Annotated in this window: 105 protein-coding genes and 3 tRNA genes (2 of these 108 cut by a window edge); 43 read left to right on the top strand and 65 right to left on the bottom strand. The window is 60.4% G+C overall.

Annotation, left to right across the window (positions count from 1 at the left end; all coding sequences use genetic code 11):
- Both JKA62_RS19165 and JKA62_RS19160 read left to right on the top strand, forming a co-directional pair.
- On the top strand, nt 1-267 hold the 3' end of the coding sequence (locus JKA62_RS19165) for a TonB-dependent siderophore receptor (protein ID WP_201819045.1). The gene continues 1,839 nt to the left of window position 1, outside the view; 267 of the gene's 2,106 nt are visible here — the last part of the coding sequence; its start codon lies off the left edge, out of view; its stop codon occupies nt 265-267.
- Nucleotides 268-279: 12 nt separating this feature from the next.
- Complete coding sequence (locus JKA62_RS19160) at nt 280-999, top strand: DUF4198 domain-containing protein (RefSeq protein ID WP_011332482.1); 720 nt, start codon at nt 280-282, stop codon at nt 997-999.
- Nucleotides 1,000-1,047: 48 nt separating this feature from the next.
- Here JKA62_RS19160 and hisC read toward each other — a convergent pair whose 3' ends face one another.
- From hisC to JKA62_RS19110, 10 genes are all read right to left on the bottom strand, one after another.
- The gene (gene hisC / locus JKA62_RS19155) at nt 1,048-2,100 is read right to left on the bottom strand and encodes a histidinol-phosphate transaminase (RefSeq protein WP_011332481.1); all 1,053 of its coding nucleotides are present in this window, start codon (nt 2,098-2,100) and stop codon (nt 1,048-1,050) included.
- Nucleotides 2,101-2,102: 2 nt separating this feature from the next.
- Nucleotides 2,103-3,428 carry a histidinol dehydrogenase gene (gene hisD / locus JKA62_RS19150; RefSeq protein ID WP_011332480.1) on the bottom strand — a complete coding sequence of 442 codons (1,326 nt, stop codon included), beginning with the start codon at nt 3,426-3,428 and terminating at the stop codon, nt 2,103-2,105.
- 125 nt (nt 3,429-3,553) lie between these two features.
- Nucleotides 3,554-4,189, bottom strand: coding sequence for an ATP phosphoribosyltransferase (hisG, locus tag JKA62_RS19145; RefSeq protein WP_007953554.1), 636 nt, complete (start codon nt 4,187-4,189; stop codon nt 3,554-3,556).
- Nucleotides 4,190-4,316: 127 nt separating this feature from the next.
- Nucleotides 4,317-5,582, bottom strand: coding sequence for a UDP-N-acetylglucosamine 1-carboxyvinyltransferase (gene murA / locus JKA62_RS19140; protein WP_007953555.1), 1,266 nt, complete (start codon nt 5,580-5,582; stop codon nt 4,317-4,319).
- Nucleotides 5,583-5,604: 22 nt separating this feature from the next.
- Nucleotides 5,605-5,844 carry a BolA family protein gene (locus JKA62_RS19135; protein WP_007953556.1) on the bottom strand — a complete coding sequence of 80 codons (240 nt, stop codon included), beginning with the start codon at nt 5,842-5,844 and terminating at the stop codon, nt 5,605-5,607.
- 115 nt (nt 5,845-5,959) lie between these two features.
- Nucleotides 5,960-6,265, bottom strand: a complete 306-nt coding sequence (locus JKA62_RS19130) for an STAS domain-containing protein (RefSeq protein WP_007953557.1) — start codon at nt 6,263-6,265, stop codon at nt 5,960-5,962.
- Nucleotides 6,262-6,912: an MlaC/ttg2D family ABC transporter substrate-binding protein gene (locus JKA62_RS19125; protein ID WP_011332479.1), complete on the bottom strand. Its 651-nt coding sequence runs from the start codon at nt 6,910-6,912 to the stop codon at nt 6,262-6,264. Before JKA62_RS19125 ends, JKA62_RS19130 begins: the two co-directional genes overlap by 4 nt.
- Nucleotides 6,913-6,923: 11 nt before the next feature.
- Nucleotides 6,924-7,391: an outer membrane lipid asymmetry maintenance protein MlaD gene (gene mlaD, locus JKA62_RS19120; protein WP_007953559.1), complete on the bottom strand. Its 468-nt coding sequence runs from the start codon at nt 7,389-7,391 to the stop codon at nt 6,924-6,926.
- Nucleotides 7,391-8,188 (bottom strand): lipid asymmetry maintenance ABC transporter permease subunit MlaE, encoded by a 798-nt coding sequence (gene mlaE / locus JKA62_RS19115; RefSeq protein ID WP_007953561.1) that lies wholly within the window; start codon nt 8,186-8,188, stop codon nt 7,391-7,393. The genes mlaD and mlaE overlap by 1 nt, the downstream gene beginning before the upstream one ends.
- Nucleotides 8,188-9,000, bottom strand: coding sequence for an ATP-binding cassette domain-containing protein (locus tag JKA62_RS19110; protein WP_007953564.1), 813 nt, complete (start codon nt 8,998-9,000; stop codon nt 8,188-8,190). Before JKA62_RS19110 ends, mlaE begins: the two co-directional genes overlap by 1 nt.
- A gap of 275 nt (nt 9,001-9,275) precedes the next feature.
- Here JKA62_RS19110 and JKA62_RS19105 point away from each other — a divergent pair, with 275 nt between their 5' ends.
- The 10 genes from JKA62_RS19105 (at nt 9,276) to JKA62_RS19060 (ending at nt 16,302) form a co-directional block, all read left to right on the top strand.
- Entirely contained in the window at nt 9,276-10,250 is a 975-nt protein-coding gene (locus JKA62_RS19105; RefSeq protein WP_201819043.1) for a KpsF/GutQ family sugar-phosphate isomerase, read from the top strand.
- Nucleotides 10,251-10,775 (top strand): KdsC family phosphatase, encoded by a 525-nt coding sequence (locus tag JKA62_RS19100; protein WP_201819041.1) that lies wholly within the window; start codon nt 10,251-10,253, stop codon nt 10,773-10,775.
- A gap of 8 nt (nt 10,776-10,783) precedes the next feature.
- Entirely contained in the window at nt 10,784-11,356 is a 573-nt protein-coding gene (lptC, locus tag JKA62_RS19095; protein WP_011332475.1) for an LPS export ABC transporter periplasmic protein LptC, read from the top strand.
- Entirely contained in the window at nt 11,343-11,888 is a 546-nt protein-coding gene (gene lptA / locus JKA62_RS19090; RefSeq protein ID WP_011332474.1) for a lipopolysaccharide transport periplasmic protein LptA, read from the top strand. Before lptC ends, lptA begins: the two co-directional genes overlap by 14 nt.
- A complete protein-coding gene (gene lptB / locus JKA62_RS19085) occupies nt 11,888-12,613 on the top strand; it encodes an LPS export ABC transporter ATP-binding protein (RefSeq protein WP_011332473.1) in 726 nt (241 codons plus the stop codon). The genes lptA and lptB overlap by 1 nt, the downstream gene beginning before the upstream one ends.
- Nucleotides 12,614-12,799: 186 nt before the next feature.
- Complete coding sequence (locus JKA62_RS19080; RefSeq protein WP_011332472.1) at nt 12,800-14,293, top strand: RNA polymerase factor sigma-54; 1,494 nt, start codon at nt 12,800-12,802, stop codon at nt 14,291-14,293.
- A 73-nt stretch (nt 14,294-14,366) separates the two neighbouring features.
- Nucleotides 14,367-14,675, top strand: coding sequence for a ribosome hibernation-promoting factor, HPF/YfiA family (gene hpf, locus JKA62_RS19075; RefSeq protein WP_011332471.1), 309 nt, complete (start codon nt 14,367-14,369; stop codon nt 14,673-14,675).
- 11 nt (nt 14,676-14,686) lie between these two features.
- Nucleotides 14,687-15,151, top strand: a complete 465-nt coding sequence (ptsN, locus tag JKA62_RS19070) for a PTS IIA-like nitrogen regulatory protein PtsN (protein ID WP_007953580.1) — start codon at nt 14,687-14,689, stop codon at nt 15,149-15,151.
- A 2-nt stretch (nt 15,152-15,153) separates the two neighbouring features.
- The gene (gene rapZ / locus JKA62_RS19065; RefSeq protein WP_064382531.1) at nt 15,154-16,011 is read left to right on the top strand and encodes an RNase adapter RapZ; all 858 of its coding nucleotides are present in this window, start codon (nt 15,154-15,156) and stop codon (nt 16,009-16,011) included.
- Between the two features lie 15 nt (nt 16,012-16,026).
- Complete coding sequence (locus JKA62_RS19060) at nt 16,027-16,302, top strand: HPr family phosphocarrier protein (RefSeq protein WP_007953585.1); 276 nt, start codon at nt 16,027-16,029, stop codon at nt 16,300-16,302.
- A gap of 39 nt (nt 16,303-16,341) precedes the next feature.
- On the opposite strand, the gene JKA62_RS19055 is transcribed toward JKA62_RS19060, so the two are convergent.
- The 6 genes from JKA62_RS19055 to pmbA form a co-directional block, all read right to left on the bottom strand.
- The gene (locus JKA62_RS19055; protein ID WP_201819039.1) at nt 16,342-17,235 is read right to left on the bottom strand and encodes a ZIP family metal transporter; all 894 of its coding nucleotides are present in this window, start codon (nt 17,233-17,235) and stop codon (nt 16,342-16,344) included.
- A gap of 30 nt (nt 17,236-17,265) precedes the next feature.
- Nucleotides 17,266-17,877: a superoxide dismutase gene (locus tag JKA62_RS19050; protein ID WP_011332468.1), complete on the bottom strand. Its 612-nt coding sequence runs from the start codon at nt 17,875-17,877 to the stop codon at nt 17,266-17,268.
- A 1-nt stretch (nt 17,878) separates the two neighbouring features.
- On the bottom strand, nt 17,879-18,319 hold the full coding sequence (locus tag JKA62_RS19045) for a hypothetical protein (RefSeq protein WP_201819037.1): 441 nt from the start codon (nt 18,317-18,319) through the stop codon (nt 17,879-17,881).
- A 27-nt stretch (nt 18,320-18,346) separates the two neighbouring features.
- Nucleotides 18,347-19,723 carry a class II fumarate hydratase gene (locus JKA62_RS19040; RefSeq protein ID WP_201819035.1) on the bottom strand — a complete coding sequence of 459 codons (1,377 nt, stop codon included), beginning with the start codon at nt 19,721-19,723 and terminating at the stop codon, nt 18,347-18,349.
- Nucleotides 19,704-20,111 (bottom strand): hypothetical protein, encoded by a 408-nt coding sequence (locus JKA62_RS19035; protein ID WP_011332465.1) that lies wholly within the window; start codon nt 20,109-20,111, stop codon nt 19,704-19,706. Before JKA62_RS19035 ends, JKA62_RS19040 begins: the two co-directional genes overlap by 20 nt.
- A 161-nt stretch (nt 20,112-20,272) precedes the next feature.
- Nucleotides 20,273-21,619, bottom strand: coding sequence for a metalloprotease PmbA (gene pmbA / locus JKA62_RS19030; protein ID WP_011332464.1), 1,347 nt, complete (start codon nt 21,617-21,619; stop codon nt 20,273-20,275).
- A gap of 108 nt (nt 21,620-21,727) precedes the next feature.
- Here pmbA and yjgA point away from each other — a divergent pair, with 108 nt between their 5' ends.
- Nucleotides 21,728-22,252 (top strand): ribosome biogenesis factor YjgA, encoded by a 525-nt coding sequence (yjgA, locus tag JKA62_RS19025; protein WP_007953598.1) that lies wholly within the window; start codon nt 21,728-21,730, stop codon nt 22,250-22,252.
- A 51-nt stretch (nt 22,253-22,303) separates the two neighbouring features.
- Here the strand turns inward: yjgA and tldD are convergent, their stop codons facing one another.
- From tldD to mreB, 8 genes are all read right to left on the bottom strand, one after another.
- Complete coding sequence (gene tldD / locus JKA62_RS19020) at nt 22,304-23,746, bottom strand: metalloprotease TldD (protein WP_011332462.1); 1,443 nt, start codon at nt 23,744-23,746, stop codon at nt 22,304-22,306.
- 5 nt (nt 23,747-23,751) lie between these two features.
- Nucleotides 23,752-24,612 carry a carbon-nitrogen hydrolase family protein gene (locus JKA62_RS19015; protein ID WP_201819033.1) on the bottom strand — a complete coding sequence of 287 codons (861 nt, stop codon included), beginning with the start codon at nt 24,610-24,612 and terminating at the stop codon, nt 23,752-23,754.
- 58 nt (nt 24,613-24,670) lie between these two features.
- The gene (locus tag JKA62_RS19010) at nt 24,671-28,474 is read right to left on the bottom strand and encodes a YhdP family protein (protein WP_201819030.1); all 3,804 of its coding nucleotides are present in this window, start codon (nt 28,472-28,474) and stop codon (nt 24,671-24,673) included.
- Nucleotides 28,475-28,549: 75 nt separating this feature from the next.
- A complete protein-coding gene (gene rng / locus JKA62_RS19005; protein WP_007953605.1) occupies nt 28,550-30,007 on the bottom strand; it encodes a ribonuclease G in 1,458 nt (485 codons plus the stop codon).
- Between the two features lie 57 nt (nt 30,008-30,064).
- Nucleotides 30,065-30,661 (bottom strand): Maf family protein, encoded by a 597-nt coding sequence (locus JKA62_RS19000; protein ID WP_011332458.1) that lies wholly within the window; start codon nt 30,659-30,661, stop codon nt 30,065-30,067.
- 43 nt (nt 30,662-30,704) lie between these two features.
- Nucleotides 30,705-31,196: a rod shape-determining protein MreD gene (gene mreD / locus JKA62_RS18995; RefSeq protein WP_007953608.1), complete on the bottom strand. Its 492-nt coding sequence runs from the start codon at nt 31,194-31,196 to the stop codon at nt 30,705-30,707.
- Complete coding sequence (gene mreC, locus JKA62_RS18990) at nt 31,196-32,320, bottom strand: rod shape-determining protein MreC (protein ID WP_201819118.1); 1,125 nt, start codon at nt 32,318-32,320, stop codon at nt 31,196-31,198. Before mreC ends, mreD begins: the two co-directional genes overlap by 1 nt.
- A 140-nt stretch (nt 32,321-32,460) precedes the next feature.
- Nucleotides 32,461-33,498, bottom strand: coding sequence for a rod shape-determining protein MreB (gene mreB / locus JKA62_RS18985; RefSeq protein WP_002555108.1), 1,038 nt, complete (start codon nt 33,496-33,498; stop codon nt 32,461-32,463).
- Between the two features lie 211 nt (nt 33,499-33,709).
- Between mreB and gatC the strand changes: the two genes are divergently transcribed.
- The 6 genes from gatC (at nt 33,710) to JKA62_RS18955 (ending at nt 38,929) form a co-directional block, all read left to right on the top strand.
- On the top strand, nt 33,710-33,997 hold the full coding sequence (gatC, locus tag JKA62_RS18980) for an Asp-tRNA(Asn)/Glu-tRNA(Gln) amidotransferase subunit GatC (protein ID WP_007953612.1): 288 nt from the start codon (nt 33,710-33,712) through the stop codon (nt 33,995-33,997).
- A 16-nt stretch (nt 33,998-34,013) separates the two neighbouring features.
- Nucleotides 34,014-35,465: an Asp-tRNA(Asn)/Glu-tRNA(Gln) amidotransferase subunit GatA gene (gene gatA / locus JKA62_RS18975; protein ID WP_011332456.1), complete on the top strand. Its 1,452-nt coding sequence runs from the start codon at nt 34,014-34,016 to the stop codon at nt 35,463-35,465.
- Nucleotides 35,466-35,475: 10 nt separating this feature from the next.
- Nucleotides 35,476-36,921: an Asp-tRNA(Asn)/Glu-tRNA(Gln) amidotransferase subunit GatB gene (gene gatB, locus JKA62_RS18970; protein WP_201819028.1), complete on the top strand. Its 1,446-nt coding sequence runs from the start codon at nt 35,476-35,478 to the stop codon at nt 36,919-36,921.
- A gap of 148 nt (nt 36,922-37,069) precedes the next feature.
- Nucleotides 37,070-37,444: a septal ring lytic transglycosylase RlpA family protein gene (locus JKA62_RS18965; protein ID WP_201819026.1), complete on the top strand. Its 375-nt coding sequence runs from the start codon at nt 37,070-37,072 to the stop codon at nt 37,442-37,444.
- 46 nt (nt 37,445-37,490) lie between these two features.
- On the top strand, nt 37,491-38,552 hold the full coding sequence (locus tag JKA62_RS18960; RefSeq protein WP_011332453.1) for a calcium/sodium antiporter: 1,062 nt from the start codon (nt 37,491-37,493) through the stop codon (nt 38,550-38,552).
- Complete coding sequence (locus JKA62_RS18955; RefSeq protein WP_011332452.1) at nt 38,549-38,929, top strand: carboxymuconolactone decarboxylase family protein; 381 nt, start codon at nt 38,549-38,551, stop codon at nt 38,927-38,929. Before JKA62_RS18960 ends, JKA62_RS18955 begins: the two co-directional genes overlap by 4 nt.
- A 9-nt stretch (nt 38,930-38,938) precedes the next feature.
- Here the strand turns inward: JKA62_RS18955 and JKA62_RS18950 are convergent, their stop codons facing one another.
- The 5 genes from JKA62_RS18950 to kdgD all read right to left on the bottom strand — a co-directional run bounded on the left by JKA62_RS18950 (nt 38,939) and on the right by kdgD (nt 45,419).
- On the bottom strand, nt 38,939-39,880 hold the full coding sequence (locus JKA62_RS18950; RefSeq protein ID WP_011332451.1) for an AEC family transporter: 942 nt from the start codon (nt 39,878-39,880) through the stop codon (nt 38,939-38,941).
- Nucleotides 39,881-39,977: 97 nt separating this feature from the next.
- Nucleotides 39,978-41,531, bottom strand: coding sequence for a galactarate dehydratase (gene garD, locus JKA62_RS18945; protein ID WP_201819024.1), 1,554 nt, complete (start codon nt 41,529-41,531; stop codon nt 39,978-39,980).
- 11 nt (nt 41,532-41,542) lie between these two features.
- Nucleotides 41,543-42,907, bottom strand: a complete 1,365-nt coding sequence (locus JKA62_RS18940) for an MFS transporter (RefSeq protein ID WP_041475503.1) — start codon at nt 42,905-42,907, stop codon at nt 41,543-41,545.
- Between the two features lie 99 nt (nt 42,908-43,006).
- Nucleotides 43,007-44,446 (bottom strand): aldehyde dehydrogenase family protein, encoded by a 1,440-nt coding sequence (locus JKA62_RS18935; protein ID WP_201819022.1) that lies wholly within the window; start codon nt 44,444-44,446, stop codon nt 43,007-43,009.
- Nucleotides 44,447-44,507: 61 nt separating this feature from the next.
- The gene (gene kdgD, locus JKA62_RS18930; RefSeq protein WP_011332448.1) at nt 44,508-45,419 is read right to left on the bottom strand and encodes a 5-dehydro-4-deoxyglucarate dehydratase; all 912 of its coding nucleotides are present in this window, start codon (nt 45,417-45,419) and stop codon (nt 44,508-44,510) included.
- A 233-nt stretch (nt 45,420-45,652) separates the two neighbouring features.
- On the opposite strand from kdgD, the gene JKA62_RS18925 reads away from it, so the two are divergent.
- From JKA62_RS18925 to JKA62_RS18915, 3 genes are all read left to right on the top strand, one after another.
- Nucleotides 45,653-46,966: a phospholipase gene (locus JKA62_RS18925; protein WP_201819020.1), complete on the top strand. Its 1,314-nt coding sequence runs from the start codon at nt 45,653-45,655 to the stop codon at nt 46,964-46,966.
- An 11-nt stretch (nt 46,967-46,977) separates the two neighbouring features.
- Nucleotides 46,978-47,169 carry a hypothetical protein gene (locus tag JKA62_RS18920; protein WP_011332446.1) on the top strand — a complete coding sequence of 64 codons (192 nt, stop codon included), beginning with the start codon at nt 46,978-46,980 and terminating at the stop codon, nt 47,167-47,169.
- Between the two features lie 102 nt (nt 47,170-47,271).
- Nucleotides 47,272-47,646: a hypothetical protein gene (locus JKA62_RS18915; protein WP_201819018.1), complete on the top strand. Its 375-nt coding sequence runs from the start codon at nt 47,272-47,274 to the stop codon at nt 47,644-47,646.
- A 4-nt stretch (nt 47,647-47,650) separates the two neighbouring features.
- Here JKA62_RS18915 and JKA62_RS18910 read toward each other — a convergent pair whose 3' ends face one another.
- The 5 genes from JKA62_RS18910 to JKA62_RS18890 form a co-directional block, all read right to left on the bottom strand.
- Nucleotides 47,651-48,397, bottom strand: coding sequence for a FadR/GntR family transcriptional regulator (locus JKA62_RS18910; protein WP_181457905.1), 747 nt, complete (start codon nt 48,395-48,397; stop codon nt 47,651-47,653).
- 131 nt (nt 48,398-48,528) lie between these two features.
- On the bottom strand, nt 48,529-50,256 hold the full coding sequence (locus tag JKA62_RS18905; RefSeq protein WP_201819016.1) for an ABC transporter ATP-binding protein/permease: 1,728 nt from the start codon (nt 50,254-50,256) through the stop codon (nt 48,529-48,531).
- Nucleotides 50,257-50,352: 96 nt separating this feature from the next.
- Nucleotides 50,353-50,913: a response regulator transcription factor gene (locus JKA62_RS18900; RefSeq protein ID WP_003221630.1), complete on the bottom strand. Its 561-nt coding sequence runs from the start codon at nt 50,911-50,913 to the stop codon at nt 50,353-50,355.
- A complete protein-coding gene (locus JKA62_RS18895) occupies nt 50,906-52,168 on the bottom strand; it encodes an ATP-binding protein (protein WP_011332442.1) in 1,263 nt (420 codons plus the stop codon). The genes JKA62_RS18900 and JKA62_RS18895 overlap by 8 nt, the downstream gene beginning before the upstream one ends.
- 216 nt (nt 52,169-52,384) lie before the next feature.
- Nucleotides 52,385-52,573, bottom strand: coding sequence for a hypothetical protein (locus JKA62_RS18890; RefSeq protein ID WP_146615300.1), 189 nt, complete (start codon nt 52,571-52,573; stop codon nt 52,385-52,387).
- A 248-nt stretch (nt 52,574-52,821) separates the two neighbouring features.
- On the opposite strand from JKA62_RS18890, the gene JKA62_RS18885 reads away from it, so the two are divergent.
- On the top strand, nt 52,822-53,538 hold the full coding sequence (locus tag JKA62_RS18885) for an SIMPL domain-containing protein (RefSeq protein WP_011332440.1): 717 nt from the start codon (nt 52,822-52,824) through the stop codon (nt 53,536-53,538).
- A gap of 184 nt (nt 53,539-53,722) precedes the next feature.
- On the opposite strand, the gene JKA62_RS18880 is transcribed toward JKA62_RS18885, so the two are convergent.
- Complete coding sequence (locus tag JKA62_RS18880) at nt 53,723-54,082, bottom strand: DUF6124 family protein (RefSeq protein ID WP_011332439.1); 360 nt, start codon at nt 54,080-54,082, stop codon at nt 53,723-53,725.
- Between the two features lie 970 nt (nt 54,083-55,052).
- Here JKA62_RS18880 and JKA62_RS18875 point away from each other — a divergent pair.
- From JKA62_RS18875 to JKA62_RS18835, 9 genes are all read left to right on the top strand, one after another.
- Nucleotides 55,053-56,654 carry an ABC transporter substrate-binding protein gene (locus tag JKA62_RS18875; protein WP_201819014.1) on the top strand — a complete coding sequence of 534 codons (1,602 nt, stop codon included), beginning with the start codon at nt 55,053-55,055 and terminating at the stop codon, nt 56,652-56,654.
- Nucleotides 56,655-56,914: 260 nt separating this feature from the next.
- The gene (locus JKA62_RS18870; RefSeq protein WP_201819012.1) at nt 56,915-58,540 is read left to right on the top strand and encodes an ABC transporter substrate-binding protein; all 1,626 of its coding nucleotides are present in this window, start codon (nt 56,915-56,917) and stop codon (nt 58,538-58,540) included.
- Nucleotides 58,541-58,834: 294 nt separating this feature from the next.
- The gene (locus tag JKA62_RS18865; RefSeq protein WP_201819010.1) at nt 58,835-60,433 is read left to right on the top strand and encodes an ABC transporter substrate-binding protein; all 1,599 of its coding nucleotides are present in this window, start codon (nt 58,835-58,837) and stop codon (nt 60,431-60,433) included.
- A 177-nt stretch (nt 60,434-60,610) separates the two neighbouring features.
- Nucleotides 60,611-62,026, top strand: coding sequence for an OprD family porin (locus JKA62_RS18860; RefSeq protein ID WP_011332436.1), 1,416 nt, complete (start codon nt 60,611-60,613; stop codon nt 62,024-62,026).
- A gap of 78 nt (nt 62,027-62,104) precedes the next feature.
- Nucleotides 62,105-63,700, top strand: coding sequence for an ABC transporter substrate-binding protein (locus JKA62_RS18855; protein WP_201819008.1), 1,596 nt, complete (start codon nt 62,105-62,107; stop codon nt 63,698-63,700).
- 73 nt (nt 63,701-63,773) lie between these two features.
- Nucleotides 63,774-64,784, top strand: a complete 1,011-nt coding sequence (locus tag JKA62_RS18850) for an ABC transporter permease subunit (RefSeq protein WP_007953665.1) — start codon at nt 63,774-63,776, stop codon at nt 64,782-64,784.
- 11 nt (nt 64,785-64,795) lie between these two features.
- The gene (locus JKA62_RS18845; protein ID WP_011332434.1) at nt 64,796-65,722 is read left to right on the top strand and encodes an ABC transporter permease subunit; all 927 of its coding nucleotides are present in this window, start codon (nt 64,796-64,798) and stop codon (nt 65,720-65,722) included.
- A 10-nt stretch (nt 65,723-65,732) separates the two neighbouring features.
- Nucleotides 65,733-66,701 carry an ABC transporter ATP-binding protein gene (locus tag JKA62_RS18840; protein ID WP_011332433.1) on the top strand — a complete coding sequence of 323 codons (969 nt, stop codon included), beginning with the start codon at nt 65,733-65,735 and terminating at the stop codon, nt 66,699-66,701.
- Complete coding sequence (locus JKA62_RS18835; protein WP_007953682.1) at nt 66,701-67,681, top strand: peptide ABC transporter ATP-binding protein; 981 nt, start codon at nt 66,701-66,703, stop codon at nt 67,679-67,681. Before JKA62_RS18840 ends, JKA62_RS18835 begins: the two co-directional genes overlap by 1 nt.
- Nucleotides 67,682-67,788: 107 nt before the next feature.
- On the opposite strand, the gene JKA62_RS18830 is transcribed toward JKA62_RS18835, so the two are convergent.
- Nucleotides 67,789-68,049, bottom strand: coding sequence for a hypothetical protein (locus tag JKA62_RS18830; RefSeq protein ID WP_011332432.1), 261 nt, complete (start codon nt 68,047-68,049; stop codon nt 67,789-67,791).
- Between the two features lie 268 nt (nt 68,050-68,317).
- Nucleotides 68,318-69,901 (bottom strand): peptide chain release factor 3, encoded by a 1,584-nt coding sequence (locus JKA62_RS18825; protein ID WP_011332431.1) that lies wholly within the window; start codon nt 69,899-69,901, stop codon nt 68,318-68,320.
- A gap of 357 nt (nt 69,902-70,258) precedes the next feature.
- Here JKA62_RS18825 and JKA62_RS18820 point away from each other — a divergent pair, with 357 nt between their 5' ends.
- From JKA62_RS18820 to JKA62_RS18805, 4 genes are read left to right on the top strand one after another with little or no spacing between them, the layout of a single operon-like run.
- A complete protein-coding gene (locus JKA62_RS18820) occupies nt 70,259-70,948 on the top strand; it encodes an ABC transporter permease (RefSeq protein ID WP_172667905.1) in 690 nt (229 codons plus the stop codon).
- Nucleotides 70,949-70,969: 21 nt separating this feature from the next.
- Nucleotides 70,970-71,863: a glycine betaine ABC transporter substrate-binding protein gene (locus JKA62_RS18815; RefSeq protein ID WP_011332430.1), complete on the top strand. Its 894-nt coding sequence runs from the start codon at nt 70,970-70,972 to the stop codon at nt 71,861-71,863.
- 13 nt (nt 71,864-71,876) lie between these two features.
- Nucleotides 71,877-72,530, top strand: coding sequence for an ABC transporter permease (locus JKA62_RS18810; RefSeq protein ID WP_007953690.1), 654 nt, complete (start codon nt 71,877-71,879; stop codon nt 72,528-72,530).
- The gene (locus tag JKA62_RS18805; protein WP_011332429.1) at nt 72,527-73,687 is read left to right on the top strand and encodes an osmoprotectant ABC transporter ATP-binding protein OsmV; all 1,161 of its coding nucleotides are present in this window, start codon (nt 72,527-72,529) and stop codon (nt 73,685-73,687) included. Before JKA62_RS18810 ends, JKA62_RS18805 begins: the two co-directional genes overlap by 4 nt.
- 156 nt (nt 73,688-73,843) lie before the next feature.
- Here the strand turns inward: JKA62_RS18805 and JKA62_RS18800 are convergent, their stop codons facing one another.
- Nucleotides 73,844-74,950: a DUF3472 domain-containing protein gene (locus JKA62_RS18800; protein ID WP_181457906.1), complete on the bottom strand. Its 1,107-nt coding sequence runs from the start codon at nt 74,948-74,950 to the stop codon at nt 73,844-73,846.
- 341 nt (nt 74,951-75,291) lie between these two features.
- Here JKA62_RS18800 and JKA62_RS28950 point away from each other — a divergent pair, with 341 nt between their 5' ends.
- Together JKA62_RS28950 and JKA62_RS18795 are read left to right on the top strand one after the other, a co-directional pair.
- Complete coding sequence (locus JKA62_RS28950; protein WP_181457907.1) at nt 75,292-75,495, top strand: hypothetical protein; 204 nt, start codon at nt 75,292-75,294, stop codon at nt 75,493-75,495.
- Nucleotides 75,496-75,828: 333 nt separating this feature from the next.
- A complete protein-coding gene (locus tag JKA62_RS18795; protein ID WP_007953693.1) occupies nt 75,829-76,992 on the top strand; it encodes a type III PLP-dependent enzyme in 1,164 nt (387 codons plus the stop codon).
- 60 nt (nt 76,993-77,052) lie between these two features.
- Here JKA62_RS18795 and JKA62_RS18790 read toward each other — a convergent pair whose 3' ends face one another.
- Nucleotides 77,053-77,754 carry a tetratricopeptide repeat protein gene (locus JKA62_RS18790; protein ID WP_201819117.1) on the bottom strand — a complete coding sequence of 234 codons (702 nt, stop codon included), beginning with the start codon at nt 77,752-77,754 and terminating at the stop codon, nt 77,053-77,055.
- Between the two features lie 57 nt (nt 77,755-77,811).
- On the bottom strand, nt 77,812-78,492 hold the full coding sequence (locus JKA62_RS18785; RefSeq protein WP_201819006.1) for a Fe2+-dependent dioxygenase: 681 nt from the start codon (nt 78,490-78,492) through the stop codon (nt 77,812-77,814).
- Between the two features lie 207 nt (nt 78,493-78,699).
- Between JKA62_RS18785 and JKA62_RS18780 the strand changes: the two genes are divergently transcribed.
- Together JKA62_RS18780 and JKA62_RS18775 are read left to right on the top strand one after the other, a co-directional pair.
- On the top strand, nt 78,700-81,021 hold the full coding sequence (locus JKA62_RS18780) for a TonB-dependent receptor (RefSeq protein WP_011332425.1): 2,322 nt from the start codon (nt 78,700-78,702) through the stop codon (nt 81,019-81,021).
- A 132-nt stretch (nt 81,022-81,153) separates the two neighbouring features.
- Nucleotides 81,154-83,682: a PepSY domain-containing protein gene (locus JKA62_RS18775; protein WP_201819004.1), complete on the top strand. Its 2,529-nt coding sequence runs from the start codon at nt 81,154-81,156 to the stop codon at nt 83,680-83,682.
- Between the two features lie 54 nt (nt 83,683-83,736).
- Here JKA62_RS18775 and JKA62_RS18770 read toward each other — a convergent pair whose 3' ends face one another.
- Genes JKA62_RS18770 through ptsP form a run of 4 tightly spaced genes read right to left on the bottom strand, consistent with a single transcriptional unit; the run spans nt 83,737 to nt 90,885 of the window.
- Nucleotides 83,737-85,278, bottom strand: a complete 1,542-nt coding sequence (locus JKA62_RS18770; RefSeq protein WP_201819002.1) for an alkaline phosphatase D family protein — start codon at nt 85,276-85,278, stop codon at nt 83,737-83,739.
- Between the two features lie 59 nt (nt 85,279-85,337).
- Complete coding sequence (locus JKA62_RS18765) at nt 85,338-87,071, bottom strand: PTS fructose-like transporter subunit IIB (protein WP_201819000.1); 1,734 nt, start codon at nt 87,069-87,071, stop codon at nt 85,338-85,340.
- Nucleotides 87,072-87,082: 11 nt separating this feature from the next.
- A complete protein-coding gene (gene pfkB, locus JKA62_RS18760; protein WP_201818998.1) occupies nt 87,083-88,024 on the bottom strand; it encodes a 1-phosphofructokinase in 942 nt (313 codons plus the stop codon).
- Nucleotides 88,024-90,885: a phosphoenolpyruvate--protein phosphotransferase gene (gene ptsP / locus JKA62_RS18755; protein ID WP_201818996.1), complete on the bottom strand. Its 2,862-nt coding sequence runs from the start codon at nt 90,883-90,885 to the stop codon at nt 88,024-88,026. Before ptsP ends, pfkB begins: the two co-directional genes overlap by 1 nt.
- Before the next feature lie 305 nt (nt 90,886-91,190).
- Between ptsP and cra the strand changes: the two genes are divergently transcribed.
- Nucleotides 91,191-92,186 carry a catabolite repressor/activator gene (gene cra / locus JKA62_RS18750; protein WP_074691885.1) on the top strand — a complete coding sequence of 332 codons (996 nt, stop codon included), beginning with the start codon at nt 91,191-91,193 and terminating at the stop codon, nt 92,184-92,186.
- A gap of 3 nt (nt 92,187-92,189) precedes the next feature.
- Nucleotides 92,190-92,966, top strand: coding sequence for a TatD family hydrolase (locus JKA62_RS18745; RefSeq protein ID WP_201818994.1), 777 nt, complete (start codon nt 92,190-92,192; stop codon nt 92,964-92,966).
- On the opposite strand, the gene JKA62_RS18740 is transcribed toward JKA62_RS18745, so the two are convergent.
- The 5 genes from JKA62_RS18740 to JKA62_RS18720 form a co-directional block, all read right to left on the bottom strand.
- A complete protein-coding gene (locus JKA62_RS18740) occupies nt 92,967-93,356 on the bottom strand; it encodes a hypothetical protein (RefSeq protein WP_201818992.1) in 390 nt (129 codons plus the stop codon).
- 154 nt (nt 93,357-93,510) lie between these two features.
- Nucleotides 93,511-95,541: a methyl-accepting chemotaxis protein gene (locus tag JKA62_RS18735; protein ID WP_201818990.1), complete on the bottom strand. Its 2,031-nt coding sequence runs from the start codon at nt 95,539-95,541 to the stop codon at nt 93,511-93,513.
- Nucleotides 95,542-95,698: 157 nt separating this feature from the next.
- Entirely contained in the window at nt 95,699-96,532 is an 834-nt protein-coding gene (ampE, locus tag JKA62_RS18730) for a regulatory signaling modulator protein AmpE (protein ID WP_201818987.1), read from the bottom strand.
- Nucleotides 96,529-97,089, bottom strand: a complete 561-nt coding sequence (ampD, locus tag JKA62_RS18725) for a 1,6-anhydro-N-acetylmuramyl-L-alanine amidase AmpD (protein ID WP_011332414.1) — start codon at nt 97,087-97,089, stop codon at nt 96,529-96,531. Before ampD ends, ampE begins: the two co-directional genes overlap by 4 nt.
- Before the next feature lie 64 nt (nt 97,090-97,153).
- On the bottom strand, nt 97,154-99,343 hold the full coding sequence (locus tag JKA62_RS18720; protein WP_201818985.1) for a DUF1631 domain-containing protein: 2,190 nt from the start codon (nt 99,341-99,343) through the stop codon (nt 97,154-97,156).
- A 255-nt stretch (nt 99,344-99,598) separates the two neighbouring features.
- Here JKA62_RS18720 and nadC point away from each other — a divergent pair, with 255 nt between their 5' ends.
- The gene (nadC, locus tag JKA62_RS18715; RefSeq protein WP_011332412.1) at nt 99,599-100,447 is read left to right on the top strand and encodes a carboxylating nicotinate-nucleotide diphosphorylase; all 849 of its coding nucleotides are present in this window, start codon (nt 99,599-99,601) and stop codon (nt 100,445-100,447) included.
- A 51-nt stretch (nt 100,448-100,498) separates the two neighbouring features.
- Here nadC and JKA62_RS18710 read toward each other — a convergent pair whose 3' ends face one another.
- The 16 genes from JKA62_RS18710 to ftsH all read right to left on the bottom strand — a co-directional run.
- Nucleotides 100,499-100,798: a DUF6388 family protein gene (locus tag JKA62_RS18710; protein WP_041475501.1), complete on the bottom strand. Its 300-nt coding sequence runs from the start codon at nt 100,796-100,798 to the stop codon at nt 100,499-100,501.
- Between the two features lie 234 nt (nt 100,799-101,032).
- Nucleotides 101,033-101,108 (bottom strand) — tRNA-Thr (locus JKA62_RS18705).
- A gap of 131 nt (nt 101,109-101,239) precedes the next feature.
- Complete coding sequence (gene pnp, locus JKA62_RS18700) at nt 101,240-103,345, bottom strand: polyribonucleotide nucleotidyltransferase (RefSeq protein WP_011332410.1); 2,106 nt, start codon at nt 103,343-103,345, stop codon at nt 101,240-101,242.
- 194 nt (nt 103,346-103,539) lie between these two features.
- Nucleotides 103,540-103,809: a 30S ribosomal protein S15 gene (rpsO, locus tag JKA62_RS18695; RefSeq protein ID WP_011332409.1), complete on the bottom strand. Its 270-nt coding sequence runs from the start codon at nt 103,807-103,809 to the stop codon at nt 103,540-103,542.
- 141 nt (nt 103,810-103,950) lie between these two features.
- Entirely contained in the window at nt 103,951-104,868 is a 918-nt protein-coding gene (gene truB, locus JKA62_RS18690; protein WP_007953739.1) for a tRNA pseudouridine(55) synthase TruB, read from the bottom strand.
- A gap of 4 nt (nt 104,869-104,872) precedes the next feature.
- Nucleotides 104,873-105,274: a 30S ribosome-binding factor RbfA gene (gene rbfA / locus JKA62_RS18685; RefSeq protein ID WP_007953741.1), complete on the bottom strand. Its 402-nt coding sequence runs from the start codon at nt 105,272-105,274 to the stop codon at nt 104,873-104,875.
- 159 nt (nt 105,275-105,433) lie between these two features.
- The gene (gene infB, locus JKA62_RS18680) at nt 105,434-107,947 is read right to left on the bottom strand and encodes a translation initiation factor IF-2 (RefSeq protein ID WP_011332408.1); all 2,514 of its coding nucleotides are present in this window, start codon (nt 107,945-107,947) and stop codon (nt 105,434-105,436) included.
- Nucleotides 107,948-107,974: 27 nt separating this feature from the next.
- Nucleotides 107,975-109,456, bottom strand: coding sequence for a transcription termination factor NusA (gene nusA, locus JKA62_RS18675; protein WP_003221546.1), 1,482 nt, complete (start codon nt 109,454-109,456; stop codon nt 107,975-107,977).
- A 47-nt stretch (nt 109,457-109,503) separates the two neighbouring features.
- A complete protein-coding gene (rimP, locus tag JKA62_RS18670; protein ID WP_041475500.1) occupies nt 109,504-109,962 on the bottom strand; it encodes a ribosome maturation factor RimP in 459 nt (152 codons plus the stop codon).
- A 138-nt stretch (nt 109,963-110,100) separates the two neighbouring features.
- Nucleotides 110,101-110,177 (bottom strand) — tRNA-Met (locus JKA62_RS18665).
- Nucleotides 110,178-110,274: 97 nt separating this feature from the next.
- Nucleotides 110,275-110,360 (bottom strand) — tRNA-Leu (locus JKA62_RS18660).
- Between the two features lie 22 nt (nt 110,361-110,382).
- A complete protein-coding gene (gene secG, locus JKA62_RS18655) occupies nt 110,383-110,766 on the bottom strand; it encodes a preprotein translocase subunit SecG (RefSeq protein ID WP_011332406.1) in 384 nt (127 codons plus the stop codon).
- Between the two features lie 4 nt (nt 110,767-110,770).
- On the bottom strand, nt 110,771-111,526 hold the full coding sequence (gene tpiA / locus JKA62_RS18650; RefSeq protein WP_007953744.1) for a triose-phosphate isomerase: 756 nt from the start codon (nt 111,524-111,526) through the stop codon (nt 110,771-110,773).
- A 65-nt stretch (nt 111,527-111,591) separates the two neighbouring features.
- The gene (glmM, locus tag JKA62_RS18645; protein WP_011332405.1) at nt 111,592-112,929 is read right to left on the bottom strand and encodes a phosphoglucosamine mutase; all 1,338 of its coding nucleotides are present in this window, start codon (nt 112,927-112,929) and stop codon (nt 111,592-111,594) included.
- Between the two features lie 16 nt (nt 112,930-112,945).
- Nucleotides 112,946-113,797, bottom strand: a complete 852-nt coding sequence (gene folP / locus JKA62_RS18640) for a dihydropteroate synthase (RefSeq protein ID WP_201818983.1) — start codon at nt 113,795-113,797, stop codon at nt 112,946-112,948.
- Between the two features lie 8 nt (nt 113,798-113,805).
- A protein-coding gene (ftsH, locus tag JKA62_RS18635; protein ID WP_011332403.1) for an ATP-dependent zinc metalloprotease FtsH crosses the window boundary here: on the bottom strand, nt 113,806-115,343 show its 3' portion. The gene runs 370 nt beyond the window's last position; 1,538 of the gene's 1,908 nt are visible here — the last part of the coding sequence; its start codon lies beyond the right edge, outside the window; its stop codon occupies nt 113,806-113,808.

The following is a 115,343-nucleotide window of genomic DNA, read 5'->3' as shown; positions in this document are numbered from 1 at the left end:
CAGGACGGCCGCTTGCGCGGCTCGGATATCGGCGCGGCGTTCACTTACGTCGGTGACCGCTCAGGTGAGTCCGGCAGCGATTTCGAGCTGCCGGCCTATCACACCGTCGACCTGCTGGCCCATTACAAGGCCAGCGACACCGTCACTCTCGGCCTGAACCTGAACAACCTGTTCGACGAAAAGTACTACGAGCGCTCGTACAGCAACTATTGGGTCAACCCCGGCGAGCCGCGCAATTTCACGGTCAGCCTGACATTCAACCTGTAAAAGGACGTCACCATGCATTTCGGCAAACTCTTATTGATCATCGCTGCGTTGTTCGCTGGCCAAGCATCAGCGCATGGTCTGTGGACCGAACAACGACGCGGCAATATCGAAGTGATCTACGGCCACGGCGCAGAAGACAACGCGTTCAAAGCGCAGAAAATCAGCGGTGCATGGGCATATGACGTCAGCGGCAAGATGATCCCGGTCAACGTGCAACGCCTGACCGATCATGCACGTCTGCAACCGCTGAAACCGCCGGCGGTAATGGCCGTGGCCCTGAACAATGGCATGTGGTCGCAAACCGCCGACAAGAAATGGGTCAACGAGGGGCGCAGCAAAGTCCCGGGCGCCATCGAGTCGACCGAGACCCTCAAGTACAGCCTGGCGATTTATCAGCCGGGAGCGAAGTTGCCCAAACTCGATCAGATCAAATTGCTGATTTTGCCGGAGGTCGATCCTCTGACCGTCGGCCCGGGGAAATCATTGCCGGTGCGGGTGTTGCTGGATGGCAAACCGGCAGCGGGCGTGAAGTTGATCGGTGACTACCGCAGCGCGCCGAATACCTTGAGCACTGAAACCGACAAGGACGGCCGCGCTCAGGTGCTGGTGCGTAACGAGGGATTGAATGTGATTGCAGCGCAGGTGGAGGTGCCGGTGAAGGACAATGCAGAGGTGAGCAGTCGGGGGTTATTCAGTTCGTTGACGTTCCTGGGCGAACCGCATCACGAATGAACCAACGCTGATCCCTGTGGGACGAAACCCACAGGGATCAGCGTCGTTTCAGAGTTCGCCCAGACCGTCGATCAACGCCTGATTCTGCTCCGGCGTGCCGATCGAGATCCGCAGGAACTGGGCAATCCGCTCCTGCTTGAAGTGGCGCACTATCACGCCCTGTTCACGCAGTTTGGCTGCCAGCCCCGCCGCATCGTGTTGCGGATGCCGGGCGAAGATGAAGTTCGCCGCTGACGGCAGCACTTCAAAGCCCTTGGCCTGCAACTGCGCAACCACCCATTCGCGACTCTCGATCACCAGTGCGCAGGTCTTGTCGAAGTATTCGCGATCCTCGAATGCCGCTGCAGCACCGACATTCGCCATGCGATCGATCGGGTAGGAGTTGAAGCTGTTCTTGATCCGCTCCAGCGCCTCGATCAGGTCCGGATGGCCGACCGCCAGACCGACCCGCAGGCCCGCCAGCGAACGGGACTTGGACAGGGTCTGAGTCACCAGCAGGTTCGGATAACGGTCCACCAGGCTGATCGCGGTTTCGCCGCCGAAGTCGATGTAGGCCTCGTCGACCACCACCACCGAATCCGGGCTGCCCTTGAGAATCTGCTCGACCGCTTCCAGCGCCAGCAGGCAACCGGTCGGTGCGTTCGGGTTGGGGAAAATGATCCCGCCGTTCGGCTTGGCGTAGTCAGCCGGGTTGATCCGGAACTGGGCATCCAGCGGCACCGCGTCGAAGGTGATGCCGTAAAGGCCGCAGTAGACCGGATAGAAGCTGTAGCTGATGTCCGGGAACAGGATCGGCTGATCGTGTTGCAGCAGACCGTGGAAGATGTGCGCCAGCACTTCATCCGAGCCGTTGCCGAGGAACACCTGATTGTTCTGTACGCCGTAGTACTTGGCGACGGCATTTTTCAACAGATCGCTGTTCGGATCCGGATACAGACGCAGGTTGTCGTTGAGTTCGGCCTGCATCGCCGCCAAGGCTTTTGGCGACGGGCCGTACGGGTTTTCGTTGGTATTGAGTTTGACCAGACGGGTCAACTTCGGCTGCTCGCCCGGCACGTAAGGCACCAGATCCTTGACGAACGGGCTCCAGAATTTGCTCATGTTCAGTTCCCCTTCACGTCGTCTTTGATGCGGTATTCGGCGCTACGCGCGTGGGCGCTCAGCGATTCGCCACGGGCCAGAATCGATGCAGTCTTGCCAAGCTCCGAAGCGCCGGCCTCGGAGCAGAAGATGATCGACGAGCGTTTCTGGAAGTCGTACACGCCCAGCGGCGAAGAGAAACGCGCAGTGCCGGAGGTCGGCAGCACGTGGTTCGGACCCGCGCAGTAGTCGCCCAGCGCCTCGGAGGTGTGGCGGCCCATGAAAATCGCGCCGGCGTGGCGGATCTGCGGCAGCCAGGCCTGAGGGTCGGCGACCGACAGCTCAAGGTGTTCCGGGGCAATGCGGTTGGCGACTTCGATGGCCTGGGCCATGTCGCGCACGTGAATCAGGGCACCACGGCCGTTGATCGAGGTTTCGATGATGGTTGCGCGATCCATGGTCGGCAGCAGCTTGTCGATGCTCGCGGCGACCTTGTCGAGGAACTCGGCGTCCGGGCTGACCAGAATCGCCTGGGCGTCTTCGTCGTGTTCGGCCTGGGAGAACAGGTCCATGGCGATCCAGTCCGGATCGGTCTGGCCGTCGCACACCACGAGGATTTCAGACGGGCCGGCAATCATGTCGATGCCGACCTGACCGAACACGTGACGCTTGGCAGTGGCGACATAGATGTTGCCCGGGCCGACGACCTTGTCCACCTGCGGCACGCTTTCGGTGCCATAGGCCAACGCAGCAACGGCTTGTGCGCCACCGATGGTGAACACCCGGTCGACGCCGGCAATGCACGCCGCCGCCAGCACCAGTTCGTTGACCTCGCCACGCGGGGTTGGCACCACCATGACCACTTCAGTCACGCCAGCGACCTTGGCCGGAATCGCATTCATCAACACCGACGACGGGTACGACGCCTTGCCGCCCGGCACATACAGACCGGCGCGATCCAGCGGCGTGACCTTCTGGCCCAGCACAGTGCCGTCGGCTTCGGTGTAGCTCCAGGAGTCCTGCTTCTGTTTTTCGTGATAGCTGCGCACACGGGCGGCGGCTTTTTCCAGCGCTTCGCGTTGAGCCACGGTGATACGGGTCAGGGCCAGTTCCAGACGCTCGCGCGGCAGGATCAGGTCTGCCATGGAGGCGACTTCGAGGCCGTCGAATTTCTGGGTGAACTCGACCAGCGCCGCGTCACCGCGCTCGCGCACAGCCTTGATGATGTCCAGCACCCGCTGATTGACCGAGTCGTCAGACACACTTTCCCAGCTCAGCAGATGATCCAGATGATGCGCGAAATCCGGGTCAGCAGCGTTGAGTCGGCGAATTGCAGTCGGTGCGGTCATAGCGAGAGCCTCATAGGAATGGCAAAAACTCAGGCGCCCTAACTTAGCAGTCGTTTCCGCTTGGGCACCTGAGATTCTGGCTATGAGGCGGATAGACGGGCGCGACTTAACGTCGCGCAGGTACATCAGCCGCGGTGTCGAGACTCCACTGCCTTGCGCAGGGTGTCGATCAACGCCTGGATTCGGGCGTGTTGCATTTTCATCGAAGCTTTATTGACCACCAGACGCGAGCTGATCGTGGCGATCAGTTCCTGGGGTTCCAGACCATTGGCACGCAGGGTGTTACCGGTGTCGACCACGTCGATGATCTTGTCGGCCAGACCGATCAGCGGTGCCAGCTCCATCGAGCCGTACAGCTTGATGATGTCGACCTGACGGCCCTGCTCGGCGTAATAACGCTTGGCGACATTGACGAATTTGGTGGCGACGCGCAGGCGGCCCTTGGGCTCGACCGCGCCGACCTTGCCGGCGGTCATCAGCTTGCACTGGGCAATCTGCAGGTCCAGCGGCTCGTACAGGCCCTGGCCGGTGTATTCCATCAGCACATCTTTACCGGCAACGCCGAGGTCGGCCGCGCCATGCTCGACATAGGTCGGCACGTCGGTGGCCCGCACGATCAACAGGCGAACGTCTTCCTGGGTCGTGGGGATGATCAGCTTGCGGCTCTTGTCCGGATTCTCGGTCGGCACGATGCCCGCTTCGGCGAGAAGCGGCAGGGTGTCGTCAAGGATGCGGCCCTTGGACAGTGCGATGGTCAACATGGGAAACGTCAGTCCTTATCAAGGTACTCATGTCCGGTCGCAATCGGCGCCGGACATACTTCGAGGGCGTTGCCACCCCCGATCAAAACGAATTCAACGGACACTTCCCTGTGTCCAGATGCAGCGATTAGCCCGGAACGCGACGGATCTTGGCGCCCAGCATCTGCAGTTTTTCCTCGATGCACTCGTAACCACGGTCGATGTGGTAGATGCGGTCGATCAGGGTATCGCCCTGTGCCACCAGCGCCGAAATCACCAGGCTCGCCGAAGCACGCAGGTCGGTTGCCATCACTGGCGCGCCCTTGAGTGTTTCGATACCGGTCACAATGGCGGTGTTGCCTTCGACCTGGATGTGCGCGCCCATGCGGTGCAGTTCGTACACGTGCATGAAGCGGTTTTCGAAGATCGTCTCGATCACGGCACCGGTGCCTTCGGCAATGGCGTTGAGCGAGATGAACTGCGCCTGCATGTCGGTCGGGAACGCCGGATACGGCGCAGTGCGCACGTTGACCGCTTTCGGGCGCTTGCCGTGCATGTTCAGCTCGATCCAGTCTTCACCACAGGTGATTTCTGCACCGGCTTCACGGAGTTTTTCCAGAACGGCTTCGAGGATGGTCGGATCGGTGTCCTTGACCTTCACGCGGCCACCGGTAACCGCAGCGGCCACCAGGTAGGTGCCGGTTTCGATACGGTCAGGCATGACCTTATAGAAGGCCGAGCCCAGACGCTCGACGCCGTCGATGGTGATGGTGTCGGTTCCGGCACCGGAAACCTTGGCACCCATGGCGTTGAGGAAGTTCGCCAGGTCGACCACTTCAGGTTCGCGAGCGGCGTTCTGCAACACGCTGCGGCCCTTGGCCAGAGCGGCAGCCATCATGATGTTCTCGGTACCGGTCACACTGACGGTATCGAAGAAGAAGTGCGCGCCGCGCAGGCCGCCTTCAGGCGCCTTGGCCTTGATGTAGCCGCCTTCGACATCGATGACTGCGCCCATGGCTTCCAGGCCACGGATGTGAAGGTCGACCGGACGCGAACCGATGGCGCAACCGCCAGGCAGTGCGACTTCGGCTTCACCGAAACGCGCAACCATCGGGCCCAGCACCAGGATCGACGCACGCATGGTTTTCACCAGTTCGTACGGGGCGATCAGGGTCTTGATGGTGCGCGGGTCGATTTCGACGCTGAGCTTCTCGTCGATCACAGGCTCGATGCCCATGCGACCGAACAGCTCGATCATGGTGGTGATGTCATGCAGGTGCGGCAGGTTGCCGACGGTAACCGGGCCATCGCACAGCAGGGTGGCGGCCAGGATCGGCAGGGCGGAGTTCTTCGCCCCGGAGATGCGGATCTCGCCATCAAGACGAGCGCCACCGGTAATAATCAATTTATCCATAAGAATCTCGACGCCCTAGGGCTCAGGTGCGCTCGGCCCAGGCCGCGCTGCTGAAAAATTTCATAGTGACCGCGTGGATGCTGCCATCGGCGATCCAAGGGTTCAAATGGGCATAGATGCTTTGCTGACGCTTGACCGGGCTCAACGCCGCCAGTTCATCACTAATCACGTTCAGCTGAAAGTTGCAGCCTTCGCCTTCAACTTCCACCTGCGTTCCTGGCAGCTTTCCTTCAAGGAAGCTCTTCACTTCTACGGCCTGCATGCTCAACCTCAATCGGCGCCCTGTGCGCACGGGTCGGACATCATACAAAAAAGCCCCGCGCCTGCGAACCCCGCTGCGCAGGACTCTGACGGGGGGCTTCTCTACTGATGCGGGTTCAGGGTTGCGCCAACAGCTCGGTCAGCTCGCTGACCTGAGCAATTTCGCGCATGTCTTCGGGCATCCCGCGAATGCTGACCGCCTTGCCGGCGGCCTTGGCATCGCGAATGAAGCACAGCAGCAGCGAAAGACCGACGCTGCTGGATTTCTCCACCGCCGAGCAATCGATCACCAATGCCGGGGCATTGCACGACTTGATCAGCGCCCGGCCCTGCTCGCGCAGATCAGGGCCGGTGCGGTAATCCAGCACACCGCTGAGCTGCAGCTCACTGGCTTCGTCCAGACGAATGGCCGACTCGGTCATTGGGCAGGCTTCTCGTTCTGCTCGGCCGACTGTTTGGCCTTGGCGACTTCCCCGGCCCAGCCGTTGATGGTCTTGTCCAGGTCGTTGCCATTGCGCTGCATTGCGTCGGCGAACTGATCACGGAACAGCTTGCCGATGTTGATGCCGTTGATGATCACGTTGCGCAGCTTCCACTCGCCGTTGATCTTCTCGAGGGTGTACGACACCGGATAGATCGCGCCATTGTTGCCCTTGACGGTCATGCCGACGCTGGTGCGGTCGCCCGACTCATCCTTGGGCGCATCCACGGTGATGCCCTGATTGTTGTACTCGAGCAAGGCGTTGCCGTAGAACTGGAACAGGCCGCGCTTGAAGTTTTCCTCGAAGGTCTTCATCTGCGCCGGGGTTGCCTTGCGCGAATACTTGACCGTCATGATGCTCTTGGAAATGCCCTCGGCATCCACGACCGGCCCGACGATGGTGTTCAGCGCCGTGTAGAAATCCTGCGGATCCTGCTTGTACTTCTCTTTATTGGCCGACAGATCGGCAAGCATCCGGTTTGTGGTGTCCTGAACCAGATCGTGCGCCGATTGTGCCGCCACGGCGTTAGCCACCAGCGGCAGCGTCGCAAGCAACACCAACAGGCCACGTCGCAAGGTAGAGATCATTCAAAAGCTCCTCATTTGGCGTCTTTGCTAACGGTATTGAGCAGGAATTTACCGATCAGGTCTTCCAGTACCAGAGACGACTGCGTGTCGTGGATGGTTCCACCATCCTTCAGGCGGGTGTCTTCCCCGCCCACGCTGATACCGATGTATTTCTCGCCCAGCAGACCCGCAGTCAGGATAGATGCTGTGGAGTCGGTCGGCAGATTGTCGACGCTTTTATCCACTTGCAGGGTCACCCGACCGGTGAAGCTGTCGCGGTCCAGATCGATCGCGGTGACCTTGCCGATGGTCACACCCGCCATGGTCACTTTGGCTCTGACCGTCAAACCGGCGATATTGTCGAAATACGCGTAAAGCTTGTAGGTATCGGTGGTCGAAGTCGGAGACAGGCCACTGACCCGCAGGGCCAGCAGCAACAAAGCCAGGATCCCTGCCAGCAGGAACAGGCCGACACCGATTTCCAGGGTGCGGTTTTGCATCAGAAATCTCCAAACATCAAAGCGGTCAGAATAAAGTCCAGGCCGAGTACTGCCAGCGAGGCGTAAACCACGGTCTTGGTGGTGGCACGACTGATCCCCTCGGAAGTGGGTTCGCAGTCATAGCCTTGAAATACGGCGATCCAGGTGACGACAAAAGCGAATACTGCACTTTTGATGATGCCGTTGAGCACATCGTCACCGAAGCTCACGCTGTTCTGCATGTTCGACCAGTAGGAACCTTCGTAGACGCCCAGCCAGTCGACGGCAACCCACGAACCGCCCCAGATGCCGACCACACTGAAGATCATCGCCAGTACCGGCAGGGAAATGAAGCCGGCCCAAAGGCGTGGGGCGATGATGTACTTGAGCGGGTCGACCCCTATCATCTCCAGGCTGGACAGCTGTTCGGTGGATTTCATGTTGCCGATTTCCGCCGTCAGCGCCGAACCGGCACGACCGGCAAACAACAGCGCGGTCACCACCGGCCCCAGCTCACGCAACAGGGTCAGCGCCACCATCTGCCCGACAGCCTGCTCCGAGCCGTAGCTCGACAGGATGTTGAAGCCCTGCAGGGCCAGCACCATGCCGATGAAAATCCCCGACACCACGATGATCACCAGCGACATCACGCCGACGGAATGCAGCTGTTTGACCAGCAGGCCGAAACCGCCGCCGATGCCGCCACGACCCAGCAAGGCATGAAACAGGAACAGGGTCGAACGCCCGAACACTGCGACGCTGTCGATTCCGGCGAGGCCGAAGCGACGCACACGCTCCATTAATGTAATTCTGCGCATCAGCGGCGCTTCCCCAGAAGATCGGCGCGGTAATCCGGCGCTGGAAAGTGATACGGCACCGGGCCGTCGGGTTCACCGGTCATGAATTGACGGATACGCGGATCGTCCGAGCTCATCAGTTCGTCCGGCGTGCCCTGTCCCAAAACCTGGCCATCGCCGACCACATAGATGTAGTCGGCGATGCTCGCGGTTTCGGCGAGGTCGTGGGACACCACGATGCTGGTGATCCCCAGGGCATCGTTGAGCAGACGGATCAGGCGAACCAGAACGCCCATGGCGATCGGATCCTGGCCGACGAACGGTTCGTCGTACATGAGGATCTGCGGGTCGAGGGCAATGGCCCGGGCCAGGGCGACGCGGCGTTTCATGCCGCCGGACAACTCGTCGGGCATCAGCTCGATCGCGCCGCGCAGGCCCACCGCCTGCAATTTGAGCAGCACGATGTCGCGGATCATCTCGTCCGGCAGGTCGGTATGAACACGCAGCGGGAAGGCGACGTTCTCGAACACATCGAGGTCGGTGAACAGCGCACCGCTCTGAAACAGCACGCCCATGTGCTTGCGCGCATCGAACAGATCGCTGCGCGACAGCTTCGGCAGGTTCTGGCCGTTGACCCAGACCTCGCCTTTGGATGGCCGCAACTGGGCGCCCATCAGGCGCAACAGCGTGGTCTTGCCACACCCGGAAGGCCCCATGATGCCGGTGACCTTGCCGCGCGGGATGCGGATATCGACGTTATTGAAAATGCTCCGCGCACCGCGCTTGAAGGAGACTCCCTTCAGCTCGACCGCGTAGGCGTTATCGGCACTCATCTAAACTCCTTGCGATGCAGCCTCTCACTCGGACGCCTGGCTTTCTTGAGAAAGCCCCTACATCCCGGGCAGGCCGAACTGGCGGCGAACTATATCACTGCAAAGGGCAAGCGCCCAAGGCCTGCACCGGTCCGCATTCTGCGAGTTGAAGGGCTTGAAGCCTTATTTATGGAGTTTTGGTAACGAGGAATGACAAAGCACGACGAACTTGCGTGAGGCTTTTCAACATAACCGCTATAATCGCCGCCTTTTCATCGGGCTATACGATTTCTGACATGAGCCAAACCAGCGACCTGATTCAATCGGCACAACGCACTATCCGCCTCGAAGTGGAAGCCGTACAAGGCTTGTTGCCCCATATCGACGCCGATTTCGTACGCGCTTGCGAGATGATTCTGGCCAGCAAGGGCCGTGTTGTCGTGGTCGGCATGGGCAAGTCCGGGCACATCGGCAACAAGATTGCCGCGACCCTGGCCAGCACCGGCACCCCGGCGTTCTTCGTGCACCCGGCCGAGGCGAGCCACGGCGACATGGGCATGATCACCCGTGACGACGTGATACTGGCCCTGTCGAACTCCGGCTCCACCAACGAAATCGTCACCCTGCTGCCACTGATCAAACGCCTGGGCATCCAGCTGATCAGCGTCACCGGCAACCCGCAATCGCCGCTGGCCAAGGCCGCCGAGGTCAACCTCAACGTTCACGTCGAACACGAAGCCTGCCCGCTGAACCTGGCACCGACCTCCTCGACCACCGCCGCGCTGGTCATGGGCGACGCCCTGGCCGTGGCGCTGCTGGAAGCGCGCGGTTTCACCGCCGAAGACTTCGCCTTTTCCCACCCGGGCGGCGCACTGGGCCGACGCCTGCTGCTGAAAGTGGAAAATGTCATGCACGCCGGCCAGGAACTGCCGCAGGTACAGCGCGGCACCCTGCTCAAGGACGCGCTGATGGAAATGACTCGCAAGGGTCTGGGCATGACCGTCATTCTTGAAGCGGACGGCAAACTGGCCGGAGTCTTCACTGACGGCGACCTGCGTCGCACTCTGGATCGCAGCATCGATATCCACAGCGCTACCATCGACCAGGTGATGACCGTGCACGGCAAGACCGCCCGCGCCGAGATGCTCGCCGCCGAAGCGCTGAAAATCATGGAAGACCACCGAATCAACGCGCTGGTTGTCGTGGATGAGGAGGATCGCCCGATCGGCGCCTTCAACCTCTCCGACCTGCTGCGCGCAGGAGTGATGTAAATGAGCACCGATCTGCTGCAACGCGGCAAAGCCATCAAACTGGCGGTATTCGACGTCGACGGTGTTCTCACCGACGGGCGCCTGTACTTCCTTGAAGACGGCAGCGAGTTCAAGACTTTCAATACGCTCGATGGCCAGGGCATCAAGATGCTGATGAACGCCGGCGTTCAGACCGCCATCATCAGCGGTCGCAAGACCCCGGTGGTCGAGCGTCGGGCAAAAAACCTGGGGATCCCGCACCTGTTTCAGGGCCGCGAAGACAAACTGGTGGTTCTCGACGGTCTTCTGCAGCAACTGGGCCTAAGCTATGAACAAGTGGCTTACCTTGGTGATGACCTGCCCGACCTGCCGGTGATCCGCCGTGTGGGGCTGGGCATGGCCGTAGCCAACGCCGCTGCCTTCGTGCGCGAACACGCTCATGGCGTCACCCAGGCCCGTGGCGGCGAAGGTGCCGCCCGCGAATTCTGCGAACTGATCCTGCGCGCCCAAGGCAGCCTCGACGCCGCCAACAACGCGTACCTGTGAGTCCAACCATGTTTAGCAAAAAGTTTCGCAACATCCTGCTGTTCGGTTGCATCGCAGCGATTTTCGGTGCGGTGGGCTACTGGAACATCAGCCCTGAGCGCTTTCTCGACAAGCCCCCCGTCTCGGCGGCGGAGAGCCCGATCGACTGGTATGCGACCAATACTCACACGATCCAGTACCTTGAAGACGGCAAAGTGCAGTACGAAATGACGTCCGAGAAGGCAGAGCACGTCAAGGTGACCGACATTACACTGGTCACCAAGCCCGATCTGAACATGTTCCGCGGCACCGATTTCCCATGGCACGTGACCAGTGAACGCGGTGAAGTGAACTCCGGTGGCACCGAGGTCGAGTTGATCGACTCGGTACGCGTCAAGCGCACCGACGAAAAGAACCGCGACACCTTGATCACCTCCACTCGCATGACGGTGTTCCCGCAGCAGCAATATGCGCAGACCCAGCAACCCGTTAGAATCGACGGCGCTGGCGGTGTATCGACTGGCGTGGGAATGAAAGCGTATTTGAAGGAAAGCAGGATACACCTGCTATCGAACGTAAGAGGACAGTATGAGGCTCGTTAAAACCCTCCCTATTTTGCTCAGTCTGGGCGCAGCACTGGGAAGCGTGAGCGCCTGGGCTCTGCCGAACGATAGTCAGCAACCGATCCGCATCCAGGCTGACGATGCTCAGCTCGATGACAAGAATGGCATCGCGACCTACAAGGGCGACGTGATCATTACCCAGGGCTCGATGATCGTCAAAGGCAATACCGTGACCATGACCCGTGCGCCCAATGGCGATATCGATGTCGTGACCTCGGTGGGCAACCTGGCCTACTTCGAGCAATTGCAGACCCAGGGCGACGCCAAGCCGGTCCAGGGCTACGGCGTGACCATTCAGTACCACGCGCAGCAGAACCGCGTTGTGCTGATCGACAAGGCCAAGGTCGTCGACAAGGACAACAACGTCACTCAAGGCGAAAAAATCGTCTATGACACGGTGAAGAAACTGGCCAGTGCCGGTCGCGCCACCGGCAGCAAGGTCACCGAAGCGCGTCCGCGCATCGACATGGTGATCCAGCCGAAGAAGAAAACCGACGAGAAGACCCAGTAATGGCAACCCTGAAAGCTCAGCACCTGGCCAAGGCCTATAAAAGCCGCCAGGTCGTGCGTGACGTCAGCCTGTCGATCGACAGCGGCCAGATCGTCGGCCTGCTCGGTCCGAACGGTGCAGGCAAGACCACCTGCTTCTACATGATCGTCGGCCTGGTTCAGGCCGATCAAGGTCGCGTACTGATCGACGACCTGGACGTCAGCCACCAGCCGATGCATGGCCGTGCGAAGGCCGGTATCGGCTATCTGCCGCAAGAAGCGTCGATCTTCCGCAAACTGTCGGTGGCCGACAACATCATGGCCATCCTCGAGACCCGTCAGGAACTCGACAAGGCAGGTCGTCGCAAGGAGCTGGAAAGCCTGCTGCAGGAATTCCACATCAGCCACATCCGCGACAACCTCGGCATGAGCCTGTCCGGTGGTGAGCGCCGCCGCGTGGAAATCGCCCGAGCGTTGGCCACGGCACCGAAATTCATCCTGCTCGACGAACCGTTCGCCGGTGTCGACCCGATCTCGGTCGGCGACATCAAGCAGATCATCCATCACCTCAAGGCCAAGGGGATCGGCGTACTGATCACCGACCACAACGTCCGCGAGACGCTGGATATCTGCGAAACCGCCTACATCGTCAACGACGGCCAGTTGATCGCCGAAGGCGACTCAGAAACCATCCTCGCCAACAATCTGGTGAAGGAAGTCTATCTGGGTCACGAGTTCCGCCTGTAAGCGTGACAGCATTCGACCAGCCGTCCGGGTGCTGTAACATTGAAGCGCCTTTTTATACGCTTTTATTGTTACAGCGCTCTAGGCAAACACGACAGTTTCAGGCATATAATTTGCTTAAGTTTGGCGCTTCGGCGCCCTGTAGTGGATGGCGCATAGCGCCGGCGAATAAGGTGTTAAGCCCCTGCCATGAAACCATCGCTAGTCTTGAGAATGGGCCAGCAGCTGACGATGACACCGCAGCTGCAACAGGCCATCCGCCTGCTCCAATTGTCGACCCTGGATCTGCAACAGGAAATCCAGGAGGCTCTGGAATCCAATCCGATGCTCGAACGCCAGGAAGACGGCGACGACTTCGACAACTCCGATCCCATGGCCGACAACGCCGAACAGAAGCCCAACACCGAGATCCAGGAACCCTCCTATCAGGAGACCGCGCCGACAGTCGACAACCTCGAAGACGGCGAATGGAACGAGCGCATCCCCAACGAACTGCCCGTCGACACCGCTTGGGAAGACGTCTATCAGACCAGCGCCAGCAGCCTGCCGAGCAGCGATGATGACGAGTGGGACTTCACCACCCGCACCTCCGCCGGCGAGAGCCTGCAAAGTCACCTGCTGTGGCAGTTGAACCTTGCCCCGATGTCCGACACCGATCGCCTGATCGCTGTCACCCTGATCGATTGCATCAACAATCAGGGTTACCTCGACGAAACCCTCGAAGAAATCCTCGACGCCTTCGATCCGGAACTCGACATCGAGCTGGACGAAATCGAAGCCGTCCTGCACCGCATCCAGCAGTTCGAACCGGCCGGCATCGGCGCACGCAACCTGGGCGAATGCCTGTTGCTGCAATTGCGCCAGCTGTCGGCCAAGACCCCTTGGCTGGCAGAGGCCAAGCGTCTGGTCACCGATTACATCGACCTGCTCGGCAGCCGCGACTACAGCCAGCTGATGCGCCGCATGAAGCTCAAGGAAGACGAACTGCGCCAAGTCATCGAACTGGTGCAGAGCCTCAACCCGCGCCCCGGCTCTCAGATCGAATCCACCGAAGCCGAATACGTGGTACCTGACGTCATCGTACGCAAGGACAACGAGCGCTGGCTGGTCGAGCTGAACCAGGAATCGGTGCCGCGCCTGCGGGTCAACGCCCAGTACGCCGGTTTCGTGCGCCGCGCCGACACCAGCGCCGACAACACCTTCATGCGCAATCAGTTGCAGGAAGCCCGCTGGTTCATCAAGAGCCTGCAGAGCCGCAACGAAACCCTGATGAAAGTAGCGACCCAGATCGTCGAGCACCAGCGCGGCTTTCTGGAATACGGCGACGAAGCGATGAAGCCGCTGGTCCTGCATGACATCGCTGAAGCGGTGGGCATGCACGAGTCGACGATTTCCCGCGTGACCACGCAAAAGTTCATGCATACCCCGCGAGGCATATATGAACTGAAATACTTTTTCTCCAGCCATGTGAGCACTTCAGAAGGCGGTGAATGCTCGTCCACGGCGATCCGCGCGATCATCAAGAAACTGGTTGCCGCGGAAAATCAGAAAAAGCCGTTGAGTGACAGCAAGATCGCTGGTTTACTGGAGGCACAAGGCATTCAGGTGGCTCGCCGCACCGTCGCCAAGTACCGCGAATCCCTCGGGATCGCGCCTTCGAGCGAACGCAAGCGGTTGATGTAAGCCACGTTACAGCGTTCCAGTGGCAGGCTTTTCGGCCTGCCGCTTTATGCACTGGCAACGAAGGAGAAGCTGTATGCAAGTCAACATCAGTGGACACCAACTGGAAGTTACCCAGCCTCTGCGCGAGTACATCGAGCTCAAGCTCAAGAAGCTCGAAGGGCATTTCGACAAGATCACCAACGTACAGGTCACGATGTGCGTCGAAAAGCTGAAGCAGAAAATCGAAGCCACGCTGCATATTCCCGGCAATGAGGTCGTCGCAAACGCGGAACATACCGATATGTACGCTGCGATCGACGCGTTGACCGACAAGCTTGATAAACAACTCAAAAAGCATAAGGAAAAGACCCAGAGCCTGCTTCAGGGCGCTACCGGTCGATAACCCCCAACCCCATGATCCGACTTGAAAGTATCCTGACCCCCGGCCGTTCCCTGGTGAACGTGCCGGGCGGCAGTAAAAAGAAAGCCCTCGAACAAATTGCCAACCTGATCGCCCGGGAAGTTCCGGATCTGGAGATGCAAGATGTCTTCGAGGCATTGATTGCCCGTGAAAAACTGGGTTCCACCGGTTTTGGCAACGGCATCGCGATTCCCCACTGCCGCCTCAAGGGCTGCGAAGCGCCGATCAGTGCGCTGATGCACCTTGATGCTCCTATCGATTTCGACGCTATCGACGGCGCGCCTGTGGACCTGCTGTTCGTCCTGCTGGTGCCCGAAGCCGCCACCGATGCGCACCTGGAGCTGTTACGCCAGATCGCCAGCATGCTCGACCGCAAGGACGTGCGCGATCGACTGCGCAGCGCGCCAAGCAACGAAGCCCTGTACCAGGTTGTACTGGAAGAGCAGAACAGGCCGTAATCATGCGCTTGATCATTGTCAGCGGCCGTTCCGGCTCGGGTAAAAGTACCGCCCTGGATGTCCTTGAGGACAACGGTTACTACTGCATTGATAACCTGCCGGCCGGCCTGCTGCCGGAGCTGGCCGAACGTGCCCTGATTCACACCGAACTGGCGCAGCCACTGGTGGCGGTATCGATCGACGCACGCAATCTGCCGAGCCATCTGAGCCGATTTCCGGAATTGCTCGAGGACGTACGCGCCAAGCATATTCAATGCGATGTCCTGTATCTGGATGCCGACGAAGAAACCCTGCTCAAGCGTTTCTCCGAAACTCGCCGCCGCCACCCGCTGAGCAACGCCAATCGTTCACTGGCAGAAGCCATTCAGGATGAAAGCGCCCTGCTCGGCCCGATTGCCGATCTCGCCGATCTGAAGATCAACACCACCCATCTCAACCTGTACCAGCTACGTGACACCATCAAACTGCGCTTGTTGAACCAGCCGGAGCCGGGCACGGCGTTTCTGGTGGAGTCGTTCGGTTTCAAACGCGGCATGCCGGTGGATGCGGATCTGGTGTTCGATGTACGCTGCCTGCCGAACCCGTACTGGAAGCCGGAACTGCGCGCGCAATCCGGTCTCGATCAGCCGGTCGCCGAGTATCTGGCGGCCCAGCCCGAGGTCGAGGAGATGTACCAGGATATTTACACGTACCTGCACAAATGGCTGCCGCGCTTCGCCGCGAGCAACCGCGCTTACGTCACCATTGCCATCGGCTGCACCGGCGGGCATCACCGTTCCGTTTACCTGACCGAACGTCTGGGCCAGGCGCTGCAGAAGACCCTGAAGAACGTCCAGGTCCGCCACCGCGACCTCAGCTAAAGGATTCACACCGCGATGCCTGCTCGTGAAATCGAAATCATCAACAAGCTGGGCCTGCACGCCCGCGCATCGGCAAAATTCGTCGGAGTGGCGGGACAGTTTCCCGATTGCACGATCCGAGTGGGCCGCACCCCGGAAACCACGGTCGACGGTAAAAGCATCATGGCAATGATGATGCTCGCTGCGGGCAAGGGCACCAAAATCCACCTGAGTACCGACGGCCACCAGGAACAGGAAGCCATGGACGCGCTGGTGACCCTGATCAACAACTATTTCGACGAAGGTGGTTGAAACCGTTTCAGGCGAGGGAGCTCACTCCCTCTTCCCGGCTCAGCCCAACGCCGTATCCATCACCATCATCAGACAGAAACCGATCAACAATCCCAGGCTTGCAAGCTTCTCGTGACCATTGCGTCGCGACTCCGGGATGACCTCGTGAGTCACCACCAGCAGCATGGCACCCGCCGCCAACGCCAAGCCCAAGGGCAGCAACAACTCGGCAAGACTGACCAGCCAGGCACAGAGCAGCGCGAACACCGGCTCGACCAGACCTGACGCTGCGCCAATCAAGAATGCCTTGACCCGCGACATCCCGGCACCGGCCAGTACCAGTGCAATCACCAGCCCTTCCGGCACATCCTGCAAGGCAATGCCCATGGCCAGACTGTCTGCGTCCGGCATTCCACCACCCGCCGAGACACCGACCGCCATGCCTTCCGGGATGTTATGGGCAATGATGGCGAACACGAACAACCAGATCCGCGGCGGAATCACCGGATGCTCGACTGTGCCGATGAGCATTTCCGGCGAGGCGCCCGAGACCCGGCGATCAACCAGATAAAGGCCAAACGCCCCGAGCATGATGCCAAAGCAGATCAGGCCGCTGGCGCCCCAAGGGCTCAACCCCAGACCTTCGGCCGCGGCGATTCCCGGCACGATCAGCGAAAACGCGGTCGCTGCCAGCATCACGCCAGCGCCAAAACCCAACAGCGTATCCCCCAATGCCTGAGGCATGTTGCGAATCACCAGCACCGGAACAGCCCCGAGTGCGGTGCCGAGGGCGCAAATCGCCCCGCCCTGTAGAGCCCGCGACAACCTCGGCTCCAGGTTCAGCCATTCCAGTCCGTGGGCGATCAGCAAAGTCATACCCGCCAACAGCAGCAGCGATCCGATTGCGTAACGAAACATGCGCCCACTTCCGATCGCCAGTGTTTCAGTGCCCATAGTCAGCCTTGGATTGTTTTTATAGGAGACTCAAACCAGCGCGGCCTGATAACGCGCAGCGACTTGTGGCCAGTTGATCACGTTGTAGAACGCGCTGATGTATTCCGGCCGACGGTTCTGATAACGGAGGTAGTAAGCGTGTTCCCACACGTCGAGCCCGAGAATCGGCGTGTTGCCGTTCATCAGCGGGCTGTCCTGATTGCCGCTGCTTTCCACTACCAGTTTCTTGTCCGGCGTCACGCTGAGCCACGCCCAGCCACTGCCGAAGCGGGTCAGCGCGGCTTTGGTGAAGGCTTCCTTGAAGCTGTCGAGGCCACCCAGTTGCTCATCGATCGCCTTGGCCAGCGCGCCGTCCGGCTTGCCGCCACCGCCAGGCACCATCACTTCCCAGAACAGCGAATGGTTGGCGTGACCGCCGCCCTGGTTGATCACCGCCGCGCGAAGTTTTTCCGGGAGTTGCTGAACGCTGGCGACCAGTTTTTCCACCGGCCATTCCGCGAATTCGGTGCCCTCGACCGCAGCGTTCAGATTGTTGATGTAGGTCTGGTGATGCTTGGTGTAGTGGATCTCCATGGTTTGCGCATCGATGTGCGGCTCCAGTGCGTCGTAGGCGTAAGGCAAAGCTGGCAGGGTAAAAGCCATTTCAGTGGACTCCATGGTGATGTGGGGCAGGCGCGCGCCGCGCATTGCCGGTATCCGGATGCAGCAAACGCTGGGTGCGCGGGTATTCGCCGTGTTCGCTGATGAAATTGAGCAGCTCGACGTAGGTCTTGCTGCTCTGGCGCAGGGCCGCTTCACGCAGCGCCGGGCGCATGCGCTCGTCCTGCATGGTCTGCAACAGCCGTTGATGGATCGCGCACAGGTACTCGGCGCTCTCCTCCGGCTGATTCAGGCGCAGATGCAGATCCGCCAGGTTGTGATGGGAGATGACACAGGCCGCCACCGCTTCGTCGGCATCGGCCCAGCGCTCGAACAACACCTGCGCCAGGGCCAATGCTTGCAGGTAGGCCTCGCGGGCGTCGATCAGCTCGCCCAGGATGAAGCAGCGATTGGCCCGTTCGATCGTGCGTTTCCAGTGCTCCATGGTGAACCTCCAAAGCGGTTGCGGTGCTTACACGCCGCCGGCGGTGAGCTTCTCGGGATTGAGCAACTCTTCCAGCTGGCTGCGCGACAGGTCGGTGTGCTCCAGCGCAACGTCGATCACCGGGCGACCCTGTTTGTAGGCCTGCTTGGCGATTTCGGCGGCTTTCTGGTAACCGATGATCGGGTTGAGTGCGGTGACCAGAATCGGGTTGCGCGACAGCGCTTCCTTGAGGCGCGACTCGTTGACCCTGAAGCTGGCGATGGCCTTGTCAGCCAGCAGACGGCTGGAGTTGGCCAGCAACTCGATGCTGCTCAACAGGTTCTGGGCGATGATCGGCAGCATCACGTTCAGCTCGAAATTGCCTGACTGCCCGGCGATGGTGATTACAGAGTCGTTGCCTATCACTTGCGCGGCCACCATGGCAGTGGCTTCCGGAATCACCGGATTGACCTTGCCCGGCATGATCGACGAGCCCGGTTGCAGGCCTTCGAGTTCGATCTCACCGAGGCCGGCGAGCGGGCCGGAGTTCATCCAGCGCAGGTCGTTGGCAATTTTCATCAGTGAAACGGCGGTGGCCTTGAGCTGACCCGATACGGCCACAGCGGTGTCTTGCGAGCCGATCAGGGCGAACAGATCCTTGCCTGGCGTGAACTGGACGTTGGTCAACTGGCTCAATTGGCGGCTGAAACGCGCAGCAAATTCCGGATGCGCATTGATCCCGGTACCGACTGCCGTGCCGCCCTGGGCCAGGGATTGCAGGCTTGGGAGCAAGTCCTGCAGGTGACCGATATTGGCTTTGAGCTGCTTCGCCCAACCGTTGAGCACCTGGCTCATGCGCACCGGCATGGCGTCCATCAGGTGGGTGCGGCCAGTCTTGACGTGGTGATGGACTTGCTCGGCCTTGCGTTCGATCACTTGCACCAGGTGCAGCAGCGCCGGCAGCAGTTGTTCGTGCAGGGCCAGCGCGGCGCTGACGTGAATAGTGGTTGGAATAATGTCGTTGCTGCTTTGCCCGCAGTTCACATGATCATTGGCGTTTAATGGCTCCTCGAGCAGACGACTGGCCAGTGTGGCGATCACCTCGTTGGCGTTCATGTTGGAGCTGGTGCCGGAACCGGTCTGGAAAATGTCCACCGGAAAATGCTGCATGAAGTCGCCTTCCAGCAGCCCTTGGGCGGCATCGCTGATGGCTTTGCCTTGCGCGGCGCTGATCTGGTTGAGTTCGACGTTGGCGCGGGCGGCGGCCGCTTTCGCCAGAATCAGGGCGCGGATGAACTGGGTTGGCATCGGCTTGCCGCTGATCGGGAAGTTATCCACTGCACGCTGGGTCTGCGCGCCGTAGAGAGCGTCCACCGGCACCTGCAGTTCGCCCATGCTGTCGCGCTCAATACGTGTCTTGGTCATCTGAAAATCCTTGCACCAGTTCTATGAGAGGAATCGAGGGAAGCAACTCGCAGGTCGCCAATTGCCAGGTGTAGCTTTGCCAGCGTTTGAGCCGGCACTTGCACAGCGAGAGGCGCTCCATTTCACGCAAGGGGCGCCAGGCTTGATCGAGACACAGGCTGCGCCAATGCCACGGCAGCGCGATATCAGTGGCCGTGTCGAGCAGCAGACGGAAAGAGGTTTCAGCGATCATCCAGCGCGAGGTCGCCGTGCAGCAGGCCAGGTATCGACCTTCGGCAAGGTAATGCTCGATCAGGCGCGGTTCGTCGGGATCCATCGCGCAACGGATCTGGCGACTCATCCAGCGCCAGCTTTCGAGGTACGGCTGCTCGTGCAAGGCAGAACTCATGATCCTGGGCTCATCCGATAATGAGATTTATTATTAGATGATAATGAGAACCAAAACAAGAGCAGTTTTTTTGCTGCCCTCATCAGCTCGAAAAATTTACAGACACAAAAAAGGCGCGCCTCCCAATCGGGTGGCGCGCCTTTTTTGTACCTGCCTGCTGCTTAGCTGCCCGCGACAGTCATCCTCTCGATCAACACCGAACCAGTGCGAATGTTGCTGCGCAGTTCCAGATCGTTACCGACTGCGACAATTTGTTTGAACATGTCGCGCATGTTGCCGGCGATGGTCACTTCCTGCACCGCGAACTGGATTTCACCGTTCTCGACCCAGAAACCCGCCGCACCGCGCGAGTAATCACCGGTCACCATGTTCAGACCATGGCCCATCAACTCGGTGACCAACAACCCACGCCCCATGCGTCGCAGCAAGGCCGCCTGATCTTCATCGCCATGGGTGACGAACAGGTTGTGCACGCCGCCCGCGTTGGCGGTACTCGGCATGCCGAGTTTGCGACCGGAATAAGTGCCAAGAATGTACGACACCAACTCGCCCTTCTCGACGAACGGTTTGGCATAGGTCGCCAGACCGTCACCATCGTAGGAAGCACTGCCCATGGCACGCATCAGGTGCGGACGCTCGTCGATGGTCAGCCACTCCGGGAACAGTTTCTGCCCCAGGGTGCCTTCGAGGAACGACGATTTGCGGTACAGGCTTCCGCCGGAAATCGCCGACAGAAAGCTGCCGAACAACCCGCCCGCCAGTTCCGCCGAAAACAAAACCGGCACTTCGCAGGTCGGCACCGGACGCGCGCCCAGGCGACTCGCCGCCCGCTGCGCAGCACGCTGGCCGATGCTCACCGGATCCGCCAGCAAACTGCCCTGGCGGTTCACGTCATACCAGTAGTCGCGCTGCATCTGGCCATCGGCCTCGGCGATCATTACGCAGCTCAGGCTGTGTCGGGTCGAAGCGTAACCGCCGATAAAACCGTGGCTGTTGCCGTACACGCGGCAACCCTGATGGGTACTCAACGTGGTGCCATCGGCATTCTTGATGCGCGCATCAGCGTCGAACGCGGCAGCTTCGCAGAGCAACGCCTTCTCGATGGCCTGCTCCGGAGTGATGTCCCACTGGTGGAACAGGTCGAAATCCTGAATATCCCTGGCCATCAGCGCGGCATCGGCCAGCCCCGAGGCTTCGTCCTCGGAGGTGTGTTTGGCAATGGCCAGCGCCGCAGCGACGGTCTCGCGAATCGCATCCGGCCCGGTGGCAGAGGTGCTGGCCGAGCCCTTGCGCTGGCCGACGTACAGCGTGATGCCAAAACCCTGATCGCGGTTGAACTCGACCGTTTCGACTTCACGTTGACGCACCGACGTCGACAGGCCCTGCTCCAGCGACACCGCTACTTCGCAGGCACTGGCACCCTGACGCCTGGCTTCGGCGATGATCTGCTCGACCTGTTCCTGCAGTGCCGGCAATGCCTGTGGGCCGACGCTTTCAACTGCACTCATGCTCATCTCCACTCAAATTCTGCTTTCGGCTGGGGCCTTCGAGCGACCGGGCCGGACAAGCGGCCCCCGACTGGTTATCATGGCGGCGTTTCTTTGCGGACTGCCACCATGGTTGATTCTTACGACGACTCCCTCGATACGGGAGAAAAAAGCAAATCCCAGGTCAAACGCGAGCTGCATGCTCTGGTTGACCTTGGCGAGCGCCTTACAACGCTCAAGCCCGACTTGCAGGCAAAACTGCCATTGACCGACGCCTTGCGCCGGGCCCTGGCCGATGCGCCCAAGCACACCGCGAACATCGCGCGTAAACGGCATTTGCAGTTCATCGGCAAACTGATGCGCGATCAGGACACTGACGCCATTCTCACCTTGCTCGATCAACTCGATGCCTCTACCCGTCAGTACAACGAGCGTTTCCACAACCTCGAACGCTGGCGTGACCGCCTGATCGCCGGTGACGATGCCGTGCTGGAGAAATTCGTCGTCGATTACCCGGACGCCGACCGCCAGCAACTGCGTTCCCTGATCCGTCAGGCCCAGCACGAGGTTGCGCAAAACAAACCTCCTGCCTCGAGCCGCAAGATCTTCAAGTACATCCGTGAGCTGGACGAGACTCAACGCGGTCTGCGTTGATATTCGTCACCGGGTGGCCGCACCGCGCGCCACCCGAAGCTCCATCCCTTCTTACGCGCCCGTGCCACCCACGGTGATCGCATCGATTTTCAGCGTCGGCTGACCGACACCCACCGGTACCGACTGCCCGTCCTTGCCGCATGTGCCCACACCGCTGTCCAGCGCCAGATCGTTACCGACCATCGACACTCGGCTCATCGCTTCCGGACCGTTGCCGATCAACGTTGCGCCTTTGACTGGCGCGGTGATCTTGCCGTCCTCGATCAGATAAGCCTCACTGGTGGAAAACACGAACTTGCCGCTGGTGATATCGACCTGACCGCCACCGAGGTTGGCGCAGTAGATACCCTTCTTCACCGACGCGATGATTTCCGCCGGATCGCTCTGGCCGCCGAGCATGTAGGTATTGGTCATCCGCGGCATCGGCAGGTGCGCGTAGGATTCGCGACGACCGTTGCCGGTGCGGGCCACGCCCATCAGCCGCGCATTCAGCTTGTCCTGCATGTAGCCCTTGAGCACACCGTTTTCGATCAGCGTGGTGCACTCGGTCGGAGTGCCTTCGTCGTCGACGCTCAGGGAACCGCGACGACCGCTCAGGGTGCCGTCATCGACGATGGTGCAGAGTTTCGAGGCAACCATTTCGCCCATGCGACCGCTGTAGGCCGAACTGCCCTTGCGGTTGAAGTCGCCTTCCAGGCCGTGGCCGACCGCTTCGTGCAGCAGCACGCCGGACCAGCCCGAGCCCAGAACCACCGGCAAGGTGCCGGCCGGTGCCGGAATCGCCTCCAGATTCACCAGCGCCTGACGCAACGCTTCACGGGCATAGCCCATGGCTCGGTCTTCGGCGAGGAAATAACGGTAGTCGGTACGCCCGCCGCCGCCATGACCACCGCGTTCGCGACGGCCGTTCTGTTCGACGATCACACTGACGTTGAAACGCACCAGCGGACGCACATCGGCAGCCAGGCCACCGTCAGTCGAGGCCACCAGAATTCGTTCCCAAACCCCGGCCATGCTTACGCTGACCTGCTGGATACGCGGATCGAGGGCGCGGGTCGCCACGTCGATGCGTTTGAGCAGTTCGACTTTTTCAGCGCGGCTCAGGACTTCCAGCGGGTTGTCCGGCGCATACAACTGGGCGACGTCCTGGCTGCTGAAAGCCTGCACTGTGCCGTTCTGCCCGGCGCGAGAAATCGAACGGGCCGCACGGGCCGCTGCGCCGAGGGCTTCGAGGGTGATCGCGTTGCTGTAGGCGAAACCGGTTTTTTCGCCGGACTGCGCACGCACGCCGACGCCCTGGTCGAGGTTGAAACTGCCTTCCTTGACGATGCCGTCTTCCAGCGACCAGGACTCGGAAATCTGCCCCTGGAAATACAGGTCGGCCGCATCGATGCCTGGACCCGCCAGATCACCGAGCACGCCTTGCAGACTCTCGATCGTCACGCCGCCGGGCGCCAACAGGTGATCACTGACTGAGGACAACAACTCGCTCATAGGTTTTACGCCTTAAATTCGTGTTCTGAAGCAGGTCGCTGTGCGCCCTGCGAAAAAAACCGCCGATGACCCGTCACCGGCATTCGCGCCCGGATGGACGCTTGTTCATTGCTGTCGCGCTCGGCCAGCAGTACGGCTTCGCCCTGCTCCTGCTGTGCCAGCACGCGGCCCCACGGGTCGACAATCGCCCCGTGCCCAAAGGTTTCCCGCGGCCCCGGATGCGTCCCGCCCTGAGCGGCCGCCAGCACGTAGCACTGGGTTTCAATGGCCCGCGCGCGGATCAGTACATCCCAGTGCGCCGCACCGGTCACCGCGGTGAAGGCCGACGGTGCGGTAATCAGTTCAGCCCCGGCTGCGCGCAATTCGCTGTACAGCTCCGGGAAACGCAGGTCGTAGCACACCGTCAGGCCCAGTCGCCCGACCGGGGTGTCCGCGACCACCACGCCACTGCCATAAGCATAGTCATCGGATTCGCGGTAACGGCCGCGATTGTCCGCCACGTCGACATCGAACAGGTGCAACTTGTCATAGCGCGCAACGATTTCGCCCTGATCATTCACCAGCAGCGAGCAGGCATGGGACTTGGCCTCAGGCTGCCCCACCGGCGGCAACGGCAAGGTGCCGGCCACAATCCATAACTTGAGGTCGCGGGCGATCTGTTTCAACCACGGCAGGATCGGGCCTTCGCCAAGCGCTTCGGCGCGGCCGATATCGGCGATGTCGCGACGGCCCATGGCCGCGAAATTTTCCGGCAGCACCGCCAGCTTCGCACCGGCGTTTGATGCGTGTTCGAGCAAACGTCGGGCATCGCGCAGATTGGCCAGCACATCGCTCTGGCTGACCATTTGAATCACCGCTAAAGACATGGCGCACTCCGCAAGAGGTATGCGGCCATGCTACTCCATCGGTTCAGGGGCTGGCTGTTCAAAAAGGCTTGTCGAAGGTGATTTTCGGCTCTTTCCACGGGCCTTTGACGGTGTATTTGACGCTGGCGAACCGGGCCACGCGATCGCCGATCAGCTTGTCGATCAGAAACAAGGCACCGCCGACCGCCGGTGCGCCGACAATCAGCGCGGCAATCGGCAGATTATTGGTCACCGGCAAGGTCACCAGCAATTTGGCATCAACCTGATCGCCCACCAGATCCAGCGTGCCGTCCAGTTCCAGGTTGCTCGAAGGCCCGGTCAACTTGATCGGCTCTTTCGTCACATACACGCCATTGGTCGCCACCAGCAATCCCTTGACCCGGTCATAGCTCAAGCCTTTGCCGAACAGGTCGGAGAAGTCGAGGCGCAAACGCCGGCCAATCGAGTTGAAGTTGAGCAGACCAAATACCCGCAATGCCTGAGCGCCGCCCTCCACTTCAACAAACTGGCCTTTGTTGAGGGACGCATCGAGGGTGCCGGAGAAGCGCTTGGTCGCCAGCCACGCCGGCGAGCCCGGCCAGCGGCCGTCGACATCCATGTGGAATTCTTCGCTGGTCACGCTCGGTGCAAAGCCCCAGCCCTTGAGCACATCGGCGAGATTCTTGCCGCCGATCCGGCCCTTGTACCAACTGCTCGTAGCACCGGGCGCGCCTTCCCAGCCGCCGCTGCCCTGCAAAAGAATGCCCTTGAGGCCCAGATCGAGATTGTTCAGGGCGATGCCTTTGGCGGTCGGGCGAACCTTGAGCGACCAGCCGCCGACCAGATCCTGGCCCTGGAACAATTGATTGATGGTGATATCCAGCGCCGGAATCTTGCTCGGATCGACCGAAGCCAGTGGGTCCGGCGCGTTCTCGTCGGCCTGCACCGTCGGGTCCGCTGCCGGCAACCGCACATATTGCAGGTTCACCGCAATCGGCGCGCCCTTGGCGTCGGGAATGCCGGCCGTGCCTTTGGCCTGCTGACTGTCGAGGGCCAGAGCCCAGGCACCGGGCTTGCGATTCACCTGCACGGCTGCCTGATCCAGTGTGGTGCCGAAGGCGGTGAGTTTGCCAATCTTGAAGTCCGCACTGCTGAGCAACTGCTTGGCGCTGCCACCCGGATCCTGACCAGCGTACTTGTCCAGCAGATCCTGCCAGGGTTTGACGTCCAGCTCGGACAACACGCCGCGCACCCGCAGGCCTTTGTTGCCCGGCAACACCGCTTCGCCGGTGCCGAGGAACAACTCGCCCCGACCATCGACAAAATTGCCCGGTGGCGCGGCGAAGGTAAAGTTGGCCAGTTGATCGTAATTGACCCAGTAACGCCGCTCTTGCCCCTGCAACGTCATGCGGAACACCGTGTCACGCCCGACATCGGCCGCCATGCCGAACGGCGCCGGCAGATCCACCGCCACACCTTTCAGACTGGAACTGACCATCAATTGACTGTCGGCGCCGTCCAGATTCACCTGCAGCTGGTAAGGGATGGTTCCGGATACCGGCAACGGTTGAGTCACGCCTAGCCAGTCGGTGAGTTTCTTGACTTCGACCTGCCCCGACGCCGCCACCCGGGTCTTGAGTCTGCCGGGGCCGCCGTCGGCGAAGATCTGCGCCGAGACCGGTTTATCGAAGGCCCTGGCGCTGATGTTCTGACCGCTCAGCCCCTTGTCGCTGTCGAAGCGGAAATCACCCTTGAGCTGGCTCAGTTCCAGCTTCGGCTCGGCAAGCTTCAATCGCGCATTGGCGGTTTTGAAGTCGACGAGGATTTTCGGCTGATCGCCCTTGGCCAACGGCACATCGAGCTTGAGCTTGCCCTGCAAATCACCCTCGCCTTCCCAACCGGCAAAGGTGTCGGCAGTGCCGATCGGCGCCTCCTGAAGAATCTTCAGGCCATCGCCCAACCCACCCGCGAACGCGCCGTCGAGGAACATATGGCTGTGCTCGCCGCTCGGCACATGGGGAATATTGACGAAGACATCACTGACCTGGGTGTCGAGCAATTGGCCCTTGCTCGCGAGAATACGCACGCCGCTGTCTTCGATGAACACGTCACCGCTGACCTTGCTCACGTGCGGCCAGCCCGGCTGGAACGCCAGCTCGGCGTCGTGCACCTTGAAGAACAGACTGATGCTGCGATCCGCTTCCCCGGCGTTCTTGTTCAGCGAACCCTGGTACTGGAAGAAGCCCTGATCCACCGCGCCTTTGAGAATTGCCGTGCGCAGCCATTCATCGAGGGCCGGGCTCAGGACTTGCGGCAGGTACTTGGCGGTGTAGCGTCCATCGCCATCCACCAGACCGACCCGCAGGTCCATGTAGTCTTCCTGGCTGTGATCGAAGTGCAGGCGGATCAGGAAGTCGCCGGCAATCTTGCCTTCCTCGCCGAGCACCTTCAGGTACGGCGCGATCAGGGTGAAACCTTCTTTGTCGAGCTTCCAGGTCAACCGGGCGTTGGCCTGAATGTACTGCCATGGCTTGGCGAAAATCGGATCGAGGTGCAGGACGAAGTCCTTGCTGTCCATGCGCAGCTCGCCGCCGCCGAGATTGCCAGTAAGGCTGCCGCTGACATTCCGTGCCGCCGGCGCGCCGTGGTAGGCGTCGAAGCCGACTTGATCGAGGTTGGCGGCGAAGCTGAATTTGCTGTCGTCGGTGGCGTTCGGCCGGAAATCCAGCAGTACGTTACGCAGGCCGCCGGTCACTTTCAGGCGCTCGACCACGGTGGCGAAACCTTGGGGCAAAGGTCCGAGGGCATTGAGCAAAGGTGTGATCGGCGTCAGGTCGAGCCGGTCGGCCTGCAGATGCCAGAGTTCTTGCGCTTTGTCGGTGGCGGCCGTCTGTTTGATCTGGACATGGGATTCCCAACGGGTTTCGCCGACATTCATCGCCAGCGAATCAAGCGTGACAATGGCTCCCTCGGAACCGCGCTGGAAATAGCCATTGAGCGCCAGATTGTTGATCTGGATCGGCTTGCGCTCGGCGTAGGCACCGGTCAGTTGCGGCGCGTTGAGACGGATCGCAGCACTCTGCAACGCCCCCTCGCGCCAGTTGACCCACAGCTCGCCACCGGCCTTGATTTCGGAGAAATTCCATTGCTGGGTGACGCGCTCGGGCAGCCATTTCGACCAATCGCTCTGCGGCAGGCTGACATAACCTTCCACTTCGCTGCTCTGCCACTGACTCGGACGAATCCGCGTGCGCAGACTCAGCGCCACGGGCTGGCCGTCAGGCAGGGTCAATCGGGCATCGAGGCGCTGACGGCTGGTGCCGGTCTTGAGATTGAGGCCGACATACGTGAGGGTCAGCGGCGCCTGCTCCCGCGGTTGCAAGGTCACCTGACTGTCGAGCACCGACAGTTGTTGAATCATTTGCATGCGGTTGAACAGTTGCTCGGGATCCATGGGCTGGTCCTGCTGCACCGGCAAGCCTTCCAGCGCCCACTTGCCGTCTTCGCCTTCCTTGAGGCTGATCTTCAGACCGTTGAGTTCCAGATGGGCGATGCGCACTTCCCGGGCCAGCAAACTGGCCCAAAGATCCGGCACCGCGCGCACCCGATCCAGGCGCAAGGCGTTGGCGCCGCTGCCGACCATCACGTCGTGAGCCAGCAGGATCGGGGCAAATCCGCTCCAGTTGCCTTCCAGCTCGCCGATCTGCAGCGGCATGCCCAGGGCGTCACTGGCCTTGTCTTCGATATCGGTGCGGTATTCGGCCACCAGTGGCGTGAGTTCCCGGCCGAGGCTGACGTACAACGCCATCAATACCAGAACCAACGCGCACAGGCCCAGACCCCAGCGGGTCAGCGCAGCCAAAATGCGTGTCAGACGTTCCATGTCAGTTGGCTCCCATGGCAAAAATACTGCAAAAAGCTGAGGCCAGCCGTTTCAGGAAAAGGGTGATGCAGGGATTCAGAGCAGCACCACGTCATATTGTTCCTGGGAATACATGGTTTCCACCTGGAAGCGTATGGTGCGCCCGATGAAACCTTCAAGTTCGGCCACGTTACCGGACTCTTCATCGAGCAGGCGATCCACCACTTTCTGGTTCGCCAGCACCCGATACCCCTCGGCCTGATAGGCCCGGGCTTCACGCAGGATCTCGCGGAAAATCTCGTAGCAAATGGTTTCCGGGGTTTTCAGCTTGCCCCGGCCCTGACAGCTGCTGCACGGTTCGCACAGCACCTGCTCGAGACTTTCGCGGGTGCGCTTGCGCGTCATCTGCACCAGGCCCAACTCGGTGATGCCGATGATGTTGGTCTTGGCGTGATCGCGCTCCAGTTGTTTTTCCAGGGTACGCAGCACCTGACGCTGGTGCTCTTCGTCTTCCATGTCGATGAAGTCGATGATGATGATCCCGCCCAGATTACGCAGGCGCATCTGCCGGGCAATCGCGGTCGCGGCTTCGAGGTTGGTCTTGAAGATGGTTTCTTCGAGGTTGCGATGACCGACAAACGCTCCGGTGTTCACATCGATGGTGGTCATGGCTTCGGCCGGATCGATCACCAGATAACCGCCAGACTTCAGCGGCACCTTGCGCTCCAGGGCCTTCTGGATTTCGTCTTCGACGCCATACAGGTCGAAAATCGGTCGTTCACCCGGGTAGTGTTCCAGACGATCGGCGATTTCCGGCATCAGTTCGGCGACGAACTGCGTGGTCTTCTGGAAAGTTTCTCGGGAGTCGATGCGGATCTTCTCGATCTTCGGGCTGACCAGATCGCGCAGGGTGCGCAGCGCCAGGCCGAGGTCTTCGTAAATCACGCTCGGTGCGCCGATGGTCTTGATCTGTTCGTTGATCTGATCCCACAGGCGGCGCAGATAGCGGATGTCCATCAGGATCTCATCGGCCCCGGCACCTTCGGCGGCGGTGCGCAAAATAAAGCCGCCAGCCTCCTTGATGCCTTCTTTGGCCACGCAATCGCTGACTACCTGCTTGAGGCGTTCGCGCTCGGCTTCGTCTTCGATCTTCAGAGAAATACCGACGTGAGCGGTGCGCGGCATGTACACCAGATAGCGCGATGGGATCGACAGCTGCGTGGTCAGCCGCGCGCCTTTGGAACCTATCGGATCCTTGGTGACCTGCACCACCAGGCTCTGGCCTTCGTGTACAAGCGCACTGATGCTTTCCACCGCAGGACCTTCGCGCAGGGAAATTTCCGAGGCATGAATGAAGGCAGCACGATCCAGGCCGATGTCGACGAAGGCCGCCTGCATGCCCGGCAGGACTCGCACCACCTTGCCTTTATAGATGTTGCCGACGATCCCGCGTTTTTGCGTACGCTCGACGTGCACTTCTTGCAGCACACCGTTTTCGACCACCGCCACGCGCGATTCCATCGGCGTGATGTTGATCAGAATCTCTTCACTCATGGCAGGGTCTCGTTCAGGCATGTTCACGATAATGGCCGCATCTTGTCCGTTCGACGCTCATTGCGCGTTCAGGGTTTGCCAACAGGGTATGCCGAAATGGCCGAGCAGTTCTGCGCTTTCGCACACCGGCAAGCCGACGACCGCCGAGTAACTGCCATTGAGGCCGGCGACGAACACCGCGCCGAGTCCTTGAATGCCGTAGCCACCCGCCTTGTCCCGGGGTTCGCCGCTGGCCCAGTAGGCGGCGGCTTCTTCGCGGCTGATCGAGCGGAACCGCACCAGACTGCGCACCACCCGCGACTCGCAACGCTCGCCGTCGAGCACGGCAATCGCCGTCAGCACTTCATGCTCTTTGCCGGACAACATCATCAGCATGGCGCATGCATCGGCTTCGTCCACCGGTTTGCCAAGAATTTTGCCGTCCAGCACCACGGCGGTGTCGGCGCCGAGTACGCAAAACGGTGGCTCGGAGGTGACGATGCGCCGCCCGGCCTCGGCCTTGCCGCGCGCCAGGCGCTCGACGTAGGCCAATGGGGATTCATTGGCTAGAGGTGTTTCATCGATATCCGCGCTGATGGCGGTAAACGGGATGCCGATCTGCGTGAGCAATTCACGCCGACGCGGCGATCCTGAGGCGAGGTAAAGCTTTTTCATCAAGACATCTCCCTGTCGAGGTGCGGGCAAATGCCTGACCGAATCAGTTGATTTTGTAGCGCCGACGCAATCCACGCAAAGCGAAGCTGACCCAAGGCCAGAGCAAGGCACTGACCAGTGCCGGCAGGACCAGTGCGAGGGTCGGCTGACGGTTGCCGGTCAAGGCACTGAGCCAGAGTTGTACGAGCTGGGCCAAGCCGAAGATCACCAGAACCACCAGGCTCTGCTGCCACATCGGGAACATTCGCAGGCGTTGCTGCAATGACAACACCAGGAACGTGATCAGGGTCAGGATCAAGGCATTCTGACCGAGCAGATCACCCTGCAGCACGTCCTCGGCCAATCCCAGGCAGAACGCCGTAACCATTCCAACGGTATGCGGCAAATACAAAGCCCAGAAAGTCAGGAGCAAGGCCAGCCACAGCGGGCGCAGGATTTCCATGAAAATGGGCAGTGGCGACACACTGAGCAGAATGCCGACAATAAACGTCAGCCAGACAATCCAGCCGTTACGCGATGCGGTAGCCCCGACCATTATTCTTGCCTCCCGGTGGTAGCCGGCGCAGTGACTGGCGGTTTCGCCGCTGGTCGAGCCGCCGGCTGATTCGCCGGTGGTTTGCTGGCCGCTGGTGTGGCTGCAGGCGGTTTGCTTGCAGCGGGTTTGGCCGGCGCGGTGTCGGCAGCAGGCGCAGCCGACGGAGTCGTCGTGGCAGGAGTTGCGGCTGCGGCTGGCGGGGTGACGATTTTCGGCACCGTGGATGGAATCACCGGACCACCACCAAAGGCATCGAGGTTTTCCTGAGCCTGCGCGGCATCGTTGGCACGCTCTTCGGCCGTGCGGTTGTCACTGAACACCAGCAGCAGGTAACGGCTGCGGTTCAGCGCGGCGGTCGGCACGGCGCGAACAATGGCGAAAGGCTGGCCGGAATCGTGGATGACTTCCTTGACCGTCGCCACCGGATAACCGGCCGGGAAACGCTGACCCAGGCCGGAGCTGACCAGTAGATCGCCTTCTTTGACGTCGGCAGTGTCCGCCACGTGGCGCAGTTCCAGACGCTCAGGGTTACCGGTGCCGCTGGCAATCGCCCGCAGACCGTTACGGTTCACCTGCACGGGAATGCTGTGGGTCGAGTCGGTCAGCAGCAGCACACGTGAGGTGTACGGCATCAGTTCGACCACCTGCCCCATCAGGCCGCGAGCATCGAGCACCGGCTGACCGAGCACCACGCCATCACGCTCACCCTTATTGATGATGATGCGATGGGTGAAAGGGTTGGGGTCCATGCCGATCAGCTCGGCCACTTCGACCTTCTCGTTGACCAGCGCGGAGGAATTGAGCAACTCGCGCAGGCGGACGTTCTGCTCGGTGAGGGCGGCAAGCTTCTGCATGCGACCCTGCAACAGCAGGTTCTCCGACTTGAGTTTTTCATTTTCGGCGACGAGCTCGGTGCGACTGCCGAACTGGCTGGCGATACCTTCCCACAATCGTCCGGGCAGGTCAGTAATCCAGTAGGCGTCCATCAGCACCAGCGAGGCCTGGCTGCGTACGGGTTTAAGCAGGCTGAAGCGCGCGTCAACGACCATCAGCGCGACCGACAGTACGGCCAGCACCAACAAGCGCACGCCCAGTGAGGGGCCCTTGGCGAAAAGCGGTTTAATAAGCCGCTCCTCCCAGGCAAATGTTCTGTTTATTCATACGGCATCAAACCGGCCTGGATGAAGACTGACAGAAGATAAACGCCAACAGGCAGCACTGCAAAGTGCTGCCTGTGCGCTCACCCACATATTGCACCCGGCGATTATTCGCTGGAGAGCAGGTCCATGGTGTGCTTGTCCATCATTTCCAATGCACGGCCACCGCCGCGAGCGACGCAGGTCAGCGGATCTTCGGCAACGATCACCGGCAGACCGGTTTCCTGAGCCAGCAGCTTGTCGAGGTCACGCAGCAGCGCGCCACCACCGGTCAGCACCAGGCCACGCTCGGCGATGTCGGAAGCCAGTTCCGGCGGCGATTGCTCCAGAGCACTTTTCACCGCCTGAACGATGGTCGCCAGCGACTCTTGCAGAGCTTCCAGCACTTCGTTGGAGTTCAGGGTGAATGCACGTGGAACGCCTTCGGCCAGGTTGCGACCACGAACGTCGACTTCGCGAACTTCGCCGCCCGGGTAGGCCGTGCCGATTTCCTGCTTGATGCGTTCGGCGGTGGATTCGCCGATCAGGCTGCCGTAGTTGCGGCGCACGTAGGTGATGATCGCTTCGTCGAAGCGGTCGCCGCCAACACGTACGGACTCGGCATAGACCACACCGTTCAGGGAGATCAGCGCGATTTCGGTGGTACCACCACCGATATCCACGACCATCGAACCGCGAGCTTCTTCAACCGGCAGGCCGGCACCGATCGCTGCCGCCATCGGCTCTTCGATCAGGAACACTTCACGGGCACCGGCGCCAAGGGCCGATTCACGGATGGCACGACGCTCAACCTGGGTGGACTTGCATGGAACGCAGATCAGCACACGAGGGCTGGGCTGCAGAAAGCTGTTTTCGTGAACCTTGTTGATAAAGTATTGCAGCATCTTTTCGCAGACGCTGAAGTCGGCGATCACGCCGTCCTTCATCGGACGAATGGCAGCAATGTTGCCCGGCGTACGGCCGAGCATGCGCTTGGCCTCGGTGCCGACAGCGACGACACTTTTCTGGTTACCGTGTGTCCGAATGGCCACAACCGATGGCTCATTCAGGACGATACCGCGCTCGCGCACGTAAATAAGGGTGTTGGCAGTGCCCAGGTCAATGGAAAGATCGCTGGAAAACATGCCACGCAGTTTCTTGAACATGGGAAAGGGACCCTAGGCAACGCGTGGGTAAAAAAGTGCGGCAAACTCTAACAACGACAGGGATTTTGGGCAAGGCGCCAATATGTTAAATTGGCCGCTTTTCTGTGCACCAAGCCCCACAATCGCGGCCTTATGACCGTAGAAGTGCGGTAGTGTTCCGACAATCTAACACACGGACGCCGTCCGTCCTGTTTTCCACTGGAGAAACCCGATGGCGCTAGAACGCTCCGACGTGGAAAAAATCGCTCATCTGGCCAGCCTTGGCCTTAATGACGCCGATCTTCCACACATCACTTCGGCCCTCAACAGCATTCTCGGGCTGGTCGACGAAATGCAGGCGGTCAATACCGACGGTATCGAACCGCTGGCCCACCCGCTGGAAGCCAGTCAGCGCCTGCGCGCCGACGTCGTGACCGAAAGCAATAACCGCGAGGCTTATCAGTCCATCGCACCAGCGGTCGAAAACGGCCTGTACCTGGTTCCGAAAGTCATCGACTAAAGGGAAAGAGCCTGCAATGCATCAATTGACTCTGGCCGAGATCGCCCGCGGTCTCGCCGATAAAAAGTTTTCTTCCGAAGAGCTGACCAAAGTCCTGCTGGCGCGTATTACTCAGCTCGACCCGCAGCTCAACAGTTTCATCAGCCTCACCGAAGAGCTGGCCCTTGAGCAGGCGAAAGCCGCCGACGTGCGCCGGGCCAATGGTGAGAGTGGCGCCCTGCTCGGTGCGCCGATCGCCCACAAGGATCTGTTCTGCACCCAGGGCATCCGCACCAGCTGCGGCTCGAAGATGCTCGACAACTTCAAGGCTCCATACGACGCCACCGTGGTGTCGAAGCTGGCCGCCGCCGGCACCGTGACCCTGGGCAAGACCAACATGGACGAATTCGCCATGGGTTCGGCCAACGAGTCGAGCTGGTACGGCGCGGTGAAAAACCCGTGGAACCTGGAACACGTGCCGGGCGGTTCGTCCGGTGGTTCGGCTGCCGCGGTTGCCGCTCGTCTGTTGCCTGCCGCAACGGCCACCGACACCGGCGGTTCGATCCGTCAGCCAGCAGCATTCACCAACCTCACCGGCCTGAAACCGACCTACGGTCGCGTGTCGCGCTGGGGCATGATCGCTTACGCCTCCAGCCTCGATCAGGGCGGCCCGCTGGCTCGCACCGCCGAAGACTGCGCGATTTTGTTGCAAGGTATGGCCGGCTTCGATCCGAACGACTCCACCAGCATCGATGAGCCAGTGCCGGACTACGCCGCCGGCCTGAATGGTTCGCTGCAAGGACTGCGTATCGGCGTGCCGAAGGAATACTTCGGTGCCGGTCTCGACCCGCGCATCGCCGACCTGATCCAGAACAGCATCAAGGAGCTGCAGAAGCTCGGTGCTGTGATCAAGGAAATCAGCCTGCCGAACATGCAGCACGCGATCCCTGCGTACTACGTGATCGCCCCGGCAGAAGCCTCCTCCAACCTGTCGCGTTTCGACGGCGTGCGCTTCGGCCACCGCTGCGCAGACCCGAAGAACCTGGAAGACCTGTACAAGCGCTCCCGTGGCGAAGGCTTCGGGCCTGAAGTGCAGCGCCGGATCATGGTCGGTGCCTACGCGCTGTCCGCCGGTTACTACGACGCCTACTACCTGAAAGCGCAGAAGATCCGTCGCCTGGTGAAGAACGACTTCATGGCTGCCTTTAATGAAGTCGACATCATCCTCGGCCCGACCACGCCAAACCCGGCCTGGAAACTCGGTGCCAAGAACAGCGACCCGGTCGCCGCCTACCTGGAAGACGTCTACACCATCACCGCCAACCTCGCGGGCCTGCCGGGCCTGTCGATGCCGGCCGGTTTCGTCGACGGCCTGCCGGTCGGCGTGCAACTGCTCGCTCCGTATTTCCAGGAAGGCCGTTTGCTCAATGTTGCGCACCAGTATCAGTTGAACACTGACTGGCACACCCGCACCCCAACCGGCTTCTGAGGAGACACACATGCAATGGGAAGTCGTGATCGGGCTGGAGATTCACACCCAGCTCACCACCCGGTCGAAAATCTTTTCCGGTAGTTCCACCCAGTTCGGTTCCGAGCCGAACACCCAGGCCAGCCTGATCGACCTGGGCATGCCCGGCGTGCTGCCGGTGCTCAACCAGGAAGCGGTGCGCATGGCGGTGATGTTCGGTCTGGCGATTGACGCCGAGATCGGTCAGCACAACGTGTTCGCCCGTAAAAACTACTTCTACCCGGACCTGCCGAAGGGCTACCAGATCAGCCAGATGGAGTTGCCGATCGTCGGCAAGGGCCACTTGGACATCGCTCTGGAAGACGGCACGGTCAAACGCGTCGGCATCACCCGCGCGCACCTGGAAGAAGACGCCGGCAAGAGCCTGCACGAAGAATTCAGCGGTGCCACCGGCATCGACCTGAACCGTGCCGGCACGCCGCTGCTGGAAATCGTGTCCGAGCCTGACATGCGCAGCGCCAAGGAAGCCGTGGCCTACGTCAAGGCGATCCACGCGCTGGTACGTTACCTGGGCATCTGCGATGGCAACATGGCCGAAGGCTCGCTGCGTTGCGACTGCAACGTGTCGATCCGTCCGAAAGGCCAGGCCGAGTTCGGCACCCGCTGTGAAATCAAGAACGTCAACTCGTTCCGCTTCATCGAGAAGGCGATCAACTCCGAGATCCAGCGTCAGATCGACCTGATCGAAGACGGCGGCAAAGTGATCCAGCAGACCCGTCTGTACGATCCGAACAAGGACGAAACCCGTCCGATGCGCAGCAAAGAGGAAGCCAACGACTACCGTTACTTCCCCGATCCGGACCTGCTGCCGGTGGTCATCGAGGACTCGTTCCTCAATGACGTGCGCGCCACCCTGCCGGAACTGCCACCGCAGAAGCGCGAGCGCTTCCAGAGTGCGTTCGGTCTGTCGGCCTATGACGCCAACGTGCTGGCCACCAGCCGTGAGCAGGCGGACTACTTCGAGAAAGTCGCCAGCATCGGCGGCGACGCCAAACTGGCGGCGAACTGGGTGATGGTCGAGTTGGGCAGCCTGCTCAACAAGCAGAACCTGGACATCGAGGATTCGCCAGTTTCGGCCGAACAACTGGGCGGCATGCTGCAGCGCATCAAGGACAACACCATCTCCGGCAAGATCGCCAAGGTGGTGTTTGAAGCGATGGCCAACGGCGAAGGCAGCGCAGACGAGATCATCGAAAAGCGCGGCCTGAAGCAAGTGACCGACACCGGCGCAATCTCGGCGGTGCTGGACGAAATGCTCGCGGCCAATGCCGAGCAGGTCGAGCAATACCGTGCGGCAGACGAAGCCAAGCGCGGCAAGATGTTCGGCTTCTTCGTCGGCCAGGCCATGAAAGCCTCCAAAGGCAAGGCCAACCCGCAGCAAGTGAACGAACTGCTGAAAAGCAAGCTCGAAGGCTGACCACAATGGAGCCAGATCCAAAGCCTGGCTCCATTCCCTGTGGGAGCGAGCATGCTCGCGACAGCGCAATTTCAGACACTGCAAAAGTGACTGACGGATCGCCTTCGCCAGCAAGCTCGCTCCCACATTGTTATTTGGGAGCTTTCGAATGAAACGTCTGCTCGGCGCCTGCGCCCTGCTCTCCTTGCTGGCCGGTTGCGCCAGCACCGATGTCATCGACCCGCACGGTTACGACCAGACCGGCGTCGCCTCCTATTACGGTGCCAAGCACCACGGTAAACGCACCGCCAGCGGCGAAGCGTTCAACCAGAATTCTTTGACAGCCGCCCACCGCCAGTTGCCGTTCGGCACCCGGGTGAAGGTCACCAACCTGAAAAACGATGAATCCGTCGTGGTCCGCATCAACGACCGCGGCCCGCACACCCGTGGCCGCCTGATCGATGTTTCACGTGCGGCGGCCGAACAGCTCGGTATGCTGCGCAGTGGAACGGCCCGGGTCCGGATCCAGGCCCTCGACGACTGATGGAGCGTCCACTATTTTCGGACTGACCGACTTACCCCTGATCAGTGTGATCGAATTGCTCAGCGGGCTGTTCCTGCTGATCGCCGGCGCCGAGCTGATGGTGCGCGCCGCCGTGCGCCTGGCCGCGCGTCTGCATGTCCGACCGCTGATCATCGGCCTGACCATCGTCGCCCTCGGCAGCAGCGCTCCGCAAATGGCCGTCAGCCTGCAAGCCGTGCAGGCGCACACGCCGGACATCGCCGTCAGCAGCGTGATCGGCAGCAGCATTTTCAACATTCTCGTCACCCTCGGCCTGTCGGCGCTGATCATTCCGCTGCGGGTATCGCGGCAATTGGTGCGCCTCGACATTCCACTGATGATCGGTGCCAGCCTGCTGGTGTTCGTCCTGGCATGGAATGAAGAGCTCGGGCGCTTCGACGGCATTCTGTTGCTCGGCGCCCTCGCCCTGTATCTCGGATTATTGCTGCGCCAGTCGCGGCACTCGGCCCGCCCGCACTCCGATCAACCCCACGATCCGCAGGCCCCATGGTTCACCAGCCTGCTGATGATTGTCGGCGGTCTGGGCATGCTGGTGTTCGCCGGGCATCTGCTGCTGGGGGCGGCCGTGGTGGTGGCCACCGATCTGGGGTTCTCCGAGCGGGTGATCGGCCTGACCGTGGTCGCGGTCGGCACCTCGCTGCCGGAACTCGCCACCTCGCTGATCGCTGCGTTGCGCGGTCAGCGGGACATCGCCGTGGGCAACGTGATCGGTGCCAACCTGTTCAACCTGCTTGGGGTGCTGGGCCTCACCGCACTGATCGCGCCGACGCCGCTGTCGGTCTCGCCGAACGCACTGGATTTCGACCTGCCGGTGATGCTCGGCGTCGCCGCGCTGTGCCTGCCGGTGTTCTATTCCGGTTACCGCGTGACCCGGGCCGAAGGCCTGTTGCTGCTGGGTTTGTACCTGGCGTACGGGCTGCACGTGGTGTCGTTCACCACCGGCATGCCACTGGCCGGCAAACTCGAGCGATTGATGCTGTTTTATGTGCTGCCGACGCTGCTGGCGTTTCTGTTTTTCACGTCCGTGCGCGCCTGGCGCCGCCAACACCACAAGAGGGATATGCCATGACCGAATCGAAGAAATCCGGGGTTGAAGTCCGCCGTCAGGTAATGGGCGACGCGTTTGTCGACCGCGCGCTGGGCAATGCCACGGAGTTCACTCAACCCTTGCAGGACTTCGTCAACGAACACGCCTGGGGCGGCGTGTGGAATCGCGAAGGTTTGCCGCTGAAGACTCGCAGCCTGATCACCCTCGCCGCGCTGACCGCGTTGAAGTGCCCGCAGGAATTGAAGGGTCACGTACGCGGTGCGTTGAACAATGGCTGCACGGTCGATGAGATCCGTGAAGCGCTGCTGCATTGCGCGGTGTACGCCGGCGTACCGGCGGCGATCGATGCGTTCCGCGCGGCGCAGGAAGTGATCGACAGCTACCAGAAGCCCGAGTAACCGCCGGCCTCAGATCCACCCGCCCCACTGCAGGAAGAAGATCCCGATATTGGTGGTGATCGCTGCCATCAATGTGGTCAGCACGATGATCGCCGCCGCCAGTTCATGGTTGCCCTGTGCCGCACGGGCCATGACGAAACTGGCGGCGGCGGTCGGGCTGCCGAAGTACAGAAACAGAATTCCCAGCTCCGCCCCGCGAAAGCCCCAGAGCCACGCGCCCAGCGTGGCGATCACCGGCAGACCGACCATCTTCACCAGACTCGAACTGAGCGCCATGTTGCCGCTCTTGCGCAGCGCCGCCAGCGACAGCGTACCGCCAATGCAGATCAGGGCCAGCGGCAGCGTGGTTTGCGCCAGGTACTGGCCGGAGGTTTCCAGCCACCCCGGCAGACCGATCTTGAAATAAGCGAACGGCGCCGCCGCGATCACGCTGATGATCAACGGATTGCTGACCACGCTTTTGCAGATGCTCCACGGATCGGACTTGATCACCGGGCTGTACACCGCCAGCACGATGGTCGACAGGGTGTTGTAGAACAGGATCACCAGCGCCGCGAGAATCGCCCCGAGGGAAATCCCGTAGTCGCCATACATGCTCGCCGCCAGCGCCAGGCCGATCACCCCGTTGTTGCCGCGAAACGCGCCTTGGGTGTAGATGCCCCGGTCTTCACGCGGGCAGCGGAAAATCGCCCAGCCCCAGGCCAGGGCAAAACTGACCAGCGTGGCAAGGGCGAAATAGATGAGCAGCGCCGGTTGCAGCGCGGCGTGCAGGTCGGCGTGCAGGATGCCGAGAAACAGCAGCGCCGGCATGGTGACGTTGAACACCAGCGACGAGGCCGTGTGGATAAAGTTGTCGTTGATCCAGTCGATGCGCTTGAGCAGCACCCCCAGAAACAGCATGGCAAACACCGGCGCGGTGATGTTCAGGGTTTCGAGGAAGATTGCCAGCATGCCGGGGAGCCTTGGAGGTGAGCGTCGTTAGGGGGCTAATGATAAGCCACTTTCACCCCGTTCGTTCCCACGCTATGCGTGGGAACGATCAACAGACTCAGGTGATAGGCGCCGGATTGAACAACGTAATGTCGTTATGCAGCTTGTGCTTCTCCGCCCACGTCTGCTGCTTGCCGCTCGCCACATCCAGGTAGTAGTGGAACAACTCCCAGCCCAACTCCTCGATGGACGCACGCCCGGTAGCAATCCGCCCGGCATCGATGTCGATCAGATCCGGCCAGCGCTGCGCCAGCTCCGTACGGGTCGAAACCTTCACCACTGGCGCCATCGCCAACCCGTAAGGCGTGCCACGACCGGTCGTGAACACATGCAGGTTCATCCCCGCCGCCAGTTGCAACGTACCGCAGACAAAATCACTCGCCGGCGTCGCACAAAAAATCAAACCCTTCTGCTTGAAGCGCTCCCCGGGGCCGAGCACGCCGCTGATCGCACTGCTGCCGGACTTCACGATCGAGCCCAGCGACTTCTCGACGATGTTCGACAACCCGCCCTTCTTGTTGCCCGGCGTGGTGTTGGCGCTGCGATCCGCTTCACCCTTGGCCAGGTAACGGTCGTACCAGTCCATCTCGCGCACCAGTTCCTCGGCAACGGTTTTGGTCTGGGCCCGTGAGGTCAGCAGGTAAATCGCGTCGCGCACTTCGGTGACTTCGGAAAACATCACCGTCGCCCCCGCACGCAGCAGCAAGTCCGAGGCATAACCAAGCGCCGGGTTGGCGGTGATCCCGGAAAACGCATCGCTGCCGCCGCACTGCATGCCCAGGATCAACTCGGACGCCGGCACGGTTTCCCGGCGGCGCTGGTCGAGTTTCTTCAGTCGGACTTCAGCCAACTCCATGATCTGCTCGATCATCTCGGTGAAACCGTGACTGGAATCCTGCAAGCGATACAGCCACGGCTCGCTCAGATCCACCGAAGCATCGTCTTCATGCATCACCTGCCCGGCCTGCAATTTTTCGCAGCCCAGGCTGATCACCAGCGCCTCGCCACCGAGGTTCGGGTTGCGCGCCAGATTGCGCACCGTGCGGATCGGGATGTAGGCGTCGGTGGCCGTGATGGCCACGCCGCAACCGTAACTGTGGGTCAGCGCCACCACGTCATCGACGTGCGGGTACTTCGGCAACAGTTCATCCTTGATCCGCTTCACCGCGTGATCCAGCACCCCGGTGACGCATTGCACGGTAGTGGTGATCCCGAGGATGTTGCGCGTGCCGACCGTACCGTCGGCGTTGCGGTAACCCTCGAACGTGAAACCTTCCAGCGGAGCCTGCGCGGCCGGCACATCGGTGGACAGCGGCAGGCTGTCCAGCGGCGGCGCGGTCGGCATGCGCAGTTGATCTTCCTTGACCCAACTGCCACGGGGAATCGGCTGCAACGCGTAGCCGATGATCTGGCCGTAGCGAATCACCGTGCCGCCCTCGGGAATATCCACGAGGCTGACCTTGTGACTCTGCGGTACAAAATCCACCGTCACCAGGCCATCGGCAAATGCGGTGCCGGCCGGCACGCCCTGGTCGTTGACCACTACCACTACGTTGTCCCGCTCGTGCAGGCGGATGTAGCGCGGCGAGTCGGAATGTTCAATCAAATGCATGACGCCGCTCCTCAGGAATGCGCTTGAGACAATTTGCCGGTGGCTTCGGAACCGCCATTGGTTGGCGGCTCTTTAAGTACCACACGTTTGATCGGGCCGACGATCACCAGGTAGCTGAACACCGCCACGAGTGCGTTGGCGCCGACGAACACCAGTGCCCATTTGAACGAGCCGGTGGAACTGATGATGTAGCCGATAACGATCGGGGTGGTGATCGACGCGATGTTGCCGAAGGTGTTGAACAGGCCGCCACTCAGACCGGCGATCTGTTTCGGCGAGGTGTCGGAGACCACCGCCCAGCCCAGCGCGCCCACGCCTTTGCCGAAGAATGCCAGGGCCATGAAACCGACCACCATCCATTCAACGTCCACATAGTTGCAGGCCACGATGCTGCTCGAAACCAGCAGACCGGCAATGATCGGCGCCTTGCGGGCGAACGTCAGCGAATGGCCCTTGCGCAGCAGATAATCGGAAATCACCCCGCCGAGCACGCCACCGATAAAACCGCAGATCGCCGGCAACGAGGCGATGAAACCGGCCTTGAGGATGGTCATGCCGCGCTCCTGCACCAGGTACACCGGGAACCAGGTCAGGAAGAAATAGGTGATGCCGTTGATGCAGTACTGGCCCAGGTAAACGCCGAGCATCATGCGATTGGTCAGCAGCTGGCGGATGTAATCCCATTTCGGGCCGTCAGCTTTTTTGCCTTGTTTCTGGTCCATGTCGACCATGCCGCCGTTGTCGGCGATGAACTTCACTTCCGCTTCGTTGGCCATCGGGTGTTGGCGCGGGCTGTGGATAACCTTCAGCCAGACCAGCGAGAACACGATACCGAGCAGGCCCATGACGATGAACACGTGCTCCCAGCCAAAGGAGAACACGATCCAGCCCATCAGCGGCGCGAACAACACGGTGGCGAAGTATTGCGCCGAGTTGAAGATCGCCGAAGCGGTGCCGCGCTCAGCGGTCGGGAACCAGGCCGCGACGATGCGTGCGTTACCGGGGAACGATGGCGCCTCGGCCAGACCGACCAGAAAGCGCAGCATGAACAGCGCGACGATGGCCGTGGACATGCCGAACTCACCGACGAAGCCTTGCAGCACGGTGAACAGCGACCAGGTGAAGATGCTCAGGGCATAGACTTTTTTCGAGCCGAAGCGATCGAGCAGCCAGCCGCCGGGAATTTGCCCGGCCACGTAGGCCCAACCGAAAGCAGAGAAGATGTAGCCGAGGGTGACCGCGTCGATGCCGAGGTCTTTTTGCAAACTGGAACCGGCGATCGCGATGGTGGCACGGTCGGCGTAGTTGATCGTGGTCACCAGGAACAGCATGAGCAGGATCAAATAGCGGACGTGAGTCGGCTTGGACGATTGCATGTAGATGTACTCCCACTGATTATTTTTATGCGGGTAAAACATTCTTTGGTCTTGTGCCGCGCTGGGCCTCAGGCGAAGGCCCGGCGCGGGTGCAGCGATTTACGAACCGATGTAGCTGGTCTTCACGACCGTGTAGAACTCTTGCGCATAGCGGCCTTGCTCACGTGAGCCATAGGATGAACCCTTACGGCCACCGAACGGAACGTGATAATCGACACCGGCGGTCGGCAGGTTGACCATCACCATCCCGGCCTGGGAATGACGTTTGAAGTGGTTGGCGTACTTCAGCGACGTGGTGGCGATGCCCGCCGACAGACCGAATTCGGTGTCGTTGGCCATGGCCAGTGCAGCCTCGTAATCGGCCACGCGGACGATGTTGGCCACCGGGCCGAAGATCTCTTCGCGGCTGATGCGCATCGAGGCTTCGCTGTCGGCAAACAGGGTCGGCGCGAGGAAGTAACCCTCGGTGTCACACGTCACCAAACCACCGCCGCTGACCAGACGCGCACCTTCGGACTGACCGATGTCGATGTATTTCATGTCCTGCTCAAGCTGCGCTTGCGAGACCACCGGACCGATGTCGGTGCCGGCCTTCAGCGCGTGACCGACCTTGATCGACTTCATGCGCTCGGCCATGGCTTCGACGAACTTGTCGTGAATGCCGGCGGTGACGATCAGACGGCTCGATGCCGTGCAACGCTGGCCGGTGGAGTAGAACGCGCTCTGCACCGACAGCTCGACCGCCTGCTTGAGGTCGGCGTCGTCGAGAATGATCTGCGGGTTCTTGCCGCCCATCTCCAGCTGAACCTTGGCCTGACGCGACACGCAATTGACCGCGATCTGACGGCCCACACCGACGGAGCCGGTGAAGCTGATGCCGTCGACTTTCGGGCTGCTGACCAGTGCTTCACCGACCACGCGACCGCTGCCCATCACCAGGTTGAACACGCCGGCCGGGAAGCCTGCGCGGGAGATGATTTCGGCCAGCGCCCAGGCACAGCCCGGCACCAGATCCGCCGGCTTCAACACCACGCAGTTGCCGTAGGCCAGGGCCGGGGCGATTTTCCACGACGGGATGGCAATCGGGAAATTCCACGGGGTGATCAGACCGACCACGCCGAGGGCTTCGCGGGTGACTTCAACGTTGACGCCCGGACGCACCGACGGCACGTAGTCGCCGGACAGACGCAGGCATTCACCGGCGAAGAACTTGAAGATGTTGCCGGCGCGGGTCACTTCGCCGATGGCTTCCGGCAGGGTCTTGCCCTCTTCCCGGGCCAGCAGGGTGCCGAGTTCTTCGCGGCGGGCGAGGATTTCAGTGCCGACTTTGTCCAGCGAGTCGTGACGGGCCTGAATGCCCGAAGTCGACCACGCCGGGAACGCGGCGCGAGCGGCGTCGATGGCGGCATTGACTTGAGCCAGGTCAGCCTTGGCGTAATCGCCGATGGTATCGCTCAGTTCGGACGGGTTGATGTTCGCCGAGTAATCGTTGCCGGCGACCCATTCACCGTTGATGTAGTTGTCATAGCGCTTGGTCACGAATCATTCTCCTGACGCAAAAAGCCGCTGATTGCTCAGCGGCCTTGTTTATAGAGGTGTGTTACTGCGCACCTTGCTTGTCGATCAGCGCAGCGAGCATTTCGTACTCTTCGCCGGTCAAGTCGGTCAGCGGCGCACGCACCGGGCCGGCGTCATAACCGGCGATCTTGGCGCCAGCCTTGACGATGCTCACGGCGTAACCGGCCTTGCGGTTGCGGATGTCGAGGTACGGCAGGAAGAAGTCGTCGATGATCTTGCCGACGGTGGCGTGATCTTCGCGGGCAATGGCGTGGTAGAAGTCCATCGCGGTTTTCGGGATGAAGTTGAACACCGCCGACGAGTAGACCGGCACGCCCAGGGCCTTGTAGGCAGCGGCGTAGACTTCGGCGGTCGGCAGACCACCGAGGTAGCTGAAGCGATCGCCGAGGCGACGACGGATCGACACCATCAGTTCGATATCGCCCAGACCGTCCTTGTAACCGATCAGGTTCGGGCAGCGCTCGGCCAGACGCTCCAGCAGCGGCGCGGTCAGGCGGCAGACGTTGCGGTTGTAGACCACCACGCCGATGTTGACCGATTTGCACACCGCTTCAACGTGGGCGGCAACGCCGTCCTGGCTGGCTTCGGTCAGATAGTGCGGCAGCAACAACAGGCCTTTGGCGCCCAGACGCTCGGCTTCCTGAGCGTATTCGATGGCCTGACGGGTCGAACCGCCGACACCGGCGAGGATCGGCACGCTGCTGGCGCAAGTGTCGACGGCAGTCTTGATGATTTCCGAGTATTCGCTGGCAGCCAGGGAGAAGAATTCACCGGTGCCACCGGCGGCGAACAGGGCTGAAGCACCGTACGGGGCCAGCCATTCCAGGCGTTTGATGTAGCCAGCGCGGTTGAAATCGCCCTGGGCATTGAAATCGGTCACCGGGAACGACAGCAGGCCGGCGGAGAGGATGGACTTCAGTTCTTGTGGATTCATTATTCGAACACCCTGGTAGCAACGTTTTTTGTGAGTGGACCGTTCAGCCTTCGCCGAAGTTGTAGGTCATCGTACAACTTAAAATATAACCGTCAACTGCATTTCATCGTCTTCGCCTCCTCCTGCGTGGGACTCTGCTTACCTTGACGTAGGAAACTTCTGGGCTAGGCTGCCGATTACTGTATATAAGTACAGTTAAATATTTTTACGGATGGCATATCAAGGAGCAAGAAATGTCAGATCCACAAAACGATCCACAACAACCGCCGGTCCCGCTCATTGCCCGGTTCGAGGAGTTGTTTAGCGAAACGGGGATCGAGATCGACGGCGAACAGTCTCACCTCATATTGCTGGCGACCGATTCGCACATCGAGCCCCCGCCTCCCAACCCGGGTAAACCAAGGGCAAGCAAAGGGATCGGGCTGTATTACGAAATACTTGAACACACGGCCATCGGCGACAATGTGCTGCTGCGTCAGGACACAACAACGCCACCAAGACCGGCCAGCAAGGTTCCCCTGCATCTGCCCAATGGATTGGCACTGACCTACGGTCAGATATTGGGCTTGGGTGGCGATTTCTATGGGATCCCCGAGCAACCGATCTGCGACGGCGCGACAGCCGCCGAGCGCCTTCAGCGCTTTACTGCTGCGTTCAATTCCCTGGCAACCGCATCTTCTGCGAAAGCTGAGGCAGGCAAGATTCTCGAGGTCGCCAAACAAGAGGCTGCGGCGGTCGAACAAGCCATCCACGAGGGCAAGCCCGCGCATGAGGCGTACGAGAAACTGGGTGATACGTTGTCCGAAGAGTGGAATAAAATCACCGGCGGCGGAAGTTTTGTCTCCGCCCTTTTTCCACTGGGTCGCTATCTGAAACTCGCGGCCAACAACCCCGACCATTTTGGCAAATGGGCAAAACGCGCCTATATCGCCGGCCACTCGGCAGCACTCAAACAGGCCGTCGCCGCCCATGGGACGCAGGACACCGCGGCCCTGGAACTGGCCTACGCCATGAATGCCTTCGCCGATCATTTCCTCACCGACCTGTTTGCCTCCGGTCACCTGCGCGTTCCGCGCCGTGAGCTGGCGGCGGTGGTGACACCCGGCGATCTGGGTTCGCTGATTTCTCGTTTCATGCACGACGAAGACAACCAGTTTGGCCTCAAGGTGCGCAATAGCCTGAGCGAGCACTGGCGCACTTTTGGCGACAAACGCTACTTCGACCTCATCCCTGACGAGGAACAGTTCGCCAACCAGTCCCATGTCAAACAGGCTACCCAGGCCTCCGCCGACGAAGTGTTCGACGCCTACCTCAGTGGCAAGCGCCCTGATGAGTCCGATTTCGCCGCGCTGAAGCACCTGCCGGATCTCGATGATGTGCACAAAGTGGAGAACAACTTCTCACCACTGTTCCGCGTCCAGGGCAACAAAGTCCTGCGGCGCAAGGACGTCAACAACCTCAACGACACCGCCACCGTCGACGACTGGTGGGGCTGGAGCACTTACCTGCTGCTCAAGGACTATCACCCAGCCGGCAATACGAATTAAGGAGCGATTCGATGAGCATCAAATTGAAACTGGAACTGGCCTCGGGCCAATCGTTGAAAGGTGCGCCGCTGCAATTGCTGCGCGACGGTGTGGCCATCGCTCGGGCGTCGGTGGACGCTGAGGGCCACGCGACGTTCGACGTCAGCCCCGGCCCCGGCAAACTCGCGGTCAGGGTGGATCGTTCGATTCTGCCCCACAGCTGAAATGCCCGGACAAGATTGCCCCGGCGCGCCTCACGAATTCGCCGGGTAAAGTGCAACGACTGCCGCGAAGGATCGCGGCAGATCTTTCAAGGAGAACGAACCATGACGTTTGCCGCTGCACACCTTCCGCAATTTCCCGATCACGCCAGCGACTCGATCATCCTGCGGTTATCGAGCCTGGATGACGACCTGAGCGTTCGTGTACCCGATGGCCAGAACACACCGCCGAACTGGGATGTGTACCCGATCCTCGGTGACGATCCTGAAGAGCCTGAATGGCAGGGTTTGTCGGAGCCGACCGGCGTCTGGGATGACGCACTCGACGATATGGTCGGCCTGACCGGGATCGAACTGAGCATCCCCAGATTCGAGCTGGAAAAGTACCTGAACAACACCGTCGAACTGCGTTACAAGTTTGCTGATGAGGCCAGTCTGGAGCCGTGTTCGGAACCACTGAAACTCTACATCGAAGCCTGATTTCTCACCCCTGCGCCTGCGCCTCTTCATGCGCCTGACGCAGCCGTTCGCGGCTGTTGGTCAGGTGCAGGCGCATGGCCGCACGGGCGGCATCGGAATCCTGACGGGCGATGGCGTCGTAGATTTCTTCGTGTTCGCGGCTCAGGCGATTCATGTAGTGCTGCTGATCGTCATGGGCCAGGCGCGCCGAATTCAGGCGAGTGCGCGGAATGATGCTGGTGCCCAGGTGGGTCATGATGTCGGTGAAATAGCGGTTGCCGGTGGACAGCGCGATTTGCAGATGGAACTGGAAGTCCGACGCCACTGCATCGCTGGCGTGGGCCACGCTGTCATTCAGCGCATCAAGGGCCGCGCGCATCGCAGCAAGTTGCTCGGCGCTGCGGCGCTGTGCGGCGAGGCCGGCGGATTCGACTTCGAGGCTGATACGCAGTTCGAGAATGGCCAGCACGTCACGCAGGGTGACCACGGTGGCCGGGTCGATCCGGAAACCGCTCGGGCTCGGGGTGTCGAGCACGAAGGTGCCGATGCCATGACGGGTTTCCACCTGCCCCGCCGCCTGCAAACGGGAAATCGCCTCGCGCACCACGGTGCGGCTGACGCCATGGGCCTCCATGATCGCCGACTCGGTCGGCAACTTGTCGCCGCGCTTGAGCAGACCGTCGCGGATCTGCTCGGTCAGCACCGTCACCAGTTCCTGAGCCAGGCTGCGGCGCTTGCGAGGGAGACGCGGGGTGTCGATCGTGTTTTCCATGGTTTGCATCTTGTCTCGAAAATTCGGCTTGTGGGCATCATAGCTCAAGCGGGTTGTACGATCACTTTCCGTTTCCACACAAACCCTGTGGGAGGCGGCAAGCCAGCCCCCACAGGGTTTGTGTGGATATATCAGGCGGTCACGTTCTGCTCAACCAGGTGACCACTGTCGATCCGCACATGCCGTGGATGGAAGCGCTTGAGGCTGCTGCGATGGCCGACGCTGACAATGCTCAGGCCCGGCAACTGGTCGATCAACGCCTGATACAGCGTGGCTTCGTCTTCCTCATCCATCGCCGAGGTTGCTTCGTCCATGTACAGCCATTGCGGCGCGTAGAGCAGCGCTCGAGCGAAGGCCAGACGTTGTTGTTCACCCGGCGACAACATGCGCTGCCAGTGGTTGGCTTCGTCCAGTCGAGCCACCAGATGTGGCAAGCGGCAGGTTTCCAGCACTTGTGCATAACGCTCGGGCGCGTAGGTGTCGCCCGGTTGTGGATAACTCAAGGCGTCGCGCAGGGTGCCGATCGGCAGATACGGTTTCTGTGGCAGGAACAGATAACGCGAGGCCGGCAAGCGAATGCTGCCGTGCCCCGCCGGCCACAAATGTCCCATCGCCCGTAACAGAGTGGATTTACCGCTGCCGGAACGACCGCTGAGCATCACCCGCTCGCCCGCCTCCACGGTCATGTCGGCATTGGTCAGCAGGTGACGACCGTCGGCCAGATCGAGGCCGAGGTTGTGCACTGTCAGCTCATCGCCCTGATTCTGCACGTCGATGGCCGGTGCCCGTTCTTCGTTGTCGGTCATCGCCTGGCGGAAACTCAGCAGACGATCACACGTGGCGCGCCACGCAGCGAGATCCGAATAGGCGTTGATGAACCAGCTGAAGTTCTCCTGCACGTTGCCGAACGCCGAGTTGATCTGCATCAGCTCACCCAGCTCGATCTTGCCGGTCAGGTAACGCGGGGCCGCGACGATGAACGGAAAGATGATTGCGATCTGGCCGTAACCCGAGGTGAAGAACGTCAGGCGCTTGGACACCCGCATGATGTCCCAGAAGTTGTGCCAGACCAGACCGAAGCGGTTGCTCAGGCGACGATTTTCGTTCGGCTCACCGTTGTACAACGCAATGCTCTCGGCATTCTCGCGCACCCGCACCATGGAGAAACGCAGGTCGGCTTCGAAGCGTTGCTGCTGGTTGTTCAGGCCGATCAGGCGTCGACCGATCAGGTGCGTCAGCCAGCTGCCGACCGCCGCGTACAGCAGCGCACACCAGAACATGTAGCCGGGAATCTCGACGCCGAACACCTCGATGCTGCCCGACACGCCCCACAGAATGATCGAGAACGACACCAGGCTGACCACCGTGCGGATCAACCCCAGAGCCAGACTCAAGGTATTACTGGTGAAGGTGTTGAGGTCTTCGGAAATCCGCTGGTCAGGGTTGTCGGTGTAGCCGCCCTGCTCCAGCTGGTAATAGTTTTTGTGCCCGAGCCAGCGCTTGAAATGGTTCTCGGTGAGCCATGCCCGCCAGCGGATGGTCAGCATCTGCGTCAGGTACAGGCGATACACCGCGCCGAGGATCGCCACGGCCGCAATGCCGCAGAAATACAGGATCAACTGCCAGAACGCCGCCTCGTCCTTCTTCTGCAAGGCGTTGTAGAAGTCCTTGTACCAACTGTTGATCCACACCGAGATCGCCACGCTGAACAACGTCAGCGCAATCACGGCAATCAGCAACGTCCAGGCCTTGCCCTTCTCTTCGCTGCGCCAGTAAGGCGTGGTCATGGCCCACACCTTGCGAAAAAACTGCCCGCGCACAGTATCGTTGACCGCGGAATATTCAGCGTTCTGATTCATGAAAAAGGCTCGATAAAGAAAAGAACAGACACGCACCGATCATAGATGATCGGTGCGCTTTATCGCGAGGGCTGGCGATGGTCGTTCAGCGCAGGTTCAGCGACGAACCGGGCGCTTCTGCAATTTGCGCTGCAGGGTGCGGCGGTGCATGCCCAGGGCGCGGGCCGTGGCGGAGATGTTGCCTTCGTGCTCGGTCAGCACGCGCTGGATGTGCTCCCACTGCAGGCGATCCACCGACATCGGGTTTTCCGGCACCAGGCTGTCGAGGTCGGCGTGTTCGGACAGCAGCGCTGCCAGCACATCGTCGGCATCCGCCGGTTTGCACAGATAGTTGCAGGCGCCGCGCTTGATCGCTTCAACCGCCGTGGCAATGCTCGAGTAACCGGTGAGGATCACCACGCGCATTTCCGGGTCCAGCTCCAGCAGTTTCGGCAGCAGGACCAGACCGGAATCGCCGTCCATTTTCAGGTCCAGCGCGGCGTAATCCGGCAGATCGGCCTGGGCGATGGTCAGGCCTTCCTCGGCGGAACCGGCGGTGCTGACGCGGAAACCACGGCGGGCCATGGCACGGGCCATCACCCGGGTGAAGGTCGCGTCATCGTCGACCAGCAGCAAATGCGGCAGTTCTTCGCCTTCGACTTGGATTTCGTCACTCATGTTGCTCTCCTCGGGCGCCGTGGGGCAGGCGCAGCTCGGTGAGCGTGCCGCCTTCCTCATGACTATAGAGTTTCACTGAGCCGCCGGCGCGTGTCACGCTGGCCTTGCTCAAAAACAGGCCCAGGCCGAAACCTTTGCCCTTGGTGGTAAAAAACGGTTTGCCGATCTGCTCGGCGATGGCCAGCGGCACACCGGCGCCATGATCGCGGATGCTGATGGTCAGGTCTTCGGCGGTCCAGTCCAGGGTCACCTGAAGGTTTTCCGGGCAGGCATCGGCGGCGTTGTTCAACAGATTCAACAAGGCCTGAGTCAGATCCGGTGGCGGCGCCACACGCGGCAACGGGCCCTGGCCCAGACGCTGGAAGCGGTAACTGGCTTCCGGGCGCATCAGGTGCCAGCGGTTGAGCGCTTCGTCGAGCCACTCGGTGACGTCCTGCATCTCCACCGCCATCCGGCGGTTGGCTTCGGCGGCGCGCACCAGTTGTTGGAGGGTCTCCTTGCAGAGCTTCACCTGATCCTTCAACACCTTCAGGTCTTCCTGAAGCATCGGGTCGTGATGATCCTGCTGCATTTCGTTGAGCAACACGCTCATGGTCGCCAGCGGCGTACCCAGTTCATGAGCGGCACCGGCGGCCTGAGTCGCCACGGCCAGCAATTGCTGATCGCGCAGGCCTTCTTCGCGACGGATCGCTCGCAATTCTTCCTGACGGCGCAGCTCTTCGGCCATCCGCGCGGCGAAGAAGGTGATCACTGCTGCCGCGAGGGCAAAACTCAGCCACATGCCGTAGATCTGCAGGTTCTCCCGGGCCACGGGCAGGGTTTCCAGTGGATAGAAGTGCGTCAGCATCAGCGTGTACAAGGCCAGCGCAATGCCCGACAGCACCACCGAATAACGCCATGGCAGCGTCACCGCAGCGATGGTCAGCGGCACCAGATAATACGAAACGAACGGGTTGGTCGAACCACCGGAGAAATACAGCAAGGCGCTGTGGATAACCAGATCGCAGGCCAGTTGCAGCGCGTATTCGAGCTCGGTCACCGGCCACGAAGTGCGCAAACGCACGGCGGTGAACACACACAGCAGAATCGAACAGCCGAGGGTCATCACCAGTTGCACCCACGGCAACGGCAAGAGGTCCAGCCAGTAAGCCAGGCCCACGGAGCCGGCCTGCGCGGCGAGCACCAGGGTGCGGATGAAAGTCAGCCGCCAGAGGTTCTGGCGAGTGGCGGAAGTCAGTTGTACGGGGGCGAGCATGAGCTCTCCTGATGAGCGCTCCAGGCGGATCGCACGGAGTATAACCAAGGCGCGGGCTTGAGAGGCGAAAGTGCGGCAAACGACCACATGGCGCAAAGATTTTCTGCGGCTATAGGGGCGTCTTCGCTACGGGCGGTCACCGGCGTTGCGCACGGCGATCTGATACTCAAAAAACCGGCGATCTTCACGATTACCGGTTTTCACGATCAGTCGAATTCATATCCCGTATGTTTGTTGATTGATCAATCCCTGCACGCAATTCCACCCTTCATTCTCTGAACCAAAGGGGCCACCCACCTCATTGCTATTGAAGTAAACCCAATACGACCAACTGCCGGGAACCCGTTCCTGGAGCTGAACTGAATAACCTCGACTTGTTGCATCGGCTTGTTCTTGTGCGTTCATCTCAGATTTCCTTATTCGTAATTGTCGTGTGTGAAGCCGAGTGAAATGGCGATTCACAAACATGCTCAATCCGCCGACGAAATCCGTCTACTGTCAGAACCAACAGGTATCCCGTCCTATACGACGGACGGCGCACTCTCGTATCTGTATAGAAGTTGTAACTGGGCGAACCGGATCATAAAAGCTAGAGTCTGATGGTTTCACGCAGGCCCCCGAACCATCACCTGCGCCCTCATCAAGGAGCTTTCATGCACACATTTCGCCGCAGCGCCGCCCTTCTCGCCCTGACCGTCGGCAGCGTCGCCAGCCTTCCGGCCCTGGCCGCCGACGAGCTGCACTACAACCAGATTTCCCTGCGCGCCGAAGTCAGCCAGGAAGTGGCCCGCGACCTGATGATCGTGACCCTCTACACCGAAGAACAGAACACCGACCCGGCCAAACTCGCCGCCGACGTCAGCACCACCATGAACAAGGCCCTGGCCCAGGCCAAGCAGGTCAAAGACATCACCCTGCGCCAGGGCAGCCGCAACAGCTACCCGATCTACGACACCAAAGGCCAGAAAATCACCGGCTGGCGCGAACGCGCCGAACTGCGCCTGGAAAGCGCCGACTTCGCCGCCCTGTCCAAACTCACCGGTGAGCTGCTGACCGACCTGAAAATGGGCGGCATGGACTTCGCCATCGCCGACCCGACCCGCAAGGCCAGCGAAGACAAACTGCTGAAAGAAGCCGTCACCGCCTTCAAGGCCCGCGCCCAACTGGCCACCGACGCCCTGGGCGGCAAGGGTTACAAAATCGTCAACCTGAACCTCAACAGCAACGGCTTCCCACAACCGTACATGCGCGCCCCGATGATGATGAAAGCTGCCGGCATGGATTCGGCACCCGTAACGCCTGAAGTCGAAGCCGGCACCAGCCAGGTCAGCCTGACGGCCGATGGCTCGATTGAAGTGTTGATGCCGTGATTGAGTAACGGCTGAATGAAAACCGGCGATCAGTGATGATCGCCGGTTTTTTTATGCTCGGGATTTGAGTTGTCAGCTCTGCCGTCATCGCTGGCAAGCCAGCTCCCACCAGTTCTGCGGATTTATTGAAATCGCGCACGACCCTGTGGGAGCGGGCTTGCCCGCGATGAACGATGACGCGGTCTCAAGCTTGCGGATCAACCCGATCCAGCGCGCGGTTCACTGCAAGCTCAGCCAGCATGACGATCTGCTGGATGCCGAGCGCCGTACTGCGCTGCGGGCCGCTGAGTTCGTTGGCGAAATTGCTGGCGATGGTATTGGCCGAGGCCAGGGATTCGCAGGCGTTAGCCAGCAGGCTTTCGGTGTCGACGTTGGGCGTGACCATATACATCGTGCTCGGGCGCGGTTTGGAAGGATTGGGGCACAGGTAATAGTCGAGGGCGCGTTTGATGGCTTCGCGGTTGCGGGCGAGGTCTTCGGCGCGCATGGCTTCTTCGAGGGGCGTTGGTGATTCGAGGGGTGGGTCGGGTACGGGCTTGTTCATGGAGCATTTCCTTATGAATTTGCGCCACTCATTTCCGATCTCACTCGAGAAATGAGGTGGCAACTATGTACGGAGTGAGATTACCGGTAAGGAAACCAACCCGGCCGGACCGAAGTCCGCCCGTACATAGCCGCCATAAAGAACTGCCGACAGCATGAACTGGCGGCGATTATGGGGCGGCTTGCTCTGGTTTCCAAATTCAGTAACCGGGAATCTCACCTCCCGATCGCAGAGTCTTCTGCGACAACCAAAGACTAGGGATCGCGCTTCCGACGGACAACCTGAAAACCTTGTGGGAAGGTTCGGTGAATCCAACACATCTTTAAACATTCGAAAATGGAACGCGGAGCGTCCCGGCTACATTCCCACGCGGAGCGTGGGAACGATCAAAAGCTGCCCTCACCCTAGCCCTCTCCCGGAGGGAGAGGGGACTGACCGCGTCGTTTAAATGAAATACGCCGACGTGAGATATCGAAGGTGAATTCAAAATCCGAAAAGCACACAAACCGCTCTAGCTGTTGCCCCACCACCACTCAACAGGATGAGCGTTAGCTCGGCTGCAGCTTTTGATCTTGATCCACGGGCGACGTCGGAAGGCTGAGTGGAGGGATTTGTCCGGGGGTGGGAGCGCAGCGACCGTTTGGCGAAGCCAAACACATCGAGAGGAGGTGCAGCGAAGCAAACCGTAGGCGATGCCCCCCGGATAAATCCCGGAGCGAAGGAACCCCGAGCCTTAGCGAGGGGCCGAACGTAGGAGCAAGCGTTTTTGGTTACTTTTTAGGCGTTTGTAAAAAGTGACCCGCCGTAAGGGCGGAACCATAAGAAGCCGTTACCGCAGCATCGGATATGCACACAATCACCCCAGATATACCGAGATAGACACCTCACCTAGAAAAACGATATTTCCGCGCCCACCGAAACCCCGGCTACCCTCCTCCCCACAACTACCTCCAATACACCCGGGGACTCCATGGATCGATTCACCCTCAAACCACTTCTAATAACCCTGGCCCTGACCGCCATAACCCCAATCGCCAACGCAGCCACAACCCTCGTCTACTGCTCCGAAGCCAGCCCCGCAGGCTTCGACCCCAGCCAATACACCAGCGGCACCGACTTCGATGCCTCCGCCGAAACCGTCTTCAACCGCCTCACCCAATTCAAACGCGGCGGCACCGAAGTCGAACCCGGTCTGGCGACCAAATGGGACGTAAGCCCGGACGGCCTCCAGTACACCTTCCACCTACGCCAAAACGTAAAATTCCACACCACCGACTACTTCACTCCGACCCGAACCTTCAACGCCGACGACGTCCTCTTCACCTTCCAGCGCCTGCTAGACCCGGACAACGCCTTCCGCAAGGCCTACCCCGCCGAATCCCCGTACTTCACCGACATGGGCCTCAACACCACGATCAAATCCGTGGAAAAGCTCGACGAAAACACCGTGCGCTTCAACCTGAACAACGTCGACGCCGCGTTCGTGCAAAACCTCGCCATGAGCTTCGCCTCGGTGCAATCGGCCGAATACGCCGCCCAACTGTTGAAGGAAGGCCACGCCGCCGACCTCAACCAGAAACCGGTCGGCACCGGCCCGTTCGTGTTCAAGCGCTACCAGAAGGACGCGCAGATCCGTTACGCGGCGAACAGGGACTACTGGAAACCCGAGGACGTGAAGCTCGACAACCTGGTGTTCTCGATCACCCCGGACGCCGCCGTACGCCTGCAAAAGCTCAAGACCGGCGAATGCCAGGTCAGCGGCTACCCGCGCCCGGCCGACATCGAAGTGATGGAAAAAGACCCGAATCTGCGGGTGTTGAAGCAGGCCGGTTTCAACCTCGGCTTCCTCGCCTACAACACCACCCACCCGCCTCTGGACCAGCTCAAAGTGCGCCAGGCACTCGACATGGCCATCGACAAACCGGCGATCATCAAGGCGGTTTACCAAAGTGCCGGGCAGCTGGCGCAAAACGCTTTGCCGCCAGCGCAATGGTCATTCGATCCGAACATAAAAGACGCGCCGCACGACCCGGTAAAAGCCAAGGCGCTACTCAAGGAAGCCGGGGTTGCACCCGGTACAACCATCAACCTCTGGGCCATGACCGTGCAGCGCGCTTCGAACCCGAATGCGCGGATGTCGGCACAGATGATCCAGCAGGATTGGGAGAAGATCGGTATCAAGGCCAACATCGTCAGCTATGAATGGGGCGAGTACATCAAGCGCGCCAAGAACGGCGAACACGACGCGATGATCTACGGCTGGACCGGTGACAACGGCGACCCCGACAACTGGCTGGGCGTGCTTTACAGCTGCGCGGCGGTGAACGGCAGCAACTACGCCAAATGGTGCGATCCGGCCTATGACAAGCTGGTACAGCAGGCCAAGGTATCCACCGATAAATCGCAACGGGTAAAACTGTATCAACAGGCGCAACTGATCCTTAAACAGCAGGTGCCGATCACGCCGATCGCCAACTCCACGGTGTTCCAGCCGCTGCGCAAGGAAGTCACTGACTTCAAGATCAGCCCGTTCGGTCTAACCCCTTTCTATGGCGTGGGTATAAATAAGTAACACCCGGCCCCAATCCGGCGCGCACAACGTGACCAGCGCACCGTTTTGGGGCTTCGTTTGCACCGTAAAAACCGGCCGCAAACGGTCAAATGCGTCAGAAGTTATACGGATGCGACATTAAGGTACGTTCGTGCCACGCTTTGACGCCGCCGAGCGCTCTGGATCTTGCATTGGGTATGGGCCCTGCATAAGTATCCGCAGGCACGACTCACGAGGTCGTACCTCACTACTAAAAAATGACAACAAATCATGAGGCCAACATGCTTAAACACGCGGTCATTCCGTTTTTAGTCGGCGCAGGCTTGTTAGCCTCCGCACCTTTCGCCACCGCTGCGACTAACCTGGTGTTCTGCTCCGAAGGCAGCCCGGCCGGTTTCGATCCAGGCCAGTACACCACCGGAACCGACTTCGACGCCTCAGCCGAAACCATGTTCAACCGTCTGACCCAGTTCGAGCGTGGCGGTACCGCCGTGATTCCTGGTCTGGCGACAAAGTGGGACATCTCGGATGACGGCCTGACTTACACCTTCCACCTGCGTGAAGGCGTCAAGTTCCACACCACCCCGTATTTCAAGCCGACTCGTGAGTTCAACGCCGACGACGTGCTGTTCACCTTCAATCGCATGATTAACAAGGATGACCCGTTCCGTAAGGCGTACCCGACCGAATTCCCGTACTTCACCGACATGGGGATGGATACCAACATCACCAAGATCGATAAAGTCGACGACCACACCGTCAAGTTCACTCTGAAAGAAGTCGACGCCGCGTTCATCCAGAACATGGCCATGAGCTTCGCATCGGTTCAGTCCGCCGAGTACGCAGCCCAGCTGCTGAAGGAAGGCAAGGCTGCCGACATCAACCAGAAGCCGATCGGCACTGGCCCGTTCGTGTTCAAGAGCTACCAGAAAGACTCCAACATCCGTTACACCGGCAACAAGGATTACTGGAAGCCTGAAGACGTGAAGATCGACAACCTGATCTTCGCCATCACCACCGACCCGTCGGTACGTATCCAGAAGCTGAAAAAGAATGAGTGCCAGGTCACCCTGTTCCCTCGTCCGGCCGACCTCGCGGCACTGAAAGCCGATCCTGCGCTGAAGATGCCTGACCAGGCCGGTTTCAACCTGGGCTACATCGCCTACAACGTGATGGACAAGGTCAAAGGCAGCAACGAGCCGAACCCGCTGGCCGACCTGCGCGTTCGCCAGGCGCTGGACATGGCTGTGAACAAGCCACAGATCATCGACTCGGTTTACCAGGGCGCGGGCCAACTGGCCGTCAACGCCATGCCGCCGACCCAATGGTCCTACGACACCACCATCAAGGACGCCAAGTACGATCCTGAGAAAGCCAAACAGCTGCTCAAGGAAGCCGGCGTCAAGGAAGGTACCGAGATCGTCCTGTGGGCGATGCCGGTTCAGCGTCCGTACAACCCGAACGCCAAGCTGATGGCCGAAATGCTCCAGTCCGACTGGAAGAAAATCGGTCTGAACGTGAAGATTCAGAGCTACGAGTGGGGCGAGTACATCAAGCGCTCCAAAGGCGGCGAGAACCAGGCGATGATCATCGGCTGGAGCGGTGACAATGGTGATCCGGACAACTGGCTCAACGTGTTGTTTGGTTGCGACTCCCTGAGTGGCAACAACTTCTCCAAATGGTGCGACAAGAAATTCGACGGCCTCGTGAAAGAAGCCAAGCGCACCACTGACCAGGCCAAGCGCACCGAACTCTACAAAGAGGCGCAGCACGTCCTCAAAGATGCAGTCCCTATGACACCTATCGCTCACTCGACGGTGTATCAACCCATGCGCGCCAACGTGCAGGACTTCAAGATCAGCCCATTCGGCTTGAACTCCTTCTACGGCGTCAGCGTCAGCAAATAAAAGAAGCAGCGGCGACGTTTTCAGCGTCGCCGCTGTTTTTTTTGCCGAGAAGTCAGGAATTTGCCTACAGCCCTTTCTAACCAGTCTTACTAGGTTGGGTTAGGACGTGTTGCCTTTTCCTACGAGTCTTTAGGACTCAGCGCATTTACTGCCAGACCCACGGCCCCTACCGTCGGGTTCTGACCAGTGACTGCGTGGGCTATCGGTTTGCTGTTGGTTTGAGCTCAATGCGGCCACAACGTCCCTGGACGGGATCGCGGCGCATTGAAAAACACTAAAAAAAGAGGGAGCGTCATGCGCCATACCTTGGTTTTTTCCGCATTGCTGGGCGCCGGCCTGTTGGCCGCCACGTCTGCCAGTTACGCCGCCAGCAACAGTCTGGTGTTCTGCTCCGAAGGCAGTCCGGCCGGTTTCGATACCGCGCAGTACACGACGGCGACCGATAACGACGCCGCCGAACCGTTGTACAACCGACTGGCCGAGTTTGAAAAAGGCGCGACCAATGTCGTACCGGGCCTGGCAACCAGCTGGGATATTTCCGAGGATGGTCTCAAGTACACCTTTCACCTGCGCGAAGGTGTGAAATTTCATACAACGCCGTACTTCAAACCTACGCGCGATTTCAACGCCGACGACGTGCTGTTCACGTTTAACCGCATGCTCGATCCGCAACAGCCATTCCGTAAGGCTTATCCGACCGAGTTTCCGTATTTCAACGGGATGAGCCTCAACAAGAACATCGCCAAGGTCGAAAAGACCGGGCCGCTGACCGTGCAGTTCACGCTCAACAGCGTCGACGCCGCGTTCATCCAGAACATTGCCATGAGCTTCGCCGCCATCCTGTCTGCCGAATACGCCGACAAGCTGCTGGCCGAAGGCAAGCCGAGCGACATCAACCAGAAGCCGATCGGCACTGGCCCGTTCGTGTTCAAGAGCTATCAGAAAGACTCGAACATCCGTTACACCGGCAACCCGCATTACTGGGATCCGAGCCGGGTGAAGCTGAAGAACCTGATTTTTGCGATCAATACCGACGCCTCGGTGCGCGTGCAAAAGCTCAAGGCCGGCGAATGCCAGATCACCCTGCACCCGCGCCCTGCCGATGTGCCGGCACTGAAGAACGATCCGAAACTGCAATTGATCGAGAAGCCGGGCTTCAACCTTGGCTACATCGCCTACAACGTCCGTCACAAGCCGTTCGACCAGCTCGAAGTGCGTCAGGCGCTGGATATGGCAGTAAATAAACAGGGGATTCTCAACGCTGTTTATCAAGGCGCCGGCCAACTGGCCGTCAACGCCATGCCGCCGACCCAATGGTCCTACGACGACACGATCAAGGACGCCGCCTACAACCCGGAAAAAGCCAAAGAGCTGCTCAAGGCTGCCGGCGTCAAGGAAGGCACCGAGATCACCTTATGGGCGATGCCGGTACAACGTCCGTACAACCCGAACGCCAAACTGATGGCCGAGATGCTCCAGGCGGACTGGGCCAAGATCGGTCTGAAAGTGAAGATCGTCAGCTACGAATGGGGCGAGTACATCAAGCGCACCAAGAATGGCGAGCACGACATCAGCCTGATCGGCTGGACCGGTGACAACGGGGACCCGGACAACTGGCTCGGCACGCTGTACAGCTGCGACGCCATCGGCGGCAACAACTACTCCATGTGGTGCGATCCGGCTTACGACAAGCTGATCAAACAGGCCAAGGTCGTCACCGACCGTGACCAACGCACCGTGCTCTATAAACAGGCCCAGCAACTGCTCAAGCAGCAAGTGCCGATCACGCCTGTCGCCCACTCGACGGTCAACCAGCCGCTGAGCGCCAAAGTCGAAGGGTTCAAGGTGAGCCCGTTCGGTCGCAACGTGTTTTCGGGTGTCAGCATCGATTAAACAAACAACCGATTAGCCGCAATGCTGAGGGGGCCGTCTACCCCCTCACGCAAGCGCTTTGCCGAAATTCGCCAATCTGGCCTTTTGCAAACGTTTGCGATGTGTGAATGAGTTCTAAACCAATAACCGGCCAACCCAAAAAAGCCGGCATAAAAAGAAAGTAAAGGAGCTTCACCCATGAAACTGAGCAATACCGCGATACTGGCCTTGGCCATCAGCAGCATCACCGCCACGGCTTACGCGGAAACCCAAAGCCAGGCGTTCACTCCGGTGACCGTCAACGAGAAGAGCGCCCAGGCTGAAGCCACCGGCTTCCTCGAAGGTCAGTCGATCAGCGGCTCGACCCGTAACTGGTACGCCAACGAACAACTGAAACGCGGCGGCAAGTTCACCTATCGCAAGGATGGCGTGGCCACTCCGACCGACCGCCGTATCAACTGGGTGCAGGGCACCATCGTCAAGTACAACTCGGGCTTCACCGAAGGCACCGTCGGTTTCAGCACCGAAGTGGCGGCGTACAACGCCATCGCGCTGGAGCGTGACCGCGAGAACCTGGCGTCCAACAACGGTGGCGCACCAGGCACCCGTCCAGGCGCGGGCAACAACCGTACCCTGACCCGTGAAGGCGGCGAAGCCCAGGGCCAGTGGAGCAAAGTCGGCCTGGCCAACGTCAAGGCGCGTATCTCCAACACCACCCTGACCGCCGGCCGCATGAACTTCAGCAGCCCGCAGGTCGACGTGATCGGCAACCGTCCGCTGCCATCGAGCTTCGAAGGTATCGCGATCCACAGCGAAGAGTTGAACAACCTGTCCTTCGACCTGGCCTCGTTCGACCGCGTTTCGCCGCGAACCGAAGAAAGCCTGAGCAAATTCCGCTCCGAATATGGCGCGATCGATGCCGAAGCCGACCACGTTCACACCGGCGGCATCTCGTATCAGCCGTTCGCCAGCCTGACCACCAGCCTGTGGGGCACCCAGGCCGAAGACCTGTGGAACCAGTACTACTTCGGCGCCACCCACGTGCTGGGTGACAGCTCGGTTCTGGCCCTGACCACCGGTCTGAACTACTACAAGACCGTGGACGAAGGTAAGAAAAAACTCGGTGAAATCGACAACGACACCTACTCCCTGTCGTTCGGCCTGACTCACCAGGCGCATACCCTGACCTTCTCCTACCAGGAAGTGAACGGTAACGAGTACTTCGACTACCTGCACGAAACCAACGGCATCTACCTGGCCAACTCCCTGCTGTCGGACTTCAACGGCCCGAACGAGAAATCCTTCCAGGTGGCCTACGGTCTGAACATGGCCGAATACGGCGTGCCAGGCCTGAAGTTCAACATCTACCAGGCCCGCGGCTGGGGCATCGACGGCACTCACTACAAGGGTGGCGGCTACGACGGCGTGCAGTCGATGGACGGCGAGCACCACTATGAATACGGCATCGGCGCCTCTTATGCCGTACAGAGCGGTCCTCTGAAAGCCACTACCGTTCGTGCGACCTACACCGCGCACCGCGCCAGCGAAAACCAGGCTGACGGCAGCATCAACGAGTTCCGTCTGGTGACCACCGTTCCGTTCAACATCCTGTAAAAACGCCAGCCGACGGCTGACTCAGTGACGAGTCGGCCGTTCGGCTTTTTGTCTTCAACCGATTGCAGAGGGTTCTTGATGAAAATGCTTCCCCTACGTGCGGCCATCGCGGCTGCGTTGCTGAGTGTCGCTGTCGGCGTCTCGGCCAAACCCTTGGTGGTCTGCACCGAAGCCAGTCCGGAAGGCTTCGATATGGTCCAGTACACGACTGCAGTCACTGCCGACGCGGTGGCCGAAACCATCTTCAACCGTCTGGCGGACTTCAAGCCCGGCACCACCGAAGTGATTCCGGCGCTGGCCGAGTCCTGGGACATCAGCGAAGACGGCCTGACCTACACGTTCCATCTGCGCAAAGGCGTCAAGTTTCACACCACCGAATATTTCAAGCCGACCCGCGACATGAACGCCGACGACGTGGTCTGGAGTTTCCAGCGTCAGCTGGACCCGAATCACCCGTGGCACAAGCTGTCGAGCGTGGGCTTCCCGTACTTTGAAAGCATGGGCTTCAAGGAACTGCTCAAAAGCGTCGAGAAAGTCGACGACAACACCGTCAAGTTCACCCTGACCCGCCGCGAAGCGCCGTTCCTGGCCGACATCGCCATGGCGTTCTCCTCGATCTACTCGGCCGAATACGCCGACCAGTTGCTCAAGGCCAACAAGACTGGCGACCTGAACAACAAACCGGTCGGCACCGGCCCGTTCATCTTCCAGCGTTACGCCAAGGACGCCCAGGTTCGCTTCAAGGCCAACCCGGACTACTTCCGCGGCAAGGCCCCGGCTGACGCGCTGATCCTGGCGATTGCCACCGACAACAACGTGCGTCTGCAGAAGCTCAAGGCCAACGAGTGCCAGATCGCGCTGTATCCGAAACCGGATGACATCCCGAGCATCAAGAAAGACAGCAACCTGAAAGTCGATGAACTGGATGCGATGACCGTCTCGTACATCGCCATGAACACCCAGCACAAGTACATCAGCGACGTGCGGGTGCGCAAAGCGATCGACATCGCCTTCGACAAGGAAGCCTACGTCAACGCCCTGTTCGGCAAAGGCAACGCGACCGTTGCGGTCAACCCGTACCCGCCGACCCTGCTGGGCTACAACCACGAGCTGAAAAACCCGCCACGTGACCTCGACAAGGCTCGCGCCCTGCTCAAGGAAGCCGGCGTACCGGAAGGCACCACCTTCACCCTGTTCACCCGCAACGGCGGCGGCCCGACCAACCCGAACCCGATGCTGGGTGCGCAGATGATGCAGGCTGACCTGGCGAAAGTCGGGATCAAGATCGACATCCGCGTGATGGAATGGGGCGAGATGCTCAAACGCGCCAAGGCCGGCGAGCACGACATGGTTTCGGCCGGATGGGCGGGCGACAACGGCGACCCGGACAACTTCCTGACGCCTATGCTCAGTTGCGAAGCCGCCAAGAACGGCGAAAACTACGCGCGCTGGTGCAACGAGAAATTCCAGGCCCTGCTCGACGAAGCACGGGCTAAAGTAGATCCGGCCGAACGCGCCAAACTGTATGAAGAAGCCCAGGTGATCTTCAATCAGGACCAACCGTGGATCAGCATGGCCCACACCCGCATGTTCACCGCAATGCGCAACAACGTAGAGGGTTATCACATCAGCCCTCTGACAACCAATAACTTCGCCACCACCCAGGTGAAGTAGATAAGAAACTCCCGGCGCCCCTGACCCCAGGGGCGCCGGGCACGCCTAACCGGCTGATGAGGTACCACACACGATGTTTAGTTTTATTGCCCGCCGACTGGGGTTATTGATCCCCACGTTTTTCGGCATCACCTTGCTGACTTTCGCGTTGATTCGCATGATTCCCGGCGACCCCGTGGAAGTGATGATGGGCGAACGTCGGGTCGACCCCGAAATGCACGCTCAGGCAATGGAACGCCTCGGTCTGAACAAACCGCTGTACGCCCAGTACCTGGACTACATCGGCAAACTGGCCCACGGCGACCTCGGCGAATCCCTGCGCACCCGTGAGAGCGTATGGACCGAGTTCACCTCCCTCTTCCCGGCGACCCTGGAACTGTCCATGGCCGCCCTGCTGTTCGCTGGCATCCTGGGCCTGCTGGCCGGGGTGATCGCGGCCCTCAAGCGAGGATCCCTGTTCGACCACGGGGTGATGGGCATCTCCCTCGCGGGTTATTCGATGCCGATCTTCTGGTGGGGCCTGATCCTCATCATGTTCTTCTCGGTAAGCCTGGGCTGGACCCCGGTGTCCGGGCGGATCGACCTGCTTTACGACATCGAGCCGCGCACCGGTTTCATGCTGATCGACACCCTGCTGGCCGATGACATGGGCGCGTTCCTCGATGCCCTGCACCACCTGATCCTGCCGGCCATCGTGCTGGGCACCATTCCGCTGGCGGTGATCGCGCGGATGACCCGTTCGTCGATGCTCGAAGTGCTGCGTGAGGACTACATCCGTACCGCCAAGGCCAAAGGCCTGTCGCCGTCGCGCGTGGTGTTCGTGCACGGCCTGCGCAACGCGCTGATCCCGGTGCTGACCGTGGTCGGCCTGCAAGTCGGCACCCTGCTGGCCGGTGCGGTCCTGACCGAAACCATCTTCTCCTGGCCCGGCATCGGTAAATGGCTGATCGAAGCCATCGGCGCCCGGGACTACCCGGTTGTGCAAAACGGCATCCTGTTAATCGCTTGCCTGGTGATTCTGGTCAACTTCGTGGTGGATATCCTCTACGGCTTTGCCAACCCACGCATCCGTCATCAGCGCTGAGGTCAATACCCATGAGCACTCCAACTTCCTCAGTAGCCACCGCTGCCACCGCCGTGGATCAAAGTCTGCTGTACCCGTCTCCGTACAAAGAGTTCTGGCAGGCCTTCGCCAAGAACAAGGGCGCCGTCGCCGGCCTGCTGTTCATGCTGCTGGTGATTTTCTGCGCGATCTTCGCGCCGTGGGTCGCCCCGCATAACCCGAGCGAGCAATACCGCGACTTCCTGCTGACGCCGCCGGCGTGGCTCGAAGGCGGGCAGATGCAATTCCTGCTCGGCACCGATGAACTGGGCCGCGACCTGCTGTCGCGTCTGATCCAGGGTTCGCGCCTGTCGCTGCTGATCGGCCTGTCGTCGGTGGTGATGTCGCTGATCCCGGGGATCCTGCTGGGTCTGTTCGCCGGTTTCTTCCCGAAAGTGGTCGGCCCGACCATCATGCGTCTGATGGACATCATGCTGGCCCTGCCGTCGCTGCTGCTGGCCGTGGCGATCGTCGCCATCCTCGGCCCAGGCCTGATCAACACCGTGATCGCGATTGCCGTGGTGTCCTTGCCGTCCTACGTGCGTCTGACCCGTGCCGCCGTGATGGGTGAACTGAACCGCGACTACGTGACCGCCGCGCGCCTGGCCGGTGCCGGTCTGCCACGTCTGATGTTCATCACCGTGCTGCCTAACTGCATGGCACCGCTGATCGTTCAGGCGACTTTGAGCTTCTCCTCGGCGATCCTCGATGCCGCCGCTCTGGGCTTCCTCGGCCTCGGCGTCCAGCCGCCAACCCCTGAGTGGGGCACCATGCTGGCTTCGGCCCGCGACTACATCGAACGCGCCTGGTGGGTGGTGAGTCTGCCTGGTTTGACCATTTTGCTCAGCGTGCTGGCAATCAACTTGATGGGCGACGGCCTGCGCGATGCGCTGGACCCGAAACTCAAGAACGCCGCCTGAGGAGATTCCCATGTCACTGTTAGAAATCAAGAATCTCAACGTTCGCTTCGGCGACAAGAACGCCACCCCGGTCGTCGACGGCCTCGACCTGAAAGTCGACAAGGGCGAAGTCCTGGCGATCGTGGGCGAGTCGGGTTCCGGCAAGTCCGTGACCATGATGGCGCTGATGGGCCTGATCGAGCACCCGGGGATCGTCACCGCCGACTCGCTGAGCTTCGACGGCAAGAACATGCTCAAGCTGAACAACCGCCAGCGTCGGCAGATCGTCGGCAAAGACCTGGCGATGGTGTTCCAGGACCCGATGACCGCGCTGAACCCGAGCTACACCGTCGGTTTCCAGATCGAAGAAGTGCTGCGCCTGCACCTGAAAATGTCCGGCAAGCAGGCGCGCAAGCGTGCGATCGAACTGCTGGAAAAAGTCGAAATCCCGGGTGCCGCCAGCCGTATGGACGCCTACCCGCACCAACTGTCCGGCGGCATGAGCCAGCGTGTGGCGATTGCCATGGCGATTGCCGGCGAGCCGAAACTGCTGATCGCCGACGAACCGACCACCGCACTCGACGTGACGATTCAGGCGCAGATCATGGATCTGCTGCTGGCGTTGCAGAAAGAGCAGAACATGGGCCTGGTGCTGATCACCCACGACCTCGCCGTGGTGGCCGAAACCGCCCAGCGCGTGTGCGTGATGTACGCAGGTCAAGCCGTTGAAGTCGGTCAGGTGCCGCAACTGTTCGACATCCCGGCGCACCCGTACAGCGAAGCGCTGCTCAAGGCGATTCCGGAACACAGCCAGGGTGCCGAGCGTCTGGCCACTCTGCCGGGCATCGTTCCCGGCCGTTACGACCGCCCGCAAGGCTGTCTGCTGTCGCCGCGCTGCCCGTACGTGCAGGACAGCTGCCGCGCGCAGCGTCCGACCCTTGACCCGAAAAGCCACAGCCTCGCCCGCTGCTTCTATCCGTTGAACCAGGAGGTGGCGTAATGGCCGTCGTACTTACCGCCCGCGACCTGACCCGTCACTACGAAGTCTCCCGTGGCCTGTTCAAGGGCCACGCCACCGTGCGCGCCCTCAACGGTGTGTCGTTCGAGCTGGAAGCCGGCAAGACCCTCGCCGTCGTCGGTGAATCGGGCTGCGGCAAATCCACCCTCGCCCGCGCCCTGACCCTGATCGAAGAGCCGTCGTCCGGCTCCCTGAAAATCGCCGGGCAGGAAGTGGCCGGCGCCGACAAGGCCCAGCGCAAACAACTGCGCAAAGACGTGCAGATGGTGTTCCAGAGCCCGTACGCGTCGTTGAACCCACGGCAGAAAATCGGTGATCAACTGGCCGAGCCGCTGCTGATCAACACCAACCTGTCGGCCGCCGAACGTCGCGAGAAAGTCCAGGCGATGATGAAGCAGGTCGGCTTGCGTCCCGAGCACTACCAGCGTTACCCGCACATGTTCTCCGGCGGTCAGCGTCAGCGTATTGCGCTGGCCCGCGCCATGATGCTGCAACCGAAAGTGCTGGTGGCGGACGAACCGACCTCGGCGCTGGACGTGTCGATCCAGGCGCAGGTGCTCAACCTGTTCATGGACATGCAGCAGGAGTTCAACACCGGTTACGTGTTCATCTCGCACAACCTGGCGGTGGTGCAGCACGTGGCTGATGACGTGATGGTGATGTACCTCGGTCGCCCGGTGGAAATCGGTCCGAAGCACGACATCTATGCCCGTCCTCTGCACCCGTACACCCAGGCGCTGTTGTCGGCGACCCCGACCATCCACCCGGATCCGGACAAGCCGAAAATCAAGATCGTCGGCGAGCTGCCCAACCCGCTGAACCCGCCACCTGGCTGCGCGTTCCACAAGCGCTGCCCGTACGCCACCGCACGTTGCAGCAGCGAGGAGCCGGCCCTGCGCCAGCTCGACACGCGTCAGGTTGCATGCCACTACGCCGAGCAATTCCTCGACGGCGCGGCATGAAAAAACCCGCCCCGTTTCCCGGGGCGGGTTGTTGATGTGTTGACCCAACCCCTTCTGCCCCGATTGCGCATCGATCGGGAAAGAAGGGGTTTTCTTTTGCGCGGAATCTACGTCTGGCTATCGCCTTCGTCCGCATCGTCGGAGTCCGGCTCATCGGTGGTCGAATCGTCATCGTCGGCGCTGCCACCCTGGCCCTGATCGCCCGGCTCGGACTCGGACTTGGCCAGCATCAGCGCGCTGTGCCCCTCCTGCCCGCTCGATGCCTGGGTATCGTGATCCTCGCACTCGGCCCAGGCCGTCGCGGTGCCGAGGGACAGCATCACCATCACTTTCAACAGCAGCAAAACCCGTAGCAACCTGTTTTTCATAGCCGAGTCCATCCTGTTCCAGGTGAGAAATTCATGCTGACCTGACGCTGATTGAAATCTAGTTCCGATCCGCCGGGTTCACCAGATAGGACGCTAACCACTGCCCGGAAATGCCATGCGTGGACAGACCGCTTTCGAATAACACTCATAACCGGATCGGCTAAGCGAGGTCGCCACTCTCGGACGCCTGGTGAGCAACCGTTTCTGCAGCCAACAAAAAGCCCCCGAGGCTTGCGCATCGGGGGCTTTGGATAGAGCAACTCAGCGCTTAGTGATGCTCGCGCGTCGCACGGAATTTCACGTCCGGCCAGCGCTCTTCCATCAGGGCCAGGTTGACCCGGGTCGGCGCGAGGTAGGTCAGGTGACCGCCACCGTCCAGTGCCAGGTTTTCCACCGCCTTGTTGGAGAATTCCTCGAGCTTCTTCTTGTCGCTGCATTCGATCCAGCGCGCGGAGTAAACGGTGATCGGCTCGTAGGAGCACTCGACCTTGTATTCCTCTTTCAGGCGGCTGGCGACCACATCGAACTGCAGCACACCGACGGCGCCGAGGATGATGTCGTTGCTGCGCTCCGGGAAGAACACCTGGGTCGCGCCTTCTTCGGCGAGCTGTTGCAGGCCCTGGCGCAGTTGCTTGGATTTCAGCGGGTCGCGCAGGCGTACGCGACGGAACAGTTCCGGGGCGAAGTGCGGGATACCGGTGAAGCCCAGGGTTTCGCCTTCGCTGAAGGTGTCGCCGATCTGGATCGTGCCGTGGTTGTGCAGACCGATGATGTCGCCGGCGTACGCTTCTTCCAGCTGTTCACGCTCGGAGGAGAAGAATGTCAGGGCGTCGCCGATGCGCACGTCCTTGCCGGTACGCACGTGGCGCATCTTCATGCCTTTTTCGTACTTGCCGGAGCAGATACGCATGAAGGCGATGCGGTCGCGGTGTTTCGGGTCCATGTTCGCCTGGATCTTGAAGATGAAGCCCGAGAACTTCTCTTCCACCGGCTCCACGGTGCGCTCGTTGGCCACGCGTGGCAGCGGACGCGGGGCCCAGTCGACCACGGCGTCGAGTACGTGATCGACACCGAAGTTGCCCAATGCAGTACCGAAGAACACCGGGGTCAGTTGGCCGTCGAGGAATTCCTGCTGATTGAACTCGTGGCAGGCGCCCTGCACCAGTTCCAGCTGTTCGAGGAAACGCTCGTACTCGTCGCCCAGATGCGCGCGGGCTTCGTCGGAATCGAGCTTCTCAATGATCTTGGTTTCGGTGCGTTCATGACCGTGACCGGCGGTGTAGACAATGATGTAGTCGTCGGCCAGGTGGTACACGCCCTTGAAGTCGCGGTAGCAACCGATCGGCCAGGTGATCGGCGCAGCCTTGATCTTCAGGACGGCTTCGATCTCGTCGAGCAGTTCGATCGGGTCGCGGATGTCGCGGTCGAGTTTGTTGATGAAGCTGACGATCGGCGTGTCACGCAGACGGCAGACGTCCATCAGGGCGATGGTCCGTGGCTCTACACCTTTACCGCCGTCGAGGACCATCAATGCCGAGTCCACCGCAGTCAGAGTGCGGTAGGTGTCTTCGGAGAAGTCTTCGTGGCCCGGGGTGTCGAGCAGGTTGATCATGTGTTCGCGATACGGGAACTGCATGACCGACGTAGTAATCGAGATGCCCCGCTGCTTTTCCATCTCCATCCAGTCGGATGTCGCGTGGCGGTCGGATTTACGGGATTTCACCGTACCGGCCACGGCAATCGCCTTGCCCATCAGCAAGAGCTTTTCGGTGATGGTGGTTTTACCGGCATCGGGGTGGGAAATAATGGCGAAAGTGCGGCGTTTCGCGACTTCGGCGGCCTGTCTGGTCATGGGAAATCGCCTGGCGGTGATTCAAAAAAGGGCGGCGATTATAGCCCAACTCGATTCAATAACCGAACCGTTGAGCACATTAAGGGTGGCCAAATGCTGCCTCGGATGGGAACCTTTTAAAGCACGGAGACGTCCATCCCCTGTTACGACAATTCGTCAGGGGCTGAAAAATCAGCAAGTTAGCCTGACGAGGCTGCGCTCATGGCTCGCTTTCAGGCCGCTTTTGCCGGACTGAAAAAAAGCTGCTTCTCGCGAACGACTCTCCCGGCAGCCAAGGCTTGGCATGCCACACGGGACTGCGTTCGCCGACTAAAAAAAAGGAGTCCGCCTGTGGCTATCCGCTATGGCAAAGGGCTGATGGGAGGTGCGGTGGTGATCGCGCTCCTGGCCCTGCTGGTCCACTGGATCGGCATCAACACGATCGAACACTACCGCGACGATTTGTTGTTTTACCTGCAAGCTCATCTGATTCTCGTCCTCGCTTCAATGCTGGCCGCCCTGGTCGTGGGCATTCCCGCCGGTATTTTCCTGAGCCGCCCGACCATGGTCGGACGCGCCGAACGCTTCATGCAGATCTTCAACATCGGCAACACCGTGCCACCGCTGGCCGTGCTCGCAATTGCCCTGGGGATTCTCGGCATCGGCAGCGGTCCGGCGATCTTCGCTCTGTTCCTCGCCTCGCTGTTGCCGATTGTGCGCAACACCTATGAAGGCCTGAAAAACGTCCAGGGCTCGCTGAAAGAAGCCGCCGTCGGCATCGGCATGACCCCGCGTCAGGTGCTGTGGAAAGTCGAATTGCCCAACGCCGTGCCGATCATCGTCGGCGGTGTGCGGGTCGCGCTGGCGATCAACGTCGGTACCGCGCCGCTGGCCTTCCTGATCGGCGCCAACAGCCTCGGCAGCCTGATCTTTCCCGGCATCGCCCTGAACAATCAGCCGCAACTGCTGCTCGGCGCCGCGTGCACCGCGCTCCTGGCCCTGCTGCTCGATGGCGTGGTCACCCTCGCCAGCCGTCTCTGGCTGGAACGCGGTTTGCGCCCGTCTTGAGGCTTTTGCGAAGGAATGAATATGAAACGACTTAGCTTGATTCTGGGCTGCGTGCTGCTCTTCGCAGGTATCGCCCAAGCCGCCGACAAACCGGTGATTCGCCTTGGCGCCCGGGTCTTCACCGAGCAGACCCTGCTCGCGGAAATCACCGCGCAATACCTGCGCAGCAAAGGCTACGACGCGCAGATCACCGGAGGCCTGGGCAGCAACCTGGCCCGCAGCGCCCACGAAACCGGACAACTGGACATGCTCTGGGAATACACCGGCGTGTCGCTGGTGGCCTACAACCACGTCACCGAAAAACTCGACAGCGCACAGTCCTACGCACGGGTGAAAGAACTCGACGCGAAAAAAGGCCTGGTCTGGCTGACACCGTCGAAATTCAGCAACACCTACGCCCTCGCCCTGCCGAAAAAAGTGGCTGAGGAATATCCGCAAATCCACACCATCAGCCAGTTGAACGACGTGTTGAAGGCTGAAGCCAAGACCAATCACCTGGTCGCGTTGGACACCGAATTCGCCAACCGTTCCGACGGTCTGGACGGCATGGTCAAGCTCTACGACATGAACCTGACCCGCCAGAACATCCGGCAGATGGACGCAGGGCTGGTGTACACCGCGCTGCGTAACGGTCAGGTGTTCGCCGGTCTGGTCTACACCACCGACGGTCGCCTCAACGCCTTCGGCCTGAAGCTGCTGGAAGACGACAAGCATTACTTCCCGGATTACACCGCAGCGCCGGTCGTGCGTCAGGCCTACCTCGACGCGCATCCGCAACTGGCCGAGCAACTCAAGCCGCTGGCCGAGCTGTTCGACGACGAAACCATGCGCCAGCTCAACGCGCGGGTCGATGTCGATCACGAAAGCCCGTCGAAAGTCGCTGCCGATTTCCTGCGCCAGCATCCACTGAACTAAAGGAGGAAAAGTCATGGAATTTTTGAACGCCTTTTCCCACCTCGACTGGCAGCAGGTGATGCACCTGACCTGGCAGCACATCACCCTGGTCGGCATCGCCGTCAGCCTGGCGATTCTCATCGGCGTGCCGCTGGGCATCCTGATGACACGCTTCCCGAGCCTCGCCGGTCCCTTGCAGGCCAGCGCCACGGTGCTGCTGACCGTGCCGTCGATTGCCCTGTTCGGCCTGCTGCTGCCGTTCTACTCGAAATTCGGCCAGGGCCTCGGCCCGATGCCGGCGATCACCGCCGTGTTCCTTTATTCATTGCTGCCGATCATGCGCAACACCTACCTCGCCCTGACCGGCGTCGAGCCGGGCATCCGTGAAGCCGCACGCGGCATCGGCATGACCTTCGGCCAGCGCCTGCGCATGGTCGAGTTGCCGATCGCCGTGCCGGTGATCCTCGCCGGCGTGCGCACTGCGGTGGTGATGAACATCGGTGTGATGACCATCGCCGCGACCATCGGCGCCGGTGGTCTCGGCGTGCTGATCCTCGCCTCCATCAGCCGCAGCGACATGTCGATGCTCATCGTCGGCGCGCTGCTGGTCAGTCTTCTGGCGATCTTCGCCGACCTCATTTTGCAGTGGCTGCAACGTTCGCTGACTCCAAAAGGACTCCTCAAATGATCGAACTTCAAAACCTCAGCAAGACCTTCCAAAGCAACGGCAAAGATGTGAAAGCCGTGGACTCGGTAAGCCTGACCGTCAATGAAGGCGAAATCTGTGTGTTCCTCGGGCCATCGGGTTGCGGCAAAAGTACCACGCTGAAAATGATCAACCGCCTGATCAAGCCGACCTCGGGCAAGATCCTGATCAACGGCGAGGACACCACCGACCTCGACGAAGTGACCCTGCGTCGCAACATCGGCTACGTGATCCAGCAGATCGGTCTGTTCCCGAACATGACCATCGAAGAGAACATTGTCGTGGTGCCGAAACTGCTCGGCTGGGACAAACAGAAATGCCACGACCGCGCCCGCGAACTGATGAGCATGATCAAGCTTGAGCCCAAGCAGTATCTGCATCGCTACCCGCGCGAACTGTCCGGTGGCCAGCAGCAACGGATCGGCGTGATCCGTGCGTTGGCGGCGGATGCACCGCTGTTGCTGATGGACGAACCGTTCGGCGCGGTCGACCCGATCAACCGCGAGATGATCCAGAACGAGTTCTTCGAGATGCAGCGCGCGCTGAACAAGACCGTGATCATGGTCAGCCACGACATCGACGAAGCGATCAAGCTCGGCGACAAGATCGCGATCTTCCGCGCCGGGAAGCTGCTGCAGATCGACCATCCGGACACTCTGCTCGCCCATCCGGCAGATGACTTCGTCAGCAACTTCGTCGGCCAGGACAGCACTCTCAAACGTCTGCTGCTGGTGAAAGCCGAGGACGCCGCGGACAATGCGCCGTCGGTCAGCCCTGAAACGCCAGTGGCCGATGCGCTGGAATTGATGGACGAACATGACCGTCGCTATGTCGTCGTCACTGACGCCGAGAACAAGGCACTGGGTTATGTGCGCCGTCGTGACCTGCACCGTCAGACCGGCACCTGTGCGCAGTTCCTGCGCGAGTTCAACGCCACGGCTGCCTACGACGAGCATTTGCGCATCCTGTTGTCGCGCATGTACGAGTTCAATCGTGCGTGGTTGCCGGTGATGGATGCCGAGCGAGTATTCCTCGGCGAGGTGACTCAGGAGTCGATTGCGGCTTACCTGAGTTCCGGTAAATCACGTGGCGTGGGAAAGACCAGTATTGTTTCCCCAGCCGACACTGCAATAGCCTGATATAGAAATATCGCCGCCACTTCGCCGAGTGAGCGGCGATACATTTAGAACATCCAAATTGGTTACGACCAAAGAAATATCTTCGGCGTATCGACACCGAAAAACCCCGCAACCCAGCAAATTACTTTAAACCTCAAATACAGGAAACCCCGAAAACTACAATAATTTCGTATACCCATAGTTCGATTGCTGATTGAAAATATCGGTCAACACCAGACTTACATAACACTCCTCTTGTGGTTTGCCCATAGCAAATGCAGCAGAGCGCTTTTCCGGAAAAAAGTCAGTATTACTTGCTATTACAGGACCTGTCGCACTGCCCGTATGCACCCGCAACAAGTGACTAAACTGTGGGGTTCGGCCATCATCAGTTACCCATTCGACATAAACTCCATCATTTTGATAGCGGGCATTCATCCCCATAACAGCAATTTTATTATCCACAGGAGCCGGCTTGTCACTGTGTGGCTGCACGTTGACCTTTTTGTAGTTTTCAGTATTTGAATTAGTCCCACCACATACCACCTGCACTCGACCTAGTGCCTGATCCCCATCAGGAACAATATCCCACGTCCAAGGCCTATTACCTCCTGCTGCCCCCTCGAAGTAAAGCGGTTTTTCCCACACCCCATCAGCACTCATGCGGTAGGACGGTCCCCAAAAGCCATCATAACGCGTAGCACTTCCACCAAACCGTTCTAGAAATCCCGCAGTAGTAGGATTCACAAATGACACATTTCCCTCTGGAATCTTAATAGTTGAAAAGTGCGTCCACTTCCCTGTTTCGTAGGAATACATAAACGTCGCAACTCGCGTAAAGCTGTCTCCTGGCCGATACCATCTGCGCAAAACTGTCGCATACACATAGCCAGCTTTCCAAGGCATCGCATGAGAAGTATGCAGACCTACTCCCTCCCCCGTAAAAATGTCACTGTACAATCCCTCAACCCCATACTCCAGCTCAGGATTGACCCCCCCCACACCCCAAACGGAACAAATATTATTATTATAATAAGGTACACCACCAATGACAGCACCACCATTAGTTTGCAACCCAAAATACCCTCCCCAGCGCCCTAACCTAAAGTTACTCCCACACCAATAAATGCCAGGATAATCTCTACCTGCCGCAACTTCCTGCTCCATATATATCAGCTCAGCCATAGGTGCTGAAAATACTGCACTGACATGTGGTCCATCATCTGGAAAGTCTGGATTGCGTTGCGCCGTTACTGTTTCATTTCCTTTCATATTCACGTTCATTATCTGAGTCTCCGAAGTAGCTGAGAACATAACGTACTCCACACCACCTCGACTGCCACCTGTCAACTCTGACAGTCGAAATCGCAGAAATATATAACTGCTTATTTATCAAGGATTATTTCTTGGTTGCCTGCACGGGCTCGAGGTCGCTGCCTGCTCGTGTATCCGAGTTCGAGTCGTTCACGTTGGACGAAGATCAATATCGTCTTGCCCGTGGAGACTGTGGAGAGGTAAAACGCGGCCCTATAGGAGCGAGCGCTTGCTCGCGAAGACGAAATGTCATTTAGCAATGACGCCGACGGTGAAAATATCTTCGCGAGCAAGCTCGCTCCCCCAAAGAAATGTCTGGTTTCGTTCCCCTCACAGAGCGGAAAAAAATCTCAACAGCAGCGCCCGCAGAACCTCCTCAAACGAGCCTTACCAAACTACCAAAAACCACCCCTGATCCTTCTCTAGCAGCCAACGTCGCCGATATTGAAGCGATCACACTTACCCTTGATTTGGCACTCATCAGCTTCGAACGTGCAGGTATTTTTAACACCTGAAATTTATTGCGGAACATCTGGCCGTCATCTCGGTCGGGTACAAAGAGTGATATCCGCGACGTACGTCAGAAGCGTGCAAAAACGCGACATTTTTAGTTGATCTCAGGCCCCTCACGCCCTAAAGTTCGCGCCGAACGTCCATGCTGGAAACGATCCATCCGGCTCAAGTACTGACGACGAGACAGCAAGGCCAAGGGAAAGAAAGACTACATTTCCCATGGCCTTTTTGCTTTCGGCGACATGCCTTGGGAAGTAGGCGAACCAAAGTGGGGATACGGAGGACGTTCATTTGCACCCATTGATTAACGACGTTTGCCACTAGGAGTCCCAAGTATGTCGATCCAGGTCGAAGACTATTTCGCGCGCGAAACCTTTCAGAAAATGAAGGCGTTCGCCGACAAACAGGAAACCCCGTTCGTGGTGATCGACACCGCGATGATCGCCCAGGCTTACGATGACCTGCGCGCCGGTTTCGAATTCGCCAAGGTCTACTACGCGGTCAAGGCCAACCCGGCCGTCGAGATCATCGACCTGCTCAAAGAGAAGGGTTCGAGCTTCGACATCGCCTCGATCTATGAGCTGGACAAAGTGCTGAGCCGTGGCGTCAGCGCGGATCAGATCAGCTACGGCAACACCATCAAGAAATCCAAGGACATTCGCTACTTCTATGAGAAGGGCGTGCGTCTGTTCGCCACCGACTCGGAAGCCGACCTGCGCAACATCGCCAAGGCCGCACCGGGCGCCAAAGTCTATGTGCGCATCCTGACCGAAGGCTCGACCACGGCCGACTGGCCACTGTCGCGCAAATTCGGCTGCCAGACCGACATGGCCATGGACCTGCTGATCCTCGCCCGTGACCTGGGCCTGGTGCCGTACGGCATCTCGTTCCACGTTGGTTCGCAACAGCGTGACATCAGCGTCTGGGACGCGGCGATCGCCAAGGTCAAAGTGATTTTCGAGCGCCTGAAAGAAGAAGACGGCATCCACCTGAAGCTGATCAACATGGGCGGAGGCTTCCCGGCCAACTACATCACCCGCACCAACAGCCTGGAAACCTATGCCGAAGAAATCATCCGCTTCCTCAAGGAAGACTTCGGTGATGACCTGCCGGAAATCATTCTGGAGCCAGGCCGTTCGCTGATCGCCAACGCCGGTATCCTGGTCAGTGAAGTGGTGCTGGTCGCCCGTAAATCCCGCACCGCCGTCGAGCGTTGGGTTTATACCGATGTGGGCAAGTTCTCGGGCCTGATCGAAACCATGGACGAAGCGATCAAGTTCCCGATCTGGACCGAGAAGAAAGGCGAGATGGAAGAAGTCGTGATCGCCGGCCCGACCTGCGACAGCGCCGACATCATGTACGAAAACTACAAGTACGGCCTGCCGCTGAACCTGGCGATCGGTGATCGCCTGTACTGGCTGTCGACCGGTGCGTACACCACCAGCTACAGCGCCGTCGAGTTCAATGGCTTTCCGCCGCTGAAGTCGTTCTACGTGTAAGCGATGCTGGCGTAATGCAAAAAGCCCATGACGTGTCATGGGCTTTTTTGTGGCTGCGATTCAGGTGTTCTGTAACTCGGCGCAACGACGAGCGTAGGCCTGCGCCAGTGCCTGGATTCGCGGATCGGTTGCGCTTGCCAACGTCTGGCTGGCCACTCGCAGGAAGTTCAGGTTGCCGCCGGTCAGCGCTTTCTCCAGCCAGACCAACGCATCATCAACGCGCCCCTCCGCCGCCAGTACTGCCGCGTGGCTGAACTGCCCGCGAAAGTCTCCGCCTTCGGCCGAACGTCGATACCAGTCACGGGCCGCTGCCGGATCCGACGGGCACACTTGCCCTTCCTCCAGATAACGCCCGAGCAAGTTCATCGACTTGGCATGACCGGCCTCGGCAGCGCGTTGATACAACGCCATGGCCTGAAAATGATCGACCGCTACACCGCGTCCGGTTGCGAGCAGATTGGCGAAGTTGTACATCGCCCAATCCAGCCCTTCATCTGCTGCAACGCGATAATGCCTGGCGGCAACTGCTGCGTCCGCCACACAACCCCATCCGTGTTCATGGCAGCGACCGAGCATGTTGCGCGCCATCAGATGACCTTGCCCTGCAGCAATCTCAAACCAGCGCAATGCCAACGGCTGATCCTGAGCAATCCCGTGGCCATCGAGCAGGATCTGCCCGAGCAGCGCCTGCGCCTCCAGCACGCCGTCACCCGCCGCCAGCAGAATTGCCTGAGCCGCGCGGGCAGGACTTTCTTCGAGCATGGCCGTGAGGCGTTCGCCGTCGAGGACTTCTTCGCGACGCAACCGAAAGTCCGCCACTTACACCTCGACCCAGCGGCGCAAGAGGTTGTGATAGGTGCCGGTAAGGCGGATCAGCGAAGGGTGATCGGGCATGTCGTGGGTCAGTTGCTGGATCGCACCGTCCATCTCGAACAGCAAGGCGCGCTGGCTGTCCTCTCGCACCAGGCTCTGGGTCCAGAAGAACGAGGCATAACGCGCACCACGAGTGACCGCGTTGACCTTGTGCAGGCTGGTGCCGGGGTACAGCACCATGTCGCCGGCGGGCAGTTTCACCCGCTGGGCGCCGAAAGTGTCCTGGATTTCCAGTTCGCCGCCGTCGTAGTCCTCGGGCTCGCTGAAAAACAGCGTGGCGGACAGGTCGGTGCGTACGCGCTCGATACTGCCCTTGGGCTGGCGCACGGCGTTGTCGATGTGGAAATCGAAACTGCCGCCCGCCGTGTAGCAGTTGAGTAACGGCGGGAACACTTTGTGCGGCAGCGCGGCGGACATGAACAGCGGATTTTTCCACAGGCGCTCAAGCATCGCCGCGCCAATCTCTTTGGCCAGTGGATGGCCTTCCGGCAACTGCAGATTGTGCTTGGCCTTGGCCGATTGATAGCCGGCGGTGATCTTTCCATCAGCCCAGTCGGCTTGTTCCAGAGCCTCGCGGATGCGCCGCACTTCGTCTTTCTCAAACAGAGCGGGGATGTGCAGGAGCATGGCGACGTCACCAGATGACAAAAGGATGCCAATGGTATTGATTCTTATTGGCCGTGTAAAACGCGCTAGACGAATGAACTGGCAAAAACCGTAAGGTTAAATTGTAAAGAATGTAAATTCAGTGCGAATAACAATGTTTCGCAATTGATACGAATACCTGTTTACCCTATATTTCGCCGCCTCAAATCCTTGGGGAGGGGAATAAAAATGGCACGTCAACCCGCACAATTACCGGTCAGTTCACCGCGTCTGCTCGCTTCCGCCATCGGCGTGGCAATTACCGCCGGCTCCGCAGGCCACATGGTGTTCGCCGCCGAAAAAACCGACAGTAAAGCCACCGGCAATGCCATCGCCCTGGACGCCACCGCCATCACCGGCGAAGCCCAGGACTCGACGTCCTACCAGGTCGAGAAAGCCTCCTCGCCCAAGTACACCGCGCCGCTGGTCGACACGCCGCGCTCGGTCACCGTCATTCCGCAACAGGTACTCAAAGACACCGGCGCCCTGAACATGCAGGATGCACTGCGCACCGTACCGGGCATCACTTTCGGTGCCGGTGAAGGCGGTAACCCGCAGGGCGACCGTCCGTTCATCCGCGGTTTCGACGCCCAGGGCGACACCTACCTCGACGGCGTGCGCGACACCGGTTCGCAGAGCCGCGAAATCTTCGCCGTGGAAAACATCGAAGTCAGCAAGGGCCCGAACTCCGCCATCGGCGGTCGCGGCGCGGCGGGCGGCAGCATCAACCTGGTGAGCAAGAAAGCGCACCTGGGCAACTCGTTCGACGGTGGTTTCACCTGGGGCTCCGACCAGACCCAGCGCTACACCATGGATGGCAACTACCAGTTCAGCGACACCGCTGCCGGTCGTCTGAACCTGATGAGCCACGAGAGCAACGTCGCCGGTCGCGACAAGGTCGACTACGACCGTTGGGGCATCGCGCCGTCCCTGGCCTTCGGCCTGGGCACCGACACCCGCGTCAACCTCGACTACTACCATCTCGAAAGCAATGACACCCCGGATTCGGGCATTCCTTACACCATCCCTGCCGGCGGCTCGGCGGTGCGCACCAAGTCCAACCCGGACAAGCCGTACGCCGGCGGCGATCACAGCAATTTCTACGGTCTGGACCGCGACTTCCGCAAGGGCCGCACCGACACCGCGACCTTCGCCATCGAGCATGACCTGAGCGACTCGCTGACCATCAAGAACACCCTGCGTCACGGCACCAGCATGCAGGATTACATCCTGACCCAGCCGGACGACAGCAAGGGCAACGTCAACAACGGCAGCGTCTGGCGTCGTGCGAACACTCGCGTGAGCAACACCGAGACCACCACCAACCAGACCGACCTGTTCGGCAACTTCTACGTTGCCGGCTTCAAGAACAGCTTCTCCACCGGTGTCGAATACACCCGTGAGGAAAGCAGCAAATCCTCTTACAACGTCAACACCGACACCACGCCGCGCACCTCGGCCGTGACCACCAACTGCAACCCGGGCCTGATCGGTGCTGCCAGCGGCTACAACTGCACCTCGCTGTCGAACCCGAACCCGAACGATCCGTGGAACGGCGCAATCTCGCGCAACTACGCCGGCACCGACACCCAGTCCGATACCTACGCGCTGTATGCGTTCGACACCCTGGAGCTGTCTGAGCAATGGCTGGTGAACATGGGCCTGCGTTACGACCACTTCGAAACCGGCTACAAGACTTACACCAACGCTGGCACCACCACCTCCAAAGGTTCGGATACCAGCGAATTCGTCACCGGCCAGTTCGGCATCGTCTACAAGCCGGCAGAGAACGGCAGCATCTATGCGTCCTACGCAACTTCCGCCACACCGCCGGGCAACACCCTGGGTGAAGGTCAGGAAGGCAACCCGCTGGGCGGCACGCCGGATCGCAACGGAAACCTGCTCAAGAGCGACATGGAGCCGGAAACCACCAAGAACTACGAAATCGGTACCAAGTGGGATCTGCTGAACGATCGCCTGTCGCTGACCGCCGACATCTTCCGCACCGAGAAAGAAAACGCGCGTGTCCAAGTCGATACCACCTCGTACGAAAACGCCGGCAAGACCCGCGTTCAAGGTATCGAGCTGTCGGCCAGCGGCAAGATCACCGACAAATGGCAAGTGTTCGCCGGTTACGCCTACATGGACAGCGAGCAAGTGGACGGTGGTGACCTGCCGGCCAACAAGGCCAACAACGGTAACGAGCTGCCCAACACGCCGAAAAACAGCGCCAGCCTGTGGACCACTTACCAGGTCACGCCGAAGCTGACCATCGGTGGCGGTGCGTTCTACGTGGATGACGTGTTCGGCAACGTGGCCAACACCACCATGGTCGATTCCTACGTTCGCTACGACGCGATGGCGGCGTACAAGCTGAGCAAGAACGTCGACCTGCAACTGAACGTGCAGAACCTGACCAACGAGACCTACTACGACAAGGCCTTCTCGACCCACTTCGCCAACCAGGCGGCGGGCCGTACGGCATTGCTGAGCACCAACTTCCACTTCTGATAGAAGCCGGAAGCACCGGGCCCCGTTCATTCATTTGAGCGGGGCTTTTGTGCGTAATAAAGAACGTTTCTCGATAGGCCACGGCATAATGCACGCCGTGAACACAACCTCCGAACGGACAAGGCAAGCAACGTGTTGAAGAAAACCCTGTTCCAGTTGCACTGGTTTTTTGGCATCACTGCCGGGCTGGTGCTGGCCCTGATGGGCATCACCGGCGCTGCCTATTCGTTTCAGGACGAAATTCTCAAAGCCCTCAACCCCTCCGTGTTGCAGGTCGAGAAACAGGTCGCCGGCGTCCTGCCACCCGCCGATCTGGTGGCGCAGATCGAAGCCGCCTCGGGCAAGAAAGTCTCGATGCTCTCGGTCGAGACCGAAAGCGGCAGCGCCGGGCGCGTCTGGTTCACCCCGCCCAAAGGCGAGCGCCGGGGCGAGATGCGCTACTTCGATCCCTACACCGCCGAGTTCAAGGGCGAGGCCACCGGCCAGGACTTCTTCGGCCTGATGCTGCAACTGCACCGGTTCCTCGCCATGGGCGATACCGGTCGCAACATCACCGGCGCCTGCACCCTGATGCTGCTGTTCTTCTGCCTGTCCGGCCTGTACCTGCGGTGGCCGCGCCAGTGGAACAGCTGGCGCGTGTGGCTGACCCTCGACTGGAAGAAAAAGGGTCGCAGCTTCAATTGGGATCTGCACTCGGTGTTCGGCACCTGGTGCATGCTGGTTTACCTGTTGCTGGCGCTGACCGGACTCTCCTGGTCCTACGAGTGGTACAACAAAGGCCTGACCAAATTGCTTTCCGACGCGCCGCAAAACGAGCGCGTGCGCGGCGGTCGTGGCCCGGCCCCCGAAGGTCCGGCGCCGACTGCCGATTACGCCGCCATGTGGGTCAGCATCTACAGCACCGCAGGCCCGGGCCTCGCTTCCTACAACATCCGCATGCCGCCGGTGGCCGGCCAACCGGCGACCGTGTTCTACCTGCTCGACAGCTCGCCCCATGACCGCGCACTGAACCAGATCACCCTCGACCCGGCCACCGGCGTCGTCAAACGGGTCGACCGCTACGCCGACAAGAGCTTCAAGGCGCAATTGCTGACCAGCATTTACGCGCTGCACGTCGGCAGCTATTTCGGGCTGGTCGGGCGGATCATCGTGACCGTCGCAGCCGTCTTGATGCCGCTGTTCTTCATCACCGGCTGGCTGCTGTACCTGGATCGCCGCCGCAAGAAAAAGCAGATCAAGGATGCGCGCAAAGGCCTCGACCAACCGGCTGGCGATACCCCCGCGTGGCTGATCGGCTTCGCCAGCCAGAGCGGTTTTGCCGAGCAACTGGCGTGGCAGACCGCCGGCCAGTTGCAGGCCGCCGGATTGCCGGTGAAGGTGCAGCCGCTGGCGAATGTCAGCGAGCAGGATCTGCGCGAATCGAACAACGCGCTGTTCGTAGTCAGCACCTTCGGCGACGGCGACGCGCCGGACAGCGCTCGCGGTTTCGAGCGCAAGGTATTGAAGAACGCCTCGACCCTCGACAGCCTCAACTACGCGGTGCTCGGCCTCGGCGACCGTCAGTATCAGCACTTCTGCGGTTTCGCCCGACGCCTGCATCAATGGCTGGGCGAACACGGCGGCAAAACCCTGTTCGCCCCGGTAGAAGTCGATAGCGGCGACCCTTACGCGCTGCGTCACTGGCAAACCCAGCTCGGCCTGATCACCGGGCAAGCGCCGGTCGACACCTGGCAGGCGCCGAGCTACGAGAACTGGACGCTGGTACGCCGTGAGCTGATGAATCCGGACAGCAGCGGCGCCCCGGTCTTCCTGCTCGGCCTGACCGCGCCGACTTCTCGCAGCTGGCTGGCCGGTGACCTGGTGGAAGTGCTGCCGCGCAACTGCCCGTGGGCCATCGAACATTTCCTCGACGGCCTCGGCATCCGTGGTGAAACCAGCGTCAAGGTCAACGGCCTGCAAGAGCCGCTGGAAGTGGCCCTCGCCAGCCGCCAATTGCCCGAGCACCGCGCCCATCTGGTCGGCCTGCATGCTCAAGCGCTGGTCGATGCGATGGTGCCGCTGGCCATGCGCGAATACTCGATCGCCTCGATTGCCGCCGACGGCGTGCTGGAACTGATCGTGCGTCAGGAACAGCATGCCGACGGCAGCCTCGGCATTGGCTCCGGCTGGCTGACCGAGCATGCTCCGGTCGGCGGCAGCATCAGCCTGCGGGTCCGCCGCAACAGCGGTTTCCATCTGCCGAACGCTGCGGTGCCGATGATCCTGCTGGGCAACGGCACCGGCCTTGCCGGGCTGCGCAGCTTGCTCAAGGCGCGGATCGCCGACAATCAGCAGCGTCACTGGCTGCTGTTTGGCGAGCGCAATCGCGAGCACGATTTCCTCTGTCGTGCGGAGCTGGAAGAGTGGTTGATCAATGGCGATCTGGAACGACTGGATCTGGCGTTCTCAAGGGATCAGGCCGAAAAGATTTACGTCCAGGATCGCCTGCGCGAATCGGCCGGCGAGTTGAAGAAATGGCTGGCGGACGGTGCAGTGATCTACATCTGCGGCAGCCTTCAAGGCATGGCGTCGGGCGTGGGTCAGGTGCTCAATGAAGTGCTGGGCGCCGCCGAAGTCGAACGTCTGATCGAACAGGGTCGCTATCGTCGCGACGTTTATTGATCCACCTGAATCCCCTGTGGGAGCAACCAAGCTCCCACAGGTTCAGCACTGGATTCAGACGGGCTGCAGTTTCTGCTCGAACACCGCAACACCCTCCAGATCCCGCAACACCACGCTCATCTCCCCGCTCTGCCCCTCGATGTTCACCTCGCCGAAAAACTGAAAACCGGCAAACGGTGAAGCGTTTTGCGTCGGTGGCGCTTTCTGAAACACCACTTGCGGGCCGAAGGTCTTGTCCAGCGGGTTGGGGCCGAAACTGCCGGCGTTCAACGGTCCTGCGACAAACTCCCAGAACGGTTCGAAATCCTGGAATGCCGCTCGATCCGGGTGGTAATGATGCGCCGCGCAGTAATGCACATCCGCCGTCAGGAACACGAAATTGCGCACCTGATGTGCCCGCAGGAACCCGAGCAATTCGGCCACTTCCAGTTCGCGCCCCTGAGCCGGGCCAGGATCGCCGTTGGCCACCGCTTCCCAGCGCGCAACACCGGGACTGACCTCGCCATCCGGCACACCGAGACCGATCGGCATGTCGGCGGCGATGACTTTCCACTGGGCTTTCGACGCCTTCAATCCGCGCTTGAGCCAGTTCAGTTGCTCGCGCCCGAGGAACGGTTTTTCCGCCCCGAGATTGTCGTCGTTGGCCCCGCGATAGCTGCGCATGTCGAGCACGAACACATCGAGCATCGGCCCATAACTCAGCTTGCGATAGATACGCCCGCCGCCATCGGCGGCCTGCAAACGCATCGGCGAATATTCGAGCCAGGCCTGACGCGCACGTCCGACCAGGGTGTGGATATTTTTTTCCTGATAACGCTCGTCGAGCTGCTTGCCCGGCGACCAGTTGTTGACCACTTCATGGTCGTCCCACTGCCAGATCTGCGGCACTTCGGCGTTGAAGCGACGGACGTTTTCGTCCATCAGGTTGTAGCGGTAATTGCCGCGATAATCGTCGAGGGTCTGGGCAACCTTGCTCTTGGCTTCGGTGGTGAGGTTGCGCCAGATCCGGCCACCCTCGGTGGTCAGTTGCGCCGGCACCGGGCCGTCGGCGTAGATGGTGTCGCCGCTGTGGATAAAGAAGTCCGGCAGGCGCATGCGCATCGCTTCATAGATGCGCATGCCGCCGATATCGGGGTTGATGCCGAAGCCCTGGCCGACGGTGTCGCCGCTCCAGACAAAACGGATATTGCGCCGCGCCGTCGGTGCGCTGCGCAAATGGCCAAGCCACGGTTCACTGGCGACGCCGGTGCGGGCGTCCTTGAAATACACGCGGTAGAAAATCGCCTGATCGGCGGGCAGCCCGGTGAGTTCGACGCGGACGGTGAAATCGCTACGGGCATCGGCCAGCGCCGAGACGACCCGGCGCGGATGACGGAACTGGCTGCGGGTGTCCCACTCCACCACCATCTGCGCCGGGCGGTCGGCGCGGCTCCAGATCATCGCCCGGTCGCCCTGCAAGTCGCCGGATTGCACGCCGTCAGTGAGTTGCGGTCGATCCTTGACCGACGCGATCACGGCCGGCGCCAGCCCCGGCATCAGCAGTCCGGCACCGACGGCTTGCATCACGCGCCGGCGACCGGGATTGAAATCGCTCATGGTGTTCTCCCTGAAAAAAGGAAAACTTAAGCACTGCTAGATGAAAGGGGTGTGACACCTCACGCCTTCGCGGGCTCCAGCGCCAGTTCCACGGCTTCCGGTCGTTTGACCAGCGCGTACACCACCGCCGTCAGCAGGCTGCCCGCGACAATCGCCAGCAGGTACAACAGCGCATGGTTGATCGCATTCGGAATCGCCAGCACGAACAGGCCACCGTGGGGCGCCATCAGTTTGCAGCCGAAATACATCGACAACGCACCGGTCAACGCACCGCCGGCAATGCTCGCCGGGATCACCCGCAACGGGTCTTTCGCCGCAAACGGAATCGCCCCTTCGGAGATGAAGCACAGTCCCAGCACCAGCGCCGCTTTACCCGCCTCGCGTTCAGTCTGGGCGAACTTGCGTCGGGCGATGAACGTGGCAATGCCCAGACCGATCGGCGGCACCATGCCGGCGGCCATGGTCGCGGCCATCGGTGCGTAACTCTGCGAGGCGAGCAGCCCCACCGAGAATGCATAGGCAGCCTTGTTGATCGGCCCGCCGAGGTCGACGCACATCATGCCGCCCAGCAGCACACCGAGCAGAATTGCGTTAGTGGTGCCCATGCTGTCGAGAAAATGCGTCAGCGCCGCGAGCATCCCGGCCACCGGTTTGCCGACCACGTAAATCATCACCAGCCCGGTGAACAGACTGGCGAACAACGGGATGATCAGAATCGGTTTCAGCGCTTCCAGGCTTTGCGGCAGCGCCACATACCGACTGATCGCCTTGGCCGCGTAGCCGGCGATAAATCCGGCGACGATCCCGCCGATGAAACCGGCGCCCAGGGTGCTCGCCAGCAAACCGCCGATCATCCCCGGCGCGAGTCCGGGACGGTCGGCAATCGACCAGGCAATGTAACCGGCCAGCAAAGGCACCATCAATTTGAACGCGGTCTCGCCACCGATCTGCATCAGCGCCGCCGCCAGCGTGCCTTCTTCCTTGAACGCGGTGATGCCGAACACGAACGACAAGGCGATCATCAGACCGCCCGCCACCACCATTGGCAGCATGAACGACACGCCAGTCAGCAGGTGTTTGTAGACGCCGCTTTTCTCTTGCTTGGCCGGGACTTTTGCGTCGCCGGCAGCGTTTTCCACGACACCTTCGGCCAGGGCTTTTTTCAGCGTGGCTTCGGACTGTTTCAACGCAATCCCGGTGCCACAGCGATAGATTTTCTTGCCGGCGAAACGCTCGGTGGCGACTTCGATGTCAGCCGCCAGCAGCACCACGTCAGCCTCGGCAATCGCGGTTGCGCTCAACGGATTTCGCGCGCCGACCGAGCCCTGGGTTTCGATCTGCAGGTCGTAGCCCAGACGCTTGGCGGCTTGCTGCAAGGCTTCGGCGGCCATGAAGGTGTGGGCGACGCCGGTCGGGCACGCGGTGACAGCGACCAGACGCGGCGCATTGGCGCTGGCAGCCACGGACGGCGTTTCGTCAGCGACATATACCTCGGACTCGACCGCACCACGCCGCAGCACGTCTTCGACATCCTGCAGGGCTTGCGCCGGCGCGATCCGAAAGACTTTCTTGCCGATGAACCGGGTCATGTCCACAGTTCCGGTGGCGACCAGCAACACCCACTCGGCGGCCTCGATGGTGGCCGCCGACAACTCGCGTTCCGGGTGCGCCGCATCCACCACTTCGACGCTGGTGCTCCAGCCCTGACGCTGGGCCGCGGCATCCAGCAACCGGGCGCACAGCACACTGGTGACCATGCCGTTCGGGCAGGCCGTGACAATGGCTAACTTCATGACAAACCCTCTTATTGTTCTGTCAGGGGGCGCACGCGCACGCCCTGTTCGAGCTGCGTCAGTTGCGCAGCATCGTGAATACCGAATCCGATCTGGGTCACCGCCTGCGCCGCAATCGCCGTAGCAGTGCGCAGGGTTTGCTCCGGCGTGTCGGCGCTGAGCAGACCGTGGAGCATGCCGGCCAGCAACGAATCGCCGGCACCGACCGTGCTGGCGACGCTGACCTTCGGCGGTGTCGCATGCAGCGCCGAGCCGACGCTGAACCAGTTCACACCGTCGGCGCCGTGGGAAATCACCACATGCTCAATGCCCTGAGCGTGCAGCCGATTGGCTGCTTCGGCCTGAGACGCGTGGGACAGCACTTCACAGCCCAGCGCGTCGGCCAGCTCTTCAGTGTTCGGCTTGATCAGCCACGGGCCGGCCTTGAGCGCCACACGCAAGGCATCGCCGCTGGTGTCCAGGGCGACTTTCAGGCCCAACGCCTTCAAGCGCTCGACCAGTTCACGCAACCACTGCGCACTGACCCCGCGCGGCAAACTGCCCGCAACTACAACCGCGTCATGCCCCGGCGCGATCTGCACCAGACGCTCCAGCAACGCCTGTTGCGCCACTACGCCGACCACCGGCCCCGGGCCGTTGATGTCGGTGATGCGTCCATCCTGCTCAGCGACCTTGATGTTGCTGCGGGTCTCGCCGGGCACCCGGATAAACGCATCGGTGAAACCGCGTTTGGCGAACAGGGTTTCGAACGCTTGCAGATTGTCTTCGCCGAGAAAGCCGCTGACCGTCAGTTGATGACCGAGGTCGGCCAGCACTTGCGCAACGTTGACGCCCTTGCCGGCGGCGTGGGTGTGCATCTCGTCGCTGCGGTTGACCTGACCGGCCTCAAGGCGTGGCAACTGCACCGTGAGGTCCAGCGCCGGGTTGAGGGTCAGGGTGAGAATCTTGGCCATTACAGGGCCTCCACTAATGCGCGCACTTCGTTGGCGCTGCCCACGGCCAGGGCTTGTTGAGCAAGGGTTTGAGCCTGGGTCAGGCTGAGTTCGCGGATGCGTGCCTTGACCTCGGCGATGCTGCGCCCGGAGACGCTCAATTCATCCACACCGAGGCCGACCAGCACCGGCACCGCCAGCGGATCCGCCGCCAGTTCGCCGCACACACCGACCCATTTGCCATGGGCATGGGCCGCGCGCACGGTGATGTCGATCAGCTGCAGCACCGCCGGGTGCAAGCCGTCAGCCTGGGCGGACAAGGTCGGATGACCCCGGTCGATGGCCAGGGTGTACTGGGTCAGGTCGTTGGTGCCGACGCTGAAGAAGTCCACCTCTTTGGCCAGCACCGGCGCCAGCAGTGCGGCGGACGGCACTTCGATCATGATCCCCAGTTGCAGATCGGGAACCGGGATTTCCAGACGCAGGCGTTCGGTCATGTCGCGGGCCTGACGCCACTCTTCAACGCTGCCGACCATCGGGAACATGATCCGCAACGGACGGTTGTCCGCCGAACGCAGCAAGGCGCGCAACTGCGCTTCCATGATCTGCGGACGCTGCAAGGTCAGGCGAATCCCGCGCACACCGAGGAACGGGTTTTCTTCCTTGGCGATCGGCCAATACGGCAGCGGTTTGTCGCCGCCGACATCAAGCGTGCGCACCACCAGCGGCCGACCGGCGAGGCCGTCGAGGACGCGGCGGTATTCGGCTTCCTGAGTCGCCTCGTCCGGCGCCTGCGGATGGGCCATGAAAATCAGTTCGGTGCGCAGCAGGCCGATGCCTTCGGCGCCCTGCTCCACCGCGCTGATCACACCGGCGCTTTCACCGATGTTGGCGAACACTTCCACGGCGTGGCCGTCGGTGGTGTGCGCCGGTTGATGGCGTTGTTCGGCGGCGGCTTTCAGACGTTGTTCGCGGGTGTCACGCTCTTCGCTGGCGCGTTGCAGGGTAGCGGCATCCGCGTCCACATGCAGGCGACCCCGCTGGCCGTCGAGCAGCAACGGCGTGCCCGGTTTCAACAGCAACACGGCAGCGCCCGCACCGACCAGCGCCGGAATCCCCAGTGCGCGAGCCACAATTGCACTGTGCGCGGTGGCGCCGCCACGGGCGGTGAGAATCCCCGCGACCCGCGCCGGTTCCAGACGCGCCACATCGGACGGGCCGACTTCATCCATCACCAGAATGTACGGTTGCTCAGGCTCGGCGGGCGTCTGCACGCCACACAGTTGCGCCAGCACCCGACGACCAATGTCGCGCAGGTCGGCGGCACGTTCGGCGAGCAGCGCGTCCTGCAACGCTTCCTGTTGTTTCGCGGCGGCCTCGATCACGGCCATCCAGGCTGCTTCGGCGCTTTCACCCTGCTTGAGGCGAGTGTCGACTTCATCGGTGAGTTCCGGGTCGTCGAGCATTTCCTGGTGGGTGATGAAAATCTCGCGGATCGCCTTGGCCTTGCTGCGTTCGATCAGGCCCTGAATGTCCTGACGCACGTCGGCCAGCGCTTGCTTGAGACGCTCGCGCTCGATGGCGGCGGACTCGCCGCGCAGCGGATAGTCGATGGCTTGCTGGACCTGAATGTGCGCCGGGCCGATGGCGATGCCGGGGGCGGCGGGAATCGCTTGCAGCAGGCTGCCGGAGGCCGGGGCGCTCAGGACTTCGGCGATGTCGGCGATGACTTCGCGCTGTTGGCTGACTGCGGGCAGTGGTTCGACTTCTTCACCGAGGCCTTCCTCGATCGCCGCCAACAACGCCGGCAACGCATCGGCGGCGATGCTCGGCTCGGCGATGATTTCCAGCACCTGGCCACGACGGGCGCCGAGGCTCAGCAATTTGCTCAGGCTTTTCACCGATACGGCGCTGTCCTGACCGTCGACGATGCGCACACGGATTTCGCCGTCAAAACTTTTCGCCAGTTGCGCGAGGATCTTCGCCGGCCGCGCATGCAGACCATGGGCGTTGGCCAGTGCGATACGCGCACTCGGCCAATCGGCGGGCAACTCACCGCCGAGCACTTCAAGGACTTTGCGGCTGCTGGTGGCACGGCCCAGTTCATGGCCGCGACCTTCTATCAGCAACGCGCACAAACGCTCGAGCAACGCCTGATGCGCTTCACCGAGGCTGGCCAGACAGAACAGACCGCTGAGGGGCTGGCCGAGGTAACGCATCGGTTTGTCCGGCGTGACGAATGCCAGCCCCGGACGCTTTACGGTCTGCTCGCTGTGCAGCCACCACAGGCCATCGCCCAGCGGCAGCGCTTCGACCTGCTGCAATACCCCGGCGAAACCGTTGCTCACGCAATCGGCCTGGCGCAGCAGACGCGCACCCCGCCAGACCAGCTCTTCGAAATCGTCGGCCGATACGCCGAGGCCGATCATCTGTGCATCCAGCGCCAGCTCTTGCGGCGCGCCTTGCAGCAGTTTCAGCAATGCTTCGGGCGAACTGGCGCGGCGCAGGGCCTGGCCCAGATCGGTCTCGCCGAGGGCGCGGGTCAGCAGTTGCAGCAAGCGCAAGTGTTCGTCGGATTTGGCGGCGATGCCGATGGCCAGATAAACGATCTGGCCGTCGCCCCAGTCCACGCCGTCGGGAAACTGCATCAGGCGCACGCCGGTGGCGAACACCTGATCACGGGTTTCGGGCGTGCCGTGGGGGATCGCAATGCCTTGGCCGAGGAAGGTCGAGCCCTGAGCCTCCCGGGCCTGCAGGCCGGAGAGGTAGCCGTCGGCGACCAGACCATCGGCGACCAGATGACTGGCCAGCAATTGCAAAGCGGCGGGTTTATCCACAGCCGACTGGCCCATGGATATCTGCTCTACAGTGAGCTCGAGCATGCGATCTCCTTTTTGGCGTCGTGTGACGCCAGGTATTGTTTTGAATGGTTGCAGCTTAGGCGCTTGTCAGCTTCCCTTCAGGAGGCAGTTTTGGCGGTTTCACGGCAGAACCGGCCAAAGGCGTCTAAAACGTAGAAAATACGCTTGCTGAAACGTTTAATCTAGATTGATTGGCACGTTACTCGATAATGTCCCATCCTTGAAGTCCAACTTGTCGGATGCGCTGAGACAATGGTCGCCTGCCTGAATCGGGTAGGATTGGCGAAAATGTCGCGGCAAGCTCGAAAAAACAAGGAAATCCCGGGTTGAAACTCAGTGATATCGCGCGGTTGGCCGGAGTGTCCGTGACCACCGCCAGCTACGTCATCAACGGCAAGGCCGAACAGCAACGCATCAGCACCGCCACCGTCGAGCGGGTCCGGGCGGTGGTCGATCTGCACGGCTTTACCCCCAATCCACAGGCGGCCGGGCTGCGCAGTCGGCACACCCGGACCCTGGGTTTTATCCTGCCGGATCTGGAAAACCCCAGTTACGCGCGAATCGCCAAACTGCTGGAGCAAGGTGCCCGTGCGCGAGGTTATCAGTTGCTGATCGCCAGCTCCGACGATGCGCCGGACAGCGAACGGCAGCTGCTGCAACTGTTCCGCGCCCGGCGCTGCGATGCGTTGATCGTCGCCAGTTGCCTGCCGGCCGGTGACGACAGTTATCGTCAGTTGCAGGCCAAGGGCCTGCCGATCATTGCCATCGACCGGGTGATGGATGCCGAACATTTCTGCTCGGTGGTCAGCGATGACCGCGAAGCCAGCCTGCACCTGACCGAAAGCCTGCTCGACCCGCAGCCGAAACAGATCGTGCTGCTGGGCGCCCGCCCGGAACTGAGCATCAGCCAGGAACGTGCCGCCGGTTTCAAACAAGCCCTGGCCGGGTTCAAGGGCGAAGTGCTGATCGAACACGCCGAGTCCTTCAGCCGCGAGTGCGGCAAGCAGTTGATGGAAGAACTCCTGCAACGCCTCGGGCATTTGCCGGATGCGCTGGTGACCACGTCCTACGTACTGTTGCAGGGGGTGTTCGACGCGCTGCATGACTTCCCGTTAAAAAACCGCCCGCTGCGCCTCGGCACATTCGGCGACACCCAGTTGCTCGACTTTCTGCCGCTGCCGGTCAACGCCATGGCCCAGCAGCACCAGTTGATCGCCGACAAGGCGCTGGAACTGGCGTTGGCGGCGGTCGAACAATCGGACTACCAGCCTGGCGTGCAAGCCATTGCCCGTACCTTCAAGCAGCGTATTCACCGGGACTGAGCCGTGGAGCTGATCGACAGCCACACCCATCTGGACTTCCCCGACTTCGACGCCGACCGCGCGGCACTGCTGAGCGAAAGCCGCGCCCTCGGGGTGCGGCGGATGGTGGTGCTCGGGGTCTATGAGGGTAACTGGCAACGGGTGTGGGATCTGGTGCAAAGCGATGCCGATCTGTACGCAGCGTTCGGATTGCACCCGGTCTATCTCGATCAGCATCGGCCTGAAGACCTGCTTGCTCTGGGCGATTGGCTGACACGGCTAAAGGGTCATCGGCAGCTGTGCGCGGTCGGCGAAATCGGCCTGGATTACTTCATCGAAACCCTCGACCGCGAACGCCAGCAAGCGCTTTTCGAGGCACAACTACAATTGGCGGCAGATTTTGAACTGCCGGCATTGATCCATGTGCGGCGCAGTCATGCGGCGGTGATTGCCACGCTCAAGCGCTTCAAGCTCAAACGCGCTGGCATCATCCACGCCTTCGCCGGCAGCCGTGAAGAAGCGCGGGAATATATCAAGCTCGGTTTCAAACTTGGCCTCGGGGGGGCACCGACCTGGCCGCAGGCGTTGCGCATGCACCGGGTGCTGGCCGACTTGCCACTGGATTCGGTGGTGCTGGAAACCGACTCACCGGACATGGCGCCCGCCATGTACCCCGGCATTCGCAATACGCCAGCGCATCTGCCGGCGATCTGCGACTCACTGGCCACTTTGATGAACATCAGTGCGCAACAACTCGCTGCCGCCAGTACCGCCAACAGTTGCGAGGTGTTCGGCTGGTAGTCAGTCGGCGTGGGCCTTGGCCGCGTCGAGAATCAGCGTCAGATGCTGGCGCTGCCGGGCATAACGAATCACCGCGAAGTACACGAAAATCGCGATCAGCGATCCGTTCATCTGCTCGGTGACGCTGAGCAGACCCACCCATTCCATCACCAGGGCCACCAGCAGCGCGGTGCACACCGTCACCAGCGCACTGGCGCGCAGCAGGCCGAGTGAATCGAGCGAACGGAAACGTTTGATCTGCTTGGGGCAACGCAATTCCAGGCTTTTCTGGCAATGGGCACAGGTGAACGCTTCGTGGATCGAAATGGCATTCAGTTGCCAAGGTTTGAGCACCAGCGTGGTCTGGCAGTGGGCGCAGAGGCCCTGGACGCCCAGGGTTGCGGCGGACATGTGCGATCTCCTCCGAGTGGTCAAAGAACTGAGCTTGGTTCATTGAAGACGAAAAACCAGCGCCTGGAGGAAAACAGGATTTTGCTTACAGATCTAAGCAAAAAAGTACTACAAGCCATTCCGAAAAAACCTGCCTCACAGGAGGCAGGTCAATTCAAACCCGGAACGCGCTGATCAGCTGTTTCAACTCGACCACCTGCGCCGACAACGCACGGCTGGCATCTTCGGTCTGGTGCGCGCCTTCTGCGGTGCGCTCGCCGGCACGGTTGATCTCGACGATGTTCTGGTCGATATCGTGGGCGACGGCGGTCTGCTGCTCGACGGCGGCGGCGATCTGCTGGTTCTGGTCGACGATCATGCCGACAGCGCCGAGGATGTTTTCCAGCGCCTGCTGGACTTTCTCCGACTGCCCCACCGTGCCGCTGGCCATCTGATGGCTGACACCCATGGCCTTTACTGCCGCACCGACGCCGCCGTGGAGTCTGGCGATCATCTGCTCGATTTCTTCGGTCGATTGCTGGGTGCGTTTGGCCAGCGTGCGGACTTCGTCAGCGACCACGGCAAAACCGCGGCCCTGCTCACCGGCCCGCGCGGCCTCGATCGCGGCGTTGAGCGCCAGCAGATTGGTCTGTTCGGCGATGCTCTTGATCACTTCCAGCACGCGACTGATCGACTGACTGTCGCTGGCCAACTGGTTGATCACCAGCACCGACTGATCGATTTCGCTCGCCAGTGCCGCGATGCTGCCCTGCTGCGATTCCACCAGCCCGCGACCACTGATGGTTTCGTCGTTCACGCTGTGGGCGCTGCTGACCGCTGCCGCTGCACTGCGTGCCACCTCCAGCGATGTCGCCGACATCTGGTTCATCGCGGTGGCCACTTGTTCGATCTGCGTGCGCTGCCCGGCGACTGCCTGATTGCTTTGCGCCGAGACGTTTTCCACTTGCCCCGCCTGCCGCTCGACCTCGCCAACGGTTTGGCCGACCCGTTCGATCAGGTCATGGATTTTCCGCACCGTACCGTTAAACACTTCGCCCAACTCGCCGAGTTCATCGCGGCTGTTGGCGCGGAAATTCACCGTCATGTCGCCTGCCGCCACTTTATCCATCATGGCGCCGAGGTTTTTCAGAGTGGCGCGGGTCGACGCGTAGAAGCCACCGTACAGGTAGAAAATCAGCACGAACACCACCGACAACGCCACAGCTTGCAGCACCATGTGCGTGCGGTTTTGCCCCAGGCGCTGCTGCAATTGGGTGTCGAGGAATTTCAGAGTGGCGTCGTCGAGCTGATAGGTCTGGTCCATCAGCCCGGTGACCTGGTCATAAAACCCCTGCCATGGAGCGTCGAGCGTTTCGGCCATCACCACTTGTTCTTCGATCAGTGTGCCGGCCTGTTTCAACGACGCCTTGCTGGCATCCGCCAGTGCGCTCAGGGAGTCACGGGCGGCTTTGCTGGAGCCCAGCGCGTCCTGCAATTTCAGGCCATATTCGGCCTGAAGTTTTTCAATCTGCACCAGCAGCTCGTCGAAACGGGTGCTCGACGAACTGTTGAGAAAGCCCTGGCCCAATGAATACGAACCCATCGCCCGACCTTCGCCCAAGGCCTGGGTGACGGCCGGCGTATTCGCGGTGATCAGCTCGGTGAGCTGGCGAATGTCGCTCTGGTTGTCGCGACTCAATCCGGCCTGACTGGCCACGATCTGGCTGAAAACCTGCGCATTGCCCAGCAGTTTGCCGATCAGCGCACTTTTGCTTTGCAGGGAGTTTTCCGCTTGTTGGTTCTTGAACGCAGCGATCATTTCATCGCGCTTGGTCTCGAAGAATTTGATCTGCTCAGGATCCTCGGTCATCGGCGTCAGCCCTTGCAGGCGGGCCAGGACGTTTTGCTCAAGGCCGGTGATCTGCACCTCGACATTGCCGGCCTTGCCGGACTGACCGAGGGTGACGTTGATCTGCACCAGATTGTTGAGGGTTTCCAGATCCCGGCGCAGGGTCAGGCTGCTGCCCAGCAGGTCGAGGCTCTGCAGCTCCACCCGGGTGCCCTGGAATTCGCGATAGGAATCGCGCACCAGATAGAAATTGGTCACCAGCATCGGCACCAGGAACAGCACGCTGATCAGGCTGAACTTCATGCCGAAGCTCAAGCGGTTCATCAGCGAGACGGCGGGATAGAGCAAGCTCTTCACTGGAAGTCTCCCTTGGTTTTTTCTTGTTTTTATTGGCAGGCGCGGGGCGACAGCAGATAGCCACTATCGGGCGCCATCTCTGTATAGCTCAAATCGAAGGGAGGTTTTGTAACTTAAGGTTAACGAGGGGGATTGCCCCCCTCGTCACAGGAACGGCCTACGCCAGCACCGTCCACAGGGCAAACCCGGCATACCACAGCACCGCCGCCCGCAGCAGCAGTTCCCACAGACAGTCGAGGGTATTGATGCCTTCGGGACCGACGGCGGCCGGCGGGATTTCCCCGGCAGCCAGTCCGACCTTGTTGATCAGTTGCGCAGCGCTGATGTTCCAGTTCAGCAGCTCGTGCAGCATTACTCGGCTGACCGCGACGAAATTGCCGACCAGGGCAAGGCTCGCCGCCAGCAGGCGCACCGGCACCCAGTCGAAGGCATGACGCAGTTGCCCGGCCCGTTCGGCCACAGCCGGGTTCTGGGCGTTTTCTTCGGCCAGCGCCAGCAAGCGATAGCTCAGCGCCGCCACCGGACCGAGCAGGAAATACCAAAAAATCACCGCAAAAAAGCTCTGGTAGGCCTGCCACAACAGATGTCGTTGCACTTGCTCCAGCAATTGTTCGCCGCTTTCGGCGCAGATGTTCAGATCACGCTTGGCCACATGGGCAGCGGCCTGCAGATCCTCACGGCGCCAGGCGTCGCGGAACGGCCCGAGCTCGCCGAGCAGGTCACCCCGCCCCAGGCTGTAAATCACCACCAGCAAATGCACCGGCAACGCCAGCAGACCGTAGGCCACCGGCTCCAGCACCACCAGCAGCAAGCCCAGCAGCGCCACCGGCAACAGCACCAGGATGGTCAGCTCCAGCCACGGCTGTTTCGCCAGCCCGCCGGTTTCAAGCTTGTGCAGTTCGCGGATCCATCCGCCATCGCGTTGCACCCGTTGGCGCAGGGCCGAGAACTTCTCGATCCAGACCGCCAGCAGTAACACCAGAAAACTCATTGTCCTTCCTCTTGTGCCAGGGCGGCGCGGTAGCGTGCCCAGTCGAATGCGGGTCCGGGGTCGGTCTTGCGTCCGGGGGCGATGTCGCTGTGCCCGCAGATCCGCTCGACGGTGATCGCCGGGAACGCCGCCTGTATCTGCCGGGTCAGCACGGTCAGCGCCTGGTACTGCGCATCGGTGAACGGCAGATCATCGGTGCCTTCCAGCTCGATGCCCACGGAAAAATCGTTACAGGTTTCCCGTCCTTCGAACACCGAAACACCGGCATGCCAGGCACGCTCAAGACAGGAGACAAACTGGGTGACCTTGCCGTCACGTTCGATCAGAAAATGCGCAGACACGCGCAGGTCGGCGATCCCGGCAAAGTAGGGATGTTCCGTGACATCCAGACGATTCTGGAAAAATTCCTGGACCTTGCCGGTGGCGAACTGCGCCGGTGGCAGGCTGATGTTGTGGATGACCAACAGGGAGACTTCGCCCGCCGGGCGTTCATTGAAGTTGGGCGAAGGGCAGACCTGCACCCCGTGACACCACCCGCTTGCGGGATCCAACTGCATACCGATTCCTTCAACGCCGACTGTGTTGGCGACCAGTATGCCGTGATCGGCCCCCGGCGCGCGATCACTTGCCGCGATTGAGCCGCCGCAGATTACCGAGCACCGACTCCAGCGCCCGATCGAACAGCAAGGTGTCGTCCAGCGTCCGCACCGCGCCGCGACGAAACGCCAGGGCCAGTTCGGTGCGCTCGCGCTCCAGCACTTTCATCCCGGTACGGTCGACGAATACGTACTTGCCGGTCGCCTCGATGATCGCCGCCAGTTTGCAGCGCAGGGTGTGTTCTTCGTCTTCCTCGAACGCCACCCAACTGCCCAGGCGCAACTGATCGACCTGGCGCAAACCGACATCGTCGGCCGGCAAACGCGCCGGCGTGCGTGGCTTGAGACCGTCGTCGGCCATCTGCAAGACAATCGTCTGCGACACCTCGATCATTTCCGACAGCACGGACTGATCCGGTCCGCTGGACGGCTCGAGCAGGCGCACATGCAGCGCTTCCAACTCACTGAAAAAGCCGCTGGTGGCAAACGGGTCAAAAGCTGAAGTGCTCAGGCCGTCCCTCAATGACTTGAGCAATCCCGGCACCAGCGCCAACAGACGCAGACCGGCTTCGGCGTCGTCGTGGCGCTGCACACTCCAGATCAATTGCTCCATGGTCTGCACGTCGGCATGCCATTCGGCGGACTGATCGCCGTGCTTGAGGCAAGTCAGCAGCAACACCTTGCTCCAGGCCTCCTGCACGAACGTCACTACCGACGGTGGCAGGACTTTGCCCAGCAACGCCTGATTCAACGCCTGCTCGACCCGCTGACGAGCCAGTTCAGTTTTCGCCCGGCCCTCTTCGGCATCGCGCAAACGCTGTTCAAGCAATTCGCTGCGACGGCGTTCGTCACTGGTGAAGGCGAGGAAATCCGCCAGCAACTCGGAAAAAATCGCCGGGTCATCGACGAAATCCGCCAGCAGGCGCTGCACCACCTGTTCGATGCGCAGATACAGGCTGTCGCGCGCATTACCGTCGCACTCGCCCCAGCCCATCGCCGCCTCGGCAATTTCATTGAGCAGCCGCCGCGCCGGGTGGCTGCTGCGGCTGAAGAAGCTTTTGTCGATCACCGCGACCTTCAACATCGGGATCTGCAACCGGGCGATCAGCGCCTTGAGCGAGTCCGGCAGGTTGCGATCATCGAGGATGCAGTCGAAGACCATCGCCACCAGATTGATCACGTCCTCGTCCGCCCCGCCGACGATTCGTGATTTGCCGCTGCGCACGCTGACCCGGGTCAGCAACTGTTCAAGTTGATGGCGCAGATCGAAATCGTCCTGCACTGCCAGCGCCGGTACGTATTGCTGCAGGTGCGAGAGCAGGCGCAGCAGGTCGCGGGTGGAAATCGGCTGGGCGGGAGCGCTGGGCTCCAGGGTCGGCGCAACGGTGCCGCGCACGTGCAGCAGCAACTCCTGCAACGCGGCGAAGACCTCCTGCACGCCCGCATCGGTCTGGGTTTTGTCGACGCCCTCGAATTCGCCCTGCACGCTGGCCACGGCCTGATCGATGGCGCGACGGGCCGGTGCCGGCTTGAGCTCGGGCAATACGCCCGTGGCGATCAGCAGTTGATTGGCTTCGGCGTAGAGTTGATCGGTATCGGCCAGCACATACCGCTCGAACAGTTTGAGCAGGATCAGTTTGACCTTGATCTCCACCCCCAAGTTGCGCCCGGCCTGCAGGAAGTATTCGCAAAGCATCGCCGGGCCCAGCGGGTTGTAATGATCGTCCAGGGTCTTGCCCAACAGCGCATTGAATCGCGTGGTCAGTTGATCGAGGGCGAAACCGTCGCGATTCAGTACGCGGCCGACCATGGTCTCGACCGCGACGTTGCGCTCCATGTCATCGGTGCGCACTGTCGTGTCCTCGTGCTGCAAAGCATGAGAGAGGACGGTGGGGACGGGATCGAATTGAGTGAGGCCGACAAAGGCCTCGAAGAACTGCTCGAGAAAACCGCGCTCGATGTTCTTGCGCTTGAGGCGCAGGTCGCGCATGGCTTCGAAAAAAATGTTCTGTTCGACGTCATTGCGTGCCCGATCGGCCATTTCGAACAGGGTGTCGTCGGCGTTATCGAACAACTCCTGCAAACCGTTGCGCAGGCGCTGGGCAGCCTTGTCGCGAACCTGAAGCAGAATCACAGGCAGGCGGGCGAGCGGCGAGTGAGTCGCCTGATCGGTAGTGGCCTTGTGCAGAGGCACTACATTCCCGTCGTTGTGCATCCAAGCCTCCTGAAACGGTGATTCGCCGACGTCAAAGTCATGGCGTCAAATGCAAGGCGGATTATCTTGCAAAAGTTGTCCCCGGCGCCAGAGCCGTCAGGGTTTCCCCTATGCGCCAACACCTTGCAGTGACCACGACAGAAACGGGTTTGCTCAAAGAAAATCGACCGGATGCAGCGCTGCCTGGCTGTTCTCGCCTTGGGTTGGCCGACGCCATGCCCCTATAATCGGGCCACTTAGTTTGTGGAGCCCGTTATGCCGAATCTACGTCTCGCCGATTTGACCGCCGAAATCGAAGCCAACGTGCGCCGTGCGTTGCTCGAAGACATCGGCAGCGGCGACATCACCGCGCAACTGATCCCGGCCGAACGCCTGGCCAAAGCCACCATCATCACCCGCGACGCCGCCGTCATCAGTGGCACAGCCTGGGTCGATGCGGTGTTCCGCCAGCTCGATCCGCGGGTGGCGGTGCACTGGCAGGTGCGCGATGGCGAACGGGTTTCGCCGAATCAGCCGCTGTTTCATCTGGAAGGCCCGGCCCGTTCGCTGCTGACCGGCGAGCGCAGCGCCCTGAACTTCCTGCAATTGCTGTCGGGCGTGGCGACCCGCGCGCAATACCTGGCGGACTTCGTCGCCGAGACCTCGGTAAAACTGCTCGACACCCGCAAGACCCTGCCGGGCCTGCGTCTGGCGCAGAAATACGCGGTCACCTGCGGCGGTTGCCATAACCATCGCATCGGCCTGTACGACGCGTTCCTGATCAAGGAAAACCACATCGCCGCCAGCGGTGGCATCCCACAAGCCATTGCCGCTGCGCACAAGATTGCCCCGGGCAAGCCGGTGGAAATCGAAGTGGAAAGTCTGGAGGAACTGAAAGAAGCGCTGGCCGCCGGTGCCGATATCATCATGCTCGACGAACTGAGCCTCGATGACATGCGCGAAGCCGTGCGCCTGAACGCCGGCAAGGCAAAACTGGAAGCCAGTGGCGGCATCAACGAAAGCACGCTGCTGCCGATCGCACAGACCGGGGTGGACTACATTTCGATCGGCGCGATGACCAAGGATGTGAAGGCTGTGGACCTGTCGATGCGCCTGAGCATCTGAGTCGATCACGCAATAAAAAACGCCAGCCCTTTCGAGGCTGGCGTTTTTGTTTCAGACCACCAGATTGTTCATCTCGCAGTACTCTTCCCACTCGACACCCAGCACTTCAGCCGCTTCCTTGTGCAGCTCCAGACGCTTGGCCTCAAACTCTTCAGGCGTACTGGTGTACTTGAGGGTCAACTCCCAAGGTTGCAGGCCCTGGGCTTCGGCTTCGTCTTCGAACGCCCACTGGATCTGGTCTTTCTGATCATCGGGACTCAGGTCCTTGATCTCTTCCTGCAGATCCGGAACATCCAGGATGTATTTTCTTAGCGCTTCTTCGTGACGTTGCTCTTGAGTTAATTCGGTCATGGCGTTCTCGCTGATCATGGGAATGGAGGATGGATCTGGATCATCAAGGATCTCTCTGACGCGGACTGTCCGGCCTTCGGAACCATTCGGGATCATCTGAAAACTGCTAAGCGATGCTCATGCAGGCACCGAATATAGGACGTTTGCATGACGAATTACACGGCTCTTTACATCTCTCCCACAAAAAGTTGACCTGTGGAACATAAATGCCGGTTTAAAAGGATTAGGGAGAGGTGGTGCCCGAGACAGGAATCGAACCTGCGACCTTCGCGTTACGAGTGCGCTGCTCTACCGGCTGAGCTACACGGGCGGTGGGCTAAACCTAGCACTGGTCTTGCGGGTCGGCAACTTCGCCGAATGACTCGATATTTCATGGACAAAAAAAATGCCCCGCCGTTTTCACGGCGGGGCATCTTTCATTGCGCTAGAGCTGCGGGGTGATTAAACGCCCGAAGCCTTGGCAGCTGCCACGTCTTTGATGGACAGCTTGATACGACCGCGGTTGTCCACGTCCAGTACCAGCACTTCCACTTCCTGGCCTTCTTTCAGGATATCGGTCACTTTCTCTACGCGAGCGTCGCTCAGCATCGAGATGTGAACCAGACCGTCCTTGCCCGGCAGGATGTTGACGAATGCGCCGAAGTCGACGATGCGCTCAACCTTGCCGACGTAGATCTTGCCGATCTCGGCCTCAGCGGTGATACCCAGAACGCGCTGACGTGCTGCTTCAGCCGCTTCCTTGGTTTCGCCGAAGATCTTGATCGAGCCGTCGTCTTCGATATCGATCGAAGCCTTGGTTTCTTCGCAGATCGCACGGATGGTCGCGCCGCCCTTACCGATAACGTCACGGATCTTGTCGGTGTCGATCTTCATCGCGATCATGGTCGGAGCGTTGGCCGACAGTTCGGTACGCGACTGGCCGATGATCTGGTTCATCTGGCCGAGGATGTTCAGGCGCGCTTCCAGGGCTTGGCCCAGAGCGATTTCCATGATCTCTTCGGTGATGCCCTTGATCTTGATGTCCATCTGCAGCGCGGTCACACCTTTGGCGGTACCGGCTACCTTGAAGTCCATGTCGCCCAAGTGGTCTTCGTCGCCCAGGATGTCGGTCAGGACGGCGAACTTCTCGCCTTCTTTAACCAGACCCATGGCGATACCGGCAACCGGTGCCTTCATCGGAACACCCGCGTCCATCAGGGCCAGGGAAGCGCCGCAAACGGAAGCCATCGAGCTCGAACCGTTGGATTCGGTGATTTCCGATACCACACGGATGGTGTACGGGAACACGTCAGCGGCAGGCAGCATGGCCGAAACCGAACGACGGGCCAGACGGCCGTGACCGATTTCGCGACGACCGGCGCCACCCATGCGACCACACTCGCCCACCGAGAACGGAGGGAAGTTGTAGTGCAGCATGAACGGATCTTTTTTCTCGCCTTCCAGGGTGTCCAGCAGCTGTGCGTCACGGGCGGTGCCCAGCGTCGCGACGACCAGAGCCTGGGTTTCGCCACGGGTGAACAGTGCCGAACCGTGAGTCTTCGGCAGAACGCCGACTTCGATGTTCAGCGGACGTACGGTGCGGGTGTCGCGACCGTCGATACGTGGCTTGCCGTTAACGATGTTTTCGCGAACGGTGCGGTATTCGATTTCACCGAAAGCGGCTTTGACGTCGGCAGCCGAAGGCTGGCCTTCTTCACCGGACAGCTTGGCCACAACCTGGTCACGCAGCTCGCCCAGACGCGCATAACGGTCGGCCTTGATGGTGATGGTGTAAGCCTGGGAGATCGCTTCGCCGAACTCGGAACGGATAGCAGCCAGCAGCTCGGTGGCTTCTGGAGCAGGCGCCCAGGTCCAGGTTGGCTTGGCCGCTTCGGCAGCCAGTTCTTTAACGGCGTTGATCACGACCTGGAACTCGTCGTGAGCAAACAGTACTGCGCCCAGCATCTGGTCTTCGGTCAGCTCTTTGGCTTCCGATTCAACCATCAGCACGGCGTCCGAAGTACCGGCAACGACCATGTCCAGGCTCGAGGCAGCTTGCTGCTCGTAAGTCGGGTTCAGCAGGTAGCCGGTGCTTTCGTGGAAAGCCACGCGGGCGGCGCCGATCGGGCCGTCAAAAGGAATGCCGGAGATCGCCAGGGCAGCCGAGGTACCGATCATCGCAGCGATGTCCGGATCGGTCTTCTTGCTGGTGGAAACGACGGTGCAGACAACCTGCACTTCGTTCATGAAACCTTCAGGGAACAGTGGACGGATCGGACGGTCGATCAGTCGGGAAGTCAGGGTTTCTTTCTCGGAAGGACGGCCTTCACGCTTGAAGAAACCGCCAGGGATCTTACCGGCAGCGTAAGTCTTTTCCTGGTAGTGAACGGACAGAGGGAAGAAGCCCTTGCCCGGATCGGCTTGCTTGGCACCGACTACGGTCACCAATACGCTGACGTCGTCGTCAACGGTGACCAATACTGCGCCGGAGGCCTGACGGGCGATACGGCCAGTCTCGAGGGTAACGGTCGACTGACCGAACTGGAATTTTTTGATTACCGGGTTCACGGTGTCCTACCTTCTTTGTGGCTCTTGGGGGAACTGGTTTCTTGCGAAATTCTTGGGCAATGCCGGGAATCGGCCCGACGCCTGTCCAGGGTAAAACGTGTATCCAGATAAAACTTGAGGCTGGGAGCCTGCCGGACGCCGGCGGAAACCCGCTGACGTCTGACAGACAACCAACCTCATAGCGCAATCGCTGATTAGCGACGCAGACCCAGGCGAGCGATCAGAGCGCTGTAACGGCTCACGTCCTTGCCTTTCAGGTAGTCCAGCAGCTTGCGACGCTGGTTAACCATGCGGATCAGACCACGACGGGAGTGGTGGTCTTTACCGTTGGCCTTGAAGTGACCTTGCAGTTTGTTGATGTTGGCGGTCAGCAGTGCAACTTGCACTTCTGGCGAACCAGTGTCACCAACGGCTTGCTGGTAGTCGGCAACGATTTGAGCTTTTTCTTGAACGTCGAGAGCCATGAGGCAATCCTTTTATCAGGAAACTGTTTCAAAAACAGTTTCAACAGGCCAGGGACAAATCCCTGTATCTATAAAAGAGTAGTGACCGTGCCTGTTGACAGCCACACTCGCCGGCCTGCTGTTACACAGACCGGTTTCCGGTCATTCTGACCGAATCAGTCGACGCGGCGCGATGCGCCCGTCTTCGCTCACTTCACCGATACCGATGAAGCGACCGTTGTGATCCTGTACCCGCACCATGCCGAACTTCGGAGCATCCGGGGCACGTACCGGCTGGCCGTTGAGCCAGTAGAACGCGCTCGCTTCCGAGAACTGCAGCAACGGCCAATCCTGCAGGCCGCTGTCCGATGGCATCAGGAAGCGGTCGACCGCTTCGTTGCCGCCTTCGGCATGTACCGCTTCCAGCTCTTCGAGGGTCACGGTCTGCGCCAGGGTGAAAGGCCCGGCCTGGGTACGACGCAGTTCAGCGACGTACGCACCACAACCGAGTTGCTCACCGATATCCTCCACCAGGGTGCGAATATAGGTGCCCTTGCTGCAATCCACCGCAAGACGCGCAGTATCGCCTTCGAAGGCCAGCAATTCCAAGCGCGCAATAGTAACAGAACGCGGTTCGCGCTCCACTACTTCGCCAGCACGGGCCAACTTGTACAGGGGCTGGCCATCACGCTTGAGAGCCGAGTACATCGGCGGTATCTGACTGATTTGCCCACGAAATTTCGGCAGAACCGCTTCAATGTCGGCCTGACCAACGGTCACCGGACGTTCCTGCAAAACCTCACCTTCGGCGTCTGCCGTGGTGGTGGTCTTGCCCAGTTGCGCCAGGGTTTCGTAACCCTTGTCGGAATCGAGCAGGTACTGCGAGAACTTGGTCGCCTCGCCAAAGCACAACGGCAGCACGCCGGTGGCCAGAGGGTCGAGACTGCCGGTGTGACCGGCCTTTTCGGCGTTGAGCAACCAGCGAACCTTCTGCAAGGCTGCGTTGGAGGTGAACCCCAGCGGCTTGTCGAGCAGGATGATGCCGCTGACGTTACGACGGATACGTTTGACCTGAGCCACCGAGTTACTCCTTGGTGTCTTCGGGTTCTGCCGCAGCCACGTGCTGATTGTCCTCAGCCACGGCGCGCTCGATCAGGGCCGACAGGTGCGCACCCCGCACGACGCTTTCGTCGTAGTGGAAGTGCAATTGCGGCACGCTGCGCAGCTTCATTTCACGGGCCAGCTGCATGCGCAGGAAGCCGGCGGCAGCGTTGAGAACCTTGATGCTTTGCGCGATGTCTTCGGCGTTGTCCTGCCCCATCACGGTGATGAAGATCTTTGCGTGACCGACGTCACGGCTGACTTCCACAGCGGTAATGGTGACCAGGCCGACGCGCGGGTCTTTGACTTCACGACGGATCAGCTGGGCCAGCTCACGCTGCATCTGATCGCCGATACGTTGGGTACGGCTGTATTCTTTTGCCATGATTTGTTACCTGTTACTGCCCTGCGGTGAAACCCGCAAGGTCTGAAAGCGGCAAACGCCCGGCCTGACAAAAGCCAGACCGGGCGTTGCGTTTAGAGTCCTGACGCCGTGCCGCGCACTTGCATGCGGCGGCCCGACGTGGCCCTTGAAGTGCGCGAGTCAGAGGCTGCGAGCAACCTGAACCTTCTCGAAGACTTCGATCTTGTCGCCGACTTTGACGTCGTTGTAGCTCTTCACGCCGATACCGCATTCCATGCCGGCACGTACTTCGGAAGCGTCATCCTTGAAGCGGCGCAGGGACTCCAGCTCGCCTTCGAAGATAACGATGTCTTCACGCAGTACACGGATCGGACGGTTACGGTGAACAGTACCCTCGATCACCATGCAGCCGGCGATGGCGCCGAACTTAGGCGAACGGAATACGTCACGGACTTCGGCCACACCGAGGATGTTCTCGCGAACGTCGCTGCCAAGCATACCGGTCAGGGCTTTCTTGACGTCTTCGATGATGTCGTAGATCACGTTGTAGTAACGCATGTCCAGACCTTCCTGCTCGACGATCTTCCGTGCGCCGGCATCGGCACGCACGTTGAAGCCGAACAGTACAGCGTTGGAAGCCAGTGCCAGGTTGGCATCGGATTCGGTGATACCACCGACGCCGCCACCGACCACGCGCACTTGCACTTCGTCGTTGCCCAGGCCGTTCAGAGCGCCCTGCAAGGCTTCCAGCGAACCACGGACGTCGGATTTGAGGACGATGTTAAGCGTCTTCTTCTCTTCCTGACCCATGCTTTCGAAGATGTTTTCCAGCTTGCCGGCGTGAGCGCGAGCCAGCTTGACTTCGCGGAACTTGCCTTGACGGAACAGAGCCACTTCACGGGCTTTCTTCTCGTCGGCAACCACGCTCATCTCGTCGCCAGCGTCAGGCGTACCGTCCAGGCCGAGGATCTCGACCGGAATGGCCGGGCCCGCTTCCTTGATCGGCTTGCCGTTCTCGTCGAGCATGGCGCGCACGCGGCCATAGTTCGAGCCGACCAGCACCATGTCGCCTTGACGCAGCGTACCGTCCTGAACCAGAACAGTCGCCACCGGGCCACGGCCCTTGTCGAGACGCGATTCAACCACGACACCACGGCCAGGAGCCGAAGGCGTGGCGGTCAGTTCGAGAACTTCAGCCTGCAGCAATACAGCTTCGAGCAGTTCGTCGACGCCGGTACCCATCTTCGCGGAGACCGGGACGAATGGAGTGTCGCCACCCCAGTCTTCAGAGGTCACGCCGTGGGCCGACAGTTCGCTACGGATGCGATCGAGGTCGGCACCCGGCTTGTCGATCTTGTTCACCGCAACCACCAGCGGAACGCCGGCAGCAACAGCGTGCTGAACGGCTTCGATGGTTTGTGGCATGACGCCGTCGTCCGCCGCAACTACCAGGATCACGATGTCGGTCGCCTTGGCACCACGGGCACGCATGGCGGTAAACGCGGCGTGACCCGGGGTGTCGAGGAAGGTGACCATGCCGCGTTCGGTTTCAACGTGGTATGCACCAATGTGCTGGGTGATACCGCCGGCTTCGCCAGCAGCTACCTTGGCACGACGGATGTAGTCGAGCAGCGAGGTCTTACCGTGGTCAACGTGACCCATTACGGTCACAACCGGCGCACGAGGAACCGCTTCACCTTCGAACTTCAAGGACTCGGCCAGGGAATCTTCCAGGGCGGTGTCGCTGACCAGGGTCACTTTGTGGCCCAGTTCTTCGGCTACCAGTTGAGCAGTTTCCTGATCAAGCACCTGGTTGATGGTCGCTGGAGTACCCAGTTTGAACATGAACTTGATGATTTCGGCAGCCTTGACCGACATCTGCTGGGCGAGATCGCCAACAGTGATGGTTTCGCCGATCTTCACTTCACGCACGACAGGGCCGGTCGGGCTCTGGAAACCGTGGGCGTTGCGTTTCTTCAGCTTGGCCTTGCCGCGACCGCCGCGACGGAATCCATCGCTTTCTTCGTCGGTCGTGCGTGGCGCCACACGTGGTGCCGGAGCCTTTTCCTTGACCGATGCGCGATGCGGAGCGTTTTTGCGCTCGCCATCACCACCACGACGGTTGTTGTCGTCGGCACGTGGCTTGTCCGGGCGGCGCTGCTCGTCACGCTTGCGAGTGTCGGCAGCTGGGGCAGCAGCCACAACCGGCGCGGCTTCGCGCACTGGTTCGGCCACTGGCGCAGGTGCAGCGACGGCTTCGGCAGGAGCGGACGGCGCGGCAGGCTGGCGACGCGCTTCTTCTTCGGCGCGCACGCGGGCTTCTTCTTCAGCCTTCTGACGGGCAGCATTTTCTACTGCGCGACGTTCATCCAGTTCACGCTTGCGCTCGGCTTCGATTTCTTCCGGGCTACGCTGTACGAAAACTTTCTTCTTGCGGACTTCAACGCTGATGCTTTTGCTGCCAGCCACACGCAGGGTGCTGGTGGTTTTACGCTGCAGCGTGATCTTGCGTGGTTCTTCCACTTTCGCCTTGTGGCTGCTTTTCAAGTGGGTCAGCAGGGATTGCTTCTCACTGTCAGTCACATTTTCTTCGGCGGCGGTGTGCGGCAGACCTGCCTCACGCATCTGCTGCAACAGGCGCTCTACCGGTGTTTTGACCTCATCGGCCAGTTGTTTCACCGTGACTTGCGTCATGCACTTCTCTCCTCAGGCCGCGCCTAATTACTCGAACCAGTGGGCTCGGGCGGCCATGATCAACTTGCCGGCACGATCATCGTCAATGCCGTCGATGTCGAGCAGGTCGTCAATAGACTGCTCGGCCAGGTCTTCGCGGGTAATTACGCCGCGCACCGCCAGTTCCATCGCCAAATCCTTGTCCATACCCTCAAGCGAGAGCAGGTCTTCGGCCGGATGGGCGTCTGCCAGCTTTTCCTCAGTAGCGATGGCTTTGGTCAACAAGCGATCCTTGGCACGAGCGCGAAGCTCGTTGACGATGTCTTCGTCAAAGCCGTCGATGTTGAGCATTTCTTCCAACGGTACGTAGGCAATCTCTTCCAGGCTGGTGAAGCCTTCGTCTACCAGCACCTGAGCCAGTTCTTCGTCGACTTCCAGCTCGTCGATGAAGTTGCGCAGGATGTCGCCGGTTTCCGCTTGCTGCTTAGCCTGGATGTCCGATTCGGTCATCACGTTCAGGGTCCAGCCAGTCAGCTGGCTCGCCAGACGCACGTTCTGACCACCACGACCGATGGCCTGAGCCAGATTGTCTGCGCCAACGGCGATGTCCATGGCATGGGCATCTTCGTCAACGATGATGGCCGCCACTTCTGCCGGCGACATGGCATTGATCACGAACTGAGCCGGATTATCGTCCCAAAGGACGATGTCGACACGCTCGCCACCCAACTCGCCCGACACGGCCTGGACGCGCGAACCGCGCATACCGATGCACGCGCCTTGCGGGTCGATGCGTTTGTCCTTGGAACGGACAGCGATCTTGGCACGCGAACCCGGATCACGGGATGCGGCCATGACTTCGATCAGACCTTCAGCAATTTCCGGCACTTCGATACGGAACAGCTCGATCAGCATTTCCGGCGCGGTACGCGACAGGATCAGCTGAGGACCGCGGTTCTCGGTGCGGATTTCCTTGAGCAGCGCACGCAGACGCACGCCAACACGGAAGGTTTCGCGAGAAATGATGTCTTCACGGGCCAGCAACGCTTCAGCGTTATTACCCAAGTCGACGATCACGTTGTCGCGGGTCACTTTCTTCACGGTGCCGGAGATGATTTCTCCGAGGCGCTCGCGATAAGCGTCAACCACTTGAGCGCGTTCGGCTTCGCGCACTTTCTGCACGATGACCTGCTTGGCGGTCTGCGCAGCGATGCGGCCGAACTCGATGGACTCGATCTTTTCTTCAACGACGTCGCCAACCTTGGCGCCAGGGTGCGTTTCAGCAACCTTGCTCGGCCAGGTTTCGATGGCCGGATCATCGAGATCATTCTCTTCGACGACCGTCCAGCGACGGAATGTTTCGTAGGAACCGGTGTGGCGGTTGATTTCCACACGCAGATCAACTTCGTCTTCAAAACGCTTTTTGGTAGCAGTGGCCAGAGCCAGCTCCAGCGCTTCAAAAATTACGCTTGCCGGTACACCCTTTTCATTGGATACCGACTCAACAACCAGCAGTACTTCTTTGCTCATCGTACGCCTCGCCTTTCGCAAGCCATTGGATCCGCGGGATCCGCGTCTCAGTCAAAACTGGGAATAATGTTGGCCTTGTCGATCATATCGATCGGCAACAGGAACTCATGGTTTTCCACCTGCACCACGACGTCCTGCTCTTCTACACCGCGCAGAAGGCCCTGAAAGTTGCGTCGACCTTCAAAAGGCGAGCGCAGCTTGATCTTCACTTGTTCACCGACATATTTGGCAAACTGCTCAAGAGTGAACAGTGGGCGTTCCATGCCTGGCGAGGAAACTTCAAGGGTGTATTCAACGGAAATCGGATCTTCAACATCCAGCACACCGCTGATCTGACGGCTGACGATGGCGCAATCGTCCACCAGTACGCCGCCTTCCTTATCGATATAAACGCGCAACATTGAGTGGCGACCTTGAGCCGAAAACTCAATACCCCAGCATTCATAGCCTAGGGCCACGACCACCGGGGCCAACAAGGCCTGCAACTCTTCTAGCTTGCTCGACACCTGAACCCCCTCGTGCATGTATGTGCATGCTATGCAAAATAAAAAAATGGGCGAAACGCCCATCCTTGAAACGCCGTCGAACAGCGGCGTTGAAAGTGTCCAGCTAACAAAAAGCCCCTTAAAAGGGGCTCCTTAAACTGGTTGCGGGGGCCGGATTTGAACCGACGACCTTCGGGTTATGAGCCCGACGAGCTACCAGACTGCTCCACCCCGCGACAAAGCTGGGGCGGAAGTATACGACCGATCCCTTATAGGGTCAATGTAACCTTCCACCTGCAAGAAAGCCCGCAACAGCGGGCTCTCCTGACTAATTGGTACCGAGAAGGGGACTCGAACCCCTACACCCTATGGGCACAACCACCTCAAGGTTGCGTGTCTACCAATTCCACCACCTCGGCAATACTACGTTTGAAACCCTTCTTACTTCTGCTCTTGAGCTGGAGGTACGTCAGTCGCTGGAGTAGCCGACTTTTGCTCTTGAAGCACCGGGACATCATCAGAAGCCGGTTGTTGCTTTGGAACTTCCAACACTGCCGGGTTTGGCAAACCTGCTTGAGTCAGCTGATGAGCCTTCTCTTTAGCAAAGTATCCTAACCCCAAGCTGGTTATGAAGAAACCGGCGGCAAGTATAGCAGTAAACTTACTAAGAAAGGTAGAGGAACCTTGGCTTCCGAACACAGTATTTGAAGCACCTGCTCCGAAAGACGCGCCAGCGTCCGCACCTTTACCCTGCTGCAGCAAAACCAGAGCAACTACGCCCAATGCACCCAGCAGATGAAAAACGACTACGACTGTTTCCAGCATTTTTTCAGTTTCCCGCGGCGCGACAAATCGCACCGAACTCATCTGCATTCAGGGAAGCCCCACCAATGAGCCCCCCATCGATATCCGGCATGCCGAACAGTTCGACCGCATTGGCCGCCTTCACGCTGCCGCCGTATAGAAGTCGCACACCTCGTGCCACTTCAGAATTCTCTGCCGCCAACTGCTCACGAATGGCCTTATGCACATCCTGAGCCTGCTGCGGCGTTGCAGTCAGCCCGGTACCAATCGCCCAGACCGGCTCGTAAGCGATCACTGCATTGGCAAAAGCACCGACACCCAGCTCCTCGATGATACTGCCCAGCTGACGCCCGACAACCTCAAGAGTCTTTCCGGCTTCGCGCTGCTCCAGGGTCTCCCCTACACACAACACCGGAATCAAGCCACATGCCTGCGCCGCTGCAAACTTGCGATTCAGCATTCCGTCTCGCTCGCCCATGATCTGGCGACGCTCGGAGTGCCCGACAAGCACCAGGGAACAGCCTGCATCCACCAACTGACTCGGCGCAATCTCGCCCGTCAAGGCACCTTGCATGGATTCCACCGCAGAATTCTGCGCACCAACCGAAATCGATTTACCTTTCAAGCCATCAATCACTTGATTGATATACAAGCAAGGCGGGAATACCGCGACATCAACACCGCTTGGCAAGGCCAGATGACGAAGGCCGTTGATCAGCTCAGCGACGCTGGCGCGGGTACCGTGCATCTTCCAGTTACCAGCTACCATAGGGCGACGCATGCTGTACCTCGTCGGTCAAAGTGGGCGCAGATGTTACCCAACACAATCATGGCTGGCAAGCCGAATCAGGCAGAAACTTCAGTTACCAGTTTTGCCAGTTCCTCGGCATAGCCACGAACCTGGGATTCGTCCTCGCCTTCGACCATCACACGCACCAGAGGCTCTGTTCCGGACTTGCGCAAAAGCACGCGACCACGACCCGCCATCGCCTGGGTTACGCGAGCGCTCGCTTCCTTGACAGCCGGGTGCTCCAGCGGGCTTTCCCCCCCACCGAAACGCACGTTGATCAGCACCTGCGGACACTTGCGCAACGCCTGGCGAGTTTGAGCAAGCCCTTCGTTACGCGTCTTCAGCGCCATCAGCACCTGCAAAGCAGCAATGATCGCATCACCCGTGGTGGTGTGATTGAAACACACGACATGCCCCGAGTTCTCGCCACCCACCAGCCAGTTACGCTCCAGCAGTTCGGCGATCACATAGCGGTCGCCGACATTGGCGCGTACGAAAGGAATACCCAGATCTGCGAGCGCGAGCTCCAGCCCGAGGTTACTCATCAAGGTACCCACCACACCGCCCTGCAACTTGCCGCGCTCATGCAGATCACGCGCAATGATGTACAGCAGCTCGTCACCATCGACAATCGCACCGGTGTGATCGACCATCAACACCCGGTCGCCATCGCCATCGAAGGCGATACCCAGATCCGCATGTTCGGACAACACCGCCGCCTGCAATTGCCCCATGTGCGTGGAGCCACAGTTGTCATTGATGTTCAGACCGTTAGGCTGAGCCGACAGAACAACGACCTCGGCACCCAGCTCACGAAAAACACTCGGCGCTACCTTATAAGTGGCACCGTGTGCGCAGTCGATGACGATCCTCAGGCCGGAGAAACTGGTGCCAGTCGGCACGGAGCTCTTGCAGAACTCGATATAGCGGCCTGACGCATCATTGATGCGCGACACCTTGCCGATCTTGCTCGACTCGACAACGGTCATTGGCGTATCAAGCAATTCCTCTATCATCAGCTCCAGCTCATCGGGCAACTTGGTGCCTTTACCAGAGAAGAACTTGATGCCGTTATCGTCATGGGGATTGTGCGATGCACTGATCACGATTCCGGCTTCGGCCTGGAATGTACGCGACAGGTAGGCAATGGCCGGAGTCGGCATAGGGCCGAGCAGCATTACATCGGCACCTGCAGATGTAAGGCCAGCCTCGAGTGCCGATTCAAACATGTAGCCGGAAATCCGCGTGTCCTTGCCGACCAGCACCTTGCAGGCGCCCATCTTGCGAAAGGCCATGCCGGCAGCCCAGCCGAGCTTGAGCATGAAGTCCGGCGTGATCGGGTATTCCCCGACACGACCACGAATGCCGTCAGTACCAAAGTATTTCTTGCTCATAAGTGCTCCATCATTCTTATTCGGCTGATTCCACGGCTGCGAGCATTCGCACCACGTCCACCGTTTCCGCCACATCATGGACGCGCAATATACGCGCACCTTTCACCGATGCCAGGGCAGCCAATGCCAGACCACCGTAAAGACGCTCACCTACAGGGCGATTCAACGCATGACCGATCATGCTTTTGCGCGAAACGCCCACTAACAGTGGCCGCCCCAGCGCATGCAGGGCTTCCATATGCTTGAACAAGCTTAGATTGTGCTGCAGGGTTTTGGCGAAGCCGAAGCCCGGATCGAGAACGATCCGCTCGGCCGGAATGCCTGCCACCTCACACCGAGCCATGCGTTCAGCAAGAAACTCACCCACTTCCCGGGTGACATCCTGGTAACGCGGATCATCCTGCATGTCGCCAGGCTCGCCGAGCATGTGCATCAGGCACACGGGCAATCCCGTGGCCGCTGCCGCATCAAGCGCGCCATCCCGCCGTAGCGAACGAACGTCGTTGATCAAGCCAGCACCCAAACGCGCTGTTTCGCGCATGACCGCCGGAGTGGACGTATCGACCGATATGACCACATCCAGTTCGCGATTGATCAGCTCGACGACGGGAGCGACACGTTCCAGCTCCTCCAACGGAGAAACCGCCCGCGCGCCCGGACGGGTCGACTCCCCGCCCACATCGATCAGCGTCGCACCCGCTGCAACCATGGCTTCTGCATGACGCAAGGCAGCATCGTGCTGGCTGTATCGGCCACCGTCGGAAAAGGAATCGGGAGTTACGTTGAGAATGCCCATGACGTGCGTCCGGGCCAAATCAAGAACCCGGTTGCCGCAAGGCAACCGGGTCAGGGACTGTACAGAAGTCATTTCAAACCTTAAACGTCGGCAGCCGGGCCGCCAATCGGTGTTTCCGGACGCTCGCCCTGAATGACAGGCGGCGTGCCAGTACCGGTACCACCCGACCAGTCGCGAGGCTCGCGCGGTGTACGACCGGCCATGATGTCGTCGATCTGCTCGGCATCGATCGTCTCGTACTTCATCAGGGCATCCGCCATGGCATCGAGCTTGTCGCGGTTGTCCGTGAGTATCTGTTTGGCGGTGCCGTAGCACTGATCGATGATGCTGCGCACTTCGGAGTCGATCAGCTTGGCTGTCTCACCTGAGAAGCTGGCATTCTGACCGCCACCGCCGCGACCGAGGAATACTTCACCCTCTTCTTCGGCGTACATCAACGGACCCAGTTTTTCCGACAGACCCCACTTGGTCACCATGTTCCGCGCAATCTGACTCGCACGCATGATGTCGTTGGAAGCACCCGTGGTTACACCGTCAAAGCCCAAAGTCATCTCTTCGGCAATACGGCCGCCGTACAGCGAGCAGATCTGACTGATCAGCGCACGCTTGGACAGGCTGTAGCGATCCTCTTCCGGCAGGAACATGGTCACACCCAACGCACGACCGCGCGGGATGATCGACACCTTGTAGACCGGATCATGCTCGGGCACGACGCGGCCAACAATGGCGTGGCCTGCTTCGTGATAAGCGGTGTTCTGCTTTTCCTTCTCGGACATGACCATGGATTTGCGCTCGGCGCCCATCATGATCTTGTCTTTGGCCAGTTCGAACTCCTTCATTTCGACGATGCGCTTGCCGGCACGGGCAGCAAACAAAGAAGCCTCGTTGACCAGGTTCGCCAGATCGGCACCGGAGAAACCCGGCGTGCCACGTGCGATAACGGCCGGAGCGACATCGTCACCCATTGGCACTTTACGCATGTGAACCTTGAGGATCTGCTCGCGACCACGGATGTCCGGCAAGCCGACCACCACCTGACGGTCGAAACGACCCGGACGCAGCAAAGCAGGGTCCAGCACGTCAGGACGGTTGGTCGCTGCAATGACGATGATGCCGTCATTCATTTCGAAACCGTCCATCTCGACCAGCAACTGGTTGAGAGTCTGTTCGCGCTCGTCGTGACCGCCCCCCATGCCGGCGCCACGATGGCGACCAACGGCGTCGATCTCGTCAATGAAGATGATGCATGGAGCGTGCTTCTTGGCCTGTTCGAACATGTCACGAACGCGGCTCGCACCGACACCGACGAACATTTCGACGAAGTCGGAACCGGAAATGGTGAAGAACGGCACCTTGGCTTCGCCGGCAATCGCCTTGGCCAGCAAGGTTTTACCGGTACCCGGAGGGCCAACCATCAGCACGCCGCGAGGAATGCGGCCGCCCAGGCGCTGGAACTTGCCCGGATCACGGAGGAACTCGACCAGCTCACCCACTTCTTCCTTCGCTTCGTCGCAACCGGCAACGTCAGCCAGGGTGGTTTTCACCTGATCTTCGGACAGCAGACGCGCCTTGCTCTTGCCAAAGCTCATCGGCCCGCCCTTGCCACCCGCACCGCCCT

It is taken from the genome of Pseudomonas sp. B7, assembly GCF_016735645.1.
Taxonomy (GTDB): domain Bacteria; phylum Pseudomonadota; class Gammaproteobacteria; order Pseudomonadales; family Pseudomonadaceae; genus Aquipseudomonas; species Aquipseudomonas glycinae.
The sequence above is the reverse complement of the archived record's forward strand: the minus strand, read 5'-3'. Positions and strand labels throughout refer to the sequence as shown.

Excerpts from the sequence above, each read along its gene's own strand:
- JKA62_RS19125 (WP_011332479.1), bottom strand. The coding sequence starts at position 6,912 with ATGATCTCTACCTTGCGACGTGGCCTGTTGGTGTTGCTTGCGACGCTG.
- JKA62_RS18880 (WP_011332439.1), bottom strand. The coding sequence starts at position 54,082 with ATGAACAAGCCCGTACCCGACCCACCCCTCGAATCACCAACGCCCCTC.
- JKA62_RS18925 (WP_201819020.1), top strand. The coding sequence starts at position 45,653 with ATGTCAGATCCACAAAACGATCCACAACAACCGCCGGTCCCGCTCATT.
- JKA62_RS18830 (WP_011332432.1), bottom strand. The coding sequence starts at position 68,049 with ATGAAAAACAGGTTGCTACGGGTTTTGCTGCTGTTGAAAGTGATGGTG.
- JKA62_RS19160 (WP_011332482.1), top strand. The coding sequence starts at position 280 with ATGCATTTCGGCAAACTCTTATTGATCATCGCTGCGTTGTTCGCTGGC.
- rapZ (WP_064382531.1), top strand. The coding sequence starts at position 15,154 with ATGCGCTTGATCATTGTCAGCGGCCGTTCCGGCTCGGGTAAAAGTACC.
- JKA62_RS18850 (WP_007953665.1), top strand. The coding sequence starts at position 63,774 with ATGTTTAGTTTTATTGCCCGCCGACTGGGGTTATTGATCCCCACGTTT.
- lptA (WP_011332474.1), top strand. The coding sequence starts at position 11,343 with ATGAGGCTCGTTAAAACCCTCCCTATTTTGCTCAGTCTGGGCGCAGCA.
- rng (WP_007953605.1), bottom strand. The coding sequence starts at position 30,007 with ATGAGTGAAGAGATTCTGATCAACATCACGCCGATGGAATCGCGCGTG.
- JKA62_RS18840 (WP_011332433.1), top strand. The coding sequence starts at position 65,733 with ATGTCACTGTTAGAAATCAAGAATCTCAACGTTCGCTTCGGCGACAAG.
- mreB (WP_002555108.1), bottom strand. The coding sequence starts at position 33,498 with ATGTTCAAGAAACTGCGTGGCATGTTTTCCAGCGATCTTTCCATTGAC.
- JKA62_RS18710 (WP_041475501.1), bottom strand. The coding sequence starts at position 100,798 with ATGACCGAATTAACTCAAGAGCAACGTCACGAAGAAGCGCTAAGAAAA.
- infB (WP_011332408.1), bottom strand. The coding sequence starts at position 107,947 with ATGACGCAAGTCACGGTGAAACAACTGGCCGATGAGGTCAAAACACCG.
- JKA62_RS18890 (WP_146615300.1), bottom strand. The coding sequence starts at position 52,573 with ATGAACGCACAAGAACAAGCCGATGCAACAAGTCGAGGTTATTCAGTT.
- JKA62_RS18900 (WP_003221630.1), bottom strand. The coding sequence starts at position 50,913 with ATGAGTGACGAAATCCAAGTCGAAGGCGAAGAACTGCCGCATTTGCTG.
- JKA62_RS18910 (WP_181457905.1), bottom strand. The coding sequence starts at position 48,397 with ATGGAAAACACGATCGACACCCCGCGTCTCCCTCGCAAGCGCCGCAGC.
- tpiA (WP_007953744.1), bottom strand. The coding sequence starts at position 111,526 with ATGCGTCGCCCTATGGTAGCTGGTAACTGGAAGATGCACGGTACCCGC.
- JKA62_RS18810 (WP_007953690.1), top strand. The coding sequence starts at position 71,877 with ATGGAATTTTTGAACGCCTTTTCCCACCTCGACTGGCAGCAGGTGATG.
- JKA62_RS19100 (WP_201819041.1), top strand. The coding sequence starts at position 10,251 with ATGAGCACCGATCTGCTGCAACGCGGCAAAGCCATCAAACTGGCGGTA.
- JKA62_RS19110 (WP_007953564.1), bottom strand. The coding sequence starts at position 9,000 with ATGAGTGCCGATAACGCCTACGCGGTCGAGCTGAAGGGAGTCTCCTTC.
- rpsO (WP_011332409.1), bottom strand. The coding sequence starts at position 103,809 with ATGGCTCTCGACGTTCAAGAAAAAGCTCAAATCGTTGCCGACTACCAG.
- JKA62_RS18920 (WP_011332446.1), top strand. The coding sequence starts at position 46,978 with ATGAGCATCAAATTGAAACTGGAACTGGCCTCGGGCCAATCGTTGAAA.
- mreD (WP_007953608.1), bottom strand. The coding sequence starts at position 31,196 with ATGGTCGGGGCTACCGCATCGCGTAACGGCTGGATTGTCTGGCTGACG.
- nadC (WP_011332412.1), top strand. The coding sequence starts at position 99,599 with ATGCCGAATCTACGTCTCGCCGATTTGACCGCCGAAATCGAAGCCAAC.
- JKA62_RS19050 (WP_011332468.1), bottom strand. The coding sequence starts at position 17,877 with ATGGCTTTTACCCTGCCAGCTTTGCCTTACGCCTACGACGCACTGGAG.
- JKA62_RS18865 (WP_201819010.1), top strand. The coding sequence starts at position 58,835 with ATGCGCCATACCTTGGTTTTTTCCGCATTGCTGGGCGCCGGCCTGTTG.
- JKA62_RS19035 (WP_011332465.1), bottom strand. The coding sequence starts at position 20,111 with ATGAGTTCTGCCTTGCACGAGCAGCCGTACCTCGAAAGCTGGCGCTGG.
- JKA62_RS18825 (WP_011332431.1), bottom strand. The coding sequence starts at position 69,901 with ATGACCAGACAGGCCGCCGAAGTCGCGAAACGCCGCACTTTCGCCATT.
- gatC (WP_007953612.1), top strand. The coding sequence starts at position 33,710 with ATGGCGCTAGAACGCTCCGACGTGGAAAAAATCGCTCATCTGGCCAGC.
- hisC (WP_011332481.1), bottom strand. The coding sequence starts at position 2,100 with ATGAGCAAATTCTGGAGCCCGTTCGTCAAGGATCTGGTGCCTTACGTG.
- JKA62_RS18780 (WP_011332425.1), top strand. The coding sequence starts at position 78,700 with ATGGCACGTCAACCCGCACAATTACCGGTCAGTTCACCGCGTCTGCTC.
- JKA62_RS19000 (WP_011332458.1), bottom strand. The coding sequence starts at position 30,661 with ATGAAAAAGCTTTACCTCGCCTCAGGATCGCCGCGTCGGCGTGAATTG.
- JKA62_RS18820 (WP_172667905.1), top strand. The coding sequence starts at position 70,259 with ATGGGAGGTGCGGTGGTGATCGCGCTCCTGGCCCTGCTGGTCCACTGG.
- JKA62_RS28950 (WP_181457907.1), top strand. The coding sequence starts at position 75,292 with ATGTCTGGTTTCGTTCCCCTCACAGAGCGGAAAAAAATCTCAACAGCA.
- secG (WP_011332406.1), bottom strand. The coding sequence starts at position 110,766 with ATGCTGGAAACAGTCGTAGTCGTTTTTCATCTGCTGGGTGCATTGGGC.
- JKA62_RS18785 (WP_201819006.1), bottom strand. The coding sequence starts at position 78,492 with ATGCTCCTGCACATCCCCGCTCTGTTTGAGAAAGACGAAGTGCGGCGC.
- rbfA (WP_007953741.1), bottom strand. The coding sequence starts at position 105,274 with ATGGCAAAAGAATACAGCCGTACCCAACGTATCGGCGATCAGATGCAG.
- ptsN (WP_007953580.1), top strand. The coding sequence starts at position 14,687 with ATGATCCGACTTGAAAGTATCCTGACCCCCGGCCGTTCCCTGGTGAAC.
- JKA62_RS18740 (WP_201818992.1), bottom strand. The coding sequence starts at position 93,356 with ATGTCCGCCGCAACCCTGGGCGTCCAGGGCCTCTGCGCCCACTGCCAG.
- kdgD (WP_011332448.1), bottom strand. The coding sequence starts at position 45,419 with ATGAATCCACAAGAACTGAAGTCCATCCTCTCCGCCGGCCTGCTGTCG.
- JKA62_RS18855 (WP_201819008.1), top strand. The coding sequence starts at position 62,105 with ATGAAAATGCTTCCCCTACGTGCGGCCATCGCGGCTGCGTTGCTGAGT.
- mlaD (WP_007953559.1), bottom strand. The coding sequence starts at position 7,391 with ATGCAAAACCGCACCCTGGAAATCGGTGTCGGCCTGTTCCTGCTGGCA.
- mlaE (WP_007953561.1), bottom strand. The coding sequence starts at position 8,188 with ATGCGCAGAATTACATTAATGGAGCGTGTGCGTCGCTTCGGCCTCGCC.
- JKA62_RS19015 (WP_201819033.1), bottom strand. The coding sequence starts at position 24,612 with ATGTCTTTAGCGGTGATTCAAATGGTCAGCCAGAGCGATGTGCTGGCC.
- ptsP (WP_201818996.1), bottom strand. The coding sequence starts at position 90,885 with ATGCTCGAGCTCACTGTAGAGCAGATATCCATGGGCCAGTCGGCTGTG.
- JKA62_RS18955 (WP_011332452.1), top strand. The coding sequence starts at position 38,549 with ATGACCGAATCGAAGAAATCCGGGGTTGAAGTCCGCCGTCAGGTAATG.
- JKA62_RS18770 (WP_201819002.1), bottom strand. The coding sequence starts at position 85,278 with ATGAGCGATTTCAATCCCGGTCGCCGGCGCGTGATGCAAGCCGTCGGT.
- tldD (WP_011332462.1), bottom strand. The coding sequence starts at position 23,746 with ATGAGCGAGTTGTTGTCCTCAGTCAGTGATCACCTGTTGGCGCCCGGC.
- JKA62_RS19135 (WP_007953556.1), bottom strand. The coding sequence starts at position 5,844 with ATGCAGGCCGTAGAAGTGAAGAGCTTCCTTGAAGGAAAGCTGCCAGGA.
- lptB (WP_011332473.1), top strand. The coding sequence starts at position 11,888 with ATGGCAACCCTGAAAGCTCAGCACCTGGCCAAGGCCTATAAAAGCCGC.
- JKA62_RS18870 (WP_201819012.1), top strand. The coding sequence starts at position 56,915 with ATGCTTAAACACGCGGTCATTCCGTTTTTAGTCGGCGCAGGCTTGTTA.
- JKA62_RS18805 (WP_011332429.1), top strand. The coding sequence starts at position 72,527 with ATGATCGAACTTCAAAACCTCAGCAAGACCTTCCAAAGCAACGGCAAA.
- murA (WP_007953555.1), bottom strand. The coding sequence starts at position 5,582 with ATGGATAAATTGATTATTACCGGTGGCGCTCGTCTTGATGGCGAGATC.
- JKA62_RS19060 (WP_007953585.1), top strand. The coding sequence starts at position 16,027 with ATGCCTGCTCGTGAAATCGAAATCATCAACAAGCTGGGCCTGCACGCC.
- JKA62_RS18790 (WP_201819117.1), bottom strand. The coding sequence starts at position 77,754 with ATGCTCGAAGAAAGTCCTGCCCGCGCGGCTCAGGCAATTCTGCTGGCG.
- JKA62_RS18895 (WP_011332442.1), bottom strand. The coding sequence starts at position 52,168 with ATGCTCGCCCCCGTACAACTGACTTCCGCCACTCGCCAGAACCTCTGG.
- JKA62_RS19130 (WP_007953557.1), bottom strand. The coding sequence starts at position 6,265 with ATGACCGAGTCGGCCATTCGTCTGGACGAAGCCAGTGAGCTGCAGCTC.
- JKA62_RS19105 (WP_201819043.1), top strand. The coding sequence starts at position 9,276 with ATGAGCCAAACCAGCGACCTGATTCAATCGGCACAACGCACTATCCGC.
- JKA62_RS19055 (WP_201819039.1), bottom strand. The coding sequence starts at position 17,235 with ATGGGCACTGAAACACTGGCGATCGGAAGTGGGCGCATGTTTCGTTAC.
- JKA62_RS19010 (WP_201819030.1), bottom strand. The coding sequence starts at position 28,474 with ATGGAACGTCTGACACGCATTTTGGCTGCGCTGACCCGCTGGGGTCTG.
- ampD (WP_011332414.1), bottom strand. The coding sequence starts at position 97,089 with ATGCAGTTGGATCCCGCAAGCGGGTGGTGTCACGGGGTGCAGGTCTGC.
- lptC (WP_011332475.1), top strand. The coding sequence starts at position 10,784 with ATGTTTAGCAAAAAGTTTCGCAACATCCTGCTGTTCGGTTGCATCGCA.
- JKA62_RS19045 (WP_201819037.1), bottom strand. The coding sequence starts at position 18,319 with ATGGAGCACTGGAAACGCACGATCGAACGGGCCAATCGCTGCTTCATC.
- JKA62_RS18800 (WP_181457906.1), bottom strand. The coding sequence starts at position 74,950 with ATGAACGTGAATATGAAAGGAAATGAAACAGTAACGGCGCAACGCAAT.
- JKA62_RS18885 (WP_011332440.1), top strand. The coding sequence starts at position 52,822 with ATGCACACATTTCGCCGCAGCGCCGCCCTTCTCGCCCTGACCGTCGGC.
- pmbA (WP_011332464.1), bottom strand. The coding sequence starts at position 21,619 with ATGAGTGCAGTTGAAAGCGTCGGCCCACAGGCATTGCCGGCACTGCAG.
- JKA62_RS18905 (WP_201819016.1), bottom strand. The coding sequence starts at position 50,256 with ATGAATCAGAACGCTGAATATTCCGCGGTCAACGATACTGTGCGCGGG.
- gatA (WP_011332456.1), top strand. The coding sequence starts at position 34,014 with ATGCATCAATTGACTCTGGCCGAGATCGCCCGCGGTCTCGCCGATAAA.
- hpf (WP_011332471.1), top strand. The coding sequence starts at position 14,367 with ATGCAAGTCAACATCAGTGGACACCAACTGGAAGTTACCCAGCCTCTG.
- JKA62_RS18795 (WP_007953693.1), top strand. The coding sequence starts at position 75,829 with ATGTCGATCCAGGTCGAAGACTATTTCGCGCGCGAAACCTTTCAGAAA.
- JKA62_RS19080 (WP_011332472.1), top strand. The coding sequence starts at position 12,800 with ATGAAACCATCGCTAGTCTTGAGAATGGGCCAGCAGCTGACGATGACA.
- hisG (WP_007953554.1), bottom strand. The coding sequence starts at position 4,189 with ATGTTGACCATCGCACTGTCCAAGGGCCGCATCCTTGACGACACCCTG.
- nusA (WP_003221546.1), bottom strand. The coding sequence starts at position 109,456 with ATGAGCAAAGAAGTACTGCTGGTTGTTGAGTCGGTATCCAATGAAAAG.
- JKA62_RS18950 (WP_011332451.1), bottom strand. The coding sequence starts at position 39,880 with ATGCTGGCAATCTTCCTCGAAACCCTGAACATCACCGCGCCGGTGTTT.
- JKA62_RS18845 (WP_011332434.1), top strand. The coding sequence starts at position 64,796 with ATGAGCACTCCAACTTCCTCAGTAGCCACCGCTGCCACCGCCGTGGAT.
- JKA62_RS18765 (WP_201819000.1), bottom strand. The coding sequence starts at position 87,071 with ATGAAGTTAGCCATTGTCACGGCCTGCCCGAACGGCATGGTCACCAGT.
- JKA62_RS18720 (WP_201818985.1), bottom strand. The coding sequence starts at position 99,343 with ATGCACAACGACGGGAATGTAGTGCCTCTGCACAAGGCCACTACCGAT.
- gatB (WP_201819028.1), top strand. The coding sequence starts at position 35,476 with ATGCAATGGGAAGTCGTGATCGGGCTGGAGATTCACACCCAGCTCACC.
- JKA62_RS18815 (WP_011332430.1), top strand. The coding sequence starts at position 70,970 with ATGAAACGACTTAGCTTGATTCTGGGCTGCGTGCTGCTCTTCGCAGGT.
- JKA62_RS18860 (WP_011332436.1), top strand. The coding sequence starts at position 60,611 with ATGAAACTGAGCAATACCGCGATACTGGCCTTGGCCATCAGCAGCATC.
- ampE (WP_201818987.1), bottom strand. The coding sequence starts at position 96,532 with ATGAGTTTTCTGGTGTTACTGCTGGCGGTCTGGATCGAGAAGTTCTCG.
- garD (WP_201819024.1), bottom strand. The coding sequence starts at position 41,531 with ATGCATTTGATTGAACATTCCGACTCGCCGCGCTACATCCGCCTGCAC.
- JKA62_RS18965 (WP_201819026.1), top strand. The coding sequence starts at position 37,070 with ATGAAACGTCTGCTCGGCGCCTGCGCCCTGCTCTCCTTGCTGGCCGGT.
- yjgA (WP_007953598.1), top strand. The coding sequence starts at position 21,728 with ATGGTTGATTCTTACGACGACTCCCTCGATACGGGAGAAAAAAGCAAA.
- pfkB (WP_201818998.1), bottom strand. The coding sequence starts at position 88,024 with ATGGCCAAGATTCTCACCCTGACCCTCAACCCGGCGCTGGACCTCACG.
- hisD (WP_011332480.1), bottom strand. The coding sequence starts at position 3,428 with ATGACCGCACCGACTGCAATTCGCCGACTCAACGCTGCTGACCCGGAT.
- glmM (WP_011332405.1), bottom strand. The coding sequence starts at position 112,929 with ATGAGCAAGAAATACTTTGGTACTGACGGCATTCGTGGTCGTGTCGGG.
- JKA62_RS18915 (WP_201819018.1), top strand. The coding sequence starts at position 47,272 with ATGACGTTTGCCGCTGCACACCTTCCGCAATTTCCCGATCACGCCAGC.
- JKA62_RS18835 (WP_007953682.1), top strand. The coding sequence starts at position 66,701 with ATGGCCGTCGTACTTACCGCCCGCGACCTGACCCGTCACTACGAAGTC.
- JKA62_RS19040 (WP_201819035.1), bottom strand. The coding sequence starts at position 19,723 with ATGACCAAGACACGTATTGAGCGCGACAGCATGGGCGAACTGCAGGTG.
- JKA62_RS18940 (WP_041475503.1), bottom strand. The coding sequence starts at position 42,907 with ATGCAATCGTCCAAGCCGACTCACGTCCGCTATTTGATCCTGCTCATG.
- folP (WP_201818983.1), bottom strand. The coding sequence starts at position 113,797 with ATGACTTCTGTACAGTCCCTGACCCGGTTGCCTTGCGGCAACCGGGTT.
- JKA62_RS18875 (WP_201819014.1), top strand. The coding sequence starts at position 55,053 with ATGGATCGATTCACCCTCAAACCACTTCTAATAACCCTGGCCCTGACC.